Below are 111,500 nucleotides of genomic sequence, written 5' to 3'. Positions count from 1 at the left end.
CGGCCAGGGCGACCTCGGAGGTGCCCACGAGGTACTGGTCGTCGGCCTCCAGGTGGTACACCTCATCGGCATGGCTGTCGAGGAAGCCGGCGCCGGCCATCACGTCCGGGTTCACCAGCGACGGGGTGATCATCGGGGTGAAGCCGTTCTTCAGGGCGAGGTCCAGGGCCATGTTCATCATCGCCAGCTCGAGGCGGGCGCCGATGCCGGTGAGGAAGTAGAAGCGCGAGCCGGAGACCTTGGCGCCGCGCTCCATGTCGATGGCGCCCAGCAGCTCGCCGAGCTCCAGGTGGTCCCGGGGCTCGAATCCCTCGGCCGCGAAGTCGCGGGGGGTGCCGACCTCCTCCAGCACCTCGAAGTCGTCCTCGCCCCCAGCGGGCACCTGCGGCTTCACGACGTTGCCGATGGTGCGCAGCAGGCGGTCGGCCTCCGCGGCCAGCTCCCCGGCCTCGGCCTCCAGCGCCTTGACGCGGGCGGCCATCTCCTTGCCCTGCGCGGCCAGCTCGGCCTTCTGGTCGGCCGGCGCCTGGGCGATGGTCTTGCCGAAGGTCTTCTGCTCGGCGCGGAGGGACTCGAACTCCGCCTGCTTGGAGCGAGAGCGGGCCTCGACCTCGAGCACGCGGTCCACCACGGACTCGTCCTCACCTCGGGTGCGCTGGCTGGCGCGCACGGCGTCGGGGTTGGCACGGAGCTCTCGGATGTCGATCACGCTGCCCAGCCTACGAGACGGCGGCCGCGTACCGTAGGGGCATGCCCACCACTGCAGAGGCCACCGGACGCGATGGGGTCGGCCGCCAGCGGGCGGGCTTCGTCATCAACCCCATCAAGTTCGACGACGTGGACGACGTCCGCCGCCAGATGGAGCGGATCTGCGCCGAGAACGGGTGGGACGAGCCGCTCTGGCTCGAGACCACCGAGGAGGACCCCGGCGCCGGTCAGGCCCGCGAGGTGCTGGACGCCGGCTGCGACCTGGTGGTCCCCATCGGCGGGGACGGCACCGTGCGGACCGTGGCCAGCCAGTTGGTGGGGACCAAGGTGCCGCTCGGCCTGGTGCCCGGCGGCACGGGCAACCTGCTGGCCCGCAATCTCGACCTGCCCGTGACCTCCCGCGAGGACGCCCTGAACCTCGCCCTCACCGGCGCCGACCGGCGGGTGGACGTGGGCCAGGTGCGCTACTGGGACACCGACGGCGAGACCCACGAGGAGTACTTCCTGGTGATGGGCGGGGTGGGCATGGATGCCGACGTCATGGAGTCCACCGACGACGAGGTGAAGAAGCGCTTCGGCTGGATGGCCTACGCACGCTCCGCGGTGCTGCTGGGCTACGACACCCCGGTGCCCGCCAGCATCCGCACCGGCGAGGACGAGCCGGTGCACAAGAAGATCCGCAGCGTGCTGTTCGGCAACGTCGGCAAGCTGCAGGGAGGGGTGGCGGTGCTGCCCGAGGCCCGCATCGACGACGGACAGCTGGACACCCTCGTGGTGGCGCCGCGCGGCATCACCGGGTGGGCCGGGGTCGTGGCCGGCATGGTCACCCGCGGCTCGGTGGGCGGCGGCAACGTCTCCTACCACCAGGGCACCCAGGTGGACGTGCAGCTCGCCACGCCCACCCGCGCCCAGGTGGACGGCGACGGCGTCGGCTACGTGACGCGCATCGCCGGGCGGATCGTGCCCGAGGCGCTGACCGTGCGGGTGCGACCCGAGGGCCAACGCGGGGCCCGGCGGGCGGGCTCCGCGGCCTGAGGCGGGCCGGTGTGGGGCCGTCGGCGGCCGCGTCACCCGGGTGAGCACCCGGGTGACGCGGCCGCGGAGGCGAGCTCACCCCATCGGGGGCGAACCGGTCAGCGACGCTGACGCAGCGGGCGCACGGCCTGCTCGGGGGCGTTGGTGGTCTCCACGCCCCGCGCGGCGGCGACGGCCTGCTCCTCCTCGGCCGTGAGCCGCGTGGTGCCGCGCCCCTCGGTGACGGACTTCGCGTAGGTCTGCGAGTGCGACCGGCCGTTGAGGCTGGTGATGATGAGCCCGTCCCCGACGCCGTCCAGCATCGCGACGGAGAAGGACATGCGGCCCCCCATGTCCCCGAAGGCGTCGTAGCGCACCAGGGCGACCTCGGTGAGGGCGGACTCGCTGGTGTGCTCCAGCTTCTTGAGGCGGCGGTCGAGGTCGTCGCCGCTCTCGGAGAGGGCGCGCAGGGCACTGTCGAGCCCCGCGGTGCGCTCGCCGAGCTGCGTGGCGCCCGTCTCGAGCTGCTCGACGCGCTGGGCCTGGGTGTCGGTGGTGCCCACCAGGGTGGCCAGGCGCTCGTCCAGGGAGGTGGCGCGCTCCTGCATCGTGGAGGTGTCGCGGCGCAGCTCGTCGACGACGCCGGCGACGCCCCCCAGGCCCCGGTCGATGGTGTCGAGCAGCGTGCGGTCGGAGGCGGCCTGCTCCGCCAGGGTGGCGCGGTGCGAGGTGGCCTCGTCCAGCTCCTGGGAGACCGTCTGGCGCCACTCGTCCAGCTGCCGCTGGGCGGCGCCCAGCTCCTCCAGCCCCGCGCCCGTGCTCTGCAGGCGCTCCTCGGCGGCCGCGACCTGCTGCTGCAGGGCCACCAGGCGCTCGTCCAGGGAGGTGGCGCGCTCCTGCATCGTGGAGGTGTCGCGGCGCAGCTCGTCGACGACGCCGGCGACGCCCCCCAGGCCCCGGTCGATGGTGTCGAGCAGCGTGCGGTCGGAGGCGGCCTGCTCCGCCAGGGTGGCGCGGTGCGAGGTGGCCTCGTCCAGCTCCTGGGAGACCGTCTGGCGCCACTCGTCCAGCTGCCGCTGGGCGGCGCCCAGCTCCTCCAGCCCCGCGCTCTGCAGGCGCTCCTCGGCGGCCGCGACCTGCTGCTGCAGGGCCACCAGGCGCTCGTCCAGGGAGGCGACGTCGGTGGTCATGCGCTGGAGGTTCTGCGTGGCGTCCGTGGAGACCTGGCGGATGGCCTGGGTGTCGCTGCTGGCCTGCTGCTGGACGCGGTCGAAGCCCTGCGAGACCTCCTTGACCTGGCGGCTCGTGCGCTCGAGCTCCTCGCGGACCTGCGCGCGGGTGCGGTCGATCTCCTGGCGCATCTTGGCGAGGGACTTCTCCTGGCGGCTGGCGGCACGGTCCAGGGCGCGCTTCATGGTCACCGAGTCGACGCCCGTGCGGACGGCAGGGGCGGTGTAGCGGCGCTGTTCGCCCTGGCGGCTCGCCATCGAGCGGCGCTGCGGGCCCTGCCCGTCGCCCGCACCCGCCCCGGCCAGGACCCGGGCGGAGATGAACCGCTGGCGGCGCAGGGACGTAACGTGGAAGGCCAGCCACAGTCCGATCAGCAGGGCCAGCACCGCGCAGACGACGGCGGTGATCAGCAGGGCGTTCTGGACAGGCTCGGACACTCCCACAGGATACGCAGACGCCCGCTCGGTGCAGGGGTTCCGCGCCCGAGCAGGCACGATGGGGGCATGCCGACACCCCACTTCCCCGTCACGGAGTTCCTGAGCTCTGGCGAGCCGCTGGCCGTGGTGAGCCCGGACCAGGCCGAGGTCGCCGCCGCCGGTGCGCGCACCGCCGACTGGACCGTGCTGCTGGCCGAGAGCGCCGACGGCTCCGGGCTGCGTGCCCTGCAGGCCGGGCTGGCCGAGTCGCTGGACCTGCCCGGGGCTGCTGCCGTGAACCTGGATGCGCTCGCGGACACGCTGCGCGACCTGCCCGACCGGACGCCGGACGCGCCCGGCACCCTGCTGGTGTGGACGCCCGCGGAGGGGATCGGCCTGGAGGACGACGGGTTGGCGACGTTGTTGGAGCTGCTGGCCGAGACCGCGGCGGAGGGGGGCACGCCGCGGCTGGCGGTGCTGGTGTCGAGTGCCGCGGTGGTGCGTCAGCTCGAGGAGGGTGAGGCGTGAGCGCGCAGGGGTCCGGTGGTGGCGGCCGCGGCGGGCGTGGCGGGGGCGGGCGCCGACGCGGCGGTGTTGCGGGGCGCGGCGGGATGTGGACGGCGCGCGCCATCCTGCGGATCCTGTTCGCGTGCGCACTGGCCGCCATCGTCATCTGGGGCGGTGGGGGGATCTTCAGCAGCCTGGAGGACGAGGAGAACAACCAGCAGGAGCAGGACGGCGGCACCCCCGGAGGGTCGGGGGACGGCGCGACCGGTGCGAACGGGCGGGGCGGCTCGGGCGGTGCGGATACGGCGGCCGGCGGTGGCACGGCCGCCGGGGGCACCGGCATCGAGCCCTGCGACGAGGGTGACCTGTCCCGTGAGGCCGCGGACGTCATCGAGACCATTGCGGAGGGTGGGGAGTTCGCGTACCCCGGCAAGGACGGGAGCACGTTCGGCAACCGCGAGGGCCTGTTGCCGGCGGAGGACCGCGGGTACTACGCGGAGTACACGGTGCCGACGCCCGGGGAGTCCGACCGGGGCGCGCGCCGCATCGTGACCGGGGGCGACACGACGCCGCGGAACGGGTCGTCGGACCCCGAGCACTGGTACTGGACGGCGGACCACTACGAGAGCTTCTGCGAGTTCTCGGGCTGAGTGGCGGGGGGCCTGGGCGGGCGTCATGTCGGTTGCGGCGGGGTCGGCATCACCGTCACAGTCGATCGATCGCCGGCAGGTCCTTGATCGTCTCCCCGAGGCGTCCACCTGACGAGTCGGAGGTTGGTTCACCACCACGATGACCCCGTGCGTCGAGCGGTTCTCCCCGCCAGCGACGTGAGTGCCGACGATGCGCGCGACCTCCCCCTCCTGATGCTCTCCTGACTGTTCCTGCTCGCGGAAGGTCTGCTCGCGCATCGGGTGGGGTCGCGGGGGGCGGTCCTGGTCAGGTGGGGGGTTGGACGAGTTCGGTGGTGTATTCGGTGGGGGTGAGGGTGATGGGGTTGCCGGTGACTTCGACGTCGATTCCCAGGGGTCGCCAGGGGCCGCCGTCCAGGGAGTAGCGGCCGGTGTAGGTGGCAGTGATGCGGGGTTGGACGGGGTCGGTGGTTTCGTAGGTGTGGGTGATGGTGCCGTCGGGGTAGGGGGCGCCGGTGTTGGTGGTGGGGCCGTGGGTGGTGCCGTCGCCGTAGTCGTAGGTGATGTTCTTCAGCTCGGGCACGATCTTGAGGTCGCGGCCGAGCATCTGTCCTGGTGGGATGGTGCGGATCTCACCGGATTCGTAGCCGGCTTCGGCGAAGTCGGTCGTGAAGTACACCGGTTTGTTGACCAACGGGTCAGCGCGGGGCGGGTCGGTGGCCGGGACCGGTAGGGCGAACTTCGTGACGGTGAAGGCCTTGGCGATCCGCGCGTCCGCGACTTGGCCGGATCGGCCGGGAATGGCCTCGGGGAAGCAGGTGCTGCCGATCTCCTCCCACGTGGACTGGACACTGTCGTCCTCGGTCAGCAACTCCCGACGAGCGATCACCATCCACGGACCATCACCTGGAGCCGTGTCGCACTTGATCTCGGCCTCGGTGCACATGTTGCCCTCAGAGGAACCCGGGGTCCGCCCAGAACACATCGGCTGCGACGAGTACTCGTAGTACGACACCGGCGGATCCTTCGGACGCGCCGGTGTCGAGTCCGGCGGGAACTCATCCGCCAAAGCCTCCACCTGCTTCAGAGTTAGGCCGAGACGGATACCCCCGCGGTCCTTGTCGCAATCGTCAAAGTCCCCACAAGGCGGATCACCTGCGAGGGCAATTACTAGGTCAAGGAGCATCAATCCCTCCCCACCCAATCACCAGCCGTCGGGTCGGTGGGAATTTCATCGATCCGCCACCCCCCTGCGTAATGGAGGTTCAGACGGAGACCCAGTCCATCGACCCCGTCGGACTCACGAACGGTGACTCCATTCGCATCCACGGTGCGATTCGCGCCTTGCTCTATTGCAACAACGACCTCGATGGTGGAGGGCTTGTCAGCTACCCCAACATAAGTCCCCAAAATATTCATTGTAGAGCCAACCTGGTGTTGCTGCGCGGAAACAAGTTCAGCGAAGACCTCTTCGTAAGTGCCACACTGCTGGCACGAATCTTCAGAGTACGGCTCGATCACGCCCTTCTCGGGGAACCGGAACAGATGCGCCAGAGTCTGGACATACCAGCGGGCGAAGGCTTCGGCGCCTTCCTCGGAGTTCTCCTTGGCCACCGGGGGCATGGACGGCAGGGCGGCGGCGTCCTCGGAGGGTGAGCTGGCCCCATCGGAGGACGAAGGGCTTCCACCGTCGGAGGGTGACGGGGCCGCGCTGCTCGAGGAGGAGGGGGCGGGGCTGGACGGGCTGGGCGAGGCGCCCGCATCGGAGGGTGAGGCCGACGAGCTCGGGTCCTCGCTGGGCCCCGCATCGGTCGGCTCGCTGGAGGGCGAGCCAGAAGGACTGGCCTCGCCGGCGGGGCTGGACTCTCCGACGGGGCCGGAGGAGCTCGGGGAGGGTGGGTCCGGTGCCTCGTCGGAACAGGCGGCCAGCGCGAGGGAACCGGCCAGGGCGGCGGTCAGGAGCATGTGTCGTGTGGTGTTCATCAGGGCCTCGAAGGGGTCGACGTCTCTGCTTTCGCACCATGGCACAACCCCCGGGCCCGGGGAACGGTTTGTCCACAGGATCTGGGTAAAGACTTGACCAAGGTTCACCGGGGACCTCACCACTCGGGTGTCCGCCTGTCGTTGTCCACAGGTGGGCCGGGCATCCGACAGGCCGCGGGCACTCGTCCACATGTACTATCTAGGGCTTGACTGTTATCGGTGGTGTGTACTATTCTGGTGGGAGTTGGTTGGACAGGGGGTTCGACCACACAGCCTGGGAGGGGGTGCCATGGACGACCTGTTCACCACAGCAGAGCGCGACAGGGCCCCCGGCGCGCCCGGGACCTCGCAAGCGCCCGGTGGCCGTCAGGCGAACGGCGGAGACGGGACGGCATCCCGGAGTGGCCAGGTGCCCGCATCCGATTCGGGTGTGCTCGCCTCCGGAACCGAGGCGTCTGGCGACCACCCGACGGCGGTGGCGCGGGAGCTGTTCGCCCAGGCGCACGCGACCGTCGACGCGCTCCTGCAGAGCGTGGCCGACCTCGGGGCCCGGGCCGACTCCCTGAGCACCGACGACCTGGAGTGGCTCCTCCAGGAAGTCCACGTCCTGGTCAACCGGCACGACCGGATCAGGATCCGCGCCCTGGATGTGGTGCGTCGTACCCGGGAGGCTGGTGGGTCCCACCACGACAACGACGCCCAGTTCACCGCCGGACGCACCCACACCGACCCCCGAGGCGCCGCCCGCGACACCCACCTCGCCAAAGCCCTCGGCAACCAACCCCCCACACCCCCGCCGAACGGTCCCAAGGGCGCTCCCCCGGCGGGCCCTGAAGGTGCTGGCGAGCTCGGCGACGGCACGCACGGCGACCACGGCCCGGGCGGCGCACCCGGTGACGCGCCGGATACGGGTGCTGATGGTGTTTTGTCGCCGACGGCTGCGGCCTGGGACGCCGGGCTGATCACCCGCGAACACGCACTGATCATCACAAGCGCCCTGGACGACCTGCCCGACCACCTCACGCCCGGGCAGCGCCTGACCGTCGAAGAAGGCCTGGTCGCCAAGGCCCAACAGGTCAACCCCGCCACCCTGCGCAAAGCAGCCAAACGAGCCCTGGAAGCACTCGACCTGCCCGAAGCCGAGGTCGACGCCCACCACGACCAGCTCCTGCACAACCAGGAACGCGCAGCGTGGGATGCCGCGAGCTTCTGGATGCGCGACAACCACGACGGGACCTGGTTCGGACAGTTCACCCTGCCCGAACTCCAAGCCCACATGCTCAAGAAAGCCCTCGAAGCCCTCACCAACCCCCGCCGCCGCACAAACAACCCCAACAACCCCAACAACCCCAAGGCGGGCAACGGCGCGGCCGAAGGCGGCGTCGCGCCGACGGGAGCTGGCATGGCCGCACCGACGGGTGATGGTCGGTTCGACCGCGCAGTGCGCGACCAGCAGCGCGGACAAGCACTGGCCGAGCTCATCGACCACCTACCCACCGACCAGCTCGGCACCAAGATCAACGCCACCGTGCTGATCCGCACCGACCTGGCCACCCTCCGCGGCGAAACAGACCGGGCCGGGATCACCGACACCGGCACCGAGATCTCCACCAGCGAACTACGACGCCTGGCCAGCAACGCCGGACTCATCCCCATCGTCATGAACGGCACCACCATCCCCCTCGACCTGGGGCGGCAACGCCGGTTCTTCACAGACTCCCAACGAGCAGCCCTGGCACTGGTCTACGACACCTGCGCCGCCGCCGACTGCGACCGACCCTTCGCCTGGTGCGAAATCCACCACGCCCAACCCTGGAAACCCGTCCACGGACCCGACGGACAACTCCTCCACCCCGGCGGAGGCAAAACCGACCTGACCAACGCCATCCCCCTGTGCGGCAAACACCACCGCCAACTCACCGACCACCGCCTGACCCACACCATCCACCGCGACCACCACGGCAAAGCCACCATCACCCACACCTGGCGCAAACCCGGCGACCCCTGGAACACCAGCGACCCCCCAACACCGGACACGCACACATGACCGGAACAGTCACATCCACCGACACCCCTGCCCCCACAACGACGGGAGCCCGCCACAGGATCACCCTGCAACGGACTCCCGTACCCCACCGACCCGCCTCAGCCCTCCCAGGCCTTCGGGCCCGGCGGTCAGCGAATGGTGACCTGCCGGCTGGAGAAGCCTTCACGCGCACGGCGCTCGTCGTGCGTCAGGGGCGCATCGTCGCCGAGGCGCGCGTCCAGGCGCGCAGCCAGCTCGCCCAGCGGAGCGTTCCACTCCTGAGCGGCGATCTCGGGGTCCACCTCGAAGACGGGGACCAGCAGGCCAGCACCACGGAAGGCGCCCAGCAGCGTGGATTCTCCGCCGAGCGTGTGCTCCCCAGCGGCCTTCAGGCGAGCCAGCGCGGTGGTGGCCGCGTCCTCGTCGTGGGGCAGGAGCCAGCGCACGTAGGCACGGTCACCCATACGGCACCAGAACGCCGAGTCCACGGCATCGAGGCGCTCGGTCGGCACGATGGCCTCGTTGGCGCGCTCCATCGAGAGCTGGCCGGCCTCGTCCAGGGCGTCGCCGTCCCCGGAGATCCAGAAACCGAAGGTCTCGTGCAGCTCGGCGGTCATCTCGGTGCTGACCAGGATGTCCTGCAGGCGCGGGGTGTGCGCCATCGCCTGCGGCAGGCTGACCGTCGGCTGGCCCGGCTCGTTCGCCAGGGAGGTCAGGATCGCCTGCGCGATGTCACGGCTCGCGTCACCGGTGGACGAACCGGTCTGCAGCGCGGTGAGCACGTCACCCTCACCACGGTGGAGACCCGGCCACGCCAGCGGCAGGACGGTGGCGAGTGTGACGTCGTGCTCGCTCCCCGGCTCGAGCCCGGTCCACGCCGGGGCGGGAGCGCCCTCGGGCAGGTCGCCCGTGGGCACCTTCACCCGGATCGATGCGGTGGCTGCCGGGATGATCTCCCGCATCGCCACCCACTCCGGTTCGTTCGGCAAGCCCTTGAACGGGCGCGCCTCGAACGGTGCAGCGAGCAGCTTCGGTCCCTTGGCGTCGCGATTCTTGCGACGAGATGCCTTACCCATGGGGCCGGAGTCTACGGCGCAGCCCCGCGATGCGGGGGCTCACCGCAGCGATGCGGGTTCCGCCTGCGTCTCCGCACCGTGCAGGGCCTCCTCGCCCGGCGCCTTCTCGTGGCGCGCGAGACGCATCCACACGACGAAGCCCCAGGCCACGAACGCGCCGTACACCAGGTAGAGCACTGCAGAGGGGATGAATCCGGAGTGGAAGAGCAGCGGCACCCCGACGAGGTCCACCGCGATCCACAGCAGCCAGAACTCCACCCACTGCCGCGCCATCGCGTAGGTGGCCAAGATGGAGCCGACGAAGATCCACGCGTCCGCCCAGTAGTACCAGTCCGGCGCCGGCCAACCGGCCCCGATCTGGCGGAAGACCCACTGGCACAGAACGAGTCCCACGAGGCCGAACAGCCCGAGCTGTACCCGCTGGGCGGTGGTCGCCCAGCGTGGCGTGAACGGTTCGGTCTGGCCCGCCTCACGCTGGGCACGACGCTGCTGGCTCCACATCCACCAGCCGTAGACGCTGGTGATGATGAAGAAGACCTGACGGGCCGCCTGTCCGGCCAGGGTGGTGTCCTGCGGGTTGGCGAACCACACGCCGGCGAAGACGGTGAAGAGCAGGGCGTTGCCGATGATGCCCGCAGGCCAGGCCCAGACGCGTCGACGCATGCCCCCCAGAGCAGAGGCAAAACCGAAGACGTTGCCGACGACCTCTCGCCAGAGGATCGTCCAGGGCTCGATGTGGAGCTCGGCGGCGAAGAGCTGTTCGAGGAGGCTCACCGGGCGTCGGACCGCCAGGTCCCCTTGGCGCGCCGGAGTGTGGCGGCGGTGTCCACCGCCGCCAGTGCCGCCTCGGCGCCCTTGTCCTCGCGCGAACCCTCCAGGCCCGCGCGGTCGAGGGCCTGCTGCTCGTCGTCGCAGGTCAGCACGCCGAAGCCCACCGGGGTGCCGGTGCGCACCGAGACGTCCGTCAGCCCGCTCGTCGCGGCCTGGCAGACGTACTCGAAGTGGGGCGTCCCGCCGCGGATCACGACGCCCAGCGCCACCACGGCGTCCACGTGCCGCGCCACCCGGCCGGCGGCGACCGGCAGCTCGAAGGACCCGGGCACGCGGATCACCCGCGGGGTGATCCCCAGCTGCGAGAGGGCTCGCTCCGCCCCGGCCAGCAGTCCGTCCATCACCTCGTCGTGCCAAGAGGCAGCGACCACCGCAACGCGCAGGGGCAACGCCCCGTCGGCACGATCGGCAGCCAGCTCTCGCTGCAGGCGCTGGGCGATCAGGTCGGTGGGTGAGCCGCTGGCACTCATGGGATCTCCTTCGGGGTCGTGCGGTGGGGGGCGTCGGGTGGTCCTGTTTCCACCGTTGCGCGTGCGGGGCCGGGCTTCAAGCCCCGGCGGGTGTGATCTGTCACGTCACACCCAGGTCCCCGGGCAGGGTGTGCCCCATCCGGTCCCGCTTGGTGCGCAGGTAGCCGAGATTGTGGGGGGTGACTCCCACGATGCTGGGACGCGTCGCGGCCACCTCCACCCCGAGGGACTGCAGGGCCGAGACCTTGGCGGGGTTGTTCGTCGTCAGCTCGATGCGGTCGACCCCCAGGTGCGCCAACATGGCGGCGGCCACGGCGAAGTCGCGGGAGTCGACGGGCAGGCCGAGCTCGTGCTGGGCGTCGACGGTGTCTGCACCGGCGTCCTGCCGGGCGTAGGCCGCGATCTTCGCCGCCAGCCCGACGCCCCGCCCCTCGTGGCCGCGCAGGTAGAGGACGATGCCGGAGCGCGCCTGGGCATCGGCCAGCGCCGCGTCGAGCTGGGCACCACAGTCGCAACGCTGGGAGCCCAGGGCGTCACCGGTGAGGCACTCGCTGTGCAGTCGGACGGGGACCGGGGCCGGGGCGCCGGGAGCGGCTGGGTCACCCGGGGCACCGGGCACGGCGGGGCCACCCGAGGCGCCGGGTGCCACGAGCGCGAGGTGCTCCACGCCCGTGACGCGATCGGCCACGGCGTGCACGACGAACGGTCCGTGGGCGGTCGGCAGCTGGGCGACGGCCACCGCATCGAGCCGGTCGTGGACCGAGCGCCACCGGGCCAGGGCCTCGATGGTGAGGACGGGCAGGCCGTGCTCGGCGGCGAGCTCGCGCACGGCCGGCGCGCGCATCATCGAGCCGTCGCCATGCACCAGCTCGGCGATGGCGCCCACGGGCTCGAGCCCAGCCAGCCGACACAGGTCCACGGCGGCCTCGGTGTGCCCGGCGCGCTCGAGGACCCCACCGGCGCGGGCGCGCAGGGGCACGATGTGACCGGGGCGGATGAGGTCGGTGGCGACGCTGTCCGCATCGGCCAGGGTGCGCAACGTGTGGGCGCGGTCGGCGGCGCTGATGCCCGTGGTCACGCCGGCCGCGGCGTCGACGGTGACCGTGTACGCGGTCCGGAAGGGGTCTGCGTTGTCCCGCACCATGAGCGGCAGCGCGAGGGCATCCGCCCGCTCGGCGGTCAGGGGTGCGCACACATAGCCGGAGGTGTGGCGGATGGTCCAGGCCAGCCACTCCGGGGTCAGGGTCTGCGCGGCCAGGATCACGTCGCCCTCGTTCTCGCGGTCCTCGTCGTCGAGCACCAACACCGGGCGGCCGGCCTGCAGGGCCTCCAGGGCAGCGGCGAGCTCCGGGGTGAGGTGAGCCGGGTCGGCGACCGGGTGAGTCAGGTCGGCGGGCGAGGGGGGCTGGCCAGCCGGCCCGGGGTGGGCCGCCGAGCTCGTGGGCTGACCCGTCATCGGGTGCCTCCCACCAGCTTCTCGACGTACTTGGCCAGCACGTCCACCTCCACGTTGACCGGGCTGCCGACCGCGGCCGTGCCCAGCGTGGTCCGGGCAAGGGTCTCCGGGATGAGGCTCACCTCGAGCCAGTCGGTGCCCACGCCACTCACGGTGAGGGACACGCCATCGAGGGTGATCGACCCCTTGTCCACGACGTACCGGGCCAGTGCGACGGGGATGCTCACGCGGACGACCTCCCAGCGGTCGCCGGGGGTCCGGTCGGCGATCGTGCCGACACCGTCGACGTGCCCCTGGACGATGTGGCCACCCAGCCGGGCGTCGACCCGCACGGCGCGCTCCAGGTTGACCGGGCTGCCGGGGGTCAGGGCGCCGAGCGAGCTGTGGGTGAGCGTCTCGGGCATCACGTCGGCGGTGAACCTGGCAGGCGATGCGGAGTCACCCGCCTCGCCCAGGTCCGTGACCGTCAAGCACACGCCGTTCACGGCGATCGAGTCGCCGCGGGAGGCATCGCTCGTGACCAGCGGGCCGTGGACGGTCAGGCGAACGTCGTCCCCCGCCGGGTCGATGACCTCGATGCGGCCGAGCTCCTCGATAATTCCGGTGAACACGTCAGGCTCCTTCGGGGGTCGCGGGGGTCGCCGGGATCCCGGGGGTCGCCGGGGTCGCCGGGATCCCGGGGGTCAGTCCTGCAGCGGGCACGAGCGTCAGGCGCAGGTCGTCGCCCAGGTGGGTGACGTCCTCGAGGTGCCACCGGTCGATGCCGTCGATGGAGCCGATGCCGAGGTCACCGATCAGCGACGGCCCCGCACCCAGCAGCGCGGGGGCCAGGTAGTGGACGAGGCGGTCGACCAACCCGGCGCGCAGGAAGGCAGCCGCCAGGGTGGGACCGCCCTCGAGCCAGACGTGGTGGATGCCCCGGTCGGAGAGGACGCGCAGGACCTCAGCAGGGTCGTGGGTGCGCAGGGAGATCGTCTCGGCCGCGTCGTCGAACACCCGAGCCGATGCGGGGAGCTCACGCGTGCCGACAACCACCCGCAGCGGCTGCCGCGGGGTCGGCGCCGTGGTCGCGTCCGGGGCGGGGGCTGCGTCTGTCGACGGGGTCGCGCTTGGGGCAGGGCCCGCCTCCGGGGCTGGGTCCGACTCCACGGCGGGGGCGGCGAGCTCGGCGGCGGGCAGGCGCACGGTGAGCTTCGGGTCGTCGGCCAGGGCGGTGCCGGTGCCCACGACGATGGCGCCGGCGGTCGCTCGCTGGCGGTGCACGTCGAGTCGGGCGGGCCCACCAGTGATCCACTGGCTGGTGCCGTCGGCAGCGGCCACCCGACCATCGAGGGTGCTGGCCAGCTTGAGCGTGACCACGGGTCGCCCGAGCCGGGCCGATGCGGTGAACCACCGGTTCAGCGCGGTCGCCTCGCTCTCCAGCACGCCCGTGACCACCTCGACCCCCGCGGTGCGCAATCGCTCGGCGCCGCCGGAGGCGAGGGGCGTCGGGTCCGACTGGGCGATGACCACGCGGGCGATCTCCGCATCGAGCAGGGCCTCGGCGCACGGGCCGGTGCGCCCGGTGTGGTTGCAGGGCTCGAGGGTGACGACCGCGGTGGCGCCTGCCGGCAGGCGCGGCGTCCCGGCACGGGTGACGGGCCCGGAAGGGCGGGGGCCGGCATGGGTGACGGGCCCGGAAGGGCGGGGGCCGGCATGGGTGACGGGCCCGGAAGGGCGGGGGCCGGCATGGGTGACGGGCCCGGAAGGGCGGGGACCCGCGGCCGGGCCGCACCCCGCATCGAGCAGGGCAGCCACCTCGGCGTGGGGCGTACCGGCGCCCTGGTGGAAACCCTCGCCGAGCGTGCGGCCGTCGCGGTCGAGGAGCACGCAGCCGACGCGGGGGTTCGGGTCGACGGCCGGCCCACGGGCAGCCAGGTCCAGGGCGCGGCGCATGGCGGCCACCAGCTGCGGCGACTCGTGGGGGACCACGGGAGGACCGTCGAGCTCGGCACCCACAACGGGGGCACGTCTCGGGGTCGGGGGGTTCCCGGTGGAGCTCACTGGTCGTTCCTCACGGCGGTGGCGGCGCGAACCGTCCGGCGGACGGCCCGGGTGCACCGGGGGAACGGTCGGGCGCGAGGGGGCGACAGCACCCCGTCTCACACGAGATGCTTCGCGGCTCCTCACCACGACGACAGGTCACCGCTGGGCGATGACGCACGTGTGCCTTCCATCCGGACTTTCACCGTCGGTCTCGGATTTTCACCGAGTCAACCGCCCGCTGGATGCGGACGGGTCGCGGACTCTCACCGCCGGTTCGGACTTGCACCGACCCCGGAACACGTGAGCAGCAGTCTACGCCCGGGGTCGGGCGGGGGCCCATCCCGGCCACTGCGCGCGGGGCCCACAGCACCACCACGTCCCATCACGCCGGCCCGCCCATCACTCCGTGTGGCCCTCGAACGGGTCCTCCAGCGCAGCACCCAAGGCAGGGCACGCCACCTGGCGGGACTGCTCCTCCCCCTCGGTGACGATCCACGCGTCGTCCCCGATGACGTCGAGGTGCTGGTCGGGCTTCAACCCGCCGTCGTCCTCCAACCCCGGCCCGGTGAGCCGGAAGAACATCCCCTGCGCCGACGGGACGGCCCCGGTGGGCGCGCCGTCCGCGCCGTCGGCGCAGGATGCGACAACCCCCGACCGATGGGGAAACGCTGGCCAACGGGCAGGCAGGGCGGCCGCGGTCGCACGCCATGTGGAACGCTGGCGGCAGCACACCGCCCGGCGGCACACGACCGCGCCGGACCGGGGCCGGACAACCCGCACGGACCGACGCGCCCCGTCGACGCCACACCGCAGACAGCCAGCCGGCCGACACAGACCGACACCGACCCCAGGAGGAACCATGGCTACCGACCTCACCCCCACCCCCGAGACCGATGACGTGCTGGTCGGGGTGCGTGACGGCATCGCCCGCATCCACCTGAACCGCCCGAAGGCGCTCAACGCCCTGACGCACGACATGTGCGCTGCCATGCTGGGTCAGCTGCGCGAGTGGGACGCCGCCGAGGGTGAGCAGCGCCCGCGGGCCGTGGTGGTCTCCGGCGAGGGGGAGAAGGGCTTGTGCGCCGGCGGCGACATCAAGGTGCTGCGCGAGGCCGCGACCTCCGGCGAGGTGGGCCCCGCCCGCGACTTCTGGCGCACCGAGTACGAGCTCAATCAGCTGATCGCCGACTACCCGATCCCCTACGTGCCGCTCATGCACGGCGCGGTGATGGGGGGCGGCATCGGCATCAGCGCCCACGGATCGCACCGGTTGGTGGCCGCGGACGCGAAGGTGGCCATGCCCGAGACCGGGATCGGCCTGTTCCCCGACGTGGGTGCGCTGTACCTGTTGGCCCGCGCCCCCTTCGAGCTGGGCACGCACGTGGCCCTGACCGGCGACCGTTTCTCCGGGGCCGATGCGGTGGTGCTCGGCCTGGCCGATGCGGTGGCCCCCGCCGAGTTCCTGGACCCCGAGGCCGTGGTGGACCGGTTGGCCGGCGGTGAGTCCGCGGACGACCTGGTGGCTGCCGCGCGGGAGGCCGGCGGTGAGCCGGAGGCCCCGCTGCTGAGCCAGGCCGCATGGACCGCCGAGTGCTACGAGGGCGAGGCCGCCGGCGCCATCCTGGAGCGCCTGCGCGGCCACGACGCCGAGGGTGCCCAGAAGGCCGCCGAGCTGCTGGAGTCGCGCTCACCGCTCTCGGTGAACGTGACGCTCGCCGGGCTGCGCGCTGCCGCGGGGGACACCCTCGCGGGGGTGCTGGAGCAGGACCTGGAGCGGGCCACCGGCATGATCCTCAGCGGGGACTTCGCCGAGGGCGTGCGCGCCGTGCTCATCGACCGGACCAACGACGCCGCCTGGCGCCACCCCAGCATCGCCGAGGTGCCGGCAGACGACGTGAAGGCCGTGCTGGCCGGCGAGCGCCTCGACCAGGAGGACTGACAGACCCCTCACCCGGGCCTGGGGCCCCAGGTCTCGTCCGGCCCCGTGCCGGCATCGTCTCCGGGACCTGTGCCGCGACCAGCCTCAGCGCAGGGAGAGGCCCTCGCGGATGCTGGTGGGGTCGTGGTGGTCCACGTCGCCCTCGGGCAGGTGCTGGAACGGCTCGTCGCCCTTGCCGCAGGCGATCAGCAGGTCGTTCTCCCGCGCCATCGCCACCGCCTCGAGCAACGCCTCGCGCCGGTCGACCACGATGTGGGTGTCCGCCGGGTCCGCGCCGGCCATCACCTCGTCGGCGATGGTCACCGGGTCCTCCCCGTAGGGGTCGTCCGTGGTGATGATGCCGACGTCCGCGATGCGGGAGACGACCTCCCCCATCAACGGCCGCTTCGCGGCATCGCGCTCCCCGGCGGCGCCGTAGACGCAGATCAACCGCCCACCGGCCATGTCGGCGATCTTGCGCGCCACCGTGAGCACCATCTCCAGGCCGACCTCGGTGTGCGCGTAGTCGACCACGGCCATGAACCCGTGGTCCGCGGCCTCGGCAATCCGCTGGAAGCGACCCGGCACCTGACCGAGGCCCTTCACCGCATCGACGACGGCGAGCGGGTCGTGCCCCGACTCCAGCGCCACCGCCACCGCGCCGGCCACGTTCAACGCGTTGTAGTCGCCCACCAGCGGCGGCTCCAGCCGCAGCTCCCCGTGCCCCGGGGTGCGCAGCGTGAACTGCATGCCCTCCAACGTGAGGTCGGTGGGATCGACGATCTGGTAGTCGGCCTCCGGCGAGTAGCCGAAGGTCAGCGAGCCCGGGAACTCGCGGGCCAGCCGGCGGCCGTAGTCGTCGTCCACGTTGGCCAGCCGGGGGCCCTCGGTGCGCTCGAACAGCTGCCGCTTGACCTGGAAGTAGGTCTCCATGTCGCCGTGGATGTCCAGGTGGTCCCGGGTGAGGTTGGTGAAGATCGCCGAGGCGTACTCCACCCCGGTCACGCGGTGCAACTCCAGGCCGTGGCTGGAGGTCTCCAGCACCGCATCACTCGCCCCGGCCCCCACCATGCGGCGCAGGTTCTCCTGCACCAGCGGGGCCTCGGGCGTGGTCCGCATGGCGGGGCGCCCCACCCCGTCGATGATGACCTCCACCGTCGTGGACAGGCCCACCTTGTCCTTGCCCAGGATGCCGGCGAGGAGGTTGTACAGGACGTAGCTGGTGGTGGTCTTGCCGTTGGTGCCGGTGATGCCGTGCACCCGCATCGAGCGACTGGGGTTGCCGTTGACGGCGGCCGCGAGCAACCCCAGGGCCTCCCGCGCGTTCGGCACCACCACCACGGGCAGCGGCCCGGCGCCCTCGATCTCGCCGATCTGCGGGTCGGCCTCGCGGTCGGCGGCGGTGGGCCACTCCCGCTCGGCCACCACCAGGGACGCACCCCCGGCGAGCGCCGAGGCGGCGAAGCGCAGCCCGTCGCTCTTGAAGCCGGAGACGGCCACGAAGGCGGCGCCCGGCTCCACCGCGCGGGAGTCGTGCGTGACCGCGGCAATGCCGGGTGACCCGGCGAAGGCCTCGGGAACGGCGGCCTCGGGGAGGCGCAGGGCGGTCGCGACGTCGGCTCGGGTCAACACCCGGCCAGCGTAGGCCGCCCGGGGCACCGACGCACCACCCGCCGGCGATACGTGGGTCACCCCATCTCCCTCACGGCGCCCGGCCCGATGCGCTGACTCGTCCGCAGCACGAGACGGCACCCGACCCGATGCTGTGACGCGTCCCCAGCGCGCGGCCCTCGCGCGAGCCACGACGCACCGTGGGCCACCACCCGGGATCGGGTGATGGCCCACGAGAGGGCGAGGGAGCCTCAGGTGAAGGGGTTCGCCGGGTCGGCACCACCGGCGGAGCGGGTGCCCGCATCGGCCGGGGTGGTGGACTGCTGGGCCTGGGGGGCCTGCTGCTGCGCGGCGGCCTGCTCAGCCTCCACCTGCGCGCGGACCTCGTCCATGTCCAGGCCCTTGACGGCCTCGAGGACCTCGTCCAGGGCGGTGGCGGGCATGGCGCCCGGCTGGGCGAACACGCCGATCTGCTCGCGGAAAGCCATGGTGGTGGGCACCGACTGGATGCCCAGCGCACCGGCCAGCTGCGGCTGGGCGTCGATGTCGACCTTGCCGAAGACGATGTCCTGGTGCTTCTCGGAGGCGGCGTCGTAGACGGGGGCGAACTGCGTGCACGGACCGCACCACGTGGCCCAGAAGTCCACGACCACCATGGGGTTGTCCTTGATGGTCTGCTCGAAGTTCTCAGCGGTCAGTTCAACGGTGGCCACGGGTGCCTCCTCAGGGGTACGGGGCCGCCGTCCCCTTGCAGGACGGCGCGGTCTCGCAGGCGTCAACCGCTCACCCACGGGGCTTGTTCCCGCGCTGTGGCCAAGGTCACCCTCGGGGGATACGGTGCGCCCATGAGCCACGACGCACCCCAAACCCAGGACGGCCTCCGCCGGAGCACCACCCGCGAGCTGCACCGCATCGCCCTGGAGGGGCAGTCCACCGGGCGCGTGCCCGCCCTGTTCGCGGGCGTGCAGCGGGGCGGCGAGCTGGTGTGGAGCGAGGGCATCGGCACCACCGGTGGCGGTGAGGGACGCGACCGTGCCGCCACCGCCGACGACCAGTACCTGGTGGCCTCCAACACCAAGACCTTCACGGCCGTGATGATCATGCAGGCCCGCGACGAGGGGAGACTCTCCCTGGACGACCACCTGGGCGACCACCTGCCCGGCGGCACCCCCTCGCCCGCACACGCGGCCACCATCCGCTCGGCCCTCGCACACGTCTCGGGCATGCAGCGCGAACCCCACGGTGACGTGTGGGAGACCCTGGCCTTCCCCGATGCGGAGCGGCTGGTCCAGGAGTACGCGCAGGCCGAGCGCGTGGGGCCCTCGCACACCCGCTGGCACTACTCGAACCTCATGTACTGCCTGCTGGGTGAGGTGGTGGCCCACCTCGACGGCCGCAGCTGGGCGGAGTCCCTGCAGGCGCGGCTGCTGGACCCGCTGGAGCTGCGCCGCACCACGGTGGGCTTCTCCGGCGCGCAGGTGCAGGGCTACTTCGTGCCGCCCTTCAGCGACGTGCCGCTGGTCGAGCCGGTGCCCGAATTCCGGGGCACCGCCCCCTGCGGCGGCCTGGCGTCCACCCCATCGGACATGGCGCGCTGGTCGGGCTTCGTCGCCGACCCCGACGAGGCGGTGCTCGCCCCGGACACGCTCGAGGAGATGACGCAGCCGCAGACCGTCATCGACCCGCGCGGGTGGAGCGCCACGATGGGGCTCGGCTTCTTCCTCATGCGCCGCGACAAGCGCATCTGGGTGGGCCACACCGGCGGCATGCCGGGCCACATCACGGGGGTGTTCACCCACCGTGAGTCCGGCACCGGCGGGCTGGTGTTCATGAACAACTCGAACTCGCCGGACCCGGCAGCCCTGGCGATCGACCTGGGCGAGGCGCTGGAGTCCGCCGAACCGGCCGCCGGGGAGCCGTGGACCCCGGGCGAGTCGGTGCCCGAGGAGCTCACCGGGGTGCTGGGCCACTGGTACACCGAGGGCAGCCACGTGGTGTTCAGCGTGCGGCAGGGAGCGCTCGAGGCGCGGATGGCCGGGGCGCCCAAGGAGGCACCGCCCGCGGTGTTCGAGCGGGTGGAGGCCGACCTGTACCGCACCGTCTCCGGGCGGGAGCGCGGCGAGATGCTCCGCATCACCCGGCGCGAGGACGGCACGGTGCTGAAGATGAACTGGGCCACCTACCTGGTCACGCGCGAGCCGCTGGCGTTCGGTCAGAACCCGCAGTGAGCTCCTCGTCCCGGCCGTCGAGCTGCGCCGGGAGCAGCACCCGCGGGGCGCGGTCGTCCCACCAGCGGTGGGCGACGAGGACCAGGTGCAGCAGCATGCCGCCAACGAGCAGGCCGGCCACCAGGTCGGTGGTCCAGTGGAAACCCAGCCAGAAGGACACCCCGGTGGCGAGCAGCATCACGCCGACCCACCCGAGGTGCAGGACGATGCGGGTGGCCCGCCCCGGCTGCAGGTGCGTGCACAGCAGGTGGACCACTGCGCCGTAGAGGAGCACCGCCTCCGCGGCGTGCCCCGAGGGGTAGGCGATCCCCTCCCAGCTGGTGCCCTCGAGCTGCCCCACGAAGAAGCGGGGGTCGCCCATGCCGGTGGACCCCCGGGCCAGCAGCACCTTGAGCAGTCCGACGCCCCCGAAGAACGCGGCCTCGACGAGGACCACCAGGCGCACCGGCGACCACGTGCGGCCGCGGACGGCGAGCCAGAGCGCCGTGAGCGCCAGCACCGGCAGCGCGACGGCCTGGCCGGCGACGTTGTCGAGGACCATGAACAGGTCGGTGGCGTAGGGGGTGCGCTCGTCCGACCAGGAGCCCTGCAGGGCACGGTCCAGGGGCTGGAGCGGGCCGAGTGCGAGCGCCGTGAGGACCACGAAGGCAGCCGCCAGCACGGGGAGGCCGAGGGCACGGCGCAGGAAGGACATCCGGGGGAGGTTAGTGGCGTTCACGGCGAGCGCCCCATCGAGGGGGAGCTGCCACTGCCGGGAGCAGGCAGCCAACGGGCAGCTCCGGTGACGGTCTGGCCCGTCAGCCGATGCCGGTGACCGGCCCCTGGCCGATGTCGTAGCCGCGGTGCATGCCGGGTGAGTTGAAGGCCAGCACCACCTCGCCGCTCGGGGTCACGGCCACCAGGCCGCCGTCACCGCCCCGCTCCGCGAGGTACTCGTCCAGCACCTCCCGGACGGCCTGGTCGAGGGCCTGTCCACCCCATCGGAGACGGGCGTGGACGTCGTGGGCCACCACGCCGCGCAGGAACAGCTCGCCGGTGCCGGTGCAGGAGACGGCGACGGTCGCGTCATCGGCCCAGGTGCCCGCGCCCACCACCGGGGTATCGCCGACGCGGCCCGGCAGCTGGGCGGCGATGCCGCCGGTGGAGGTGGCGGCGGCCACGTGGCCGTGGGCGTCGCGGGCAACGGCGCCCACGGTGCCGTGCCGGTACTCGGTGAACGAGCCGGTCTCGGCCAGCATCTGCTGCCGCTCAGCCGTGAGGTAGTACTCCGGCCCCACCAGCTTCAACCCCCACTCGGTGAGTAGGTCGACCGAGGGGTCCGAGAGCAGCACGTGGTCGGTGTGCTCCATGACCGCCCGGGCGGCGAGCACCGGGTTGCGCGGCCCGGTGGCGCAGGTGACGCCCCCGGCGCGGGAGTCGCCGGTCATCACCGCGGCGTCGAGCTCGGCGACGCCCTCAGTGGTGAGGGCGGCACCGCGACCGGAGTTGAAGTACTCGCTGTCCTCCAGCACCTGCACCGAGGCGCAGACGGCATCCAGCGCCGGGCCGCCGGCATCGAGGACGGAGCGGCCGGCGCGCACCGCCTGCTCGAGCACCTCGTGGCAGGCGACCGTGCGCTCATCGGTGAGCGAGGCCGGGTCGACCCCGGCGCCGCCGTGCAGGGCCAGGGCCGGGCCGTCGCCGGCGGGCAGGTGGGTGAGCTGGACCTCCGGGTGCGTCATGGGGTCAGTCTGGCGCACGGGCTCGTGAGGTCCACGAGGCTGGGCGGATGGGCACCCTCAGGTCCGCGGGGCCTCACGCGGGGCGGCGCCACACCGAGACGTGCAACTCGCTCCAGCGTTCACCACGGCTCGACGGTCAGGGATGGCCAGCGCCGCTGGTAGTCGCGGGCCTTGGCCTCGTAGACATCCTGCAGGGGCCGGGCACGGTGCGGGCGCAGACGAAGCGCGAACACGTCCTCCAGCCCGTGCGGTGCGTACACGCGCAGCCCCTCGGCCTCCCGGGTGATGCCCACCTGGCAGGTCGTGGCGACGAACGCGTCGATGCCGTCGGTGGCCCGCCGGAAGGGCGGGGCGGGCACCCCGAACTTCTCCGCGTACCAGAGGTGCACCCGGGCCTGGTTGCGCACCTCGAGATCCCGTGCCCCCTGCGCGCTCACCGCACGCGGGCCAGCACGAACCCGTCCCACCCCTTGGAGCCGACGGTCTGCAGCGCGGTCGCGTCCAGCCGGTCGTCGCGGCCGATCGCCTCGATGAGGGAGCGCGAGCCCCGCACGCGGGGGTCCTCCGACGCCGGGTCGACCACCGCGCCGTTGCGGACCACGTTGTCCCCCACGATCACCGACCCGGGCCGTGTCAGCACGAGCGCCGCCTCCAGGTAGGCCAGGTTGTTGGCCTTGTCCGCGTCGATGAAGACCAGGTCGTAGGGCTCCACCCCGTCCCGGACGAGGCCGGCGGAGCTCTCGGTGGCCGGCCCCGGCAGGAGGTCGATGCGGTCGGCCACCCCCGCCCGCTCGAAGTTCTCCCGCGAGACCCGGGCGGCGGTCTCGTCGACCTCCAGGGTGGTCACGCGCCCCTCCGCACCGACAGCCCGGGCGAGCCAGATGGTGGAGTACCCGGCCAAGGTGCCGAACTCCAGCACCCGCCGGGCGTCGATCATCTGGCAGATCAGGGCCAGGAGCTGACCCTGGTTCGCGGCCACCTCGTGGTCGGGCAGTCCCGCATCGCGCGAGGACGTCCTCGCCGCGGTCAGCGCGTCGTCCTCGGGGCACAGCTCCCGGACGAAGTACTCATCGACGTCTCGCCAGAGCTTCTCGGACTCGTACACGCGGCCTCCTCCGATGGGGGGTGGGAAAGGCATTGTGCCAGCGTGCCCCGGCGCGTCCGGGGGCTCCCTCTACCGCCCGGACCCCCCGAGGCCGCGGATCACCCAGCCCACCATCGCGCCGACCAGCGCCGGCACGAGGGTGAGCAGGCCCCCCATCAGGGGCAGGCCCTTGAGGTCGTCGAGCAGGATGCCGCGGTCCAGCGGGTCGTCGAGGCCCTGCGCCTGCAGCGCCCCCAGGGCGCCGAGCACCAGGCCCACGACCGCCCACACCAGCAGCACCCAGAACACCGACCTGCCACTCCGGGCGTCGAGGAAGGACCACACCAGGGCCACCAGGGCGTCGGCGGCGCCAGGGGGTCGTCTGGCGCCGTGCGGCTCTACGAGCCGGAGGGGTTCCGCACCATCGGCGCCGCCCCCGGTGGGTTCATCCACCCCACCCATGGGCCGGTCGACCTCCTCATCCTCTGGCGCGACCTCCCGTGAGGCCTGCCCCGCCACACCCGCGGCTATCCTCCAGCCCATGACCGAGGACAGCGGCGCGACCGCGATCACGCACGGACGGCCCCGCGGGCGGAGGCTCTCGGGCTGCCTGTGGGCGGTCATCGGCGCGGTCGTCGCCCTGGCCCTGCTGCTGGCGGCCGTCGCGCTGTTCGGGGGGAGCCTGCTCTCCCGGTGGAGCCTCTTCGAGACCGAGACGGTGGACCGGACCGGGCCGTCGGTGCTCAAGCAGCTGGAGGACATCGAGGAGTTCCACGCGGCCACCGGATACTTCGAGACCGTGGTGGACCTGGAGAAGGACACCGAGCACCTGCCGGGGTGGATCAGCGGCGAGCGGATCCTCTACGTCGGCAAGGGCGAGGTGGACGCGGTGGTGGACTTCTCGGGCCTCGGGGAGCAGAGCGTGACCGTCTCCGAGGACGGGAGCACCGTCGAGGTCAGCCTGCCCGAGCCGGTGCTCGACGAGCCCTCACTCGACGTCGAGGAGTCCTACGTGGTGGAGCACGACCGGGGACTGGCCGATCGCTTCAAGGGCTCGGAGCTCGAGGCCGAGGCGCAGAAGAAGGCCGTGGAGCAGATGCGCGAGGCGGCCTCGGGCGGTGACACCGGCATGGTCCAGCGGGCCGAGCACAACACCACCGCGATGCTGGAGAGCCTGCTGGGGGCCGCCGGCTTCGAGACCGTCGAGGTCACCTACGACGCGAAGGGCTGACGGCCGGGGACCCTCCGCAGGGCAAGGGTTCGGAGGGGTGGTCCCCAGCTCGGGCTGGCTCCTTCGGACCAGGGCTCGGACGGCGGGCCTCCGGCACAGTGGGCCCATGAGCACCCCGCACCCGCCGGACGACACCCGGAGGAGGGCTGGCCACTGGCTCGACCGGCTGAACGCCCGCCACCCGTGGAACCACAACGAGGCATTCCACCCCTGGATCCTCACCCGCCTCCCCGCCCGACGTGGCCGGGCACTCGACCTGGGGTGCGGCCGGGGCGAGCTGGCCGCCCTGCTGGCCGAGCGGTTCGAGCACGTCCACGGGACCGACATCGACCCGGCGATGCGGGAAGCGGCCACCCGCCGCTGCGCCGGCCTGCCGAACGTCTCCATCGACGACGCGCGCCTCGGGCAGCTCGCCGAGGGGGAGGGCGTCGACCTGGTCACGATGGTCGCGGTGCTGCACCACCTCGACCTGGACGAGGCGCTGCGCCAGGTCGCCGCGATCCTGCGCCCGGGCGGGAGGTTCCTGTGCGTCGGGCTCGCCCGCCCCGCCGGTCCCGGCGACCTGGCCTGGGAGGCGGCCTCGGTGGTGACCAACCCCGTCATCGGGTACGTACGCCACCCGTGGGTCTCGCAGGGTCCGCCTCCCTGGGGAAAGGTGCCGATGGCCGACCCTGCCGAGAGCGTCGGGGCGATCCGCCGAGCTGCCCGCACCGCCCTGCCCGGCGCCCGCATCCGCCGCCGGCTGGGCTTCCGCTACACGCTGGAGTGGACCAATCCGGGGGTGCCGGGCCGCGCGGCCGTAGCGTGACGGCATGCGTTCTGTCGAAGGTGACCTGCCGACCCGGGACTTCTACCGGAACTTCGCCGCGCACGAGGCCGGGGACTCGCCGGTATTCACCGCCTGGGCTGCCGGGGTCGCCGAGGACGACGAGGTGCTGGCCCTGCTCACGGAGCTGCCCGAGCCCAAGCGCCAGCCGAATCTGGTGTTCGCGGCCGCCCGCGCGCACGGGGCGGAGGCCTCCCGGCCCGACTACGCCCCGCTGCGCAAGGTGCTGACGACCCGGTGGCCGGCCGTCCGGTCGACCATCGAGAGCCGGTCGACCCAGACCAACGAGGCCGCCCGCTGCGCCACGCTGCTCCCGGCCCTGTCCCGGGTGGAGGGCCCCGTCGCGCTCCTCGAGGTGGGTGCGGCCGCCGGTCTCTGCCTGCTGCCCGACCGGTACTCCTACCGCTTCACCGGTGACGCGGAGCTGACCCTGGATCCCGTGGACGGGCCTTCGTCCGTGGTGCTGGAGTGCGAGCTGCGCGGCCTGCCCGCGCCGGAGCGCCTGCCCGAGGTGGTGTGGCGGGGTGGGCTGGATCTCAACCCGCTGGACGTCCGGGACCGGGAGGCGACGGACTGGCTCGAGACGCTCGTCTGGCCGGAGCACGAGGAGCGCCGCGAGCGGCTCCGGGCCGCGGTGGGTGTGGCCCGGAGCGAGGAGATCCACCTGGTGCGGGGTGACCTCCTGGCCGGGCTGCCGGCACTGGTGGCGCAGGCCCGCCGGGCGGCCCCGGGAGCCACGGTGGTGGTGCAGCACTCGGCCGTCCTGGCCTACGTCCCGCCCCGGGTGCGGGCGGAGTTCGCCGACCTGGTGCGCGCCGAGGCGGACCTGTGGCTGGCCAACGAGGGGGCGAGCATCCTGCCGGGCATGCCGCGCTCGCCACGAGCGTCGTCCTTCGTGCTCGCGCAGGACGGCACCCCGGCGTACTTCACCCACCACCACGGGCGCTGGGCCCAGGCGCTCTGAGGCGGAGCCGGCTCAGGGCCGCACGTGGGCTCGGCGGTCAGCCGCCCTCGGCCCACAGCTCCTGCGCATAGGCCGAGAGTGGCCGACGGTAGTCCGCCACGTCATCGTCCACCTGCCGCTCCGTGACCAGCGTGATGAGTCGGCCTGTGGCCTCCCGACCCTCACCCAGCTCCGCCAGCGCCAGGGCCAGGAAGCAGACCGCGGCGCCACTGTCCGGGTAGTCCGCGACCGCCCCGCGCAGGACCTCCGCCGCCTCGGCCGGATGGCCCACGTTCCGCAGGCTGCTCCCCAGCTGGATGCGCGCCTGCCGATCACGGTCAGCGGCCAGCCCACTCCGGATCGCCTGCTCGTAGAGGGGAATCGCTTCCTGCTCCCGCCCGGCCCAGTCATAGGCGCTGGCCAGCTCGAAGGTGAGCACCCCGCTGCCGGGGTCGCGATCACGCCACGCCCGGAAGTACTCGATCGTCGCCGTCGGATCAGCTTGGTCAACCCCGGCCCACCCCGCTGAGATCTCGTCCTCCACATCCGTGCGCACGATCGTCCCTCGCGGGCCCCGCGCCGTCCAGCGAGATTCCCGCCCCAACACTCAAGGCCGCGCTCAGCCGGTTCGCACCCAGCGGGCCATCGCGCGCTCGACGACGACGCCCGGCAGGAGCCTGATCAGGGTGTCCCGCACGGCGACGAGGGCGGGGTGGGTGATGGTGAGCGCCCCCATCGCCTGCCGGGAGGCCCGCTGGACGGCGCGGGCCCGGTCACCTCGCTCCCGGTCGTAGGCGCCCAGCAACTCACGGGCGTCACCGGTCGTCTTCACGAGGCGGGCCAGCGCGGCAGCGTCCTCCAGCCCCTGCGCCGCCCCCTGCCCCAGGTGCGGCGTCATGGCGTGGGCTGCGTCGCCGACCAGCGCGACGGGCAGCTCCGGGTGGACGAAGCTCGGCATCGGCGGGAGGTCCCAGAGCTCGTGGCAGAGCATGCCGCCGGCCTCGCCCGCGGCCACGAGGGCGGGCACGGGGTCGTGCCACTCCCGGCCCAGCTCGGGTCCCGGCGTCGCCCCGTCGGGCCTCCGGACGCTGGAGAAGTAGCAGTACGCCCGGCCCCCGGGCAGCGGCACGACCCCCAGCTCCGTGCCGGCCCCGATCGTCACGCTCGGCACGAGGGGCGCCGGCAGCCCGGACGCCGCGGCGTCGACGACCCAGCGCCAAGCGGTGAGGCCCGTCGACCGCGGCGCGCCGGCGGCAGGGAACGCAGCTTCCCGCACCGCGCTGCGCAAGCCGTCCGCCCCGATGACGAGCTCTGCCGACACCCGGCGGCCGTCCTCCATCACGACGATGGCCCCACCCCCCGGATCGGGTTCCACCGCAGCAACCGCCTGCCCGCAGCGGATCTCGGCACCTGCCTCGACTGCCGCCTCATGGAGCAGGTCGATGAGGTCGCCACGGTGGATGGCGGCCACCTCGCCGTGCGCCGCGGAGAACCGCCGGCCATCGAGGCGGTTGAGCCACGTCCCGTCCGGCCGCCGGAAGCCACCGACGGCCTCGAGCTCCGCCACGCCGTGCACCTGCTCCCGCAGCCCCAGCTCGCCGAGGGCTCGCAGGGCGTTGGGCCACAGGATGACCCCCGCACCGAGCTCCTCGATCCGCTCCCGCCGCTCCAGGACCGTGACCGCACGACCGGCCCGGGCCAGCCCGACGGCCGTCGCCAGTCCGGCGATCCCACCCCCGATGACGATGACGTCCATGCCGGTTTCCTCTCTCACGACTCCGTGGGCCTCCCCGCAGTCAACGCCGCCGGCCCAAATCCACAGTGGCCCCGCGTCGACCGCCGCCGGCCCACCAGCTCGTCCAGGGCGGGGGGGGGCAGCGGGGAGGTCATGCCCCGATGGTCCACCGAGCGCAAGCCGGCGCACAGATCGGCGTCAGGCCACGGACGGTGACGCGGCGCCGTGCGAGCTGGTGATGCGGAGGTACTGGCCGGTCGGGTCGAACACCCGGAAGTCGGTCAGACCCCAGGGCCGCTCCTGCAGCGGGTCCTCGACGGGCCATCCGGCCGCCCGGACCCGATCGTGCTCACGATGCACGTCCTCCACGCGCAGGACGATCTCGCTGCCCACCGGCGGCTTGCGCGGGGTGGTGGGCGCCCCAACCATCCGACTGCACCCCACGGTCAGCCCGTCACGCGTCACCGTGCAGTAGTCCGTGCTCTCCGTGAGGCCCTCCGGGCCGTCGAGCGTGAAACCCAGGACCGACACGTAGAACCGAGCCGGGACCCGCACGTCGTCGTGGAAGACCTCGTAGCCGAACCTCATGACTCAACCCTCCCACCCCGGCCGCCGCCAGACCCTCCGCAGCATGCCGTCGGCCTCGTCCTCCCCGACGCACTCGAACCCACCCTTGGCCAGCACCCGCTCCGAACCAACGTTCCCCGGACGGGTGTGCGCGCAGGCCACCAGGCCCATCTCGTCGGCGAGCGACACCAGCAGGCGCACCACCCGCGTGGCCAGGCCACGCCCCCACAGGTCGGGGTGCAGGGCGTAGCCGATCCACAGCTCGTCGTCACCCGACTCCCGGCGCTTGACGGCCATCATCACGTCCCCCACCACGCGACCCTCCAGCTCGATCACCGCACCACGCACCACCTTCGTGGCACCGGGCTCAACCGGACCCGTGCGCTCCTCCACGCGGGCGGCCACCGCATCGCGCTCGAGCACGTCGTGCATGAGGTAGCGCACCACCTCCGGATGACTGCGGTAGGTGACCATGGCGTCGACATCCCCGAGCGTCACCGGGCGCAGGGTGAGTTCCGCATCACGGCGCGGCCAGGCGGCCCCGAGCGGGTCGGGCAGCATGGCGCCACGGTAGCCATTCCCCCTGAGCAGGGCGCGAGCCCATCACCACCAAGGCAATCAACCCCTCCTAGTGGATGTACACTTTTCTGTACATACACCAGGAGGGGCCGTGAAGACGCTCAGCTACACCGAGTCACGCCGGCGATACGCCGAGGTGCTCGACCACGTGGTGGACGACCGCGAGGAGGTCGTCATCACCCGCGCCGGGCACGAGCCCGTCGTCATCGTGTCCCTGGAGGAGTACGAGTCCCTCCGCGAGACCGCCTACCTCATGCGGTCCCCGGCCAACGCCCGCCGCCTGCTCGACGCCATGGACCGCCTCGAGGCCGGCGGCGGCACCGAGCACGAGCTGATCGAGACCGACTGACGTGCGCCTGGTCTGGGACGAGAACGCCTGGGAGGACTACCTCTGGTGGCAGGCCCAGGACCGCAAGGTGCTCAAGCGGATCAACACCCTGCTCAAGGACGTCGCCCGGAACGGCAACGAGGGCACCGGCAAGCCCGAGGCCCTGAAGCACAGCCTCGCCGGGTACTGGTCCCGCCGCATCACCGACGAGCACCGCCTCGTCCACAAGGTCACCGAGGACGAGATCCGCATCGCAGCCTGCCGGTACCACTACGGGTGAGGGGACGGAGCCCTCACTCCACCGCAGGCTGGAGGAACTCGATGCGGTTGCCGAAGGGGTCGTGCACGTAGAACCGGCGCATGCCGGGGAAGTTGGCGTCCCAGGTTGTCGCCACGCCCTGGCCGGTCAGGTGACCGTCCAGGGCGTCCAGGTCAGTGACCAAGATGCCCGGGTGAGCCTTCGCCGCGGCGCGGAAGTCCTGCTCGATGCCGAGATGGATCTCAAGGCGATCAGCACGCACCCACAGCCCACCTCGGGCAGCCAGCACCGGTGGCTTGGCGACCTCGAGGAGGCCGAGCAGATCGACGTAGAAGCTTCGCGCCTCGTCTTCGGCACCGGGCGGGATGGCCAGCTGAACGTGATGGATGCCGTACCCGAACGGTGAAGCGACGGGCTCGGAGGCGTAGGGCAAAGGGGTCGCAGTCATGGCCGTCACGCTGTCAGTCGCACCGGGCGACGGCTACTCTTTCGAGATGGATCGAAAGTCCATCGTGATCCGTCTGGACTCCTCGGACGTCGCCTCGGCCAGGTTCACCACCTCCCCGGCCCACGAGCTCGTCCGGATCGTCCGGGCACTGGTGGCCCCAGCACGGTTCCCCGCCCATCGGGCGCTCCTGCGCGACGTTCGTGCCGCCGCTCCCACCACATCACTCGCAACGCTCACCCAGGTCATCACCGCCCGGGGCTACGTCCCTGACTTCCTCACCCCGATGACGGAAGACCCCGCTGTGGTCGCAGAGCTGATCCGCGCCACCCCTGCCGAAGAGATCACTGCCCAGCTGGGCGAGCTCGTCCAGGACGGCCGGGCAGACCCCACCACGGTCAGCCGCCTGGCCGACGATCCGGACGGCACCGCGGCAGCTCTCGCCGAGGCCGTCGACGCCCTCTGGCAGGAGGCGATCGAGCCGCTCTGGCCGGCCATGCGCCAGGTTCTGCTGGCAGACATCCACGCCCGTGCAGCCAGCGTCGCGAGCGCAGGCTTCGGGGCCATGATCAACGGACTGCACCCCACCCTCATGTGGACCGGGCAGGCCATCGTGCGCACCTCATCCCGCTATGCCGACGACACCGGGCCCGGCCGCGCGCTCATCCTGGTCCCCACGATCTTCGGCTGGCCCAACGTCCAGACCAGCACCGACCCGGCGCGGCCACCCACGGTTCTCTACCCCGCTCGCAACGCCACCAGTGACTGGGCGTCCCCGCCGACTCAGGCCCTCGACCGCCTGGTCGGTCGCACACGAGCCCGCGCCCTGGCCCACCTGGACTTTCCCGCTGCCACCAGTGACGTCGCCCACGCCTTGGGCATTGCCCTGTCGACCGCCCATCACCATCTCGACGTCCTCGCGTCCGCCGGCCTGGTTGACCGGCATCGCGAAGGCACCACTGTCTGGCACCTGCGCACTCCGCTGGGTGACCGCCTCGTCCGCGCACCGCGTTGACCGCGAGGTGCGGGGGCGGCTTCGCCCACCGGCGGTGGTGTCCGCAGCGCTCAGGACCCAGCGGCTCGTCCCGTAACGCGATCAACGAACTCATCCGCCTGGGAAGAGTCGAGGGCACAGGTCGCGAGCGAGAGGGTGGCCGCGACCCTGGGGATCGGGCTGCATCAGTGGAACTGACTCTCTCGAGAGGAGTCTCTCGACGGCATCAGCACCTCACCGCTGTAGCCCTCAGGGAAGCAAGGTCCCCTGGTGATAGACCTGCTGCCAGCCGGCCGGCGCCGATCGCCACAGGGATGTGCGCCGTGCACGTCGTCCCCCTTGGTCAGAATCCCAGAAGACCTGGACCAGCCCCGGGGACAGAGTCCGCGCCTCGAGGTTGCTCATCTCGATGAGGGGGCGGTCAGAATCGGAGGGCTCCTGGGAGAGGAGGCCCAGAATCGCCGCCCGGTCCCATCGCCTTCCGGAGGCCCCGATCTCGACGAACTCGGGTGAGAGAAGCTCAGCCAGACGATGGGCATCACCTCTCGCGGAAGGGGACTGCAGTTCTCGCTCAAGTTCGAGCACATCGTTGAGGTCCTGAGCCGTCATGGTGGGATTTCCCCCAACCTGCCCAACCCCTCCACGGACCCGAGTGGCGTCCCCCGCCAACCGCGAGTACACCACCAGCGACTGCCACACGTCCCGCACTCGCCACGCATCACGCAGCACCCCCTCACACTGGAAACCGGCCTTCTCCGCCACCCGCTGGGAGGCCACGTTCTCGACCGCGCACCGCAGCTCGATGCGGTGCAACCCCAGGTCATCGAAACCGAGCCGACACAGCTCGCGCACCACGGCGGTCGCAACACCCCGCCCGGCCTCCGCCCGGCCCACCCAGTAGCTGACCTCCGCGCCCAGATGGAAGCACCCGATGCCGAACAGCTGGGCGAACCCGACCATGCACCCGTCCCTGACGACAGCGAAAGCCACCGTCCGTGCGCCTTCCTCCCAAGCACTCAACCGGGCGACCTCGGCGGCAGCAGCCTCCTCGCCGAACGGCGACCACACCCACGTCATCCACCGCCCCAGGTGCTCTCGGTTGGCCTCTACGAGCCGCGCGAAGTCCGCAGCGTGCTCAGGACCCAGCGGCTCGAGAACCAGTCCGTCCCCCAGGTCACGCGGCAGGGCAACCTGGCGCAGCAGGGCAGGCGGCTCATCAGGAGTCATGAGGGTCAGACTGCCAGCGTGCCCCCCCCGACACGGCACCGCACCTGTCCACCGACTAGTCGCACCCACAGCCACTGCCGGCTGGTGAGGGCTGACTCATCTCGAGATAGCGATGCACGGAACTGACCCCGCGCGCGGCCCGACGCTTCTGTACTCGCAGTTCGTTCTCGCGTTGGTTGAGGGCACGCATGAGGTCCTGGACGCCAGATCCCCTCTTCGCACCCGCCATCACCTCACGGACTCGCGGAATCCCCAAGCCCGCACCCCGCAGTGTCTGCACAACGATCGCTGCCTGAACGTCGGCATCGTGGTAGACGCGATAGCCGAACTTGTCGCGACCAGGGGCGATCAGCGACTCACGCTCCCACACCCGAGGTCCATACGGGGCGCGGTTCGGCCCGCTCGGTGGCGACTAGACGATCCCGCCAGCCATCTGCCACAGGCGCGAGAGGCTGCCCTCGCGCGCGAGAAGCTCCGCTGGAGGTCCGACCTCGGAGATACGGCCCTCCTCGATGACGGCGACCCGATCGGCTGTCAGGGCAGCGGCAAGCTGGTGCGTGATGGTGATGCGTGTCCGCCCCGCCAGTACCGACGCCACGCTCACCTCTTCATGCCCGGATCTGCGGGGGCCGGATCCGGCGGTGGCCTCGTCCAGGATGACCACGGCCGGGTCGGCCAGCAGCACGCGTGCGAGGGCAATCTGCTGGCTCTGCGAGGTCGACAGGACGTGGTTTCCCTCGCCCACGAGCGTGTCGAGACCGTCGGGCAGGTCTGCGACCCAGGCGCCACCCACCCGGTGCAGGGCATCCAGCAGCGTGGCGTCGTCAGCGCCGCGCCGTGCCAGTGTGAGGTTGTCCCTCACCGTGGCGGCGAAGACGTGCTGCTCCTGGCTCAGCAGCATCACGGTGCGCCGCATGACCTCTGCGTCGATCTCCGCGGTGGGCGCCCCTCCGACGAGCACGTGGCCGGACCGCGGACGCTCGATCCCGGCGACGAGCCAGGCCACCGTGGACTTCCCGGCTCCCGACGGACCGACGACGGCCAGGTGCTCTCCCGGAGCGACAGCAAGGCTCAGGCCGCGAAGGACCTGTTGGTGGTCGTCGTAGCTAAAGACCACGTCCTGCAGCTCGACTCCGCTGCCACGGGGTCGTCGGGTCCGGGGGTCCGGGCGGAGGAGGCCCAGGCCCTCGACTCTAGACAGGGCCGCCATAGACTCCTCGAGCTCGGTCAGGGAGTACATGATGCGGTCGAGGGGGCCGGAGAGGCGGTAGGCCAGCATCGTGCACGCCACGACCGAGCCTGTGCTGACGCCCCCGGCAAGGGCCATCAGGCCCCCACCGCACAGGATGGCGAACACTGGCAGGGTGTACGCGAGGTCGAGCGTGGGCAGGAACCAGCACCGCAGGTTCAGGACCTGGTGCTGCATCGCCCGTCGGCGTCCGGCCAGGTCACGGCCCTGGGCAGCACGGTTCGCCCCGAGGCCGTGCGCCTCGACCGTCCGCCGTCCGACTGCGGTGGCCGTCAGGGATGTGGACAGGTCGCCCAGAGCCGCCCGCTCGGACATCAGCACAGGGCGGGCTCGACGGGTGTAGGTGCGCCCGGCCACCACCAGCGGGGGCAGCACGACGGCCAGCAGGAGTGCCAGCAAGGGGTCGACCAGGAACGCCGCTCCCACCACGACACCCACCTCGAGCGCGGCCGCCGCCATCTCGGGACCCGTCGTACGGAACATCGTGGCGACGACGTCGACGTCCCCGGTGACGCGGGTGGCCAGATCGCCTGTCCCCGCCCGCTCGATGGTTCTCATCGGTAGCCGCAGCACCCTGGCCATCGCCTGCTCACGTATCGCGGCCGATGCACGGTCACCGAAGCGGTGGGCGGTCCACCGGCCGGCGCGTGTCAGCAGCAGCTGGAGCGCAACGCATCCCAGGAGGGCAGCGCAGGTGGTGTCCACCTGTTGTGTCGTCCAGCCCTCCCGGACGCCGTCCACCACCTTCCCCAACCCCACCGGGAGGGCGACCCCGGCGGCTGCCGCGGACAGGTACAGCACGCAGATGAGGAGGACCGTGCACCTTTCCCGCCCCAGAACGGCTGCGCCGGCTCGTCGGACGGTGCGAGGCGAGGCGACGGGCAGCAGGGAGTCACGGAGGACGTTCACCGGGCCTCCCCCCTCTTGGTCGCGGGCAGCGGTCCCCACTCGACCACGCGATCCGCGTGCCTGCGCCACACCGTCGACGGGCTGACCACGACGGTGGTCCTGCCCCGTCGGCACCGGGCCAGTCGTCGTGCCACCTCCGCCTCGGTGACGGCATCCAGCGCCACCGTCGGATCGACGGCCAGCAGCACGTCCGGATCTGCCGCCACCGCCCGGGCGAGGGCGAGACGCTGACGCTGCCCTCCCGACAGGTTGCGTCCCCCCTCGGCCACCCATCCGTCCAGACCCGCGCCCCCGCGTACGACCACGTCCTCAGCACAAGCCACGCTGAGGGCGCGCTGTGCGGCAGTGTCGTCGGGTGTGTTCACGACGTCCCGCAGCGACCCGGCGAACAGGTGGTCCCCGTCGTCCACCACGAGCACCCTCAGGGGTGCGACATCACCGTGACCGGCGAGGAGACGACTCGCCTCATACGGGCTCCGGGCGATGTGGTGGAAGATGCCGGAGACCCCGGCCGGGTGATCCGTGACGACGACCGTCAGCATGCCCTGTGACACCGGCAGATCTGCGAGCACGACATCCACGGCCGACGACCTGTCGTGTCCGGCGGGGGCCTCCGGCCCGTCCGGGGTTCGAGGTGCCAGCGCGTGGGCAAGGCGCGAAGCCCCCACCCGTGCTGCCACCAGCTGTTGGGCGTTGCCCAACAGGGACCCCGAGTACATGAGCAGGCCGGTGGCGTAGCCGAAGGCCGCACTCAGGTCTCCGACCGAGATCGAACCGGCCACCGCCAAGCGGGCTCCCACCCAGGTGATGACCGCCAGATACGCCAGGGGGACCGCCTGCTGCAGGGCCTGGACCCACGTGCCGGAGACCGTCATCCGATGGGCCGCCCCACGCAGGCTCTTGGACTGTGCGGTGTAGCGGGCCAGGAACTGTCCCTCACCCCCGATGCCGCGCAGGACTCGCAGCCCGCTGACCAAGTCGTTCGCCTGCCGTCCCAGCTCGGCCAGCTCGCTGCGGTACCCCTGCTGATGCCCCGTCAGCCGCCCCAGGAGCGGGCCCGCGATCCCCGTGGCAGCCACGACCCCGACGAGGAGGACTCCCCCCAGCACCGGGTCGATCCGCCACACCATGACGGTGCCCAGCGTGAACGCCACGACATTCATCACCCCATGGCCGACGGTGGAACACAGGGCAGCCACGTCCCGGCCGTCGGTGGACAGCAGGGTGACGACGTCCCCCGGGGCACGGCTCACCCTCCCCGGCCGCCGGCTGACAGTCAGAGCAGACGCCAGCTCCTCGGCCAGGCGGCGCTCGACCTCGGCTTCCGCCAAACCCATCTGCCGATACCCCATGACATAGAACAAGGGGTTCAGCAGAGAGACCCCGAACAGGCCCACGGACCACCCGATCAGCGCGCCACGGTCGCCGGCCAGCAGACCCTCGTCGACGATCCGCCCGAGGAACCACGGCAGGACCATGTGCACGACGCTGGCCACCGCCAGGGCACAGACCGCCGCAACCAGCCGCCAGCGCACAGGGCCCGAGAAGACCTTGCAGACACGACCGGTGGACCTGTCACCACCGCTCACCGCCACCCTCCTCTCGCTGGCGCAGGACGTCGCCTCGGCCCTGTCGTGCGATCGCAGGCACGGTCATGCGCCAACCACCAAAGGAAGCCGGCCACGTTGTTAACGGTCTTGCCCGCGGCCCACCAGCAGAACCTGGGGTCACCCCCGCGGGAGGTCTCTGTGCTCATGGCCGAAGACACTGCATGCTCAAGTCCACTTGAAGTCAAGACACAGAGGGGGCACGCTCAGCGATGTGCACGAGAGCCACGACATCACGATTGGCCAGTTGGCCCGTCGTGCTGGCGTGTCGCCCCCCACGCTCCGCTACTACGAGAGCCTCGGCCTGATCGCCTCGAGACGCACCGCAGGCAACCAGCGCCGATACCCTCGCCGGACCTTGCGACGTGTGGCCTTCATCCGCGCAGGGCAACGTATGGGGCTACCGCTCGCGCGCATCGCTGAGGCGCTGGCCGAGCTGCCTGACGATCACCCTCCGACGACGAGGGACTGGCAGCGGGTCTCCGCGGCGTGGCACCAGGACCTGCAAGCTCGCATCGACCAACTCGTCGCACTGCGCGACGCCGCGACAGACTGCATCGGCTGCGGGTGCTTGTCCGTCGACCGTTGCACCCTGGTCAACCCCGAGGACACGCTTGGCACCCAAGGTCCCGGGGCGAGGAACCTGCTGCACCACAGGACGGAAAGCGCCGGTGAAGATGCCGGCTGCGAGGACGACACGAGGCAACGGTGACGCTCCGAGGCCATCGGGCACCACGTCGAGCATGAACCGCGTGTCCAACCGACCGGGGCAACGCAACCGCTTCACGCGCCGTGCTGGGTCACCACAGGGTCATCAGGACGGCCACGATCGTGAGGTCGGCGAGCACGTGGGCCACCCACGGCAGCAGGAGCCCACGTGAGACCTGCCGCAGGACGCTGAGCACCAGGCCGTAGACCCCGGCGAGGCACACGCCCCACCACCCGTTGGGGAACCCGTACCAGTGGGACGCACCGAACATCGCGGCGGAGAGCACGACGGCCACGGGCCCCCGCAGGTCCAGTCCGAGCGCCCGCTGCGCGACCCCGTTGTAGGCGGACTCCTCGGCGGCGGCATTCACGGCCGAGAACGCCAGCGCCCCGAGGACGAGCACGGGCACGCCCTGGTTCTCCGCGAGCTGGCGGTAGGCGTTCTGCCCGGCACCGTCCTCGGCGGCAGCCCACGACCAGATCACCAGCGCCAGGGCGGACACGGGCACGATCGCGACCGTCAACCACGCCCCGGTCCGGTTCACGGTCCCGGCACGGAACCAGTCCGTCACCAGATGGAGGGCTCGCCACCGGCTCAGCACGACGTACAGGCCGACGGCCAGGACCAGGGGAACCGGCCACAGGGCGATCCCAGCGGCACCGGGGACACCCATCCCCTCGAGCGCTGCGCCCGCGCCCCGCAGCGTCCAGACCGCGGCCACGAGACAGAGCGCCAGTGCCGCCACGCTCCCCGCACCCGTCACCGTACCGCCCTGCCGGCGCGCCCCGTGGGCCACCACAACGAGCGCGACCACAGCCACCATCGGGCCCACGACCGGGTGCCCACCCACCACGACGGCGGCCACCAGGCACCCGGCAGCAACGAACGCCGCCACCCCGCGTCCGGTCCGCGATCCGGTGGGTGTCTGGCTCACACTGCCGCGCCCCCGTTCATACTGACCGTCACGACTCCTGCTTGATCCCGATGGGCGTCAGCCCCGACCCCGGGCTGGACGCGACCGCCACCGTCGCATCCAGCAGACCGGGGCAGCGCTCCTCGAGGTCGTCTCGCCGCAGGCGGACGAAGCACCGCGTGCCCTCCATGCGCGTCTGGGTGATCCCTGCCGACCGCAGCACCTTGAGGTGATGACTCAGCGTGCTGGGCGCCACCGGCGCGTCGAGCTGCCCCCAGGCCCGTTCCTCATCGTCACTGAGCAACTGCACCAGGCCCAGCCGGATGGGGTCGGCCAGTGCGTGCAGAACGTCCGTCAGCTGCACCGACTCGATGTCGGGATGGGTTGCACGCGCCATGGCAGCACTGTACCCGTGCTAACTTCTTCGATGTTCGTCAAACATCGAAGACGGGTCATGTCGCGCGCGTCAGCACCCACCCGCCTGGCTCCTCCTGCTATTCACCGCGACGCTGGCCCTGGGAACAGACGAGTTCGTCATTGCCGGGATCCTTCCCGACGTGGCCTCCGACCTCGGGGTGACCGCCGGGACGGCCGGGCTACTGGTCACCGCGTTCGGTCTGGCCTTCTGCATCGGGTCGCCACTGATCGCCGCCCTCACCGACCGCCTGGACAAGAAGCACGTACTGGTCGGGGGCCTGCTGCTGTTCGCGGTGGCCAACGCCCTGATGGCCAGGGTCGACGCATTCGCCCTCGCCGTCCTGCTGCGGATCGTGGCCGGCCTCGCCGCAGCCGCCGTCTCCCCCACCGCCATGGCCATCGCGGGGACCCGCGCGCCAGCCGGCAGCGAGGGCCGCTACCTGGCTGTGGCCACAGCTGGACTCACGGTCGCCCTCTTCACCGGTGTGCCACTCGGCTCCTGGGCCGGCCACACGTGGGGCTGGCGCTCCACCTTCCTGCTCATCGCCCTCGTGAGCGTGGTGGTGACGGCCCTCTCCGCACTCATGACGCCCCGCGTGCCGGGCAACGACCCGACACCACTGAGGGCTCGGCTGCGCCCCGTCCGCAATTGGCAGGTCCTGTCGCTCGTGCTGGCGATGTTCCTCTGCGGCGCCGGCGGACTCACCTTCTACAACTTCCTCGGCGCCACCGTCGAGGGGCACCTCGGATCGAGCACGAGCGCCGTCACCTGGACCCTCCTGATGGTCGGAATCGTCGGCATCGCCGCCGTCTTCGGCGGCGGAGCACTGGTCGACGCCCGCGGACCCAGGGCGGGCCGTCTCCTCATCGTCGGCGGTCACGCCATCGCACTGCTGGCCATCGGTCTCTACCTCGTGGTCGGTGGAGGTTTCGGCGTCCCCTTCCTGCTCCTCGTGGCAGCGTGGTCGCTCTTCGCCTGGGCTCTGGGGCCCGCCATGCAGGCCAGCATCATCGGCGTGGACCCGAGCAGCGCGGTGCTGTCAGCCGCTCTGGGCATCAGCGGTCTCTACGGAGGGGCGGGCGTTGGGGCAGCCCTAGGTGGGGTTCTCATCTACCACCTCGGAGCCGTAGCACTCCCCTTGGCCGGAAGCACCCTGGTGGCCGGCGCATGGTTGCTGTCCGCACGGCGAGAGACTGCGTGAGGACCGCGCCGGATGGCGGCATGACCGACTGGCGCACCACCCTAACCGAACGACTCCGGCTGCGCGAACCACCATCCACAACAACGGCGCCTGGTGGAGCCTGTCTCCTGTTCAGCGAACGGCCACTACCGGCGGAGACGGTGGCCCTCATTGCCGACCGCTGACGCCCGGCATGGTTGGACGCCACGGCCAGGAGCGGCAGAAGTGCGTGTTCGCATGTGCTGGGATCGAGGCATGACAGCCTCCGAAGAACCTGTTCATGCCGGGATGCTCGATGTAGGCCGTGGTCAGCTCATCTACTGGGAGGAGTGGGGAACAGCTCAGGGGGTCCCGGCTGTGTACGTGCACGGCGGCCCCGGTGGGACTCTCGGCACCAGCGCCTACCGAAGGCGGTTCGATCTCTCACGGACTCGGGTCATCGGGTTCGAGCAGCGCGGGTGCGGCCGCTCGACACCACACGCCAGTGACCCCTCGACCTCGCTGCAGGACAACGACACAGCTCATCTGGTCGCGGACATGGAGGTCCTGCGCGAGCATCTGGGGATCGAGCGGTGGATCGTCAACGGCGTCTCGTGGGGATCGACCCTCGCCCTTGCCTATGCCGTCACGCATCCGGACAGGGTGCTGGGCGTCGTCCTGTTCGCCGTCACGACGACCAGCCGCTCCGAAGTCGACTGGATCACCGAGGGTGTCGGCACCGTCTTCCCCGCGGCATGGGACCGTTTCGCTGCCCACGCCGAACAGGCAGGGATCGGCTACCAACGTGGACAGGGCCGCATCATCGACGCCTACGCCCACCTCATGGAGTCAGACGACCCCCGCGTGCGCAACGCAGCTTCCCGGGAGTGGGCGCTGTGGGAGGACACCCACATCTCCATCGGTGCCGGTGGTTTCCGCCGCGACCCCCGGTGGGACGACGAGGCGTTCCGCATCGCGTTCTTCCGGCTGACCGCCCACTACTGGTCCCACGACGGCTTCGTCCAGCCCCCGATCCTCGACCAGGGCGAGCGGCTGGCGGGGATCCCGGCAACGCTCATCCACGGCCGCCGCGACATCTCCAGCCCCGCCATCACGCCGTGGCGCCTCCATCGAGCGTGGCCCGGATCGCAGTTGATCCTCGACGAAGGGGACGGCCACGGAGGCGCCACGATGGTCGAGCACTGGCGGGCAGCGAACGAGGCACTCGTCGCCCAGCACTCACGGCCGCTCTAGCATGCGCTGGATGACGCCTACTTCAGCCGCCACACTGCGCACCGTCACCCATCACGAGCTCACCGCCGAACACTTGGCTGGCCTGCGAGAACTCTTCAACGCCGAGTACCTCGACAGCCACGGCGAATGGGACCCGGCCCAGCCGTATGGCTACGCCGGGCACGACGTCCACGTCATCACCCTCCGAGGACAGCAGATCCTGGGCCACGTGGGGTGGGAACAACGCACGATCGAGGTGGGCGGGGCACCCGTGACCGTGGCCGGCACCGGCGGCGTCCTGGTCAACCCCAGCGTCCGCGGAACCGGCCTCGGCCGCCGACTCATGGCCCACGCGGCGGACGCGATGCGCCGGGAAGCGGACATCAGCTTCGGATACCTCGGCTGCCGAGAAGATGTCGTCCTCTTCTACCGAGCCTGCGGATGGGAGCGCATTCGCGCCACGGAGCGGTACACCGGACGGGACGGGCGGGAAACCTTCCAGGAACCCGGTCCGCCACTGCTGGTTCTGCCCCTGCGGGCAGGGACGACGTGGCCCAGCGGGCCCGTCGACCTCCGTGGTCGCTGCTGGTGAAGGGAGATCGTCACGCGCCGGATAGCTCATCCAACGAACGGGACGCTGCAACCAGCGCCAGACCTTCCGCAGCCGGCCGTCGCCCTCGTCCTCCCCGACGCGCTCGAACCCACCCATGGCGAGCACTCGCTCCGAGGCGGCGCTCCCCGGGCGGGTGTGAGCACCGACCACCGGCTCCCCGACCTGCTCAATGGGTGAGGCGAACGAACGCCCGCAGACCACCGTTCGGGAACTCCCGGGTCTCCCGGAAACCCAACGAGGCATAGAACGCCCGCTGCCCCTCCTCGGCATCGGTGAGCAACACCTGCTGCCGCACGTGCGCGAACGGCTCGAACACCCGCCGCACCAGCTCCGAGGCCACCCCCTGCCGCCGCACCCCCGGACGCACCAGCACGTCCTGCAGGTACGCGATCGTGTGCCCATCCGAGATCACCCGCGCCAGACCCACCAGCTCCTCACCCCGCCACGCGGTGACCACTGCCGCTGATCCCTCGACACCGCGCACCAACCCCTCCAGATCGTCGGTGTACGCACTCCACCCCACCGCGCCATACAGACCCCGCAGAGCCTCCCGCTCAGGGACCTGGCCCCGGGTGTAGCGGACCTCATCGACCATCATCGGGCCAGCGTGGCACAGTGCCGGACCCGCCCCGGGACATGCGCTGCGCAGCCTCACGCACCAGCTCACCATTTCCCTTGGCCAGCGACCCGTTCGGCATCCGCAGGGCGTCCTCCAACCCCACGCGGGTGTCGAGGCGCTCACTCAGCGCGAAGTCGATCGCAGGCCAGGCGCTGGCCTCCTGGCCGTGGACGAGCACGGGCAGGAAGCCCGCACCACCCTCCACAGCCACACCGTGAGCACGTTGTGTTTCTGGTGTTTTCGCTACCCTTGACCCATGGAGACCACGCTGCTCAAGACCGGACGCGTCGCCGAGATCCTCGGCGTCTCGCGGCAGCACGTCGTGGACCTGTGCGACCGGGGAGACCTGCCCAGCATCCGCATCGGCGCACACCGGCGCGTCCGCCAGTCGGACCTCGAGGAGCTGCTCGCAGCCCGCGCCCTCACCCGCGAGGAGCACAAGCTCCTGTGGCTGCACCAAGCGATGCTCGGCCACCTCCTCACCCGACCCGACGAGGTGCTCCAGACGGCCCGCGACAACATCCACCGCTGGCTCCCCCAACACCGCGAGGACGGCATGACGGCCGCCTACCTGCGCGACTGGGAACGCCTCCTCGACAGCGGCGTCGACGCCGTGCGAACGATCCTCTGCAGCACCACCCCCCGCGCCTGCGAGCTGCGCCAGAACTCACCCTTCGCCGGGGTGCTGAGCCCTGCCGAGCGCATCGCCGCGCTGCAGGCCTTCCGCGCGAGCCACCCGGAAGCAGCGTGAACCGTCAGCAGCTCGCGCAGCCTCTGCTTCTCGAGCCCCTCGACCTGCGCGTGGCGGAGCTGATGGCCGGCCGCGCCCAGGACGCGGCATGCGTGGGGCGCTCCTGCCGGCCGGGCTGGCCCAACCACGAGCCTCGCGACGCGAATGGACGAGCTTCCGGCCATCGCTCACCCCGTTGCCGTGAAACGCGCTCAAGGCGGTGGAGCCAAGGAGCGTACTCTTCGGGCCCCCACACCATGAGGGCGACTTACTCATCGTCAGCAGGGCGCTCGGGCACCCCGAGAACTCGTGCCGCCAGAGCCGGGTGGGCAGCAAGCAGGCTGGGAGGGCCCGGGGACCGGGCCACGAGGGACAAACGGATGGTTCCGGCCACCGGGGACGGCAGTACCTGATCCGTGGCGGCACCCCACCAGCGGGCCGCGAACTCGGGGACCACGGCGGGAATCCCACGATGCCGGGCGACCCGCAGTGTCGCCTCGAGAGTGAGACCCGGGCATGGTCGCGCACCGGCCTCGGAGAGCGCCGCGTGGAGCCGCTCGGCGCCCAGGTCGATGGACGAGTAGACCACCTCCCGCGCCTTCAGCCCCCTCCTCCCCCGCGGTAGGGGCCCAGCCCCCGCCGGCAGCACAAGGACGAGCGGGGAGACACCGAGCTCCGTGACCCGGACACCCCGGGGGAGCACGGACTGATCGGCGATGGTGACGATCGCCGCGTCCAGGACCCCCTGCGCGACCTCGCTGATCAGGACCGGTCCGTGGTCAACCTCCGCCTGGACCCTGATGCCCTCCAGCTCGATCTGAGCGGCAGTGAACACCATGGGTGCCAGCGCCTGGATCGTGCCGAGGCTCACGCTGGGGGCCTCCACTGCCGCGGCGATTCGGGCGGGGACGGCCTCCAGCTCCGAGAGCAGGCGAGCCGCCTGTCGAGCCAACTCCCGCCCCGCCGGCGTCGCACGAGCCCCGGTGGTGTCCCGCTCGAACAACGTGACCCCCAGGCGCCGCTCCAGCGCGGCCAGTCGTCGAGAGGCCGAGGGCTGGGTCGTCAGCAGCTCGCGCGCAGCAGCGCCCACCGAGCCGTGCCGGGACACGGACTCGACGAGCATCAGGTCATCCACTGTGAGCCGGGGCCTCATGCTCAAAGCGTATGACTTGGCGGCCCCATTCAGGACCTACCCGAGCCGACGATCGACCAGGACGATCGTCTCGTGCGCACCGGACTCCTCCTCATGACCGCCATCACCTTCATCACGTGGATCGGCACACGCATGACGGCCATCGCCTTGCCGCTCGTCGCCCTCGAGGAGACTGGAGAGGCTTGGGCCACGGGACTGGTGGGTGGCATGGCGGGGCTCCCGCTGCTGACGGTCGGCTGGTGGGGTCGCGGCATCCTCCAGCGCCTGACCAGCGGGGGACCCCTGGCGGCAGTGATGGGCGTGAACGCCGTGGGGCTCGCCGTCGTCCCGGTGGTTGCCCTGCACGGACAGGTGACCTCTGCAACTTTGTGCACATCAGGCCTCATTTCCGGTGCCGCCGGCGCACTCCTCGGGCCAGCACAGCGCTCCCTCGCCTCAGACCTGGCCGATGCCCACCTAGCACAGGGAGGCCGCTCGGGACCCGCCCAATGGCTCGCGTGGCAGGACCTGGCCCACCGGGTGTCGATGGTCTTCGCGCCTCCCTTGGGCGCGTGGGGCGTGAGTGCGCTCGGGGCCTCTTCCCTGCTGTGGTGCGAGACCGTCGTGATCGCGGCGGCAGCTCTGGCCTTCACGCTCGTCCCCGGCGCGCCGGCAACTCCCGGGGAGGACTCCGCCAACGCCTCGCCGAGCGGACCGCCGCAGCGCGCCACCTCGGCGCGCACGGTACTGAGAGCCCACCCCCAGATCGCCGCGGGAGTGCTCATGGCAGGGATCGGCGGTCTGTGCTGGTTCGGCTTCAGCCTCGGACTGGCCGTCCTGGGGGTGGATCACGGCCGCCCCGGGGCCCTCATCGCCGCCGGCATGAGCGGGTATGGAGCGGCCTCGGTGATCGCCTCGATGCTGGTTCCTCTGGTCATCGACCGGATCCCCCGGATGCCGACGATGCTCACCGCCTGGGCCATCCTCGGGTCGGTGTTCATCGCCCTTCCACTCGTGGCACCCAGCCTCACCAGCATCGTGGCCTTGGCCGCTGTGGGCGGAGCCGCGATGCCCTGGGGGATTGCGGCCCTCAACGGCGTGATCACCGACCAGACTCGTGGCAACGAGCGCCGCGCGGCCTTCACCGCCCAGACAGTCTTCCATTCGGGGGGCACCTCGGCGGGACTCCTGGCTGGCGGCGCCCTCATCGGATGGCTTGGCGCCGGCACCACCCTGGTGCTCACCGGTGCGCTGCAGGTCCTCGTCGCTGTCGGCGGCGCTCTCTGGGCGCTCCGGACTCACCCACGCCGGCCCTCCACCCCCTCGGCATCCAGCGGGGCACGGGTCTGACCTCTCCGCGTTCTTCTCCACGGAGCACTTGCCTGGCCTCCACGGTCACTGAACACGCGATCCGCATGGCCGTCTGCCGGGACCACCAGGGGTGGGGGGAGACCCACAGCATGATGTTGCGGCCCGCTTCACGACATGGCGAAAGACGGGACTGCTCCAGACCTCGTAGCGGGGTCTTGACGGGCTTCGGGGGTCATCCTCGTAGCAGGTTCACGGAGCTCGTCGGGGTACTTCCTTGGTGCTGGCATGCTCTGCATCCTTCCGTTGGATCAGAGCCTCCACCAGACCCGGGCGATTCAAACACCACCCGTAAGGATCAGAATCGGCCGCCAGCCGGATCAATTTCGCCCAAACCGAGTCCTCCGTGGATCACTTTGATCAAACTCTTTGCCTGGACGCGTCTCAGGATCAAAATCACCCGTACGCGGACACCTCACGCACTGTTGCGCAGGTACCGCCCGAAGTGGGGCACGGTGAACGCGATCTTCCCGCGCTCCGGTGCGTAGACCAGGCCCTTCTTCATGAGCGCGTCGCGCGCCGGGGAGAGCGACTGCGGCTTGCGGCCCAGCACCTCGGCCACCACGGAGGTCGGCACCGCCTCGACCTCCTCGGCCCGCGTCAGCGGGTCCTTCGACTCCGCCGGGGCCACGGCCTCCTCGCCCGAGCCGGCGCCGCCCGCCTCCGCGGCGACCTCCTCCTCGGCCACGGTGATCGCCGCCTCAGCCATCGCACGCAGGTACTCCCGCTCCCCCGGCGTGGCGCGCTCGTAGCGGGACCCGAAGAACCCGACCGCCAGCTCGGCCTCGGCGCTCGGCGCCGCCACGCGCACGTCCTCGGCCGTGATCGGCGACTGGGGCGCCAAGTCCCACACCTCCTTGCCGTAGGCCTGGATGAAGTACGGGTACCCACCCGTGGCGGCGTACATGGCCGCCAGTGCGTCGTCCTGCCACTCGGCGCCCTCGTCGGCGGCCGGCGCCTGCAGGGCGCGGTAGGCCTCCGCGCGCTCCAGCCGGTCGATGCGGTGGTAGCGGAAGAGCCGCTCGGAGTACGACTTGCTGGCGCTCAGCACCGCCGGCAGGTGCGGCAGTCCCGCGCCGACCACAAGCACCGGGAGAGCCTGCTGCCCGATCTCGTGGAACGCCGCACAGACGGCCGAGACGTCATCGGGCCCCAGGTCCTGCATCTCGTCGATGAAGATGCCTACCCCCTTGCCCACGTCGGCCGCCAGCCCGCCGACGTCCGTGAGCAGCTCGACCAGGTCGATCTCGATGTCGCCGGAGTCGGCCCGGCCGGAGACCGCCGGCACGTCGATGCCGGGGCTCCAGCGGTCACGGAGCTTGGCGTTGGCGGGGGCGTCGCGCTGGGCGAAGGCCTTGACCACGCCCAGGACGTGGTCGACGTCCTCCTGCTGCGGGTGGCCCAGCTCGCGCACGGCGGTGTGCAGGGCGCTGGCCAGCGGGCGGCGCAGCGACTGGTCGGGGCGCGCCTCGAGCTTGCCGGTGCCCCAGTTGGCCCGTACCGCCTGGCCGCGCAGGGCGTTGAGGAGGACCGTCTTGCCGACGCCGCGCAGGCCGGTGAGCAGGACGCTGCGGTCCGGGCGGCCCCGCCGGATGCGCTCGAGCACCACGTCGAACTGGCGGAGGTACTCGTCGCGGCCGGCGAGCTCGGGCGGGCGTTGGCCGGCGCCGGGGGCGTACGGGTTGGTGATCGGGTCCACGGGGGCAGCCTATGGCTCCGTCGAGGCGAATCTACGGATTTCGGCAGAGCCGGCTATGCCCCGGCAGAAGGGCTGCGATCAGATGACCTGGGGCTCCCCCGCATCGGACACCACCTGCTTGCCGGCAGCGGACCAGGCCTTCATGCCGCCGTCGACGTTCACGACCTCGTAGCCCTGGGCCTGCAGCCACTGCACGGCGCGGCTCGAGCGGCCACCGGAGCGGCAGGTCACCGGCAGCGGGCCGTCGGTGGAGGGGTCCGGGAGCTCGTCGACGCGGGCCGGGACGTCGGCCAGCGGGATGTGCACGGCGTTCGGCGCGTGGCCGGCGGCCCACTCCTCGGGCTCGCGAACGTCGAGCACGACGGCGTCGTCGGGAAGGTCCTGGGGCGTGATGTTGTCCATGCCCCCAGCATCGCAGAGGTGCGGCGTCACTTCACGAACTTCGAGGTGCTGCGGTCGGCCAGCACCTGCCCACCGGTCTGGCAGGTGGCGCAGTACTGCAGGGACGAGTCCGCGTAGGTCACCTCGCGCACCACATCGCCGCAGACCGGGCACTCCTCGCCGGTCCGCCCGTGCACCCGCATGCCGCCTCGCTTGCCGTCCTTCAGGTCCGCCGGCGCCCGGCCCACCGCGCGCTCGGCCGCCCCCACCAGCACCTCGTGCACCGCCTCGGCCAGCCGCCCCACCTCCTCGGCCTCCAGGGTCGCCGCCAGCACGAAGGGCGAGAGCCGCGCCGTGTGCAGGATCTCATCGGACCACCCGTTCCCGATCCCGCTGACCACCGACTGGTCCCGCAGCACCCGCTTGATCTGCGTGCGCCGCCCCTCGAGCGCCTCGACCCAGAAGGCCACCCGCTCCTCGGGCGTGGTCGATGCGGTGACGCCCACCTCCCCCGTGGTCGTGTCCACACCCACCAGGGGCGGCGACTCCAGCGGCGGGCGCAGGCTCACCGCATCCGGCCCCAGGGTGGTGAGCGCCTCCAGGGTGCCCGGATCGTCGGCCAGATACACCGCCATGCCCTTGCGGGTGCCGGCCTCGTACAGGTCCATCCCCGAGCCGTCGTCGAGCGTGATGCGCACCGCCACAGGGGACTTGCCGCCCGGCCGCAGCCGGGTGCGCGGGACCTCGTCGTGCCAGGTGACCCAGCCGGCCCGCATCAGGTGCACCACCACGTGCGTCCCGTCCACCACCAGGTCCAGCAGCTTGCCGTACCGGCGCACGTCGTCCACCGGCCGGCCGTGGAGCGATTGCGGCAGCACGTCCACCGTCTTCAGGGCACTGAAGCTGGCCAGGGCCACCTCGGCCACGACGCGACCCTCCAGCCGCTCACGCAGCGCGGCAGCCAGTCCTTCGACCTCCGGCAGCTCGGGCACGTCGCCTCCTCAGCCCCGGCGTCCCAGCGCCCGCAGCAGCGCGGGCATGAGCGCGAACCCGTCGCCGCCGGTCACCACGGGCACGGTGCCCGAGTGCTTGCGAACCAACTCCGCGAGCGCCACCGGCAGACCACGGCTCAGCGCCTGCTCGATGACGGTGAGCTGGCGGATGGCGATCGCCGCCACGTGCTGCCGGTGGGACTCCGCGAACTCGTCATAGATGCCCGGGTCGTGCTGGCCGTCGTCACCGACCAGCACCCAGCGCACACCCGGGAACTCCTCGGCCAGCCGCACCAGGTGCCGGCTCTTGTGGTCCCGCCCGGAGCGGAACCACCCGGTGTTCGTGGGGCCCCAGTCCGTCAGCAGCAGGGCACCGGCGGGAAACTGGTGCCGCTGCAGGAAGCGGTGCAGGAAGGGCTGGGTGTTCCACGCACCGGTGGACAGGTAGAAGACCGGCGCGCCGGGGTGCTCGGCCAGGACGGCGCGGTACGCGTCGGCCATGCCCGGCACCACGTCGCGCGCCTGCTCGGTGAGCACGAAGGTGTTCCACGCCGCGATGAGGGGCCGCGGCAGGTGGGTGCTGATCACCGTGTCGTCGATGTCGCTCACCAGCCCGATGCGGGCGCCCGGCTCGGCGATGTGCACGTCGGCCTGGGCCTCGGCGCCCCCCGGGCACTCGAAGGTGACCCGGTGGGTGCCCGGCGGCAGTCCATGGCCGGTGATGACCTGCTCGACATACCCGCCGCGGTCCGCGCGGGCCATGATCGAGGCATCGCCCAGCGTGACCTTCACCGGTACCCCCGCATCGGGGGCGCTGAGGAAGGCGCGCCACCCACGGCGGGTGAGGAACTGCTGCACGTCCTGCACCGTCGTGGGCAGGGCCACGTCCCCACCCGGCCGGCGCAGCTGGATGCGGGCGTACACCCGCGCGAACTCGGTGGTGCCGTAGCCGGTGAAGCCCGCCGGTCGCGGGAGCCACCCGCGGGAGCGGAGCACGTCGGCCACGCGGCCACGGAGGCGGTTCTCCCACCGGGCCGCGTAGTGCGGCTTCGCGGTGGCCAGCGGGACCTCAGTCACGGAGCTGGGAGTCGCGGGTCCCGTACATGGCGTTGATCTCGTCCTTGAAGTGCTCGGTGACGATGTGGCGGCGCACCTTTAACGAGTTGGTGATCTCCTCGTCCTCCAACGTGAAGTCACGCGACAGGATGGTGAACTTCTTGATGGCCTCGGCCTTGCTCACCGACGCGTTGGCCTTGTCGACCACCTTCTGGATGGCAGCCCGCACCTGCTCGTCCTCGGTGAGCTCGGAGGCCGGGACCACCTCGCGGTGGTGGTGCTTGAGCCACTCGGGGAGCTGCTCCTCGTCGAGAGTGATCAGCGCCATCACGGTGGGGCGGCCGTCGCCGACGACCATCGCCTCGCTCACCAGGCGGTGCGAACGCAGGATGTCCTCCAGCGGGCCGGGGGCCACATTCTTGCCCGCCGCGGTCACGAGGATGTCCTTCGCCCGCCCGATGATGCGCAGGAACCCGTCGTCGTCGATCTCGCCGAGGTCGCCGGTCGAGAACCACCCGTCCTCCGCCAGGACCTTCGCCGTCTCCTCCGGGTTGTTCTCGTAGCCGGCGAACACGTGGCCGCCGCGCACCTGGATCTCGCCCTCGTCGGAGAGCCGCGCCTCGAAGCCGGGCAGCGGCACGCCGACCGTGCCGATCTTCTGCATCGACGGCCGGTTCACCGTGGCCGCCGCCGAGGTCTCGGTGAGGCCCCAGCCCTCCATGATGTTCACGCCCATGCCGCGGAAGTAGTGGCCCAGGCGCTCCCCCAGGGCGGCACCCCCGGAGATGGCCCAGGTGAGCTCCCCACCGAAGGCCGCCTGCACCTTGCCGTAGACCAGCTTGGTGAAGAGTTTGTGCTTGGCGCGCAGCACCAGCGGCACGCGCCCCGCATCGAGCGCCTTGGAGTAGTCGATGGCCGTCTGGGTGGCGGCGGCGAAGATCTTCTCCTTGCCTCCCTTGGTGGCCTTCAGGTGGGCCGACTCGTAGATCTTCTCGAAGACGCGGGGCACCGCGAGCACGAAGGTGGGCTTGAAGACCGGCAGGTCCTTGGCCACGCGCGCGATGTCGGTGTGGCCCGTCCGCGCGCCGGCGCCGATGACGGCAAAGTGCACCATCCGGCCGAAGACGTGGGCCAGTGGCAGGAAGAGCAGCGTGGAGGAGTCGTCCTCGAAGAGCTCCGGCAGTCCCTGGTAGGCAGCGGTCACCTCGTCGATGAAGGCGCGGTGCGGCAGCATGCAGGCCTTCGGGCGACCCGTGGTGCCGGAGGTGTAGATGAGGGTGGCCAGGGTCTCGCGCCCGAGCCCCTCGCAGCGGCGGTCGATCTCCGCCTGGTCCACCTCGGCCCCACCGGCGATCAGCTGGTCGATGCCCTCGGTGGTCTTGGCGTCCATGGCCCAGACGCCCTTGAGCTGCGCACCCGCCTGGTCGGCGGCGGCGCGGGCGGTGGCGGCCAGGGCGTCGGACTCGGTGAGGGCCCAGGTGACGCGGGAGTTCTCCATGATCCACGCGAGCTGGTTGGCCGAGCTGGTCTCGTACACCGGCACCACGATGGCTCCGGTGGAGAGGATCGCCAGGTCGAGCAACGCCCACTCGTAGCGGGTCTTGGCCATGAGGACCACGCGGTCCTCCGGCTCGACGCCGGCGGCCACCAGGCCTCGGGCGACGCTGTTGACGTGGTCCAGGAACTGCTGCGAGGTCAGGTCCACCCAGGACTGTCCCTGGCGCCGGCTGATCAGCACGCGGTCCGGGAACTCGGCGGCCGTCCCGTGCAGGAGGCCGGGGAGGTGCTGCGGTGGGTTGTCCTTCCACCAGCTGGTCATCATCGACGGGGACATGGTGGCAGCGTACTGGTGGCCGGCCCTGCGCGGTGGGTTCGGGACTGCGAAAATGTGTACATGTCATCAACTCGTGACCTCTCCCTGCGTCACGCCCTCTCGTCGACGTCCCGGAAGGGGGATGAGGTCACGGGCCCGGCGAGGCTGATCACGGGCCGCTGGACCGCCCCGGTCATCGCCTTGGTGATGGTTCTCCTGGCGGGTGCCGCCATGGCCCTGCTGCCCGGCTCGTCCGATGCGGGCGGGCCCACCTCCCTGCCCGAGGGCGCCGACTCGGCCGAGGTCAGCCGCATCACCTCCGAGTTCCCCGGTGGGGACGTGGTGCCGGCCGTGGTCGTCGTGGAGTCGCAGGACGGTGAGCTGGGCCGAGAAGCCCTGGGGACGCTCGGCCAGAAGGGCGAGGAGCTGCTGGCCGCGCTGCCCGACGACGCGGTGGGTCAGGACGCGACGGTGGAGGGGCCGATCCCCAGCGAGGACGGCCAGGCCGCCCTGTTGGTGGTCCCGCTGGACGCTGCCGCCATGGAGGCCAACGGACCGGACATTGTGGAGGACCTGCGCGGCGCGACCGACGGCCTGGTGCCGGGGACCCAGTCCTACGTCACGGGCGCCGCGGGCTTCTCCGCCGACGTGGCCGGCTCCTTCGAGGGCGCGGACTTCCGCCTGCTGGCCGCCACGGCGATCGTGGTGGCGGTGCTGCTGCTGATCACCTACCGCTCGCCGGTGCTGTGGCTGGTGCCGCTGCTCGTCATCGCCCTGGCCGACCGGGTGGCGGCCAGCGTGTCCGGCACGGTGAACGAGGCCGCCGACCTGGCCTTCGACGGCTCGACCTCGGGCATCACGAGCGTGCTGGTCTTCGGCGCCGGAACGAACTACGCCCTGCTGCTGGTCAGTCGCTACCGCGACGAGCTGCGGGACACCCCCGACCACCGGGTGGCGCTGGCCCGGGCCTGGAGGGCAGCCCTCCCGGCCATCCTCGCGAGCAACATCACGGTGGTGCTGACCGTGGCGCTGCTGCTGCTGGCGGTCCAGCCCTCCAACCGCGCCCTGGGCCTGTCCACCGGCGTGGGCCTGCTGGTGGCCCTGGTGTTCGCCCTGACGCTGCTCCCGGCCCTGCTGGCGCTGTTCGGGCGCGGCCTCTTCTGGCCGTTCGTCCCCCGCCCCGGGGACCGCGACAAGACCGAGACCGGCATCTGGCACCGCATCGCCACCGCCGTGGTGCGCCGCCCCGCCGTGGTCCTGGCCGCATCGGTGGCCCTGCTCGGCGCGATGGCGCTGGGCCTGGTGGGCGTGAAGGTGGGTCTGAGCCAGACCGACCAGTTCCGGGTGGAGGCCGAGTCCGTGACCGGCCTGGAGGCGCTCGAGGAGCACTTCCCCTCCGGCGCGGCGACCCCGCTGTCGGTGCTCGTCCCGGTGCCCGAGGGCTCCGGCGTACAGGCCGGCGAGGGGGGCCGGTCCGGCCCGCCCGGTGGCGGCGAGGGCCCGGCCGCGGACCTGGCCGAGCCCGCGGCCCAGGTGGTCACGGCGCTCGAGGGCGTCGACGGCGTGACCGGCGTGCAGCCGCAGTCGAGCGCCACCGTCGACGGCACCACCTGGCAGCAGCTGCAGGTGACCAGCGACGCGGCCCCTGCGAGTGCGGCCGCCCGCCAGGTGGTCGAGGACGTCCGGTCCGCCGCATCCGGCGCCACGGAGGGCGCCCTGGTGGGTGGCAGCGAGGCCCAGACGGTGGACCAGCGCTCCGGCGTGCTGCGCGACATGACCGTCGTCATCCCGCTCATGCTCGTGATGATCCTCGTGGTCCTGGTCATCGTCCTGCGTTCCCTGGTCGCCCCGGTCCTGCTGGTGCTCATCAGCGTCGTGGGTTCCGTGGCCGCCCTGGGCGCCGGCGCGCTGCTGAGCGAGCACGTCTTCGGCTTCCCCGCCCTGGACATCTCGGTGCCCCTGTACTCGTTCCTGTTCCTGGTGGCCCTGGGCATCGACTACACGATCTTCCTGGTGGTCCGTGCCCGCGAGGAGCTCCTCTCCGGCCGCGAGCGCAGCACCGCCCGCGCGATGGTGCGTGCCGTCGCCGCGACCGGTGGCGTCATCACCAGCGCCGGCATCGTGCTGGCCGCGGTGTTCGTGGTGCTCGGCGTGTTGCCCCTCATCACCCTCACGCAGGTGGGCATCGTGGTGGGTCTAGGCATTTTGGTGGACACCTTCCTGGTGCGCACCGTCGTGGTGCCGGCCGTGTTCGACCTGGTGGGCGACACGGTCTGGTGGCCCGCCCGGCCGCAGGACCGTGCCGTGCAGGCACCCGCCCCGCAGGACGCTCGCCGGGACTGAGCACCGAGGAACACACCGCCCATCGAGCACCACCCCCATCGAGCGGGCCATCCGGACCACCCGGGCGGCCCGTTCCGTCTGGTCACGATTCGGTGACGACGGCCGCGCGGGCGTCCCCGGCGGTGTTCACTGGCACCCATGAACGAGACGAGGCGCGAGATCGCGCTCGCGGCAACCATCGTGGGGGGCTTGGTCGTCGGCACCGTCGCGGCCGGTCAGGCCGCAGGCGGGCCCACCCCCATCACCTTCCTCACCGACCATCAGGGCAGCCTGAGCTACGCCGGCCTCGCGGACGGCGAGGTCGCGGCCCCCGGCCTGGCCTGGGTCGCCCTCCCCGCCTGTGTGAACGACGAGCCGGGCCACTCGGTGGAGATCCGCGACGTCCGCCTCGTCAACGCCCAGGGGGTGCAGGTGGAGTCGGTGTTCGTGGACGCCACGCTCCGCGAGGACGACGACGCGGCGGGGCGGCTGGGCAGTGGTGCCGGCGCCGGGTGGCCGGCCCCCGACGCCGAGTACTCCAGCTGGGGCCCTGGCGTCACCGCGTCCTGCGCTGAGCACCGCGGCGGCTCCCTCGACCGGGCGAACCGCGTGCACGTGGTGCTCTCGACCACGGACCTGGGGGCCTCCCGCATCCCCGCCTTCGACGGCGTGGAGGTCGACTGGTCGGCTGGCCGGCAGGAGGGCACCTCCCGCCTCTCGGCGGCCCTGGTCTTCTGCCCCACGCAGGAGCAGGAGGCCGCCTGCCAGGAGTCCCTTGATGCGGGGGAGGCTCGCCGCGAGGCACTCCACGAGGCCTGGGCCAGCGGGGAGCCGGCCGAGCCCACCGACCACCTCCAGTGGGACGGCGAGCCGGTGGACGTCCGCAACCTGCCCGACGTCCGACAGGCTGCCGAGGGGCACTGAGGCGCACCCGAGCGCGCCCAGTGCGCCGCAGGACAGCCCTAGAACAGGTCGAAGTCTCGCACGGCCATGCGGAAGCCTCGGCCGTCGGAGAGCCGCATGCACCGCACGCCGTTGCGGCGGCTCTCGCACCGGAAGTCGAACGCCTGGAGCTCCTCGCCGTAGGGCAGCACCGTGTGGTCGATGGTGTTGATCTCCACCACCTCACCCCGCGGCACCAGCTCTACCCAGGCACCGTCGTTGGCGGTCTGGGCGTCCACGAAGCGTGAGGAGCGCGAGCAGGTCCACTCGGGGCGGTCCCGGTAGAGCTCCACGGTCGGCTCCACGCAATCCGCCGCCGGCACCACTGTGTGCTGGTAGCGCGTGTTGCGGATGTCGCAGGAGACGCCCTGCTCCTCGATGAGACAGGCCACGTTCTGCGAGGGCATCAGGAAGGCCACCCGCTGGTGCTGCTCCAGGGGGGTGAGATCGCGATCCGGCCCCGAGCCGGACGGCTCCGGGGTCCCCTCCGGCGAGCTGCCGGAGGGCTCGTCCGACGCATCCGGGCCCGAGGAGGGCGAGCCCTCGGGGGACGGCTCGCGGGAGACGACCACCGGGTCCTCCCCCGCCTCCTCGGACCCGGTGGTGCAGGCCCCGAGGACCAGCAGCGCCGCAACAGCCACGGGGACCGCACGCAGGCGCAGCGCACTGGAGCTCATGGGCCCTCCGGAAGGGTCAGGGACGACGGATGGAGTCCATCACCGAGGGGTCGGCCAGCGTCGAGACGTCACCGACCTCCTTGCCCTCGGCGAGGTCCCGCAGCAGTCGACGCATGATCTTGCCAGACCGCGTCTTCGGCAGCTCCGGTACCACGGTGATGTCGCGCGGGCGCGCGATCGGGCCGATCTCCTTGCCCACGTGGGCCCGCAGCTCGGCCACCAGCTCGGCGTCGTCATCGCCCTCACCGCGCGCCTCGGCGGCGTCCCCGCGCAGGATCACGTAGGCCACCACCGCCTGGCCGGTGGAGGCGTCGGTCGCGCCGACCACCGCGGCCTCGGCGACCGCATCGTGGCTGACCAGGGCGGACTCGATCTCCGAGGTGCTCAGGCGGTGCCCGGAGACGTTCATGACGTCGTCCACGCGGCCCAGCACCCAGACGTTGCCGTCCTCGTCCCGCTTGGCCCCGTCCCCGGCGAAGTACATGCCCTCGAAGCGCGACCAGTACGTGTCGCGGAAGCGCTGCGGATCGCCCCAGACGCCGCGCAGCATGGCCGGCCACGGGTCCCGGATCACCAGGTAGCCGCTCTCCCCGTTGCCCACCGACTGGCCGGACTCGCCCACCACGTCCACCGTGATGCCGGGCACCGGCGTCTGCGCGGACCCGGGCACCAGCTCGGTCACGCCCGGCAGGGGGGCGATCATCATCGCGCCCGTCTCGGTCTGCCACCACGTGTCCACGATGGGGGTGCGCCCGCCACCGATGTGCTCCCGGTACCAGGCCCAGGCCTCGGGGTTGATGGGCTCACCCACGCTACCCAGCAGGCGCAGCGAGGAGAGGTCGTACTGCGCGGGGATGTCGTCGCCCCACTTCATCGCCGCGCGGATGGCGGTGGGAGCCGTGTAGAGGACGGTGACGCCGTACTCCTGGACGATCTCCCACCACCGGCCCTTGTGGGGGGTGTCAGGCGTGCCCTCGTACATCACCTGGGTGACGCCCAGCGCCATCGGGCCGTAGACGAGGTAGGAGTGCCCGGTGACCCAGCCGACGTCGGCGGTGCACCAGTACACGTCCCGGCCGGGCTCCAGGTCAAGCACCATCTTGGCCGTGTACGCCGTCTGCGTCAGGTACCCGCCGGTGGTGTGGAAGATGCCCTTGGGTGTCCCCGTGGTGCCGGAGGTGTAGAGGATGAACAACGGGTGCTCGGCCGGCATCGGCTGGGCCTCGTGGTCCGACGAGGCCGTCTCCATGGCCTCGTGCCACCACTGGTCGCGGCCGTCCTGCCAGCCCACGTCCTGGCCGGTGCGGCGCACCACCAGCACCGTGGACACGGTGGTGTCCTCGTGGCTGAGGGCCTCGTCCACGTTGGCTTTCAGGGCGCTCGCCTTGCCCTTGCGGTAGCCGCCGTCGGCGGTGATGACCACCTTGGCCTCGGCGTCCTGCACGCGGGCCCGGATGGCGTTGGGCGCGAACCCGCCGAAGATGACCGAGTGGGTGGCGCCGATGCGGGCGCACGCAAGCATCGCCACGACCGTCTCGGGGATCATCGGCAGGTAGATCGCCACCCGGTCCCCGGCCTGGACGCCCAAGTCCTCCAGTACGTTGGCCGCGCGGCAGGTCTCCTCGAGCAGGTCGCTCCAGGTCAGGTCGCGGCGGTCGCCCTCCGGCTCACCCACCCAGTGGATGGCGACCTCGTCGCCACGGCCGGCCTCGACGTGCTGGTCGAGGCAGGCGTAGGAGGCGTTGATCTCCCCGTCGGCGAACCAGCGGGCGAAGGGGGCCTCGGACCAGTCCAGCACCTCGGAGAAGTCCGTGGCCCACGGCAGGAGCTCGCGGGACTGCTCCGCCCAGAACGCCTCGCGGTCCGCGCCGGCGCGCTCGGCCAGCTCGGCCGTCGCGTTGGCCTGTGCGGCGAACTCGGCCGCCGGCGGGTAGGTGCGGACGGCAGCAGCGTCGTTCTCGGGGGTCATCGTTCCTCCTCGTGGCGGACGGTTCCGCCGATGGTGGGTGACTCTGGCCCCAGCGTAGGCAGGGGCGCACCCTCGGTGCACCCCTGCCGGGGGCTCAGCCCAGCTCGCGCTTCAGGATCTTGCCGGTGGGGCCCTTCGGCAGCTCGGCCAGGAAGTGGATGTGTCGCGGGTACTTGTAGGCGGCCAGCTGGTCCTTCGCGTGGGCGCGCAGCTCGTCGGCGAGCGCCCGCGCGGCGGGCGACTCCGCATCGGACAGGGCGGCCTCGTCGAGCTCCCCGGGCTGGGCGACGACGTAGGCGGTCACCTCCTCGCCGAGCTCCGGGTGCGCCGAGCCCACCACCGCGGCCTCCAGCACCTTCGGGTGCTCGTACAGGACCTCCTCCACCTCCCGCGGGTACACGTTGGTGCCCCCGCGGATGATGAGGTCCTTCACGCGATCGACGATGAAGAAGAAGCCGTCGGGGTCCACCCGGCCCAGGTCGCCGGAGTGGAACCAGCCGTCGCGGATCGCCCGCTCGGTGGCCTCGGGGTTGTCCCAGTAGCCCTTCATGATGTTCTCGCCGCGGATCACGACCTCGCCCACCTCGCCGGGCTCCACCGGCTGGCCGGTCACCGGGTCGAGGATCGCCATCTCCACCCCGCGGATGGGGTGGCCGATGCTGCCGGCGCGGGTGCGGCCCGGGTGGTTGAAGCAGGCCACCGGGGAGGTCTCCGAGAGGCCGTAGCCCTCCAGGATGTCGGCACCGAAGGTCTGCTCGAAGGCGCGGAGGGTCTCCATCGGCAGGGACGACCCGCCCGAGACGCAGCGGCGCAGGGTGGAGGTGTCCACCGGCGGCTTGCCCTCGGCCTCGCGGGCCTTCGCGGCGGCGATGAGGCCGCCGTACATGGTGGGCACGCCCTCGAAGACGTTCACCGCATCGCGCTCGATCATCTCCAGCGCCTTGCCGGCCTCGAAGCGCGGCAGCAGCGTGAGCGTGGCCCCGGCGACCACGCTGGTGTTGAGCGCACAGGTCATGCCGAACACGTGGAACAGCGGCAGGCAGCCCATCACCACCTCGCCCGGCTCCAGGTGGACCAGCGTCTCCTGCGTGGCGAGCACGTTGGTGCGCAGGTTCTCGTGCGCCAGCTCCGCACCCTTGGGGCTGCCGGTGGTGCCGGAGGTGTAGAGGATCACCGCGGTGTCCCCGGGTGCCTTGTCGGCCACCTCGGTGACCGGCTGACCCAGGAAGGGGGTCAGGCCCTGGGCGGGGTCGATGAGGTGCGCGGTCACCCGGTGGCGCTCGGCCACCCCGCCCACGTCACCGCCCAGCGCGGCGCCGGCCTCACCCCCCAGGGCCACGATGTGGGTGGCCCCCGAGTCCTTGAGGTAGTGGGTGATCTCGCGGTCGCGGAGCAACGGGTTCATGGGGACCACGACGGCCCCCAGCGACAGGGCGGCGTAGTAGAAGGGCACGAACGGGATGACGTTGGGCAGCATCAAGCAGATCCGGTCGCCCTCCCCCAGGCCCTTGTCCCGCAGGTACCCGGCGACGGCAGCCGTGGCGTCCCGCAGCTCGGCGTAGGTGAGGCGGGTGTCGTCCTGGATGAGGGCCACCCCCTGCGCGTGCTTCTCGGCGGTGTCGGTGAGAAAGGTGGCGATGTTCATGGGCCCATCCCACCACCGGGGCACCCCGCGACGCGAGGGGTCGATGGTCACGATTCGGCAGCAATCCGGCCCGCCACCCCCCTGTCCGGGGCGGCGGGCCGGTGCCGTCGGTGGGTGGCTCAGACCGCCTGCAGGCCGCGGCGGCCGTCCTCCAGCGCGAACCGGGCGTCGGTGCGGACGGCGCCACCGCGGGAGCTGACGGTGTCGACGGCGCGGAAGGTCCCCGCCATCGAGTCGGCGGTGAGGTCCAGCCGCAGGTAGCCGCGGGTGGTCTCGTGGTAGCGGATGTGGGGGTTGTCGGCGTCCCCGGTGAACTGTGAGTCCTTGCCGTCCCCGCCGGAGGTGACCGAGGTGGTGACGAACTCCGAGCCCAGCGTCACCCGCCCCGAGTCCGTGGTGCGCCACAGGTCGTTCGCGAAGGACTCGTGCACGTCACCGGTGAGCACCACCGGGTTGCGGGCATCAGAGCGCTCCAGGCTCGTGAGCAGCCGGTCCTTGGCGGCCACGTACCCGTCCCAGGCGTCCTGGTTGGTGAGGAACCCGGGGCCGGCCATCATGTCGTACTGCGCCACCATCACCTGCTGGCCCAGCAGGTCCCAGCGGGCTCCCGAGGTGCGCAGCCCCTCATCGAGCCAGGCCTCCTGGGTGGACCCCAGCATGGTGCGGCGGGAGTCGTAGGTGCTGCGCACCGGGCCGATGAGGCCGGTCTGGTTCGACCGGTACTGGCGCGTGTCCAGCACGTGCAGCGTGGCCATGCGCCCCCAGGTGAGGCGACGGTAGAGCTGGATGCCGTCGGCGCCCGGGACCGAGCTGCGGCGCAGCGGCATATTCTCCCAATAGGCGCGGAAACCGGCGGCACGGCGCTCGGCGAAGGCCGGCACCTTGCCCCAGACCTCGTGGTAGAGCTCGGCCCAGTCGTTGTCGACCTCGTGGTCGTCGAAGACCACCACCCAGGGGGCGGCGGCGTGCGCGGCCTGCAGGTCCGCATCGGACTTGTAGAGGGCGTGGCGGCGGCGGTAGTCGGCCAGCGAGTGGATCTCCCCGCCCACCATGGTGCGGGCGCGGCCGGAGGACACCGGGTAGCCGCCGGGGCCGTGCTCGTAGATGTAGTCGCCCAGGTGGACGACCAGGTCCGGCTGCTCGGCCGCGATGTGGCGGTAGGCGGTGAAGAACCCGTGCTCCCACTGCGCGCAGGAGGCGACGGCGAAGGTGGCGCGCTCGTCGCTGCCCGGGGCCGGAGCGGTCCGCGTATGCCCCACCGGGGAGAGGTGGCCGTTGGCCCGGAAGCGGTAGGTGAACCGGGCAGAGGACGGCAGGCCGGCGAGCTCGATGTGGATGCTGTGGCCGACCGAGGCGTCGGTGGTGACGGTGCCCCGGCGCACGATGCGACGGAAGGACTCGTCGGTGGCCAGCTCCCACTCGACGGTGGAGGTGGTCTGGCCGAGCCCGCCGAGGCCGTCGGGGGCCACGGGGTCGGTGGCCAGGCGCGTCCAGAGCACCACGCCGTCGGGAGTCGGGTCACCCGAGGCGACGCCCAGGGTGAACGGGTAGGCATCGCCGGCGGTGGCATGGCCGGTGGCCAGGGCTAGGGCGCCGAGCGTGGCGGCGCCGGTGGCCAGGACCAGGCGGCGGGAGGGCGAGGCGCCGGGTGCGGTGCGCGACGCGGTCGGCTGCTCGGGCCACGAGGAGTCGACGGGCAGGGCGCCGGATGTGGTGTGGGGCAGGGATTTCGTGGGGGTCATGGACGATGAGGGTGGCGCACCCGGGTGGTGCGCCGGTGCTCTTCGGGTGAACGGCGGCTGAACTTTGGCTCAGGATTCACCCACGTGGGGGACTCACCCCATCTGTCCAACGCGGGAGCAGACGCCCCGGCCGGGGCCGGGGCCGGCTCCTCACAGGCCGCCGACGAGTCAACCACGCTCGCACAACAGTTTTGGCGCACTCGAGCCCCACGGCGCCTACGCTCTGGTGATGCGCACCCCCTTCGCCCCGTTGCTGCAGGAGCTCTCCCGGTTCGGCTCCGCGCAGTTCGTGCGCCAGGTCCCGCGGGACCACCGGGCCGACCCCCGCCAGCTGAGGCGACGGCAGGTCGTGGTGGCCCTGACCCTGCTGGTGGGCACCGTCTTCCTCGCGTGGTCGCTGCGCTCCGAGCCGGGATCGGCCTCGTTCTACGGAGCGGCCACCGCGCTGGCCATCACGTGGACGGCGGGCTCGTTCGCCTCCGGCCCGCTGCACCTGGGCTGGGCCCACACCCGGTCCGGCGACCGCTACGTCCGGCCCGTCCTGCAGCCCGTCCTCGTGGCCCTGGGCGTGATCGCCCTGTTCATGGTCGGTGCCCTGGTGGCCGCCCGCATCCCGGTCCTGTCGGCCAGCGTCGATGCGGTGCTCGACCACGCGCGCCTGGGCATCCTGCCGCTGGTGGTCGCCCTCGCCCTGGTCAACGGGGTCGCCGAGGAGCTGTTCTTCCGCGGCGCCATGTACTCGGCCACCCCGTGGCGGCCGGTGCTGGTCACCACGGTGGTCTACACGCTGACGACCATCGCCACCGGCTCCCTCGGGCTGGTCCTGGCCGCCGCCGTGCTGGGGTGGGTGGTGGGCCTGCAGCGTCGCGTGACCGGCGGCATCCTGGCGCCGGTGCTCATCCACTGCACCTGGTCGCTGGGCATGCTGTTGGTCCTCCCCGCTGTGATGGACCGGGCAGCCTGAGGGGGCGCGGGTGGGCCAGCGCGCGCCTACGCTGGGGGCATGACCACCTCCGGGACCCCCACGGGGACCACCCCAGGACAGGCCCTTGTCACGGGCGCCACCGGCTACATCGGCTCGCGCTTGGTCCCGGCGCTGCTGGAGGCAGGGTGGACGGTGCGGGTCCTGGCGCGCTCACCGGAGAAGCTCGAGGGCCGTTCCTGGGCCGTTGACGTAGACGTCCACGCCGGGGACGCGAACTCCCTCGACGACCTCGCCAGCGCCCTGGAGGGGGTGGAGGTCGCCTACTACCTGCTGCACTCGATGGACGGCGAGGGCGACTTCGTGGAGCGCGAGCGCGCCATGGCCCAGACCTTCGCCGCCGCCTGCGACGCCGCCGGGGTCGGCCGCATCGTCTACCTGGGCGGCATGCATCCGCACAACGAGCCGCTGTCCACCCACCTGTACAGCCGCAAGGCCGTCGGTGACGTGTTCCTCGCGGCCGACACCCCTGCCGCCGTCCTGCAGGCCGCGGTGATCGTCGGCGCCGGGTCAGCCAGCTTCGAGATGCTGCGCCACCTCACCGACCGGCTCCCGGTGATGCTCGCCCCGCGCTGGTTGGACAACCGCATCCAGCCCATCGCCGTGGCCGACGTGCTGCACTACCTGGTCGGGGCCGCCTCCTTGCCCGCCGGGGTGAACCGCGCCTTCGACGTGGGCAGCGACGAGGTGCTCCGCTTCCGCGACATGCTGGTGCGCTACGGCCAGGTGGCCGGCCTGCGACGCCGCCGCATCGCCCTGGCGCCGGTGATGACCCCCTGGCTCGCCAGCCACTGGGTGGGCTTGGTGACGCCGGTGCCCGCCGGCGTGGCCAAGCCGCTGGTCGGCTCGCTGGTGCACGAGGTGGTGGTCAAGGACGGCCGCGCGCTGGAGGAGTTCACCGGCGCCCCGGCCGGCGGCCACACCCCATTCGACGACGCCGTGGCACGCGCCCTGGTCCGGGCCGATGCGGTGGACCCCGCAGCCGAGGGCGAGGAGCCCGCCGACGCGCTGCCGGGCGACCCCGAGTGGGTGGGCCGCCAGCAGCGAACCGAGACCTGGCGCAGCATCGTCGACGCGCCGGCGGACGACCTGTGGGCTGAGGTGGAGTCCATCGGCTCGAGCGGCTCGCTGGGCCCCCGGGGCGCGCTGGGCCCGTGGGCCCTCGAGTCGACGGATCGGGAGGGCACGACCCGCTCGGTACGGCTCCGTTCCACCCGCGCCCTGCCCGGGACGGCGCGGCTGACCCTCGCGGTCACCCCCGCCCCCCACGATGCGGGGCAGTCCCTCCTGACCCAGGAGGTCACCTTCGTGCCCCACGGGCTGGCTGGAGAGACCTCCTGGTGGGGCTCCTACCCCGCCCACCGCGCCCTGTTCACGAGGGTGCACCAGGGCATCGTGGAGCGCGCACGGGTCCGCTGAGGCGCCGGCCCGGGGTGGCTGCCCCCTTGGGCCCGCCCACCCCAGGCACCGTCCCGGCCACCTGCCGCGTGCGCGCTGCGGTCCGTGATGCGAGGCTGGGCGCATGCGCAGCATCGTCTTCGAGAAGCACGGCGGGACCGAGGTCCTGCAGGTCCGCGAGTCCGACGACCCCACCCCGGGTGCCGGGGAGGTCGTGGTGGAGGTCGCCCGAGCGGGCGTCAACTTCATCGACACCTACTACCGCGAAGGTCTCTACCCGGCGGAGCTCCCGCTGACCGCGGGCAACGAGGGAGTGGGCGCCGTCAGCGCCGTTGGCGAGGGCGTCACGGACGTGGCCGTGGGCGACCGGGTGGCCTGGTGCCTGGTCAATGGGCAGGGCTACACCACGCACGCGGTGGTGCCGGCCGAGAAGACCGTGCCGGTGCCGCAGGGCGTCACCGACGAGCAGGCCGTCGCGGGGATGGTGCAGGGCATGACCGCGCACTTCCTCGCCCGCGAGGTGTGGCCGCTGCAGGCCGGTGACAGGGTGCTGGTGCACGCGGTGGCCGGCGGCGTCGGGCTGCTCCTGACGCAGGTGCTCGCGGCGGACGGGGTCGAGGTGATCGGCACCTGCTCCACCGAGGCCAAGGCCGAGGCGGGCCGGGCGGCCGGGGCGAGCCACATCATCCGCTACGACCACGAGGACGTCACCGAGCGCATCCGCGAGATCACCGGCGGCGCCGGCGTCCGGGTGGTGTTCGACGGCGTGGGTGCCAGCACCTTCGACGCGTCGCTGGACTCGTTGTCCCCGCGCGGCCTGCTCTGCCTCTTCGGCGCGGCGAGCGGGCCGGTGCCCCCGGTGGACCCGCAGCGCCTCAACGCCGGTGGGGGCCTGTACCTGACCCGCCCGGGCATGGCCACCTACGTCTCCACCCGCGAGGAGTTGCTGCACCACTCCTCGGCCGTCTTCGCGATGGTGGCCGACGGCTCCCTGGAGCTCACGATCGGCGAGACCTACCCGATGACCGAGGCGGCCCGCGCCCAGGCGGACCTCACGGGGCGCCGCACCAGCGGCAAACTGCTGCTGGACCCCTCGGCCTGACCGACGCCCGCCGGCACCACGCCCCGCCCGCACCACGCCCCCGCCGGGTCGTGACCCCGGGCCGTGACTCCGGTCACGGTGGGGGCGTGATGCCGGTCGTGGGCGCCCACCTCGCCGTCCCGGCACCGTGGGTGGCATGGAACGAACCAGCGACTCCCTGCCCCCCGCCGCCGACGCGGCGCCCGTGCTCGACCTGCGCGGGGTCCACAAGTCCTTCGGCCGCGGCACCCGACGGGTTGATGCGGTGCGCGGCGTCGACCTGACCGTGCACCGCGGCGACGTGGTGGCCCTGCTGGGCCACAACGGCGCCGGCAAGTCCGTCACCCTCGACATGGCGCTGGGCCTGCAGGCCCCCTCCTCGGGCGAGGTGCGGGTCTGCGGCGACCCCCCGTCCCGCGCGGTGTCTGCCGGGCGGGTGGGCGCGATGCTGCAGTCCGGCGCGCTGCTCGACGACCTGCGCGTGGCCGAGACCGTCCGCGCGGTCGCCAGCCTGCACCCCGGCGGCCGCCGCCGCGTGGGCTCGGTGATGGACCGCGCCGGCCTGACCCCGTTGGCCACCCGGCGCGTCAGCCGCTGCAGCGGGGGCGAGAAGCAGCGGCTGCGCTTCGCCCTGGCGCTGCTGCCCGACCCCGACCTGATGGTGCTCGACGAGCCCACCGCCGGCATGGACGTCTCCGCCCGGCAGGAGTTCTGGGAGGTGGTCAGCGCCGAGGCGCAGGCGGGACGCACCATCGTCTTCGCCACCCACTACCTCGCGGAGGCCGAGGAGTACGCGCCCCGGACCGTGTTGATGGCCGGCGGCCGCGTGATCGCCGACGACACCACCGAGGCCGTCCGCTCGCGGGTCCCCGGCCGGGTGCTCACCTGCACCACCCCCGATGCGGGACGCCTCGCCCAGCAGCTGGCGGGCGAGCCCGACGTGGTCGACGTCCGCACCCCCACCCCCGACCGGCTGGAGATGCGGGTGACGGACTCCGACCGCTTCGCCCGGCTGGCCCTCACCGAGTGGCGGGCCACGGGCCTGCAGATCGTGCCGCTGGGCCTGGACGAGGCCTTCGCCGAGCTCACCCGGGAGGCGACCGACCCGCACGGCGGCACCGACCCGGACCAGCCCACCTCGCCCGCCCGCCCCGAGCCCGCGGCCACCGCCGCCTGAACCCCAGGAGCCACCATGTCGACCCCCACCGGAATGCTCTTCTCCCCCACCTACCTCCGCATCGACACCGTCCGGATCCTGCGGAACGTCTCCAACGTCATCTTCACCATCGGCCTGCCGGTGTTCATGTACCTGATCTTCTCGGCCGGCAACGCCATCGACGCCGAGATGCCCGGCGGCGACGGCAACTCGATGCTGGCCGTGCGCATGGCCGTCTACGGCGCCTGCACGGCGTGTGCCTCCATCGGCGCCCTGACGGCCTGGGAGCGTCAGCAGGGCTGGACCCGCCAGCTGCTGCTCACCCCGTTGAGCCCGCTCGGGTTCGCCCTGCAGAAGCTCGTCACGGCCCTGGTGGTGGCACTGGTGCCCGTGGTCCTGGTGCTGGCCATCGCGGCCGCGACCGGCGCCGAGGCACCGCTGGGCAACTGGCTGCTGTGCGGCCTCATCGGCTGGCTGGGCGCGTCGCTCTTCGCGCTGTACGGCCTGCTGCTGGCGCTGGTGATCCGCTCCGATGCCTCCATCGGCATCGCGTCGGGCGGCATCGTGATCCTGGCCTTCCTGGGCAACGTGTTCATGCCGCTGGACGGCTGGCTGCTCACGCTGGCGCGGTTCACCCCGATGTTCGGCGTGGTCAACGCGGCCGAGCGCCCCATCACCGAGGGGTGGATCAGCAGCGGGGTGAACATCCCCGTCTGGCAGGCATGGGCGAACATGGGGGCATGGTTCCTGGTCCTGGCGGTGGCGTGCACCCTGGTGATGCGGCGCACGGGGCGGCGCGAGTGAGCGCCCCGGCGCCGGAGCGGTCCCCGGCCGCGTCGTCCGGCCCCGCCACACACCCCGCAGCCCCGGGCCCGCGACGGGACGACCCCTACTACCGGTGGTCGCTCGTCATCGCCATCGTCTTCATGGTCTTCCTGGCCTTCCCCCTGCTGGGCGCCGCGCAGGCCGACGCGGCACCGCTGGCCCGAGGGGTCACGGTCGCCGCCATCATCGCGTTCGCCGCGCTCTACCTGTGGGGCTACAGCGAGCGCCGCCCGTGGTGGGTGCTCGCGGGGATGCTCGCGCTCATGGTGGCCACGGTCCCCGTGCTGGGCGTCGGGGCCTGCGGCCTCCTGCCGTACGTGGCCACGCACGCCGCGCTCGAGCTGCCCCGCCCGGCGCACTACGCGGCCACCGCCGCGGCGGCGCTGACCCCGCTGGTGGTGGCGCTGGTCGAACCGCCGGCTGCACTGTTCGCCCTCATCGCGGCCCCCGTCGGCGGCGGCATGCTGGCGGTCCGGCAGATGATCCACCGCGGTGTCGAGCTGGGTGAGGTGGAGACGGCCCTGGCCATCACCGCCGAGCGCGAGCGGGTGGCCCGGGACGTGCACGACGTGCTGGGGCACTCGCTCACCGCCATCGTGCTGAAGGCCGACCTCGCCGAGCGCCTGGTGGGACGCGACGACGACCGGGCCCGCGACGAGATCTCGCAGGTGGCCGCACTGGCCCGCCAGGCGCTCAGCGAGGCCCGGTCGACCGTGGTCGGCCTGCGGTCCGCCGACCTGGCCGATGAGGTGGAGCGCGCCCGGGACCTGGCCTCGAGCAGCGAGGTCACCCTGACCGTGCACGGTGACCCCCAGGACGTGCCCCCGCGCCACCGTCCCGTCGCCGCCTGGATCCTGCGTGAGGCGGTCACGAACGTGAGCCGGCACGCCCGGGCCTCGAGGGTGGACGTCACCCTGGCGCCCGACCGCCTGGTGGTGTGTGACGACGGGCAGGGTCTGACCGGTGAGCCGTCCGGATCGGGGAGCGACGGCATCCGTGAGCGCGCCGCCGCTGCCGGGGGCACCGTGGTGTGGGAGGACAACGCCCCGGGCACCCGTCTGATGGTCACCCTGCCGACGGGAGCAGCAGCATGACCCGGATCCTCGTGGTGGACGACCAGGCGCTCGTGCGCGGGGCGCTGGCTGCCCTGCTCGACCTGGAGGACGACCTGCAGGTGGTCGGGCAGGTGGACAGCGGGCCCGCGGCGGTGGACTTCGTGCGCGACACCTCGGTGGACGTGGTGCTGCTCGACATCGAGATGCCCGGTGGGGGCGGCATCGACGCCCTGCCGGACCTGCTCACCGCCCCCACGCCGCCGCGCGTGCTGGTGGTCACCACCTTCGGGCGGCCGGGCTACCTGCGCCGCGCGCTGGACGCCGGCGCGAGCGGGTTCGTGGTGAAGGACTGCCCGCCGACCGAGCTCCTCGAGGCGGTCCGCCGCACCGCAGCCGGGCTGCGCACGGTCGATGCCGACCTGGCCGCCGAGTCCGCGCTGGCGGGCCCGAACCCGCTGAGCCCCCGCGAGACGGACGTCCTGCGCCTGGCGGCCGACGGCCAGGGGGTGGCGGAGATCGCCGGGGCACTGTTCCTCTCCCCGGGCACCGTGCGCAACCACCTCTCCTCGGCCATCGGCAAGACCGGGGCACGCACCAGCGCCGGGGCCGCCACCACGGCCCGCGACAACGGCTGGTTGTAGCTCAGGGCAGGAAGGGCCGCAGCAGCTCTGGGACGGGGTGGTCCCCCGCGACGATGCCGTAGGGGCGGGCGCCGCTTGCCAGGTCCATCTCCAGACGCACCTGGGCGCGCTCCCACATCCGTCCCAGACGCTGCGGGCGGGGGATGCGAGGCCTCATGGCGCATGAGACTGGGTGTGATGTCCAGCCAGGTTGTTGAGCCTCGTGACGGGTGGGGCTCCGATCGCGGAGTGGACCCGGTGGTGAGTGTAGAAGTGGATCCACCCTGGGAGGGCGTCGCGTCGTTCGGTCTCACTGGTGTAGAGCCGGGCGTAGGCCCATCCGTCGGCCAGGGTGCGGTGGAAGCGTTCGATCTTCCCGTTGGTCTGCGGCCGGTACGGTCGGGTGAATCGCCCCGGGTTTCTTAGAGGCTCTCAAGGACCGTGTCGGCGGGTGCCGTCACGGGGTGGTGCTGATGGTAGTTGTTCTCCTTTTCGGCTGGTGGGACCATGCCGATCTCGCCGTGGAGTCGCTGGTGGCTGAACCAGTAGTTCCGCTCGGATACCGCAGCCGAGACCCAGGCACACAGATCGGTTGCGGAGGAGGGTCGTAGAGACGGAAGCGCGAACTTGACAGCGAGAGTCACCGTACTAACATAGGTGCATGTACACACACTTTAGAGGATCGGAGGACGCCATGACCGGCAACGCCAGCGGTGCATGGTCGCGGGTCGCGGCTTTCGCCTCGGCCGTGGATGCCAGCCTGGACAAGTGGCTGGGCGACAACTACCGCCTCGGGCTGACCGAGTACCGCGCCCTGACACTCCTCAGCCAGGAATCGAGCAAGGAGTTGCGGATCACGGTGCTCGCGCAGCGGGTCGGGCTCACCTCAACCTCGACCACGCGCCTGGTGAGCCGACTCGAGTCCAAGGGGCACGCCCGCCGCGACGTATGCCAGGACGACGGGCGCGGCGTCTACGCCGTGATCGATGAGCCGGGCGAGGCGCTGCTGCGTGAGGTGCGCGAGCCGTTCGAGGCCCGCGTGCACGATCTGCTGAGCAACCCGGCGAAGCACTTCCCCCACCTGGACGCCGGCCTCGTAGCAGCGGCGCTCGGAAAGGTGAGCGCGCTCGTCACACCCTGACGCCCGCAGCGTCTCGCTGTGGGCGCATTCTTCTGCGCCAGAATATGCATGTACATACACCTTTAGAGAGAGGATGATCCCTATGACTACCAAGATCGACGTGTTCGTGGACTATGTCTGCCCGTTCTGCTTCCTCGTGGAGCCCGCCATCGAGGAGCTGAAGCGCGACCGTGACGTGGAGGTGACGATCCGCCCGTTCGAGCTACGCCCGGACCCGGTTCCGACGCTGCGCCCGGAGGACGAGTACCTACCGCGCGTGTGGAAGCAGTCGGTGTACCCGATGTCCGATCGCGTCGGCCTGCCGATCACGCTGCCCTCGATCTCGCCGCAGCCGCGCACGGACAAGGCGTTCATGGTGCTGCAGCTCGCGCAGGAACGTGGCTTGGCGGAGGCGTACACGGAGGCGATGTTCTCCGCGTTCTTCCAGCAGGATCGCAACATCGGTCTCGATGAGGTCATCATCGACGTCGCCGCCTCGGTCGGTCTCGACAAGGCCGAGGTCGAGGAAGCGCTGCGGAGCGAGGAGCGCCGTGATCGGCAGCTTGCCGACCAGGATTACGCGGTGAACACGGTCGGGATCGACTCGGTGCCCGGCATCGTGATCGAGGGCCAAGTGCTGCGAGGCGTGCCGTCCGCGAGCCGGCTAAAGAAAGTCGTCGGCGACCTCGCCGACCGCAAGGCCGCGTCGGGGCAGGGGCAGGCGTGAGCGCCGACGCCACCGCCCTGACCGCGGTGATGGCGCAGGCGGTCGATGCCTGCACCGAGCACGTCGATGCGGGCGGCCTCCCGTTCGTCGGAGTCGTCGTGAACGCCGACGGCGAGATGCTCTCGGAGTTCGGGGTGAACCAGGTCGCTGAGACCGGCGATCCGATGGCGCACGCCGAGGTCGTCGCCATGCGCGACGCCATGACCCGCCACGGCCTCGACTCCCTCACCGGGTACACGTTGCTGGCGACCGGGGAACCGTGTGGCCTGTGTTACCGGTACGCGGTCGACCACGGCATCGACACGATTTATGTCGCCGTCGACCGTGAGGAGGTCGCGAACCTCGGATTCGACTACCGCTCCAGCTATCCCGCGTTCGGCATCACCGACACCCAGCGCACCGAGCACTTGCGCCCGCTACCGGTCGAGCACGGCATCGACCCGTTCGCCCACTATCTGCATCTGCATCTTCCCGGCCACGCGACCGCGCGGCCGGGCACTGTATCGAAAGGAACATCATTATGAGCTGGCTCTACCTGGCCATCGCTGTCGTCTTCGAGGTCGCCGTGGGCATCGCCGCGGGCAAGGCCAACGGTTTCAAGCACCTCTGGTGGACGATCGCGACCCTCGCCTCCGGGGCGATCGCGACGTTCTTCCTCAGTCTCGCGCTCCTGACGTTCGACGTCGGCGTCGGCTACGCCCTCTGGACGTCACTCGCCGGGGTCGGGATCGTCATCGTCGGCGCCCTGTTCCTGTCGCAGAAGCTCACTTGGAAGAAGTTCCTCGGCATCCTCGTCGTCATCGGCGGCGTCGTCGGCCTCAACCGGCTCTTCATAGATGAGGGTGTAGGGCATGTCGCGCGGTCGGGTGGCGCGTCGGTGTGGGGGTAGGGGTCGAGGTCTTCCGAGGATGGAGGTTCCTACACGCCCATCTCGAAAGACCTCGACATGTACGACGCTACCGTCGGTGGCCGCGCTGATTTGTTCGACCACCCTGACCTGACTGCCGTCTGGACGTGCTCGGCCTGGAAGCAGTGGGCCAACGGCTCGAACCCGACCGTGCCGTGCTGGCCTGCCGGGTCGTGGAGCCGGACCAGTGGTGCCGGCGGTGCGGTTGTCAGGGTGTCCCGCGTGACACCGTGACCCGGGAACTGGCCCATGAACCGCTGGGCTGGCGCCCCACGACTCTGTTGGTCACGATCCGCCGGTACCGGTGCGCCGGGTGCGGTCATGTGTGGCGGCAGGACACCACCGCCGCGGCTGAACCACGAGCGAAGATCTCCCGGGCCGGGCTGCGGTGGGCACTCGAAGGGATCGTGGTCGGGCACTTGACGATGTCTCGCGTCGCCGAAGGCCTCGGTGTTGCCTGGAACACCGCGAACGACGCGGTCCTGGCCGAAGGCAAGCGGGTCTTGATCGATGACCCAGCCCGGTTCGACTCGGTGCGTGTCCTCGGCGTAGACGAGCACGTGTGGCGCCACACCCGCAAGGGCGACAAGTACGCCGGCCGTGATCATCGACCTCACCCCGGTTCGCGACGGCACTGGCCCGGCCCGGCTACTGGACATGGTCGAAGGCCGCTCCAAGGCCGTGTTCAAGACCTGGCTGGCCGACCGCGACCAGCCCTGGCGCGACAGGGTCGAGGTGGTCGCGATGGACGGGTTCACCGGCTTCAAGACCGCCGCCGCCGAGGAGGTCCCCGACGCGGTCGCGGTGATGGACCCCTTCCACGTCGTTCGACTGGCCGGCGACGCCCTGGATGCGTGCCGACGCCGGGTCCAGCTCATGATCCACGGCCACCGAGGATTCAAGGACGACCCGCTCTACAAGGCCCGCCGAACCCTGCACACCGGCGCGGACCTGCTCACCGACAAGCAGAACGACCGCCTGCACGCGCTCTTCGCGGCAGAGGAACACCTCGAGGTCGAGGCGACCTGGGGGATCTACCAGCGCATGATCGCCGCCTACCGGCACCAGGACCGGCGCCAGGGCCGGGAGTTGATGGACAAACTGATCACAGACCTGGGCGCCGGCATCCCGCAGCCACTGGTCGAGCTCACCACGCTGGGCCGGACCCTGGCCAAGCGCGCCGCCGACGTGCTCGCCTACTTCGACCGGCCCGGCACATCCAACGGGCCCACCGAGGCCCTCAACGGACGCCTGGAACACCTCCGCGGCTCCGCCCTCGGCTTCCGCAACCTCACCAACTACATCGCCCGCAGCCTGCTCGAGACCGGCGGCTTCAGACCCCACCTACACCCTCATCTGTGAAGAGCCCCTCAACCTCGCAGGCACCGCCTGACTCCGGCCCGCACATTCCCGAAAGGAAACCCACATGACTACGACAATCACTCCCGCGTCTCCTGTCCAGACTGAGAAGAAAGGAGGGGCGTGGATCGCACTGCTCATCGCCGGCGGCTTCGAGGTCGGCTACGCCCTCTCCGTGAACGGCAGCGCCGGATTCACCAACCCTCTCTGGTCGGCCATCGCGGTCGTGTTCTTCCTCTTCACCCTGTTCTTCCTCAGCGTCGCGCTCAAGAAGATCGATGTCGGCATCGGCTACGCGGTCTGGGCCGGAATCGGCGCAATCGGTGCCGCGGTGCTCGGGCCGGTGTTCTTCGATGAGACCCTGACGCTGATCAAGGGGTTCTGGCTCGCGGTCATCATCGCCGGAGTCGTCTGGCTCAAGCTCGCCGACAGCCCGAAGCTCGAAGCCAAGACGCAGGCAGCCTGAAAAGAATGATGATCGCACCGCCCTTGGGTTCCGCCCGCCGTATCGCGTTCACGGCGGGCGGAGCCTTTGCCGCGTTCTACATCTTCTACACCACCGCCCCGATCGCCTTTGCTGGGGCGAGCCTCGGGGCCGGGGTGCGGGTGGGCATCGTGATGGCCGTCGTCGTCGCCGTACAACCGTTCGTGGGTCTGCTCGGCCGATGGATGGCGACCAGGCGGCTACAGGTTACCTCGGCGGCTATCTCGATGGGGCTCGGCAGCGCGATCATGCCGTTTGCCGGGCACTGGCCTGGCATGCTCCTTCTCGCGGTCGGCTTCGGGGTCTTCGTCGTCGCCAGCACCGCCTGGATCAAGGAGACCGCACCCTCGGGTCTGCTCGGCAGAGCGCTCGGCCTCTACGGCTTCGGCTCGGCAATCGGAGGCGCACTCGGTGCCCCTCTCGGCCTCATCCTCATCGAACAGGCCGGTACCCCCGGCACCGCCGTAGTGGGCAGTCTCGTCGCCCTCGCCTCCATCCTGCCGGTTCTGCGCCTGAGAACCGCCGTGAGTTCGGATGTTTCTCCCGGGGAGAGCACCGCATCGGAGACCGCGCCGAGGGCCTCCCGCCTCTGGAGTAATAGCCGTCTGATCGGACTCGGCGCGCATCTGCTCGCGGTGACCATCTACGCCGCCGCACTCTCCGGCCTCGCAAGCGACCAGAACGGACGAGGAACTTGGCTACCGGTGCTGGCAGCATTCGCGATCCAGGCCTCCCTCGCGATCGGCCGCATGACCGGCGGCTGGGTCGTCACTCGGTGGTCACCACTCGTGGTCGGAACATCTGCCCTCGTCTTACTGCTGGGAGCCACCGGGATCGCACTACTCGACCCGCTCCCGGTACTGACGCTTGCCGCGACCATCGGGGTGGGTCTCGCATCGGGCGCGTGCCAGACCGTAGCGCTCACCTGGCTCATGCAACGGACTGACACCACAACCGGGATCAACCGGGCCAGCGCCGCATGGAACATCTGCTTCGACATCGGTCTGGGACTCGGAGCCCTCGCCGTCGGCGCGACGCTCAACCAGTAGCTACGGCTGACACAGCTCGGGCTCGACAACAAGGAACTTCGCTACGACCGTACGGAGTTCCGCCCTTGAGGTCGTGTCTGCCGCGTTCCAAAAAGTGCTCTGGCGGGGCATCAGTCATACGGTGTCGTACTCATCAATGACTTCATCGAGGATGCGGACGGTCTCGCGCTGTTTCCTGATCTCCTGCGCGAGTCGTTCGCGGTAGTCGCGCAGCACGTCCACGAGCAGGGAGGTGCGGGCGCTCTCGTCTACCATGCATGGCAGCACCGGCTCGATCTCGCGACTGCTGAGCCCCGCTGAGAACAGGCGCTGGATCAGCACCACCCGCTCCACGGTCTCCGGGTCGAAGCGGCGATGCCCAGAGTGGGTGCGTTGCGACTCAAGCAGCCCCTGTTCCTCGTAGTACCGGATCGAGCGTGTGCTGACCCCGCTGGCCTCGGCGAGGCGGCCGACCGACAGCATCTCACCGGCCGGAATCTTCACATCTACGTCTACTGCCGACATGCCCTCATCGTAGCCGATGCTCCCGCGATTGCCCCAGTATCTGGCCTTCTTTGGCGGCAGCGTGCACGTATTCTCCTTCTGGACTTGCACTTCACACTGATGTCAAGTTTTACCCTGATCGTCGTGACGACAACATCACCGACCTCGACACCTTCTGTTGCGATGAGCCGGGTGCAGCGGCTCGCGCTCGCGACGATCGGCCTGGCCCAGTTCGCCGTCGCGATGGACTTCTCCATCGTCTACGTCGCGATGCCCACGATCGGTGCCGACCTGGGCATGGACCCCGCGACGTTGCAGTGGCTCATCACCGCCTACTCGCTCCCGTTCGCGGGCTTCCTGCTGTTCGGTGGCAAGGTCGTCGATCGAGTCGGTGCTCTCCGTGTCTTCGTCGCCGGGATCGCGGTCTTCGGCGCGGCCAGCGTCCTCGCGGGTGTTGCGAACGCCGATTGGCTGGTCATCCTCGGCCGGGCGCTCCAAGGGCTCGCAGGAGCGTTCCTCTCGCCAGCGATCCTCGCGCTGCTCTCGGTCAACTTCCCGACAGGGCCGGTACGTGCCCGCGCCTACTCCATCTGGGGTGCCGTGGGCGCTTCGGGGCTTGCGGCCGGGGTTGTGTTCGGCGGCCTGTTCACCGAGGTGAGCTGGCGACTCATCTTCCTGGTCAACATCCCCATCGTGCTCATCTGCATCTGGGGCACCCGGAAGATGACCGACACCATCAAGGTCGACGCGGCCCGCTCCCGCATACCCACCGTCTCCACGATCCTCGGCACCGCCGCGATCCTGCTCGTTGTCCTCACTCTCACCCTCTTCGGAGAGACCGGCGCCGACCCGCTCCAACTCGGCATCGTCGGCGCGGTCGCACTCCTCACCCTGATCGTGTTCCTCACCAATGAGCACCATTCTCAGACGCCACTGATCGACCGGCCGCTGCGCAAGATCAAGAACCTACGTCGCGGGGCGCTCGCCGCCGCCCTGTACATGTCGAGCGTGGGTACGGAGTTCTTCATCGTCACACTGTTCCTGCAAGACCAGCGCGGCTTCTCACCGCTGACGGCCGGGATCGCGTTCCTGCCCCTGGCTGCGCTCGTCACGGTCGGCAACATCTGGGCCGGACGACTCTTGAAGACGTGGACGGCCCCGCGAGTGCTGCTGCTCGGCTTCAGCATCTCGGCCGCTGGCCTACTGATGCTCGCGGCCATGCTGGGCGTCGAATCGTTCTGGGTCGGCCTGCTGCCCGGCTTCCTCGTCAGCGGACTCGGGCACGGCATGGTCTTCACCTCCGTGTTCGTCCTCGGCAACACCGGCGTGCCCGGCGAGCTCAGTGGTGCCGCTGGTGCAGTACTCACCTCGGCTCAGTACGTGTCCAACGGGGTCGGGATCGCGATCCTCACGATCTTCGTCACCCACATCGCCGGTACCTCCGGGTTCGCATGGGCGTTCGGCTTCAATACCGCCGTCGCCATCGCCGGCATCCTCCTCGCCATCTCAACACTCCGTAAGGCGCGTCATGACGCGCAGGTCACCGACTCATCTCACCTGACGCAGTAGGAAATACCCGAAGTAAACCGATCAAGACTGGACTACTTTCACCACCACACGGGGTGCCCTCCTCCATGTAGTACCTCGTCTATGGGATCGAGAGCGAGCGGTCGTCGTCACCCGCGGTCGGTTCAGGTCAGCGTGGTGGAATGGAGCGATGATCGGTCAGAACGGGAGCGTGATCACCGACAACGGGCCCAACTACACCGCCAAGGCCTTCACCCGCACCACGCGGGCCTTCATCGGCCGGCACCAGCGGATCCGCCCCTACACGCCCCGCCACGATGGCAAAGTCGAGCGCTACCAGCGGTTGCTGGCCGAGGAATGCCTCTACGCCCGCCCGTACACCAGCGAGCACGACCGTGCTCGGGCGATCAGCGTCTGGGTGAATCACTACAACTACCATCGGCCCCACACCGCCTGCGCAGACCAGCCCCCGGCCTCACGCACCCCGGCCCGCGTCAACAACGTCATGACCAACTACACCTAGGCGGTGGGGCGGCCATCCGCCGTCGGCCGGCCGTCCGTGTCGTCTACCTCCTCCTCCACGTACTCGTTGGTGGCGTAGTCGAACTCCACCGGCTCACCCTCCTCGTCGGTGCGCTGGTACCAGGCGGTGTACTCCTCGGCGGTGGACTCGAAGTCCTTGCCCACCGACCACCGCTCGGCCTCGCCGTGGGCCGGCTCCACCGCGAGCTTGAAGTCGTCGCCGTACTCGGTCACGCCCTCGCGCACCGCGTTGTCCACCGCACGCTGCTGGAAGGCGCGACGGATCATCATCGGATCGGTCGAGAAGTCCCGCAGCAGGGCCACGCACATACCGATCATGACCACCGCGAAGGGGAGGGCCGACACCGTGACGAGGTTCTGCAGGCCGTTCAGCGCGCTCTGGCCACCGATGAGCAGCATCACCGCCGCGATGCCGGCCATGCACAGCGCCCAGAAGACCGTGACGAGGCGCTTGGGCTCGGGGTTTCCCCCCTGCGAGAGCTGGGAGTTCACCAGCGACGCCGAGTCCGAGCTGGTGATGAAGAAGATCGCCAGCATCAGGATGACCACCGGGGCCACGATCGCCGCGCCGGGCAGCTGGTCGAGCACGGTGAAGAAGATGTCCTGCGGGGCCGGCAGCGTCTCCAGGGTGCCGTCGGGGGCGATGGCCTGGCTGTCGCGCTGGTGCCAGATGGCGGTGCCGCCCAGCATCGTGAAGGCCAGGATGATGATCGTGCCCGGGATGAACAGCACGCCGAGGATGAACTGGCGCACCGTGCGGCCGCGGGAGATCTTCGCCGTGAAGATGCCCACGAAGGGCGCCCACGAGACCCACCACGCCCAGTAGAAGGTGGTCCAGCTGCTCAGGAAGGACTGCATCTCCGGCCCGTCGGCCATGCTCGCCGAGAGCATCGAGGGCATCTGGTCGAAGTAGGTGACGAACACCGAGGGCACGATGTTCAGCAGGAACACCGTCGGGCCCACCACGAAGAAGAACGTGGCCAGCAGCAGCGCGAGCACCAGGTTCACGTTGCTCAGCCACCGGATCCCCTTGGCGAGCCCGGAGACGGCCGAGGCGATGGTGCCCACGGTGAGGACCACGATGATGGTGATCGCCGCCGCGTTGCCGCCCGTGCCCCACCCGGTGACGATCTCCACCCCGCTGGCGATCTGCAGGGCACCGATTCCCAACGAGGCCGCGGTGCCGAACAGGGTGGCGATGATGGCGAGGATGTCGATGGTGCGGCCGGCCGCCGTGTGGTGCGGGTCCTTGCGGAACAGGGGCGCGAAGATCGAGCTCATGAGCGGCACCCGGCCACGGCGGTACGACGCGTAGGCGACCGCCAGGCCCACCAGCGCGTAGAAGGCCCAGGCGTTGACCCCCCAGTGGAGGGCGGCCTGTGCCATCGCCTTGGGGACCGCGTCGGCGCTGCCCGCCTCCGCCGACCCCGGCCGGGGCGACAGGAAGTAGCTCATCGGCTCGTAGGGGCCGAAGAAGATGATGCCGATGCCGATGCCGGCGCCGAACAACATCGCGGTCCAGCTGGCCGTGGAGAACTCGGCCTCCTCGCCGTCCAGGCCGAGCGGGATCCGGCCGTAGGGGCTGACGGCGATCCCGAGCAGGAAGAGCAACAGCACGATGGCCAGACCGTTGAACAGCCAGCCCAGGTTGGTCATGACCCAGGTCAGCATGGCCGTGGTCACCCGGGTGACCTGAGCGGCATCGGCCAGACCCCAGGCGATGAAGGCGACGATGGCGGCGCCGGCCACGCCGAAGACGATCTTGTCGAGCCCGAAGCGCACCTTCTGGTCCTCCACGGACACACCCGGCACCAGGGCCGGGTGGATGCTGTGGGGGTAGTTCACCTCGTCGAGGAAGCGTCGCGTGGACGTCCGGTGACTGAGGCTGTCGCGGTGCGCACCGACCACGGCGTCACGGGGACGCGGGTGCTGCGGGCGGGCGTCCTCGGGGCGGGAACTGGGCATGGCAACCTTCCGGCAAAGCGGGCGGGGAGAACTCGCCACCACGGTACGTGAGGTGCCACCCATCGCGCGGAGAACGTGGTGCTCCCCACCGGTCCCGCTCCGGGGAAACAAGATCGCCGGATTGGCTGGCGCAGTGCCATCGTGCTAGGCAGAGAGCATGAACAGTTCCCCCCTGACCGGCCCCTCCGCCCGACTCACGCGGCTGCTGCAGCTCTCCTTGGTGCCCGTGGCCGCGCTGGCCCTCAGCGCCTGCGGTGGCGAGGAGGAGACCCCGGCGGAGTCCGAGAGCTCCGTCTCCAGCACCACCCAGGAGTCCAGCGCCCCGGCCGACGAGAGCAGCGCGCCCGCCAACGAGAGCAGCGCGCCCGCCAACGAGTCCAGCGCGCCGGGCGAGGAGTCCAGCGCATCGGAGGACGCCGCATCGGAGGACCCCGGCGAGGAGCCGACCAGTGACCCCAGCCTCACCGGCGGTGGCGAGGGCGGCGCCCTGAACATCACGTCCTTCCACGACATGATCGGCATCGACAAGAAGGTCGACTCTCTCAGCGCCCCGGAGGCCTGCGGGTACCTGCAGGGCGCCATGGCCAACCCGGCCTCGTTCGACGACCCGGCCGCCGGCGCCCAGGGCGTGAGGGACCTCGCGAAGGTGGCCCCCACCGAGGTGCGCGGCGCCATGCAGTCGCTCGCGGCCACCATGAGCAGCGTCTCCGGCCCGGAGGACCCGGCCCTCGGCGCGCAGCTGGGTCAGGTGGAGGAGGCCTGCATGTCGGCCGCCGGCTGACCCCGCACCCGCCTCGGCACGCAGCAGGGGCCGCACCCGTCGGGTGCGGCCCCTGCTGCGTGCGCCGTGGATCGGTGCCGCCTCAGCGGCCGCGCATGATCTCCGGCGCGTAGGGCTCCAGGATCTCCGGGATGGGGTGCTCGCCCGGCAGGATCGCGTACGGACGGCCGTTGCGCGCGAGGTCGATCTGCAGCCGCATCTCGGCCTCCTCCCACATCTTGCCCAAACGGGCGTCCTGCACCGGGATGTAGTGCTGGTTGCCACCGGGCAGCAGGGTGATCTCCCCCATCACGATGCCCTTGGTGGTGCCGTACAGGTCCACCCGCACGAAGGGCAGCGGCACGGCCTTGGAGAGCACTCGGGCGTGCTCCAGCATCTCCGGCAGGTGGGGCGTCAACGGGATGTCGCGGCGCGAGGGGGCCCCGCGCATCTCGATGTCCTTGCGCTCGCCGTCGAAGTACCGGAACTCCAGCTTCTGCTGCCACCCCTGCGAGCCCCGGTGCAGGGGGGCGCGGCGGGCGAAGCCGTAGCCGATCCGGCCGTAGAAGGCGTAGATCTTGATGTCGCTGGGCAGTGCGGACTCGCCCACGTCCGGCACCAGCAGCTCCTCGGCGAACCAAGGACCGGTGAGCTTGGCATCCGTGGTGAGGTTCCGGATCACCTCGGCGCCGGTGATGCGGCGGCGCGTCTCATCGGTGATCTCGAAGGTGTCGGTCTCCCCGGCCACCCGGCGCAACGGGTAGACGCCACGGCTGCCTGCGCCACCGTTGGACTTGATGACGAAGGTCTCCGGCAGCTGGGAGAGGTCGATCTCCTCGGCGGTGCGCCAGATGGCGTGGATGGTGGGCGGCTGCACCCCGTGCGTCGCGGCCAGTGCGAAGTTCTGCAGCTTCTTGGGGATCTCGCGGCGGGGGTGGTCCTTCAGGCCCTGGTCGCTCAGACGCTGCCGGATGCGACGCGCGGCGAAGAGCTCGGTGACGAAGCTGGGGTAGGCCCGCGGGTCGCTCTCGGCGGCACCGACGGTGGGCACGTGGCCGGCGTCCTTGAGGACCTTCACCTGCGTCGGCGTGAGGTCGGCGCGCGGCATCACCCCGTGGTCGTCCTGCACCACGCGGGCGCCGTCACCAGACTTCGGGGCGGGCTTCGCGGGCTCCGGGGCGGGCGTGGGCTCGGCCACCGGTGCAGCAGGGGCCGCAGCGGAACTCGCCCGAGCCGTCTTCTCCTGCAGCTCCTTCAGTGCCCGCTCGGCCTCGCGGGCCCGCTCCTTGTTCTCACGAGCCTGCTCCCGCCAGGAGTCGATCTTCTGGTCCCGCCACTTGATCGGGGGAAGCCCCCGCACGACTCGTCGCATCATGGTCCGCATCCTACGGTCGCGGCGCCCGTCCGGCAGGGACCCGCGGACACTGCGTGCTGTCGAACGACTGTCGCGCCGCACCCACCGCCACCCGAGGGGGCCAGCCCTCAGAAGCCCTGCGTCGTCAGGAAGCGCGTCAGGTTGCCGAGGTGCTCCGGGGCAGTCCAGAAGACCGGCTGGGAGTGGTCCGCGCCGGGCACGATGATCGTGCTGGCCTCCACCCCCTTGGCCTGCAGGGCCGCAGCCATGGCCACCGACTGCTCCGAGGGCGCCACGCAGTCCTTCGTGCCGTGCAGGAACATCATGGGCGGGGCGGCGGCGGTCGCCAGGGCCACCGGCGAGGCCGTCTTCTCGATGCGGTCGCGCACCGCGGGGTCCGTCGCGTCGTGCATGAGGATGTGGTCCTCCGCGGCCGTCTTGGGCGGGCAGTTCTTCGCAGCCCGGGCGGCCTTGGCGGTCAGCGGGTCGTAGATGCCGTAGTACCCCACCACCGCGTCGACGGTGCCCGGGTGGGTGACGGCCTCCAGGGCTGCCAGCTGGCCGCCGGCCGAGTCACCGAACAACGCGGTGCGCTGACCGGCACCCTGGCCGCGGGCGTCCGCGACGGCCCGGGTCACGCCGGCGTGCACGTCCTGCGCCGTGGCCGGCCAGGGGCTCTCGTCGGCCTTGCGGTACTCGACCGTGGCCACCCACCACCCCTGCTCGTGCAGGTGGCGCACCAGCGTGTTCTTGCGGGAGCTCTCGTCTCGGAAGGCGTCGGCCTTGCCACCGACCCAGCCACCACCGTGCACCATCACCACCAGGCCCTTGCCGGGCTGCCCGGGCAGCAGGCTGTACACCTGCTCCCCGGCCGGGCCGTAGGACACCCAGTCGCTCCAGGCGTCGGGGGCCGGCGAGCTAGGCGGCTCGCTCGGCTCACTCGGGGAGCTGGGCGGCGCGGTCGGCTCACTCGGGGAGCTGGGCGGCACGGTCGGCTCACCCGGGGAGCTGGGCGGCACGGTCGGCTCCGATGAGGGGTCGCCCGGAGGCGTCGACGTCGCGGACGGCGACGGGTCACCCGGGGTCGTGGGTGCAGGCTGCGTGGGCGCGGTCTGGGTGGGGTCGGGCACAGGCGCCGGGGCCGTCGGGCCCGTCGGCTCGGTCGGGCCGGGCCCGGACGGCTCCCCGTCCCCGGAGAGCGTTCCGCCCGGGGCGGTCGTGCCAGCGTCGTTGGAGTCCTCACCGGAGCCGGGCCCCTCGGACTCCCCCGGCTCATCCGCGTCGTCGCCGCTCTCGCCGGTGGTGGGTGCGGCAGAGGGGTCCTCGGGCAGCGCGCTGCCCTGATCCGTCGACGGCTCCCGGCCCACCGACGTGGTCGTCTCCGTGCCCTGGGCCTCCCCGGAACCGTCCTCCCCACCGCCGCAGGCGGCGAGGACGAGGCTGGCGCAGACGGCGAGGGCGGTGGTGACGGTGCGGTGAGGCGAACGGGGCATGGATTCCTCGGCGGCAGTGGGGGTCACGAGCGCTCGGGCGCTCGCAGGGCGTCAACGGTAGCCGCCACGAGCGCCAGGTCCAGCTGGCCGGGGGCACTCGCGGCCCCGCGGCGGGCGAATGTGAGGAAGCTCCCACAGGCCGGGCCGACCAACCGGGTGAGGCGCCCCGCATCGCCCATGCCCAGCATCGCCACCGGGGCCCCGACGCCAGCCACGCGGTCCAGCACCGCCAGCAGCTCCACGGCCTCCCCCTCGTCGGCCGGCGTGGTGGCGAGCTTCACCGCATCGGCCCCGGTGGCCTGCATCCGCTGCACGAGCACCGCCATCCCCTCGGCGGTGGGCTGGCCGTCCCAGTGGTGGTGGCTCAGGAGGCTCGGGACCCCGGCGGAGCGCAGGGCTTGCAGGGCCGCGTCACGCTCCGGGTGGTCGAACTCGACGTCCACCAGGTCGACCCCCGGCAGCCCGGCCACGGCCCCGACGAGGGCCAGGTACTGCTCCGGGGCGGCCTCGCCGCACCCTCCCTGGCCGACGGTCCGGTAGGTCACCAGCAGCGGGACCTCACCCAGCGTGTCCGTCAGGCGGGCGAGCACCGGACCGATGCGGGCGGCATCGGGCTGTGCGCCGCGCGCCAGCGGGGCCAGGTGGTCCAGGCGCCACTCGACGAGGTCCACCGGCTGGCCCCGGAGCTGGACCGCCTCCTGCAGGAGCTCCTCCGGGGTGGCCCCGACGAGGGGCACGGCCACAGCGGGCCGACCGGCGCCGAACGCCCGCGAGCGCAGGGGGAGCAGGGCCTGGCCGGGGGCCGGGGTCGACGCCGTCTCGGAGGTCATGGGCGCCATTCTCCCGCGGTGGGCGAGGTGGGCTCCGCGGGCGCGGACGATGGGGGCGATGTCGGGGTGGGGGTCCGGTCCTGGGTCGGGGGCGCGACCACCGGGTCGGAGTGCTCGGCCAGGAAGTCCAGCACCCGCGGCAGGGTGGTCTCGGGGTCCACGAACGCGGGGCTGCCGTGGCCCTCGCCCGGCAGCGTGATGACCTCGGCCGGCACCCCGTGCAGCGTCAGGGCGCCCACGAGCTCGCCGGCCTGCTCGTAGGGCACCACGCAGTCCTCGGTGCCGTGGAGCACCATCATCGGCGGGCTCTCCGGGCCCACCCGGTGGGCCGGGGACCAGTGCCGGGCCACGGCGAGCTGCTCGTCGCTCGTGGGCTGGACGCCGAACACGTTGGGTGCCCCCACGTTCATGGTCGGACAGTTCCGGGCCTCCCGCTGCGCCTGCGAGGTGGTGAAGTCGTGCAGGCCGTAGTACGAGACCACGGCGTCCACCTGGGTGGGGTGGGTGGCGCCCTCCAGCGAGGCGAGGTGCCCACCGGCCGAGTCACCCAGCATCGCGAGGGTCTCCCCAGCACCCCGCTCGGTGGCCCAGCGCACCCCCGCACGGGTGGCGCTGTGCACGTCGCGCGCCGTGGTGGGCCACGGGGAACGGTCGGCGAAGCGGTACTCGACCGCCACCACCCACCAGCCGTCGTCGTGCAGTCCCCGGGTCAGTGCGTGCATGGTCGAGCCGGGGTCCACGTAGGTGCCCGCGCTGCCGGCACGCCAGCTGCCACCGTGCACCAGCACGGCCACGCCCCCGCCCGGCTCCCCCGGGAGCACCCTCATGCGCTGGCGTTCCTCGGCGCCGTAGGGCAGCCACTCGGTCCACTCCGCGACCGCCCCATCGGCCGCCGTGACCGGTGAGGGCGGTGGCGTGACGCCCGGGACGCTGGCAGCCGGCGGGCTCTCCCCGGCGCACCCGGCCAGGGCCACCCCCGCGAGCGCGAGGAGGGCGGGCAGGGCACGGGCGCGGATCACCGCGTGAGTGTGCACGGCGCGGGCCCCCCGGCGCCAGCAGGTGAGAACTTCCTCATGGAGAACTCATGGTTCTTCGCGGCGGGATCCACTAGACAGGAGTCATGACCAAGAAGACCGCAACCCGTTCCCCCCTGACCCGCCTGATGAGCCTGGCCACCGTGCCGCTGGCCGTCGTGGCCCTCTCTGCGTGCGGCAGCGACGACGACTCCACCGGTGGCGACGACACCACCACCTCGGTCACCACGTCGGCCGACGACCAGTCCACGGACGACGCGGACGACCAGAGCGACGACGACGCGGACGACCGCTCCGATGACGCGGACGACCAGAGCGACGACGCGGACGATGACAGCGACGACGCCGACGACCAGTCCGACGACGACCAGTCCGACGACGCCGATGACCAGTCCGACGACGCGGACGATGACGACGACGACGCCAGCACCAGCTGACGCACGCACCACCCACTGAGCGGCCCCGGGGCACCTGCCCCGGGGCCGCTCAGCGCGTCCCGTCAGGACCCCCGCCCCGCGGCATTCTTCCGGCCCGGCCCCCGGTCGCGGGGACACCTTCCCGCATTCCCCGTGACCTCTGAAATCCGCTCCACTTCAACGTTTTTGACCCCTATGGCCGACCTAGGCTCGGGGCATGGACAGCACCCCCCGCCCCGACCGGCCACCGCTGGCCGTCGGCCTGGTCGGGTACGGCCGGATGGGCCGCACCTTGCACCGCCTCGCCGCCGCGGCCGGTGCGGAGGTCACCTGCATCGTCTCCCCCCACGCCCCCGAGGCCACCCACCGCCGCCTCGATGCGGTGACGCCCCCCGAGGCGCCCTCCGTCTGGATCGACTTCTCCCACCCTGACGCCGCCTGGCCCCACCTGGAGGCCTACGCGCGCGGCACGGTGCCGGCCGTCATCGGCACCACGGGGTGGGCCGACCGCCTCCCCGAGGCCACCGCCCTGTTCGAGCGCGCGACCGTGCCGGCGGTCTGGGCCGGGAACTTCTCGCTGGGCGTCACCCTCTTCCTGCGCATCGTCCAGCAGGCCGCCGCCCTGGTGGGACAGGCCGGCGGGTACGACGCCGGCATCCACGAGGTGCACCACCGCGCCAAGGCCGACAGCCCCAGCGGCACCGCCCTGCACGTGGCCGAGGCACTGCGCAGCGGCTGGCCCGACGCCCCGGCGGACCGCGCCATCTCCAGCACCCGCGTCGGCCACGTCCCCGGCACCCACACCGTGTGGTTCGACGGCCCCGAGGACACCCTCGAGCTCACCCACACCGCCCGCTCCCGCGACGGCTTCGCCACCGGCGCCCTGCGTGCCGCCACCTGGCTGGGCGAGCAACCCCCCGCGCCGGGGCTCTGGCGCTTCGACGAGCTCGTCGCCCACCGCCTGGGCGAGGCCCCCATACCGGTGAGTCACCGCATCGACCACCACCCCACCGAGGAGGACGCATGACCCGCCCCACCCCCACGCTCGACCTGCGGGGCGTGCACACCGCCCTGGTCACCCCCTTCGCCGAGGACGGGTCGGTGGACACCACCGCGCTCGGCGCCCTCGTCGACGCCCAGGTGGAGGCCGGCATCAGCGGGCTGGTGCCCTGCGGGACCACCGGAGAGAGCCCCACCCTCAGCCACCACGAGCACGATGGGGTGATCGCCTTCACCGTGCGCCGCGTGGCCGGACGCGTCCCGGTGATCGCCGGCACCGGGTCGAACTCCACCGAGGAGGCCGTGCAGCTCTCGCGCCACGCGGAGATGGCCGGTGCCGACGCGATCCTCACGGTGAACCCGTACTACAACAAGCCCACCCAGAAGGGCCTGTACCTGCACTTCAAGGCCGTGGCCGACGCGGTGTCGCTGCCGGTGGTGCTCTACAACATCGCCGGCCGCTCGGCCGTGAACCTCGAGACCGCCACGCTGGTGCGCCTGGCGCAGGACTGCCCCAACATCGTGGCCGTCAAGGAGGCCAGCGGCTCGCTGGACCAGATGAAGGACGTGCTGGCCCGGGCACCGGAGGGCTTCACCGTGCTCGCCGGCGACGACAACCTGGCGGTCGACCTCATCGGGCTCGGGGGGCACGGGGTCATCTCGGTGGCCTCCAACCTGCTGCCGGGCGCGATGGGGCGCATGGTGCGCACCGCGCTGGAGGGGGACCTGGGCACGGCGCGCACGCTGGAGGCGCAGCTCTCGGCCTTCTTCGCCGCCTGCTTCAGCGAGACCAACCCCATCCCCATCAAGACCGCCCTGGCCGAGTACGGGTGGTGCCGCGAGAGCTTCCGACTGCCGCTGTGCACGCTCGAGGACGAGGGGCACCGCGAGCAGCTGCTCCGCGCCCTGGAGGCCGTCGACTGCCCCCGCGGCGCCCTGCTCCCGGCCTGAGTGCCGCGCCCTGCGCCGCACCCGGCCGGACGCGCCACCCCATCCGACCTGACCCACCCCGAGAGGACCCCATGGCCCGCATCAACCCCACCTACCGCACCCTGTCCGCCGGCTACCTGTTCCCGGAGATCGCCCGCCGCGTGCGGGAGTTCGAGCAGTCCCACCCCGTGGCCAGCGTGCACCGGCTGGGCATCGGCAACACCACCCAGCCGCTGACCCCCACCGTCGTGGCGGGGCTCCACCAGCGGGTGGTGGCGCTCTCCACGGCCGCGGGCTACAGCGGCTACGGGGACGAGCAGGGGGAGAGCGCGCTGCGCGAGGCGATCGTGGCCCAGTACGCGCGGCGCGGGGTGGAGCTGGACCCGTCCGAGGTGTTCGTCTCCGACGGCGCCAAGGCCGATGCGGCAAACCTCCAGGGCCTGTTCGCGCCGGACTCCGTGGTGGCCGTGCAGAACCCGGCCTACCCGGTGTACGTGGACTCCACGGTCGTCCACGGCCGCACCGGCGAGCCCGACCAGGCCACCGGGGCGTACGCCGGCATCGTGCTGCTGGAGGGCTCGCCGGAGAACGACTGGCTGGCCGAGCCGCCGGCCGACGGCACCACCGCCGACGTGGTCTACCTGTGCTCGCCGAACAACCCCACCGGCGCCGTGGCCACCCACGAGCAGCTGGCCGCCTGGGTGGCGTGGGCGCGCGAGCACGACGCGGTGATCCTGTTCGACGCCGCCTACGCGGACTACATCACCGACGACTCCCTGCCGCGCAGCATCTACGAGGTGCCCGGTGCCACCGAGTGCGCCATCGAGCTCACCTCGCTGAGCAAGACGGCCGGGTTCACCGGGGTGCGGCTGGGCTGGTCGATCGTGCCGCGCGCGCTGCGGGTGGCCGACTCGGAGCCCGGCGAGCTGAACCGCATGTGGAACCGCCGCCAGTCCACCTTCTTCAACGGGGCCAGCAACATCGCGCAGTCCGGGGCCGTCGCGGCGCTGTCCGATGCGGGGCGCGCCGAGTCCGCCGAGCTGGTGGCCGGCTACATGGCCAACGCGGCCACCATCAGGGACGCGCTGGTCTCGATGGGGCTGGAGGTGACCGGCGGTGACAACGCTCCCTACCTGTGGGTGCGCTGCCCGCAGGGTCTGGGATCGTGGGAGTTCTTCGACCGGTTGCTGGAGCAGGCGCAGGTGGTGGTGACCCCCGGCGTCGGCTTCGGCTCGGCCGGCGAGGGGTACGTGCGGTTCAGCGCGTTCGGGCAGGCGGAGGACATCGAGGCCGCCGTCGCCTCGCTGCGCAACCACGCCGACGCCCTGCTCGCCCCAGCCCCCTCCGCTGCCCCCGTGGCCGGGTGACCCGGCACGTCGCTGCCGCCGCCCTCTTCCGCCGTGACCCAGGAGACCTGATGACCGAGACCACCCCCACCAGCCCCGATGCGGGAAGCCTCGCCGCCCGCATCCACCCGGCCAAGCCGCTGCCCACCTCCGCCGAGCGCATGGTGGAGCTCGCCGCCGAGCTGCCCACGCCCTTCCACCTCTACGACGAGGCTGCCATCCGCGCCCACGCCCGGGAGTTCAACGCCGCCTTCGCCTGGGCGCCGGGCTTCCTCAACCACTTCGCCGTGAAGGCCACGCCCACCCCGGCCATCGTCCGCGTGCTGTCCGAGGAGGGATTCGGCGCCGACTGCTCCTCCCTGCCGGAGCTCGAGCTGTGCGACCGCTTGGGCATCCGCGGCGAGCGCATCATGTTCACCTCCAACGACACCCCGGCGGAGGAGTTCGCCCGCGCCGTGGAGCTGGGCGCCGTGGCGAACCTCGACGACATCACCCACCTCGACACCCTCGAGGCCGCCGCCGGACGCCTGCCGGAATTGCTGAGCTTCCGCTACAACCCGGGCGCGGAGCGCACCGGCAACGCCATCATCGGCGACCCGGTGCAGGCCAAGTACGGGGTCACCTCCGAGCAGCTCCTGGATGCCTACCGCGAGGCGCGTGACCGGGGCGTCCAGCGTTTCGCCCTGCACACGATGGTGGCCAGCAACGAGCTCGACGGCGCCTACATCGTCGAGACCGCCCGCATGGTCTTCGAGCTGGCGGTGCGCCTGAAGGACGAGCTCGGCATCACGCTGGAGTTCGTGAACCTCGGCGGCGGCATCGGCATCCCCTACGGCGTCGACGACGCACCGATGAACCTGCAGGCCGTGAGCGACGGCATCCGTGCACTGCACGAGCAGGTGCTCACCCCATCGGGCCTGGAGGGACTGGGCCTGCGCTTCGAGTGCGGCCGGGTGATGACCGGCCCGTACGGCTACCTCGTCTCGCGCGTGCGGCAGGTGACCCAGAAGTACAAGACCTACGTGGGTCTGGATGCCTCCATGCACAACCTCATGCGCCCGGCCATGTACGGCTCGTACCACCACATCACGGTCCTACCCGGGCCCGATGCAGCCAGCCTGCCCGATGCGGGCGACCTCGCCCCGGGCGCCACCAGCACCTACGACGTGACCGGCTCCCTGTGCGAGAACAACGACAAGTTCGCCATCGACCGCGAACTGCCCGTGGTGCACCCCGGTGACGTGGTGGTGCTGCACGACGCCGGCGCCCACGGCCACTCGATGGGCTTCAACTACAACGGCAAGCTCCGCTCGGCGGAGTACCTACTCGACCAGAACGGGCAGGCCCACCAGATCCGCCGCGCCGAGACGATGGACGACCTGTTCGCCACGGTGGACTGGCACGCCTGAGACGGTGAGCACCACCGGAAACACTCACCACCGGCCAGTGACGACGACGCGCCATGACCAGCGATCCGGTAGTCACAGATCGATAACGGAATGCGCCGCCTCTTGCCACCCCCCCGGCGGGCCTGATGCTCTTCCCAATGGCGGGGATCACCAGGATGCCCGCAAGAGTCGCGAGGAGCGGCGATGCGTGCAACCAAGCGGTTGATGTTCGCAGTACCAGCAGTCATTGCCATGGCCGGAGCACCCTTCCTGAGCGGGGTGGGGAACTTCGGCATCGACGGACCGGCCGCCGACCCCCGCACCTGGGTCATCCGTGGCTAAGCGCATTCTCACCGCAGCGGCCGTCGTGGGGGCACTGCTCCTCGCGGCGGCCGCCGTGTGGTGGATCTGGCTCCGCCCCTCCACCGCTCTCGCGGCACCCGAAGGGGGATCCAGAACGTGCGGACCCGTAGGTCCCGGCCCGGAGGGACGCGAGATGATCTCGACCCAGATCATTACCAACAACGGTAATACTCCCGTCACGGTCCAGGATGTCAGCCTGCCCAGCTCCTCGGGTATGGCAGTGCATGAATGGTTCTTGGTCGGCTGGAACGACAGTTATCCCGCGGCTTGGAGTTCGCCTGACATCCCTCCCAAGCCTGAGCGCACTACCCCGGGCGTCGAACCTGGAGAAACCAAGCGCGTCGCAGTCGTCCTCAAGGTCACCAGCGACCAGACGGAGGAGGCCCACCTCACCATCGACTACCGCGAGGAGAGTGGCCGCAAGGGCTCACTGACCCCCGCACGCCGACTGCACGCCGTCCCCCACGGCCAGGAATGCCCCTAGCCACCGATCGGCCTCCGGCACCCGCTCACCACCCGCACCTGACGAGACCCGCATCGGGAGACCCTCAGCCCAGGCGACGCACCGGCAGCGGCGCCTCCACGGCACCGCCGGCCCCGTCGGCCGCCACCCGGAACGCCCGGCCACCGTCGGTCTCGCTGACGGCCTCGACCAGTTCGCCGTCCCGCCAGACGAGGGCCACGTGGTCGTCGACCGCGTGGCCCTCGGGCAGCTCGCCGGACCCGATGGCGCTGCGGAACTGCTCCGGGCGGCCGGGCTCCCCGTCGTAGTGGGGGCACGCACTCCCGCGCAACAGCCCCAGCCCGTCGGGCAGGGCCGCCAACGGCCCGTAGGAGTCGGTGGACGACCCCTCGAACCAGCAGTTCATCCCCGCACTGATGCCGGCCAGCACCGTCCCGCGTCGCCCCGCCTCGGTCAGCACCTCCGGCAGCCCGTGCAGCCGCCACAGCGCCAGCAGGTTGGCCGGTGACCCTCCGCCGACGAACACCAGGTCCTGCTCCAGCAGCATCGCCGGGTCGCGGTAGCCCCAGGGACTCTGGTTGAACAGCGTCAGCACCGAGGTCTCTGCCACTCCCCCGTACGCCCGCTCGAACTTCTCGCAGTAGCCGGCCGCGTCCCCGCTGGCGGTCGGGACGAAGCACACGGCCGGCCGCTCCCCACGGCCGCGCGCCCCCGCATCGAGCCGCCGCCCGGCCAGCCCCAGCAGGACGTGGTCCAGCGGCGTCAGCTTGCCCCCGGTCTCCGAGAAGCCACCGCCACCCAGGGTCACGATCGTCGTCATGCCGCGAGTGTGGCAGGTGGCCGCGCCCGCCGCGCCACCTACGATGCGGACCGTGCAGCCCGACGACCCGACCCCCTCCCCGGACCCAGCCGAGCACCCCGGCGGCAGCCAGGTGCCGCTCGATGGCGACGTGCCCCTCGAGACCGGCGACCACCCCGGCCTCGACCCCGCCGACCTCGAGGCCACCCTGCGCGTCCTCGGTCAGCTGCACGAGCTCCCCAGGGGCCATCCGGACATCGAGACGGTCAAGCGCGCCACGGGGCGCATGTACAAGGCCGTCCGCAAGGCGCGCCGCGCCGAGGCCCGCCGGGCGGAACGTCAACCCCTGCTCGATGCGGACCAGCGCCTCATGGAGCGCACCGCCACCGGCAGCCCGCAGCGCATCGACGACGAGACGGCTGGCATCCTGCTGGAGACACCCACCGGCCTGGCGGGCGCCGGGCACGTCATCGGGCAGCTGAACATCCCCCGGGGCTGCTACATCTGCCACGAGAAGTTCACGGCCGTCGACAGCTTCTACCACTGGCTCTGCCCGCGCTGCGCCGGTGACAGCCACGCCCGGCGCGACCAGCACACCGACCTGCGCGGCAAGCGGGCGCTGCTCACCGGCGGTCGGGCGAAGATCGGCATGTACATCGCCCTGATGCTGCTGCGCGACGGTGCCGAGCTCACCATCACCACCCGCTTCCCCGGCGATGCCGCGCGCCGCTTCGCCGCCCAGCCGGACCACGCGGACTGGATCGACCGGCTCTCCATCGTCGGCATCGACCTCCGCGATCCCACCCAGGTGATCGCCCTGGCCGACGAGGTGGCCGCCGGCGGACCGCTGGACATCCTCATCAACAACGCCTGCCAGACCGTGCGACGCACGCCGGGCTCGTACTCCCACCTCACCGAGGGCGAGAAGGCGCCGCTGGTCGGGGACGAGCTGCGCCCCGCCATGCTGGCGTTCGACCGCATCAGCGAGGCGCACCCCGCAGCGTTGGTCGGGTCGCTGTCCGAGCATGCGGTGGCGCACGCCGAGGGAGGGGGTGGGCTCACCGCATCGGACATGACGCGGCTGGCGCTGCGGGCGGGCTCGGCGTCGCTCGAGGCGCACCAGAGAGGCACCGCGCTCGATGCCGGCGGGCTGCTTCCCGATGTGCTGCAGGTGAACTCGTGGACGCAGAAGGTGCAGGAGGTGGACCCGATGGAGCTGCTGGAGGTGCAGCTGTGCAACTCGGTGGCCCCGTTCCTGCTGGTCTCGCGCCTGCGCCCCAGCCTGGCCGAGGCGGTGCGGCGCGGTGCGCGGCGCAGCTACGTGGTGAACGTGTCCGCGATGGAGGGGCAGTTCTCGCGGCGGTACAAGGGGTCCGGCCACCCGCACACGAACATGGCCAAGGCCGCGCTGAACATGCTGACGCGCACCAGCTCCGAGGAGATGCTGCAGACCGACGGCATCCTCATGACCGCCGTGGACACCGGGTGGATCACCGACGAGCGGCCTCACCACGAGAAGCTGCGGATCGCCGCCGAGGGGTGGCACGCCCCGCTGGACCTGGTGGACGGCGCGGCCCGGGTGTACGACCCCATCGTGCGCGGCGAGGCCGGCGAGGACCTCTACGGCGTGTTCCTCAAGAACTTCGAGCCCCACCCCTGGTGATGGGGCGGCCGGCGGGAGCGGGCCGCCCCCACCCCCACCGGGAGCGTGCTCGGGAAAGTGACCCGGTGCGCGCGCTAATACCCGAGCATCGGGTCACTTTCCCGAGCAAGCCTTGCGCTTCCCGAGCAGACCTCTGCAGCGTCGGCAGGTTTCCCGGGCAGGCCCCTTCAACGGGGTGGCGCCTAGCCTGACCGCCATGGAGACGACGGAGAACGACCGGCCGCAGTCCACGCCCCCGGCGCAGACCTGGCAGGAGCTCGAGGCACAGCGGCGGGCCGTGGCGCAGGAGGCCCGTGCTCTGCCGCCGGAACCGGACACGCTGTGGGTGCGCCTCGTCTTCTGGGGCGTCGTGGCGCTGTGGCTGGCCTCGCTGGCGTGGGCGTGGTTCGCGCTGCCGGAGCGGGTGCCGACGCACTGGTCGGGTGACAATCAGGCAGACACGTGGTCCTCCCGGGCCGGGGCGATCGTGCCGGCCGCACTCATCCCGGCCGTCGCGCTCCTGCCGATGCCGCTGCTCTCGCGTCTCGCCACCATCTGGCCCGACGGCCTCAACGTGCCCCACAAGGAGTGGTGGCTGCAGACCGCACCGCGCGTGCGCCGGTTCGAGCGGCTGCTGCGCGAGGACCTCATGCTCATCACGGCCTCGGTGCTCGCGATCTTCCCGCCGCTGATGTTCCTCATGCACCAGGCCGCACAGCGCGATGGCGTGATACCCGGCTGGGGGATGCCGCTGGTGCTCGCGATCATCATCGTGCCGATGGTGATCGTGCTGGCCCGCATGGCCGTCGGCCGTCGCTACAAGGGCGCCGCCGACCTCTGACCGGGCAGGCGCCGCAGCCACAGGCCTCCCCTGAAGGCTGGAGCCTGTCCGCCGCGGGTGCTAGCGGGTCACGATCTGGTCACCTTCTCGGCACAGCCCTTCCCACGGGGCATCTAGCCCCCCCCCCACAGTGGGGCAGAACGAGTCATGAGACTCGTCCCACCGAGGAGTCTCAATGTTGTTTGACAAGAATTTGCTGATGAGCATCCCGGCTGCCCTCGGCGTTCTCTGTTCACTGGCGGCACCTGCCCAGTCAGACACTCGGCAGACTCTCGCACCCTTGCCTCAGCATGAGCCAGTCACCGTGGCCGTACCCGCAGAAATGCCGGCCAGCATGGTCGCGGAGATTGTGGGGGAAGCGCAGTCGGATTTAGCACCTTCGTCCATCCAACCCCCGCCTGAGCGGGGAGGCCCCTCACCTGCGGTCTTGTATACATGGAAGGACCACAACGCCCGCGAAATCCTCGTCCGAGGTGACGTGATGACCAAACTCATCATAAAGCACGGGATCACCGTCCCAGACCCCGTGCGAGTCTCAACCCAGTGGCCCGACGGCCGTCGCTCAGTAGTGGAGGGAACCTCTCGGGTCTATTGGGCCACGCTGCAGCATAAGGTCTGCTCCAGCCGGATCAGTTGCAGGACGGTCGACGAGACTCTCATGAAGACAGTCGTTGACTTCCGGCCTTATTCCTACGACGGGCGCACAAAGGGACTCGTGACGTCGTACTGCCCTGATGAGACCAGCGATCGCTGTCCCTCATGGGTCAAGTGTGTTAAGTGATGGCTCCGCGCTCCGGGTTCGCCACCACGCTCATGGCCCTGGCCGAGGCCAGCGCGGACCGCCCTCCGGCGAGCCCTCCCGTCATCGCCATCCACCACGATGGGGAGCATCTCGAGCTCGTGCGCCCAGGGGAGCCCGCCGTGCGCCTGCGCTGCACCCCTGACCGCGAGGCCGCGCAGGAGGAGATCCGGGCGCAGCTGGGCTGGACCTGGGCGGGGACGGACCTCGCGGCGCTGGGCGACGTCGCCCCCTGGTCCCACGGCCTCGGCTGGGAGGTCTACCTCCACGACATCGGCCGGTACTGGTTCCTCGTGGAGGACCTCCGCGAGGAGAGGGGCGAGGCCGTGCGGGCGGAGGCGCTCTGGCAGGACGGCGACCGGTTCTGCGTGCGGCTCCGGTCGAGCCACGGCACCACCACGGAGTCGCGCCCGCTAAACGGCCTCGACTTCACCGGAGCCCTCGGCCTCGAGATGGCCTTCGACCACCTGCGGCAGGTTCGCCGTCCCGGGGCCGAGCACGCCTGACCGTCCGCCTCAACCCAGGAGGCGCACCTCGAGCGGCATCTGGGTGGTGCCACCGGAGCCGTCCGGTTCCACGTGGAACGCCCGAGCGCCCTCGCGCTCGGCCTCGCCGTCGTAGTGCGGGCAGGCGCTCCCCCGCAGCATCCCGAGGCCGTCGGGCAGCGCGGCCAGCGGACCGTAGGAGTCGGTGGAGCAGCCCTCGAACCAGCAGTTCATCCCGGCGCTGATGCCGGCCAGCACCACGCCCTGGCGGCCGGCCTCCGCGAGCACCTCGGGCAGGCCGTGGAGGCGCCACAGGGCGAGGAGGAAGTGGTCCAGCCACCGCCGACGAAGACGAGGTCCTGCTCCAGCAGGAGCGCCGGGTCGCGGTAGCCGTACGGGTCCATGCAGAACAGGCTCAGCACCGTGGTCTCGGCGAGCCACTCGTAGGCCTTCTCGAACTTCTCGACGTACCGCGGACCGTCACCGCTCGCGGTCGGGACGAAGCACACGCGGACCCGATCACGACCAGCCGCCTCGGCCCGCGGACGGGCCAGGTACAGGAGGAAGTGGTCCAGCCCGGTGGCCTCGCCCTCGGTGGTCGAGGAGAACCCGCCGCCGCCCTGCGTCACGATCGTCGTCATGCGCCGAGGCTGCGGGCTGCCCGGCTCGTGGGCGACGGGTTTTCGTCCTTGGCTGCTCGGAGCGTGATCGGTCCAATCGGTCCGATCGGAGCGTGCTCGGCAACCCAACCCAGTGCTCGGGGTCGACCAGCCAGCGTCAGGCGCCCTGCTGGGCCTCCTCGATGCGGGCGACGACCTCCTTCTCGGCGCCGGACTCCGGGTCCTGCGCCCACAGGTCGGGGCCGAAGACCTCGTAGGAGATGTTGCAGGCCGGCACGCCCTTGTCCATGAGCTCGCGGCGCACGGCGCGCATGAACGGCAGCGGGCCGCACATGAAGACGCGGGCGTCGGTCGGCAGCTCGATGCCGGAGAGGTCCATGCGGCCCTCGGAGGCGCCACGCGCGGTGCCCTGCTCGTCCATCTGCTCGTACCAGACGCGGCTGGAGCCGTTCGCGAGCTTCTCGGCGGCAGCGGCCATCTCCTCGGCCAGCGCGTGCGAGCCGCCGGCGCGGTCGGCGTGCAGCAGCACGACCTCGCGCTGCGGGGCGTCCGCGGCCACGTCGGCGAGGATCGCCGCCATCGGGGTGATGCCGATGCCCGCGGAGACGAGCACGAGCGGGGCATCGGACTCGTCGAGCACCACGTCACCGGACGGGGTCGAGACGTCCAGAACCATGCCCGGCTTGGCGTTCTCGTAGAGGAAGGTCGAGACCTGGCCGTTCGGGGTGCCGCCCACGCCGTCGACGCGGCGGATCGTCAGGCGGATGTGGTCCGCGACCCTCGGGCTGGAGATCGTGTACTGGCGTGGCTGGCGCTCGCCGTCGGGCAGGTCCACCGCGAGGGCCACGTACTGGCCGGTGTGGTGCTCCGGCACCTCGCCCTCGACCGGCTTGAGGGTGATGGAGAAGACCTCGTCGGTCTCCTCGGTGCGCTCGGTGATCTCGTACTTGCGGTAGGGCTCCTCCGGGTCCACGCCGGCCAGCGCGTAGAGGCGGGCCTCCTCGGCGATGAGCTGGGTCGCGAAGAGCCAGTAGACCTCGTCCCAGGCGGACGCGACCTCGGGGGTCACCGCATCGCCGAGGACGGTGCCGACGGCCTCGAGGAGGTAGTGGCCGACGGTGATGTAGTCGGTGCCCTGGATACCGAGGGAGACGTGCTTGTGGGCGATGCGCTCCATGACCGGGCTGAAATCCGGGGCCTCGGGGTCGATGAGCTGCACCGCGTACGCGACGACAGAGGAGGCCAGGGCCACCGGCTGCTCCCCGACGGCCTGGTTGGCCTTGTTGAACACGCGCATGAGCTCGGGGTGGGCGGCGAACATGTTCGGGTAGAACTCGCTCGTGATCTGCACGGCGTGCTCGGCCACGACGCCGGCGGTGGCGGCGACGATCTCGGCGGACTGGGGGGACAGGGTGGGGGTCTTCATGCCCTCAACGCTAGGGCGTGTCTCCCATATGGTCGGTGAGGCTCGCGGGATGCTGGTTGGGTGAGGTCGACGGGTTCGCGGTATCGGGTGTTCACGGACGAGCAGTGGGAGCGGATCGAGCCGTTGCTGCCCTCGAATTCGGGGCGGCGTGGTCATCCGTTCGGCGACAACAGGCGCGTTGTGGAGGGCATCGCGTACCGGTTCCGCACCGGGATTCCGTGGCGTGATCTGCCCCGCGAGCAGTTCGGGCCGTGGCAGACGGTGTGGAAGCGGCACCGCCGCTATGCCGGTGACGGTACGTGGGATCGCGTGCGAGCAATCGTCAAGACCTGTGGATGACCGATTTCAGTCGTGTGCTATGAGTTCGACCTCGTAGCCGTCATAGTTTGCGAGGTAGGCGGCGTAGCTGTCGGCTCCTCCGGCGTGGGGGTGCTTGTCGGCGAAGAGCAGGGTCCAACCGTTCGCATGGGCGGTGTCGGCGAATTCGTCGACCTTGGCGCGGTCCCCGGCATGGAAGGCGAGGTGGTTCAGCCCGGGACGCTGCCGGTCGTGTTCGCGACCGGTCAGGTCCGGTGATTCCTCGATGACGATGTAGGTGTCAGCGAGCCTCCAGCTTCGGCCGCCGGGCCAGTCCTGGAACGGTTGGTAGCCAAGCTCGCCGAGGAGCCAGCCCCAGTGGGTCGTGGCCCGGACGATGTCGGGGACCCACAGCTCCACGTGGTGCAAGGATCCGATCGGCGGGGTGGTCATGCTGCCCCCTGGGTGCGCTCGATCAGTTTGCCCTTCTCGAACACCGCACCGGCGCGGACGAGGGCGACCAAGTGCGGTGCGTTCACGGCGCGCCATCGGGTCTGGGCGGATTCGATGAGCTTGAACGCCATGGCGACCCCGGCGGCGCGGGAGCCGGGTCCCTTGGTCACGCGCTGCCGAAGTCGCACCGTGGCGAACGTAGATTCGATGGGGTTCGTGGTGCGCAGGTGGATCCAGTGCTCGGCGGGGTAGTCGTAGAACTCCAGCAGCACGTCAAGGTCGTCGGTGATCTTCGCGGCCGCCTTGGGCCACTTCTTCCCGTACTCGCTGGCGAACGCCCTCGCCCCTGACCGGGCGTGCTCCTTGTCTTCGGCCTGCCAGATCTCGGCGAGGGCCTTCTTCGCGCCCGGCTGCGCCGACTTCGGCAGCGCATTGAGCACGTTCGAGATTTTGTGAAACAAGCAACGCTGTTCGCGAGTGTCGGGGAACACCTGCCGCACGGCGGCCCAGAAGCCCAGCGCGCCGTCGCCGACGGCCAGGACTGGGTCTCTCATGCCGCGGCGTTTGCAATCCCGCAGCAGGTCAGCCCACGACTCGGTCGACTCCCGGTGCCCATCCTGTAGGGCGATCAGCTCCTTGTGGCCGTCCGCGCGCACACCGATCATCACCAGCAGGCACACCCTGTCCTGCTCCAGGCGCACCTTCAGGTGGATCCCGTCGACCCACACGTACACATAGTCGGCATCCGTCAGGGAGCGTTCGTTGAACGAGCGGGCCTCGTGCTGCCAGTCTTTGGTCAGTCGGGTGATCGTGGCCGCCGACAGCCCCGCCGACGAGCCGAGGAACTGCTCCAACGCCGGCGCGAAGTCGTTGGAAGACAGCCCGTGGAGGTAGAGCAGCGGCAGCACCTCCGTCACCTGCGGGGACTTGCGCGCCCAGGCGGGCAGGATCGCCGAGGCAAACCGCGCCCGCTCGCCCGTCGCTTCGTCGACGCGCTTGTCGTTGATGCGCGGCGCGGTCACCGGCACCGCACCCGAGGACGTCGTCACCTCCCTCGGCTGGTGGTACCCGTTGCGCACCACCAACCGGTGCCCGTCCTCGTCGACCTCGTGGGCGTGCGCCTCGATGTAGGCACCGACCTCGGCCTGCAACGCCGCCGCGAGCATCTGCCGTGCGCCGTCGCGCACGATCTCATCCAGCAGCGACCCACCGGCCGTGCCGGTGCCGTCGGTGCTGTCGTCGTTGGAGGTCTCGGCGTCGTGGACTACCTTGAGCATTGGGCGTACCTTCCCGTACCAACGCGTCAACGCCGGTCCTGATCCAGAACTTCGATTCCGTGTAGATCATCCTCGGGAAGGTGCGCCCGCTTCACGTCACCCCGCCGAGGGCCATCCACAGGTTCTGATCATTCCTCATCGCGTGCTGGTGGAGATCCTCGCCGAGGCCGATGCCGCCGGGAAGATCGACTGGGCGGTGTCTGTCGACGCGACGATCGCTCGTGCGCATCAGCACGCGACGAACACCACCCGCCCCGAGCAGGACACAGGGGGCGGGATCAAATCACAAGAATCTGCCCTGGCACGACGTTGAGCCGCCCGGTCATGGCATTGGGCGCTCTCGCGGCGGCCTGACCACGAAGATCCACCAGGCCGTCGACGGCCACGGCCGACCACTCGCGATGATCGTCACCGGCGGGCAGCGCAACGACGGCGCGATGCTGACCGAGGTGCTCGCCCAGATCCACGTCCCCCGGCTGGGCCGGGGCCGGCCACGCACTCGTCCGGATGCCGTGCTCGCCGACCGCGCCTACGCGACCGGTGTGATTCGCAGCGAACTGCGTCGTCGCGGGATCAAGGCCGTGATCCCTGACAAGCGCGACCAGGCCGCCGCCCGCAAACGTCGCGGCAGTCGAGGCGGACGCCCGCCCGGACTGGACGCCGACGCCTACAAGGGCCGCAACGTCGTCGAGCGGTTCTTCGCCCTCGCCAAGCAGTGGCGCGGCATCGCTACCCGGTTCGACAAACTCGCGATCACCTACCGCGCCGGCGTCACCCTCTGCGCCATCCTCACCTGGCTACGCGTGCGATGATCGGTCACGCAACAGTAAGGACGCGGTGCGGGATCCATCCCTCACGACCACCAGAGTTCCGACACCAGGACCAGCCGCTCTCGGCATCGTCCTCAATGACATCGACGCGTTCGCCCGCGACAGCCGGCAGCTCGGTCGTGTCATATGCGACGCGACAAGTGCCGACGCACCCGTCAATATCGAGGTGACGTCCGGGCACCCATCCCGTCCCCTGCGATGCTGTCACGAATACGAAAGCGGGCCACTCTGTATCCCAATCTCCGACCTGAACAACATCCCCGGGCTTGATCGCCAATGGCGCGCGGTCAGGGATTTCATGATCAGCAGTCAACACGTATCGCACAGCGTCAATTCTCCCATCAGCACAGGCCCTCACTGTCTATGGGAGACACGCCCTAGACCCCACGAGCCGCCGACACCACCGGCCGCCCACGGGCTAGGTTGGGTGAGGGTGCAGTGCCGCACCGAGGACGACCGACCGGGAGACTACCATGCCGCGCCAGTTCCAGTTCCGCAACGAAGACGGCCACGAGACCGTCCAGATCGCCGTCCGCGGCCGGCAGGTCCTCGCCCGCCCGATGCTCAACCGCGGGTCCGCGTTCACCACCGAGCAGCGCGACGCCCTCGGCCTGCGCGGACTGATCCCCCCGGCGGTCAACAGCATCGACGACCAGGTGCGCCGCTGCTACGGCCAGTTCCAGATGCAGCCGACCAACTTGGCCAAGTACGTGTACCTGAACACGCTGCAAGACCTCAACGAGATCCTCTTCCACCGCCTCGTGGCCGAGCACCTCGAGGAGATGATGCCGATCATCTACACCCCCACCGTGGGTGAGGCGATCCAGCAGTTCTCCTCCACCTTCGACCGGCAGCGAGGCATCTACCTGTCCATCGAGGACGGTGCGGACGCCGAGAGCATCGCCACCGCCCTGGCCGCCTACGGCAACGGCCCGGACGACGTCGACATCGTGGTGGTCACGGACTCCGAGGGCATCCTCGGCATCGGCGACCAGGGCGTCGGCGGCATCCGCATCGCCATCGGCAAGTCGGCCGTCTACACGACCGCCGCCGGCATACACCCCCTGCGGGTGCTCCCGGTGGTGCTCGACGTCGGCACCGACAACCTGGCCCTGCTGCACGACCCGAACTACCTGGGTCTGCGCCGCGAGCGCGTGCGCGGCGAGGAGTACGACGAGTTCATTGCCTCCTTCGTGGAGGCCGTGCAGGAGCGCTTCCCCACGGCCCTGCTGCACTGGGAGGACTTCGGCGCCACCAACGCCCACCAGATCCTCGAGCGCTACCGCGACCAGGTCTGCACCTTCAACGACGACATCCAGGGCACCGCCGCGATCGTGGTGGCCTCCGCCCTGGCGGCGTGCAAGACCAAGCACGAGCAGCTCTCCGAGCAGCGCGTGGTCATCCACGGCGCGGGCACCGCCGGCATCGGCATCGCCGACCTCATGCGGGACATCATGATCAGCGAGGGCCTTGACCCCGACGAGGCCACGCAGCGCTTCTGGGGCCTGGGCAGCCGCGGCCTGATCCACACCGGCGGGAAGATGCGCCCCTTCCAGGAGCGCTACGCCCGCGACGCCGCCGAGCTGGCCGAGTGGGAGGCCGACGAGGCCGGCAACTACTCCCTCGATGAGGTCGTCCGCCGGGTGCAGCCCACCATCCTCATCGGCACCTCCGCGCAGGCCGGCGCCTTCCACGAGCAGCTCGTGCGCACCATGGCCGAGGGCTGCGAGCGGCCGATCATCCTGCCGCTGAGCAACCCGACCTCCAAGGCCGAGGCCGTGCCGGAGGACCTGATGGAGTGGACCGACGGCAAGGCCCTCATCGCCACCGGCTCGCCCTTCAAGCCCGTGGTGCGCGACGAGGTGACCCACACCATCGCCCAGGCGAACAACGCCCTGGTCTTCCCGGGCATGGGGCTGGGCACCATCGCGGTGCGCGCCACCCGCCTGACCGACGGCATGATCACCGCCGCCGCCCAGGCGGTGGCCGAGATGACCGCCGTCGGTGTGGAGGGCGCGGCCATCCTCCCCTCGATGCGGGAGCTCCGGTCGGTCTCCGCGGCCGTCGCCGAGCGCGTGGCTGCCGCCGCCGTGGAGGAGGGCGTGGCCACCCTGGAGCTGGAGAACCCGCGCGCGGAGATCGAGAAGCTCATGTGGGCGCCGGAGTACCCGGACGTGGAGGTGGTGGACGCCATCGAGACGCTCAGCCCCCGCGCCACGGACCCGGCGAGGAAGAGCGTGCGCCACACCGGTGACGACTCCCCGCTGAGCCGCTGGCGCCCGCGCCTGCCCGGGCGTCGCTGAGCGCAGCCACCCCCTGACGGCCCCGTCGAGCGAGCTCGGCGGGGCTGTCGGTGCTCGCCCCTAGGGTGGGCGCATGTTCCTCCTCGATGACGGGTCGCTCGCCACGAGCGCGCAGGACCTGCGGGTCGCCAGCGAGTGCGAGTTCGCCCTGTTGCACCGGCTGGACGTGACCCTGGGCCGGTCTCCCCGTGAGGTCCTCGAGGACCCGATGGCCGAACGCCTCGCCGAGCTGGGGAACGTCCACGAGGAGCGGGAGCTCGCCCGGCTGCAGCAGCTGCACCCCGGCGGCGTGGTGGTGGGTGAGCGTCCGCGGGGCTTCTCCCGGCAGGCGCTCGAGGAGGGGATGGCGTGGACGGTGCAGCGGTGCGCCGAGCCGGCGGTGCAGGTGGTGCACCAGGCGCCGGTGCTGCTGACCGGGGCCGGCGCCGACGGCCAGCCGTTGGCCCCGCTGTCGGGGTTGGCCGACTTCGTGGTCCGCACGCCGCAGGGCTGGCGGGTGGGCGACACGAAGCTGGCGGCCCACTCGACCGTGGCCTCGATGCTGCAGGTGGCCGCCTACGCCCACGCCCTGGCCGAGCAGGGGGTGGCAGTGGCCCCCGAGGTGGACCTGGTGCTGGGGACCGGCGCGGTGGAGTCGCACCCGCTGGGCCCGACGGTGGCCGTGATGCGGGACCGCTGGGCGCGGCTCTCGCGCCTGCTGCGGGAGCACGGGGTCGGAGGTCGTGACGGGGAGGCCGTGGAGTGGGGCGCGCCGGGGATCGGTGCCTGCGGCCGCTGCGAGGTCTGCACACCGCGGGCCGCTGCGGCCGACGACCTGCTGGGCGTGGCCCGCATGTCCCTGGCGCGGCGCAAGCTGCTGCACGGACGCGGCATCACCACCATGGCGGAGCTGGCGGCAGCGACCACGGGCCCGCGGGGCATGCGGGAGTCCGACTTCGCCACGCTGCGTGACCAGGCAGCCCTGCAGGTCCGAGCCCGCGAGCTCACCGCGGAGGCCAGGACGCAGGATCCCCACGCGCCGGAGGTGGTGCTCAGCGAGGTGGTCTCCGCGGAGGCCCTGGACGCCCTGCCCGAGCCCAGCCCCGGGGACGTCTTCTTCGACTTCGAGGGCGACCCGCTGTGGCGCCCCCACGCCGGGGCGCCGGCTGGCCTGGAGTACCTGTTCGGGGTGGAGGTGCTGGACACCGCGGGTGACGACCCCGGCGCCTACGGCCCGCCGGACGCGGCCGGGGCCCGCTACCGCGCCTGGTGGGCGCACGACCGCGCCGGCGAGAAGCAGGCCCTGGCTGACTTCCTCGGCTGGCTCGCGGCCCGGCGCCGCGCGTACCCGGGGCTGCACGTCTACCACTACGCGGCCTACGAGGTGACGGCCCTGAAGCGGCTGACGGCAGCCCACGGAACCGGCACCGAGGAGCTCGACGACCTGCTGCGCCAGCACGTGTTCGTGGACCTCTACGCCACCGTGCGCGCCGGCATCCGCGTGAGCCAGCCGACGTACTCCATCAAGAAGCTCGAACCGCTCTACATGCCGGCCCGGGGTGCCGATGGGGTGACCGGCGGGGCGGACTCGATCGTGGAGTACCAGCGCTACTGCAGCGCCCGTGACGCCGGGGACACCGCCAGGGCGTCCGAGCTGCTCGAGCGCATCCGGGCGTACAACGAGCTGGACTGCGAGTCCACCTGGCGGCTGCGCGACTGGCTGCTGGAGAGGTACCGCCAGCACCGGCAGGAGCAGGGCCAGCCCGACACCCCGCAGCCCGACACCGGGACCGACGCGCCCTCGGGGGTCGACGGGACCGCCGCTCCCACCGGGACCGACGACACCGCCGCCCGCGGTGACGGCACCCTGCCCGGGACCGACGCCCCGGCCCTCACGCCCGACCGGTGGGTGGCAGCGCAGCGGGTGGAGGACGCGTTCGGGGCCCTGGACCTGCCGCCGCGCGGCGAGCGGACCGCGGCCGAGCAGGCGCTGACCATGCTCGGCTCGGCACCGCAGTACTACCGCCGGGAGCACAAGCCGCACTGGTGGGCCCACTTCGAGCGACTCGCGCTGCCGGTGGCCGAGTGGCCGCTGACCGGGGACGTCCTGGCGGTCGATCGCGCCGAGTGGACCTCGGACTGGTACCAACCGACCCCCCGCAGCAACCCGCGGCGCACCCTGACCGCCCGCGTGGACACCGGGGGGCGTCCGCTGGCCGCCGGCACCAGCCTGGTTCCCGTCTTCGGGTCGCCCCTGCCCGACGGCCTGGAGTGCGAGCCCGGGTACCCGCACGCCCAGTGGCCCTCGGCGGCCGAGGTGCTGGACTCGCACTCCGACACCGCGACCGGGCTGGAGGTCTGCACCCTCGAGCTCGCGCGCCCCAAGGGGTCGGCGAACCGGCCGGGCATCCCCGAGACCGACTGCCTCCCGGTGGGTTTCGGGCCCACCGCACCCCCGGGGACCAAGAACCTCGACGCCGCCCTGCTCGACCTCGCAGCGGCAGCGCTGTCTGCCAGCGCGACCAGCGCGGCCACCCCCGGCGAGCCGGCCGCCCAGCCCGTGCTCCCCGCATCGGCCGGGCTGGACCTGCTGGCCCGGCGCCCGCCGCGGCTCGATGGGGAGGCCCCCGCCAGCATCGACGATGCTCCCCCGGCACCCACGCTGCTGCCGCAGGTGGGCGAGCCCGGCATCGACACCCCGCTCGATGCGGTGACGGCGGCGGTCGGCCTGCTGCAGAACAGCTACCTCGCCGTCCAGGGGCCCCCGGGCACGGGCAAGACCTACCTCGGCTCCCGCGTGGTCCGCTCACTGGTGCAGGCCGGGTGGCGGATCGGCGTCGTGGCGCAGTCCCACGCGGCGGTGGAGAACTTCCTGGCCGGCTGCGTGAGAGCCGGCGTGCCGGACGTGCGCGTGGGCAAGGCCCCGGCCGCCGGCCGACCCGCCGACGGCGCCACCTGCTGGACCTCCCTGCGCAGCGGCTCCACCCCGGCGTGGATCACCGAACAACTCGATGCGGGGCACGGCTTCGTGGTCGGCGGCACCGCCTGGACCTTCAGCCACCCCGACCTGCTGCCCGAGTGCCTCGACCTGCTGGTGGTCGACGAGGCCGGGCAGTTCTCCCTGGCCCCGCTGCTGGCCTGCTCGCGAGTGGCTCGGAACCTGCTGCTCCTGGGCGACCCGCAGCAGCTTCCCCAGGTCTCCCAGGGCATCCACCCCGAGCCCCTGGACGCCTCGGCGCTGGGGTGGCTGATCGGGTCCGAGCGCGTGCTGCCGCAGCGGTACGGCTACTTCCTGGACACCACCTGGCGCATGCACCCGGCCCTCACCGAGCGGGTCTCGACCCTGGCCTACGACGGCCGGCTGGGCTCGCACGACGAGGTCACCACCGGGCGCTCGGTAGAAGGCGTGGAACCGGGGCTCCACGTGCGGGTGGTGGAGCACGAGGACAACTCCGTGGCGAGCCCGGAGGAGGCCGACGCGGTGGTGGCCCTCGTCGCCGACCTCGTCGGGCGCCGGTTCACCGACACCGGTGCCGAGCCGGGGCGCCGCGAGCGCCCGCTGTCCGCCGCGGACGTGCTGGTGGTGGCGCCGTACAACGCCCAGGTGAACCTGCTGCGGAACCGCCTGTCCCAGGCCGGTTTCCCGGACACGCCCGTGGGAACGGTCGACGCCTTCCAGGGCCAGGAGGCCCCGGTGGTGGTGCTCTCCATGACCGCCTCCGCGCGCGACCGGGTCTCCCGCGGCATGGCCTTTCTGTTCGATGTCCACCGTCTCAACGTGGCCATCTCCCGCGGTCAGGTCGCCGCGTACGTGGTGCGCTCGCGGGCGCTGACCGACATCGCCCCGGCCTCCCCGCGGGACCTGCTGGCCCTGGGCGCCTTCCTGGAGCTGACTGCAAACCCCTGAGCCAGCAGAGTCTCCCCTGCCCGGCCACGTCGGCCTGCGGCACCGCCCCGGCAGGGGGAGGATGTGCCGCATGAGCACTGCAGCCCACGCCGCGGACGGCGCACGTGACGGGAACCCCACGGGGAACGAGCCCGCGGAGAAGGACGCCCTGACCGGCAAGGTCGTGATGCTGTCGATGGTCGCCGCCCTGGGTGGCTTCCTCTTCGGCTTCGACTCCTCGGTCATCAACGGCGGCGTCAACGCCATCCAGGAGGAGTTCGGTCTGTCCGATGTCCTCATCGGCTTCGTCGTCTCCTGCGCCCTGCTCGGCGCGATGGTGGGTGCCTGGTTCGCCGGCACCTTCGCCGACAAGGTGGGACGCACCCGGGCGATGGTGGTGGCGTCCGTGCTGTTCACCGCATCGGCCATCGGGTCCGCCCTGTGCTTCGGCCCGTGGGACCTCATCTTCTGGCGCTTCGTCGGGGGCGCCGGCGTGGGCATGGCCTCGGTGCTGGCCCCGGCCTACATCGCCGAGATCTCGCCGGCGGCCGTGCGTGGCCGCCTGGGCTCCCTGCAGCAGCTCGCCATCGTGATCGGCATCTTCATCGCCCTGCTCGTGGACGCCTACCTGGCCGACGCCGCGGGCGGCGCCGCCGAGGTGCTGTGGATGGACCGTGAGGCGTGGCGCTGGATGTTCGCCTCCGAGCTCGTCCCGGCCGTGCTCTACGGCGCCCTGGCGCTGAGCATCCCTGAGTCGCCGCGCTACCTGGTGAACACCGGTGACCTGAAGAAGGCCGGCGAGGTGCTGCGCGACGTCGTGGGCATTCGCGGCAAGGGTGCGGCGCAGCGCAAGATCGAGGAGATCCGCCGCTCGTTGTACCGGGAGCGCAAGCAGTCGCTCGCGGACCTGAAGGGTGCCGCCGCCGGCCTCAAGCCCATCGTCTGGGCGGGCATCCTGCTGAGCGTCTTCCAGCAGTTCGTCGGCATCAACGTCATCTTCTACTACGGCTCCACCCTGTGGCAGGCCGTCGGCTTCGAGGAGTCCCAGTCCCTCATGATCAACGTCATCACCTCGATCACGAACATCGTGGTGACCATCGTGGCCATCCTGCTCGTGGACAAGATCGGCCGTCGCCGGCTCCTGCTGTGGGGTTCGGCGGGCATGGCCCTGTCGCTGGGCACCATGGCCGTGGCCTTCTCCCAGGCCGTCACCGAGGGGTCCGGCCCGGACCAGTCGGTCAGTCTTCCCGAGCCCTGGGGCGTCATCGCCCTGGTGGCCGCCAACGCCTTCGTGGTCTCCTTCGGCGCCACCTGGGGCCCGATGGTGTGGGTGCTGCTGGGCGAGATGTTCCCCAACAGCATCCGCGGCATGGCCCTGGGCGTGGCCGCGGCCGCGCAGTGGTTGGCGAACTTCGTCATCACCACCACCTTCCCCTGGCTCGCGAGCACCTCGCTGGTGCTCGCCTACGGCCTGTACGCGGCCTTCGCGGCCCTGTCCTTCCTGTTCGTGTTCAAGGTGATCGAGGAGACCAAGGGCAAGGAGCTCGAGGAGATGGGCGAGGAGACCCCCGTCACCCAGCCCGCCACGTAAAGAATCGGCAACAGATTCGCCCGCGACCCTCCGGTTGCGCAGGAGCAGGGTTTGTGCCGTGTCAGGGTGGGGCATGGCGACCGCAACCCATCCTCCCGTCCAGGAGCAGTCCTCCTGGAAGTCCCGTCTGTCCGCCCTCGGCCCCGGCCTGCTCATGGCGTCCGCCGCCATCGGTGGCTCCCACCTGGTCAGCTCCACCCAGGCCGGCGCCCTCTACCAGTGGCAGCTCGTCGGCCTGGTGCTCTTCGCCCTGCTGATGAAGTACCCCTTCTTCCGGTTCGGTGCCCAGTACACCGCCGAGACCGGTGAGAGCCTCGTCCAGGGCTACGCCCGCAAGGGTCGCGTCACCCTGTGGGTCTTCTTCGTCTTCTGTGCCGTGTCGTCGGTCATCTCCGCCGCCGGTGTCGGCATCCTCTGTGCGGTCATCCTGAAGTTCGCGCTCCCCACCTCCTGGGGCCTGAGCGTCCCGTGGGTCGCGGCGCTGATGATGGCCTCGGTCTGGTTGATCCTGCTGGCCGGCCGGTTCCCGGTGCTGGACAAGCTCACCAAGCTGATCATCACCATCCTCACCGTCGTCACGGTCGTCACGGTGATCGTCGCCGCCTCGAAGGGCGCCCAGGGTGCTGCCGATGCGGTGGCCCCGAGCCCGTGGACGCTGGTCGCCCTGCCCTTCCTGGTGGCCCTGATCGGCTGGATGCCCGCCCCCATCGAGATCTCGGCCCTGCAGTCCCTGTGGATCGCAGAGAAGCAGCGCTTCCGCCCCGCCAACGCGCGCGACGTCATCTTCGACTTCAACGTCGGCTACGTCATCAGCGCCATCCTGGCCGTGTTCTTCATCGCCCTCGGTGCGTTGGTGCAGTTCGGCACCGGCACCCAGATCCAGAGCGCCGGTGGCGCATACATCCCGCAGCTGATCACCATGTACACCAACACGATGGGCGAGTGGGCCCGTCCGCTGATGGCGCTGCTCGCCTTCGTGGTGATGTACGGAACCACCATCGCGGTGGTCGACGGCTACGGCCGCGCCTGTGCCGAGTCCATGCACCTCATCCGCCGGGGTGAGGGCGGCGCCGGCCGCCAGGCCGTGATGGTGTGGAGCACCGGCATCGCCCTAGTGGCCCTGGGCATCATCGTGTGGTTCAGCGCCCAGATGGGCGAGCTGCTGCGCTTCGCGATGGTCGCCGCCTTCATCATGGCGCCGATCTTCGCGTGGCTGAACTTCCAGCTGGTGCGCCGTCAGGACCACCTGTCGAACACCCTGCGGATCCTGGCCTGGGTCGGTCTGGCCTTCCTCGGTGGCTTCACGCTGCTCTTCCTGGCAGCGGAGCTCGGCCTCATCGGCTGATCGGATCCCCGGCGGCCAGCCCGCCACCACCCCCACGGGGCGCCCACCGACCACGGTGGGCGCCCCGTCCCACGTCAGGCCGCGCCGATCCCCGTCGCCACCAACAGCGGCACCGTGAGGCCGAGGACCATCATCCCGACGAAGAAGACCGCGAACAGGATGGTCAACACCGCCGCGACGATGCCGAGGATGCGGCCGGCGACGATCAGGTTCTCGTTCTCGTAGACGCCGGGGCGGTCGCGGACGTCCCGCATCGCCTTGTTGCCCATGATCCAGGCGAGGAAACCCAGCGGCCAGAGCATGAGCACCGAGACCAGGCCCAGCACGAAGACCGCGACCGCCTCGGGGTGCTGCTCACGGAGCCGTCGGTAGCCGTCGCCCGGGTAGCCCCCCGGCGCCGGCGGCACGGGTCCGGAGCCCGCTCCCCACGAGGTGGCCCCCGGGCCGGGCTGACTGGACGGGTTGAACTGCGGACCCTGGCTCATGGCCCCAATCTAGCCCCTGGGCCCCCCGTGCTGGCCTACGCTGTATCCGTGCTCACCGAGCACGGCTCCACCCCTTCTTTCCAACGGATCGTCCGGCACGTACCTGCCGGGAGAGAGAGTCACCATGGCAACCGTCACCTACGACGCCGTCAGTTGCGTCTACCCCGGCCAGACCCGCCCGGCCGTCGACAAGCTCGACCTCGAGATCGCCGACGGCGAGTTCCTGGTGCTGGTCGGCCCCTCCGGCTGCGGCAAGTCCACCACCCTGCGCATGCTCGCGGGGCTGGAGCAGGTCAGCGAAGGCAGCATCCGCATCGGCGAGACCGACGTCACCGGCGTGGCCCCCCGCGACCGCGACATCGCGATGGTCTTCCAGAACTACGCCCTGTACCCGCACATGTCGGTGCGCGACAACATGGGCTTCGCGCTGAAGATCGCCGGCGTCCCCACCGCCGAGCGCAACCAGCGGGTGGAGGAGGCCGCCGAGCTGCTGGATCTCACCCCCTACCTGGACCGCAAGCCGAAGGCCCTCTCCGGTGGGCAGCGCCAGCGCGTGGCGATGGGGCGCGCGATCGTGCGCTCCCCCAAGGTCTTCCTCATGGACGAGCCGCTGTCCAACCTGGACGCCAAGCTGCGCGTGCAGACCCGCACCCAGATCGCCTCGCTCACCCGCGAGCTCGGGGTCACCACCGTCTACGTGACGCACGACCAGGTGGAGGCCATGACCATGGGTGACCGCGTGGCGGTGCTCAAGGACGGGCTGCTGATGCAGGTGGACACCCCCCGCGCCCTGTACGACCGTCCCCGCAACGTGTTCGTGGCGGGCTTCATCGGCTCCCCGAGCATGAACCTGGTGCACGCCCCGGTCGAGGGTGGCGCGGTGCGCTTCGGTGCGTCGACCTTCCAGCTCACCTCCGAGCAGCAGGCCGCCCTGACCGGCTCCGGCGTCGTCGTCGGCATCCGCCCCGAGGACATGACGCTCGGCCAGCAGGGCGAGGGCGCGCAGGTGCGCATCAACCTCGTCGAGGAGCTGGGTGCCGACGCCTACGTCTACGGCCGGCTGGCCGACGAGAGCGGCACCCTGGAGACCGTCGTGACCGAGAAGGCGGACGACGACGAGGACGCCTCGAGCGACACCATCGTCATGCGCGCCGACGGCCGCACCCCGCCGCGTGCCGGCGAGACGGTGTGGATGGTGCCGAAGGTGGAGCACGTCCACCTCTTCGACGCGGCGACCGGCGACCGTCTGCCCGACGCCGGCTGACGCCCGCAGCACCACGACGGCGCCGCCCCCACATCCGATGCGGGGGCGGCGCCGTCGTGTGACCAGCCGGTGTGGCCGGTGCGGCGGCCGGCCTCAGGCGGCCTTGCGCACGGTGATGCTCCAGCTGGCGTCGCCGGTGCGGTCGAAGTGCGTGACCTCGTGGCCGTCCTCGGCGGCCCACTGCGGCAGGCTCTCGGTGGCCTGGGTGCAGTCGAAGTCGATGCGGAGCTCGTCGCCGGGGGCGAGCTGCTCCATCGCGGCCCGGGCGTCGACCAGCGGGAAGGGGCAGACGTCGCCGGCGGTGTCGAGGGTGTAGGTGCTCACGGGTACCTCCTGGGGGGTCGGGATGTGGGTCGTGGATGTGGGGACGGCGCCCGGTCCTCAGTCGCCGACCTTGGTCAGCACCGGGGCGGGACGCGTGCGCTGCGGAGCGGGCTCCGCATCGGCGCCGGCGCCCTCGGCGGTGTCCACCGGCGTGAGGGTCGGCCGGGGCGAGCTGCCGGCCACGGCCTCGCGACCGTCGCGGGTGCGGATGAACCAGCGGACGCCCAGGCCGGCGCCGAGCAGCATGGCGCCCGTGGCGATCCAGCCCTCCCAGCTCAGCTGGGCGGTGGCGACCATGCCGTGGCCCACGGTGCAGCCGCCGGCCAGCGAGGCGCCCACACCCATCAGGACGCCGCCGCCGATGGCGCGCAGCGTGGTGGTGGAGTCGGGCACGCGCACCCGGAACTCGCCGCTGGCCAGGGCGGCAACGAGCGACCCGGCCAGGATGCCGAGCACCAGCATCACGCTCCAGTCGACCATCGTCAGGTCGCCCGTGGTCAGGTAGTTGCCCAGCTTGGCCGAGGGGGTGGTGATGCCCAGACTGCCCACCCGCCCGGCGGCGGTGCTCAGGGGCCAGGCGGCCAGCGCGATGCCGGCTACCACGGCGGCCGTGGCGAAGGGGTGCCACCGCTTCTCGGTGAGCAGGTGGGCCACGCCGGAGCGACGGGCGGGCAGGCCGGCGGTGCGGGGGCGCGCCGCATCGGCCCGCAGGTGGTGGCGCACGGCGAGGCCGACACCCACCGAGAGGACGCCGACAACCACCCAGGCCGGCAGGCCCAGACTGGCGTCGATGGTGGTGGCGCCCACCGTCTGGTCACGGGACCAGGTGGTGAACCCGGCCAGCGGGCCGTACTTCATGGCACCGGCGGACAGGGCGTAGAAGATGAGTGCGAACCAGCTGCCCACCAGGCCCTCGCCGGCCCGGTAGTAGGTGCCGGTGGCGCACCCGCCCGCGGCGATGATGCCGACGCCGAAGATCAGGCCACCGACCACGGCGGCGCCCAGCGGCAGGGGGTCGACAGGGGCGTTGACGACCCCGAGGGCCGAGAGGGCCGTGTAGCCGATGGCGTGCAGGGCGATGACGACGCCGAACGCCGTGAGCCAGCGGGTGGAGCCGCTGAGCCAGACGTCGCGGAAAGCGCCGGTGATGCAGAAGCGGCCCCGCTGCAGGACGAATCCGAGCAGGGCGCCGGTAACCAGACCGGTGAGGATCATGAGAGGACTCCGTGGGAGGGGACGACAGGACGCCGCAGTACATCACACGCCGTTTGGATGGTGCGAACTCGGCGTGATGCCGGCCCTCCTCAGACGTGGCCCCGGACCGTGGTGGGACGAGGGCGCAGCTCGCGGGCCGGGTGGCGCTCACTGGTACCGCGGACGCCCACCGCGTTGACGTACGCCAGGTGCCCACCGAGGTACCCGCCGACGCCCACGGCGCCGAGCCCCGCGGCCGAGAGGGCGAGTCCCAACGGGCGATTGCCGGCGCGGCGAGCCGCCAGCGAGCCGAGGTGCAGCGCGAGGCCGACCGCGTTCAACCCGGCGTGCGCCAGCCCCACCCGGGTGGCCGGGCCGTCGGTGCGCGACCAGTCGTGCGCGCCGGTCGCGGCCGCCGGGAAGTACCCGGCGATGCCGGTGAGCACCAGCAGGTCGGCGGCGTCCTCGGCCTCCGGGCAACGAGATCGCGGACGGGGACGGCGACGGCATCGAGCGCACGTTGCTGCTCGAGGGCGTGGACGGCGGCGGACAGGGGGTTCATCGTTCCTCCCGGGGGAAGGGCTGGGCACCGCGCGGACAGTCGTGCCGCCATGCGGAGGCGCGCACCGGACAGCCGTGCAAGGCTGGCGGCATGGACCACACCGTGCTGACTGACGCTGAGCAGGACCTCTGGACCACCTACCTCAACGACCACGCCACCGGGGCGACGGGCGCCCTGGAGCGCCTGGAGATGATGGCCGAGGAGTACACCGACCTCCCCCACCACGACGACCTGCAGACCCTCACCGGCCAGATCACGCAGGAGCGCGAGCGCCTGCTGGAGCTGATCAGCCAGCTGGGCGCCGAGCGCAGCGGCCTCAAGACGGCGCTGGCCGCGGCCGGCGAGAAGGTGGGGCGCCTCAAGCCCAACCAGCACCTCGGGAGCCGGTCCCCGCTGAGCCCGCTGCTGGAGGTGGAGCTGCTGCGTTCGGGCGTGGTGGGCAAGCTGTCCCTCTGGGAGACCCTGACCCTGCACGCC

110 protein-coding genes, 5 pseudogenes and 1 riboswitch (2 of these 116 only partly in view) are annotated in these 111,500 nt (G+C 71.5%); of the genes and pseudogenes, 55 read left to right on the top strand and 60 right to left on the bottom strand.

Annotated elements, in window-relative coordinates; all coding sequences use genetic code 11:
* Positions 1–709 carry the 5' portion of a serine--tRNA ligase gene (gene serS / locus KSED_RS00815; protein WP_012801676.1) on the bottom strand. Its footprint begins 572 nt before the window's first position, so only the first 709 of its 1,281 coding nucleotides appear in the window; it begins with the start codon at positions 707–709; its stop codon lies beyond the left edge, outside the window.
* Between the two features lie 41 nt (positions 710–750).
* On the opposite strand from serS, the gene KSED_RS00810 reads away from it, so the two are divergent.
* A complete protein-coding gene (locus KSED_RS00810) occupies positions 751–1,743 on the top strand; it encodes a diacylglycerol/lipid kinase family protein (protein WP_012801675.1) in 993 nt (330 codons plus the stop codon).
* A gap of 98 nt (positions 1,744–1,841) precedes the next feature.
* On the opposite strand, the gene KSED_RS15175 is transcribed toward KSED_RS00810, so the two are convergent.
* Positions 1,842–3,389 (bottom strand): DUF4446 family protein, encoded by a 1,548-nt coding sequence (locus KSED_RS15175; protein ID WP_012801674.1) that lies wholly within the window; start codon positions 3,387–3,389, stop codon positions 1,842–1,844.
* Positions 3,390–3,455: 66 nt separating this feature from the next.
* On the opposite strand from KSED_RS15175, the gene KSED_RS00800 reads away from it, so the two are divergent.
* Together KSED_RS00800 and KSED_RS00795 are read left to right on the top strand one after the other, a co-directional pair.
* Complete coding sequence (locus tag KSED_RS00800) at positions 3,456–3,896, top strand: barstar family protein (RefSeq protein WP_012801673.1); 441 nt, start codon at positions 3,456–3,458, stop codon at positions 3,894–3,896.
* Complete coding sequence (locus tag KSED_RS00795) at positions 3,893–4,525, top strand: guanyl-specific ribonuclease (RefSeq protein WP_237699546.1); 633 nt, start codon at positions 3,893–3,895, stop codon at positions 4,523–4,525. Before KSED_RS00800 ends, KSED_RS00795 begins: the two co-directional genes overlap by 4 nt.
* A 286-nt stretch (positions 4,526–4,811) precedes the next feature.
* Here the strand turns inward: KSED_RS00795 and KSED_RS00790 are convergent, their stop codons facing one another.
* Positions 4,812–5,396, bottom strand: a complete 585-nt coding sequence (locus KSED_RS00790) for a hypothetical protein (protein WP_143827316.1) — start codon at positions 5,394–5,396, stop codon at positions 4,812–4,814.
* A 293-nt stretch (positions 5,397–5,689) separates the two neighbouring features.
* A complete protein-coding gene (locus tag KSED_RS15575) occupies positions 5,690–6,469 on the bottom strand; it encodes a DUF6318 family protein (RefSeq protein ID WP_269149162.1) in 780 nt (259 codons plus the stop codon).
* A gap of 448 nt (positions 6,470–6,917) precedes the next feature.
* Here KSED_RS15575 and KSED_RS00775 point away from each other — a divergent pair, with 448 nt between their 5' ends.
* Positions 6,918–8,534, top strand: coding sequence for an HNH endonuclease signature motif containing protein (locus KSED_RS00775; RefSeq protein WP_012801668.1), 1,617 nt, complete (start codon positions 6,918–6,920; stop codon positions 8,532–8,534).
* A 128-nt stretch (positions 8,535–8,662) separates the two neighbouring features.
* Here the strand turns inward: KSED_RS00775 and KSED_RS00770 are convergent, their stop codons facing one another.
* The 7 genes from KSED_RS00770 to KSED_RS00740 form a co-directional block, all read right to left on the bottom strand.
* A complete protein-coding gene (locus KSED_RS00770) occupies positions 8,663–9,589 on the bottom strand; it encodes a DUF5926 family protein (RefSeq protein ID WP_012801667.1) in 927 nt (308 codons plus the stop codon).
* Between the two features lie 39 nt (positions 9,590–9,628).
* Positions 9,629–10,363, bottom strand: coding sequence for a nicotinamide mononucleotide transporter family protein (locus tag KSED_RS00765; protein WP_012801666.1), 735 nt, complete (start codon positions 10,361–10,363; stop codon positions 9,629–9,631).
* Positions 10,360–10,890, bottom strand: coding sequence for a 6,7-dimethyl-8-ribityllumazine synthase (ribH, locus tag KSED_RS00760; RefSeq protein WP_012801665.1), 531 nt, complete (start codon positions 10,888–10,890; stop codon positions 10,360–10,362). The genes KSED_RS00765 and ribH overlap by 4 nt, the downstream gene beginning before the upstream one ends.
* Before the next feature lie 100 nt (positions 10,891–10,990).
* Positions 10,991–12,346, bottom strand: a complete 1,356-nt coding sequence (gene ribB / locus KSED_RS00755) for a 3,4-dihydroxy-2-butanone-4-phosphate synthase (protein ID WP_012801664.1) — start codon at positions 12,344–12,346, stop codon at positions 10,991–10,993.
* A complete protein-coding gene (locus KSED_RS00750; protein ID WP_012801663.1) occupies positions 12,343–12,957 on the bottom strand; it encodes a riboflavin synthase in 615 nt (204 codons plus the stop codon). The genes ribB and KSED_RS00750 overlap by 4 nt, the downstream gene beginning before the upstream one ends.
* Before the next feature lies 1 nt (position 12,958).
* Positions 12,959–14,281: a bifunctional diaminohydroxyphosphoribosylaminopyrimidine deaminase/5-amino-6-(5-phosphoribosylamino)uracil reductase RibD gene (gene ribD, locus KSED_RS13260; RefSeq protein ID WP_081439893.1), complete on the bottom strand. Its 1,323-nt coding sequence runs from the start codon at positions 14,279–14,281 to the stop codon at positions 12,959–12,961.
* 265 nt (positions 14,282–14,546) lie between these two features.
* A riboswitch (FMN riboswitch) is annotated at positions 14,547–14,674 on the bottom strand.
* 96 nt (positions 14,675–14,770) lie between these two features.
* A complete protein-coding gene (locus KSED_RS00740; protein ID WP_012801661.1) occupies positions 14,771–14,953 on the bottom strand; it encodes a hypothetical protein in 183 nt (60 codons plus the stop codon).
* A gap of 277 nt (positions 14,954–15,230) precedes the next feature.
* Between KSED_RS00740 and KSED_RS00735 the strand changes: the two genes are divergently transcribed.
* The gene (locus KSED_RS00735) at positions 15,231–16,310 is read left to right on the top strand and encodes a 3-hydroxyisobutyryl-CoA hydrolase (RefSeq protein WP_012801660.1); all 1,080 of its coding nucleotides are present in this window, start codon (positions 15,231–15,233) and stop codon (positions 16,308–16,310) included.
* Positions 16,311–16,394: 84 nt separating this feature from the next.
* Here KSED_RS00735 and KSED_RS00730 read toward each other — a convergent pair whose 3' ends face one another.
* Together KSED_RS00730 and KSED_RS00725 are read right to left on the bottom strand one after the other, a co-directional pair.
* On the bottom strand, positions 16,395–17,921 hold the full coding sequence (locus KSED_RS00730) for a UDP-N-acetylmuramoyl-L-alanyl-D-glutamate--2,6-diaminopimelate ligase (protein WP_115306809.1): 1,527 nt from the start codon (positions 17,919–17,921) through the stop codon (positions 16,395–16,397).
* Between the two features lie 230 nt (positions 17,922–18,151).
* The gene (locus KSED_RS00725; protein ID WP_012801658.1) at positions 18,152–18,613 is read right to left on the bottom strand and encodes a thioredoxin family protein; all 462 of its coding nucleotides are present in this window, start codon (positions 18,611–18,613) and stop codon (positions 18,152–18,154) included.
* A 132-nt stretch (positions 18,614–18,745) separates the two neighbouring features.
* Between KSED_RS00725 and KSED_RS00720 the strand changes: the two genes are divergently transcribed.
* A complete protein-coding gene (locus KSED_RS00720; RefSeq protein WP_012801657.1) occupies positions 18,746–20,128 on the top strand; it encodes a serine hydrolase domain-containing protein in 1,383 nt (460 codons plus the stop codon).
* Here KSED_RS00720 and KSED_RS00715 read toward each other — a convergent pair.
* The 5 genes from KSED_RS00715 to KSED_RS00695 all read right to left on the bottom strand — a co-directional run bounded on the left by KSED_RS00715 (position 20,088) and on the right by KSED_RS00695 (position 23,395).
* Positions 20,088–20,822: a phosphatase PAP2 family protein gene (locus tag KSED_RS00715; RefSeq protein WP_012801656.1), complete on the bottom strand. Its 735-nt coding sequence runs from the start codon at positions 20,820–20,822 to the stop codon at positions 20,088–20,090. The two genes, KSED_RS00720 and KSED_RS00715, sit on opposite strands and share 41 nt — an antisense overlap.
* Positions 20,823–20,925: 103 nt before the next feature.
* Entirely contained in the window at positions 20,926–21,849 is a 924-nt protein-coding gene (locus KSED_RS00710; protein WP_012801655.1) for an isoaspartyl peptidase/L-asparaginase family protein, read from the bottom strand.
* Between the two features lie 119 nt (positions 21,850–21,968).
* Positions 21,969–22,256 carry a nucleotidyltransferase family protein gene (locus KSED_RS00705; RefSeq protein ID WP_237699545.1) on the bottom strand — a complete coding sequence of 96 codons (288 nt, stop codon included), beginning with the start codon at positions 22,254–22,256 and terminating at the stop codon, positions 21,969–21,971.
* Between the two features lie 26 nt (positions 22,257–22,282).
* Positions 22,283–22,954, bottom strand: a complete 672-nt coding sequence (locus KSED_RS00700; RefSeq protein WP_012801654.1) for an O-methyltransferase — start codon at positions 22,952–22,954, stop codon at positions 22,283–22,285.
* Positions 22,955–23,023: 69 nt separating this feature from the next.
* Positions 23,024–23,395 (bottom strand): hypothetical protein, encoded by a 372-nt coding sequence (locus KSED_RS00695; protein ID WP_041290816.1) that lies wholly within the window; start codon positions 23,393–23,395, stop codon positions 23,024–23,026.
* A gap of 79 nt (positions 23,396–23,474) precedes the next feature.
* Here KSED_RS00695 and KSED_RS00690 point away from each other — a divergent pair, with 79 nt between their 5' ends.
* From KSED_RS00690 to KSED_RS00680, 3 genes are all read left to right on the top strand, one after another.
* Entirely contained in the window at positions 23,475–24,164 is a 690-nt protein-coding gene (locus KSED_RS00690) for a DUF4230 domain-containing protein (protein ID WP_012801652.1), read from the top strand.
* 106 nt (positions 24,165–24,270) lie between these two features.
* A complete protein-coding gene (locus KSED_RS00685; RefSeq protein ID WP_012801651.1) occupies positions 24,271–24,972 on the top strand; it encodes a class I SAM-dependent methyltransferase in 702 nt (233 codons plus the stop codon).
* Between the two features lie 4 nt (positions 24,973–24,976).
* The gene (locus tag KSED_RS00680) at positions 24,977–25,954 is read left to right on the top strand and encodes a DUF2332 domain-containing protein (RefSeq protein WP_012801650.1); all 978 of its coding nucleotides are present in this window, start codon (positions 24,977–24,979) and stop codon (positions 25,952–25,954) included.
* Between the two features lie 37 nt (positions 25,955–25,991).
* Here KSED_RS00680 and KSED_RS00675 read toward each other — a convergent pair whose 3' ends face one another.
* The 4 genes from KSED_RS00675 to KSED_RS13250 form a co-directional block, all read right to left on the bottom strand.
* Entirely contained in the window at positions 25,992–26,489 is a 498-nt protein-coding gene (locus KSED_RS00675) for a tetratricopeptide repeat protein (protein ID WP_041290814.1), read from the bottom strand.
* Between the two features lie 63 nt (positions 26,490–26,552).
* Complete coding sequence (locus KSED_RS00670) at positions 26,553–27,689, bottom strand: FAD-dependent oxidoreductase (RefSeq protein ID WP_012801648.1); 1,137 nt, start codon at positions 27,687–27,689, stop codon at positions 26,553–26,555.
* Positions 27,690–27,866: 177 nt separating this feature from the next.
* Positions 27,867–28,256 (bottom strand): VOC family protein, encoded by a 390-nt coding sequence (locus KSED_RS13255; protein ID WP_012801647.1) that lies wholly within the window; start codon positions 28,254–28,256, stop codon positions 27,867–27,869.
* 3 nt (positions 28,257–28,259) lie between these two features.
* A complete protein-coding gene (locus KSED_RS13250; RefSeq protein ID WP_012801646.1) occupies positions 28,260–28,796 on the bottom strand; it encodes a GNAT family N-acetyltransferase in 537 nt (178 codons plus the stop codon).
* 109 nt (positions 28,797–28,905) lie between these two features.
* Between KSED_RS13250 and KSED_RS00655 the strand changes: the two genes are divergently transcribed.
* Both KSED_RS00655 and KSED_RS00650 read left to right on the top strand, forming a co-directional pair.
* Positions 28,906–29,163: a type II toxin-antitoxin system Phd/YefM family antitoxin gene (locus KSED_RS00655; protein WP_012801645.1), complete on the top strand. Its 258-nt coding sequence runs from the start codon at positions 28,906–28,908 to the stop codon at positions 29,161–29,163.
* 1 nt (position 29,164) lies between these two features.
* Positions 29,165–29,422 carry a Txe/YoeB family addiction module toxin gene (locus KSED_RS00650; protein WP_012801644.1) on the top strand — a complete coding sequence of 86 codons (258 nt, stop codon included), beginning with the start codon at positions 29,165–29,167 and terminating at the stop codon, positions 29,420–29,422.
* Between the two features lie 13 nt (positions 29,423–29,435).
* Here the strand turns inward: KSED_RS00650 and KSED_RS00645 are convergent, their stop codons facing one another.
* Positions 29,436–29,849: a VOC family protein gene (locus tag KSED_RS00645; protein ID WP_041291019.1), complete on the bottom strand. Its 414-nt coding sequence runs from the start codon at positions 29,847–29,849 to the stop codon at positions 29,436–29,438.
* A gap of 46 nt (positions 29,850–29,895) precedes the next feature.
* Between KSED_RS00645 and KSED_RS00640 the strand changes: the two genes are divergently transcribed.
* Positions 29,896–30,861 carry a winged helix-turn-helix domain-containing protein gene (locus tag KSED_RS00640; RefSeq protein ID WP_012801642.1) on the top strand — a complete coding sequence of 322 codons (966 nt, stop codon included), beginning with the start codon at positions 29,896–29,898 and terminating at the stop codon, positions 30,859–30,861.
* Between the two features lie 228 nt (positions 30,862–31,089).
* Here KSED_RS00640 and KSED_RS13965 read toward each other — a convergent pair whose 3' ends face one another.
* Genes KSED_RS13965 through KSED_RS00620 form a run of 4 tightly spaced genes read right to left on the bottom strand, consistent with a single transcriptional unit; the run spans position 31,090 to position 35,814 of the window.
* Positions 31,090–32,067, bottom strand: coding sequence for a GNAT family N-acetyltransferase (locus KSED_RS13965; protein WP_143827315.1), 978 nt, complete (start codon positions 32,065–32,067; stop codon positions 31,090–31,092).
* A 55-nt stretch (positions 32,068–32,122) separates the two neighbouring features.
* A complete protein-coding gene (locus tag KSED_RS15710) occupies positions 32,123–32,437 on the bottom strand; it encodes a MerR family transcriptional regulator (RefSeq protein ID WP_012801640.1) in 315 nt (104 codons plus the stop codon).
* Between the two features lie 42 nt (positions 32,438–32,479).
* Positions 32,480–34,225, bottom strand: a complete 1,746-nt coding sequence (locus KSED_RS00625; protein ID WP_012801639.1) for an ABC transporter ATP-binding protein — start codon at positions 34,223–34,225, stop codon at positions 32,480–32,482.
* Positions 34,222–35,814, bottom strand: coding sequence for an ABC transporter transmembrane domain-containing protein (locus KSED_RS00620; protein WP_012801638.1), 1,593 nt, complete (start codon positions 35,812–35,814; stop codon positions 34,222–34,224). The genes KSED_RS00625 and KSED_RS00620 overlap by 4 nt, the downstream gene beginning before the upstream one ends.
* Positions 35,815–36,046: 232 nt before the next feature.
* Here KSED_RS00620 and soxR point away from each other — a divergent pair, with 232 nt between their 5' ends.
* Positions 36,047–36,544, top strand: coding sequence for a redox-sensitive transcriptional activator SoxR (soxR, locus tag KSED_RS00615; RefSeq protein WP_012801637.1), 498 nt, complete (start codon positions 36,047–36,049; stop codon positions 36,542–36,544).
* An 88-nt stretch (positions 36,545–36,632) separates the two neighbouring features.
* Here the strand turns inward: soxR and KSED_RS15075 are convergent, their stop codons facing one another.
* Together KSED_RS15075 and KSED_RS00605 are read right to left on the bottom strand one after the other, a co-directional pair.
* Positions 36,633–37,475: a CPBP family intramembrane glutamic endopeptidase gene (locus KSED_RS15075; RefSeq protein WP_198479769.1), complete on the bottom strand. Its 843-nt coding sequence runs from the start codon at positions 37,473–37,475 to the stop codon at positions 36,633–36,635.
* Positions 37,476–37,503: 28 nt separating this feature from the next.
* Complete coding sequence (locus KSED_RS00605; protein WP_012801635.1) at positions 37,504–37,851, bottom strand: ArsR/SmtB family transcription factor; 348 nt, start codon at positions 37,849–37,851, stop codon at positions 37,504–37,506.
* Positions 37,852–37,894: 43 nt separating this feature from the next.
* Between KSED_RS00605 and KSED_RS00600 the strand changes: the two genes are divergently transcribed.
* From KSED_RS00600 to KSED_RS00590, 3 genes are all read left to right on the top strand, one after another.
* Entirely contained in the window at positions 37,895–39,073 is a 1,179-nt protein-coding gene (locus tag KSED_RS00600) for an MFS transporter (protein WP_115306687.1), read from the top strand.
* A gap of 216 nt (positions 39,074–39,289) precedes the next feature.
* The gene (locus KSED_RS00595) at positions 39,290–40,285 is read left to right on the top strand and encodes an alpha/beta fold hydrolase (protein ID WP_308699669.1); all 996 of its coding nucleotides are present in this window, start codon (positions 39,290–39,292) and stop codon (positions 40,283–40,285) included.
* A gap of 10 nt (positions 40,286–40,295) precedes the next feature.
* On the top strand, positions 40,296–40,856 hold the full coding sequence (locus KSED_RS00590) for a GNAT family N-acetyltransferase (RefSeq protein ID WP_012801632.1): 561 nt from the start codon (positions 40,296–40,298) through the stop codon (positions 40,854–40,856).
* A 187-nt stretch (positions 40,857–41,043) separates the two neighbouring features.
* On the opposite strand, the gene KSED_RS00585 is transcribed toward KSED_RS00590, so the two are convergent.
* Positions 41,044–41,475: a GNAT family N-acetyltransferase gene (locus KSED_RS00585; RefSeq protein WP_012801631.1), complete on the bottom strand. Its 432-nt coding sequence runs from the start codon at positions 41,473–41,475 to the stop codon at positions 41,044–41,046.
* Complete coding sequence (locus KSED_RS14795; protein ID WP_049758253.1) at positions 41,462–41,701, bottom strand: 3-keto-5-aminohexanoate cleavage protein; 240 nt, start codon at positions 41,699–41,701, stop codon at positions 41,462–41,464. The genes KSED_RS00585 and KSED_RS14795 overlap by 14 nt, the downstream gene beginning before the upstream one ends.
* Positions 41,702–41,752: 51 nt before the next feature.
* Between KSED_RS14795 and KSED_RS00575 the strand changes: the two genes are divergently transcribed.
* Positions 41,753–42,247, top strand: a complete 495-nt coding sequence (locus KSED_RS00575; RefSeq protein ID WP_012801630.1) for a helix-turn-helix domain-containing protein — start codon at positions 41,753–41,755, stop codon at positions 42,245–42,247.
* Positions 42,248–42,494: 247 nt separating this feature from the next.
* Here the strand turns inward: KSED_RS00575 and KSED_RS00570 are convergent, their stop codons facing one another.
* A complete protein-coding gene (locus KSED_RS00570; protein WP_041290811.1) occupies positions 42,495–43,379 on the bottom strand; it encodes a LysR family transcriptional regulator in 885 nt (294 codons plus the stop codon).
* Positions 43,380–43,451: 72 nt separating this feature from the next.
* Between KSED_RS00570 and KSED_RS00565 the strand changes: the two genes are divergently transcribed.
* Entirely contained in the window at positions 43,452–44,708 is a 1,257-nt protein-coding gene (locus KSED_RS00565; RefSeq protein WP_012801628.1) for an MFS transporter, read from the top strand.
* A 433-nt stretch (positions 44,709–45,141) separates the two neighbouring features.
* Here KSED_RS00565 and KSED_RS00560 read toward each other — a convergent pair whose 3' ends face one another.
* The 5 genes from KSED_RS00560 to KSED_RS00540 all read right to left on the bottom strand — a co-directional run bounded on the left by KSED_RS00560 (position 45,142) and on the right by KSED_RS00540 (position 50,688).
* The gene (locus tag KSED_RS00560) at positions 45,142–46,425 is read right to left on the bottom strand and encodes an ATP-binding protein (protein ID WP_012801627.1); all 1,284 of its coding nucleotides are present in this window, start codon (positions 46,423–46,425) and stop codon (positions 45,142–45,144) included.
* A gap of 78 nt (positions 46,426–46,503) precedes the next feature.
* Entirely contained in the window at positions 46,504–46,827 is a 324-nt protein-coding gene (locus KSED_RS00555; protein ID WP_012801626.1) for a rhodanese-like domain-containing protein, read from the bottom strand.
* Positions 46,828–46,853: 26 nt separating this feature from the next.
* Positions 46,854–47,798 carry a DNA-formamidopyrimidine glycosylase family protein gene (locus KSED_RS00550; protein ID WP_012801625.1) on the bottom strand — a complete coding sequence of 315 codons (945 nt, stop codon included), beginning with the start codon at positions 47,796–47,798 and terminating at the stop codon, positions 46,854–46,856.
* Positions 47,799–47,807: 9 nt separating this feature from the next.
* Positions 47,808–48,875 carry an App1 family protein phosphatidate phosphatase gene (locus KSED_RS00545; RefSeq protein WP_012801624.1) on the bottom strand — a complete coding sequence of 356 codons (1,068 nt, stop codon included), beginning with the start codon at positions 48,873–48,875 and terminating at the stop codon, positions 47,808–47,810.
* Positions 48,868–50,688, bottom strand: a complete 1,821-nt coding sequence (locus tag KSED_RS00540; protein ID WP_012801623.1) for an AMP-dependent synthetase/ligase — start codon at positions 50,686–50,688, stop codon at positions 48,868–48,870. The genes KSED_RS00545 and KSED_RS00540 overlap by 8 nt, the downstream gene beginning before the upstream one ends.
* Before the next feature lie 60 nt (positions 50,689–50,748).
* On the opposite strand from KSED_RS00540, the gene KSED_RS00535 reads away from it, so the two are divergent.
* Positions 50,749–53,010, top strand: a complete 2,262-nt coding sequence (locus KSED_RS00535) for an MMPL family transporter (RefSeq protein ID WP_115306689.1) — start codon at positions 50,749–50,751, stop codon at positions 53,008–53,010.
* 138 nt (positions 53,011–53,148) lie between these two features.
* Positions 53,149–53,913: a hypothetical protein gene (locus KSED_RS00530; RefSeq protein WP_012801621.1), complete on the top strand. Its 765-nt coding sequence runs from the start codon at positions 53,149–53,151 to the stop codon at positions 53,911–53,913.
* Positions 53,914–53,951: 38 nt separating this feature from the next.
* On the opposite strand, the gene KSED_RS00525 is transcribed toward KSED_RS00530, so the two are convergent.
* The 4 genes from KSED_RS00525 to KSED_RS00510 form a co-directional block, all read right to left on the bottom strand.
* On the bottom strand, positions 53,952–54,608 hold the full coding sequence (locus tag KSED_RS00525; protein ID WP_012801620.1) for a hypothetical protein: 657 nt from the start codon (positions 54,606–54,608) through the stop codon (positions 53,952–53,954).
* Between the two features lie 16 nt (positions 54,609–54,624).
* Complete coding sequence (acs, locus tag KSED_RS00520; protein ID WP_012801619.1) at positions 54,625–56,577, bottom strand: acetate--CoA ligase; 1,953 nt, start codon at positions 56,575–56,577, stop codon at positions 54,625–54,627.
* Positions 56,578–56,671: 94 nt separating this feature from the next.
* On the bottom strand, positions 56,672–58,222 hold the full coding sequence (locus KSED_RS00515) for a long-chain-fatty-acid--CoA ligase (RefSeq protein WP_012801618.1): 1,551 nt from the start codon (positions 58,220–58,222) through the stop codon (positions 56,672–56,674).
* 119 nt (positions 58,223–58,341) lie between these two features.
* A complete protein-coding gene (locus tag KSED_RS00510; protein WP_012801617.1) occupies positions 58,342–59,964 on the bottom strand; it encodes an alkaline phosphatase D family protein in 1,623 nt (540 codons plus the stop codon).
* Positions 59,965–60,193: 229 nt separating this feature from the next.
* On the opposite strand from KSED_RS00510, the gene KSED_RS00505 reads away from it, so the two are divergent.
* The 7 genes from KSED_RS00505 to KSED_RS00475 all read left to right on the top strand — a co-directional run bounded on the left by KSED_RS00505 (position 60,194) and on the right by KSED_RS00475 (position 67,102).
* A complete protein-coding gene (locus tag KSED_RS00505; RefSeq protein ID WP_012801616.1) occupies positions 60,194–60,928 on the top strand; it encodes a CPBP family intramembrane glutamic endopeptidase in 735 nt (244 codons plus the stop codon).
* A 39-nt stretch (positions 60,929–60,967) separates the two neighbouring features.
* Positions 60,968–62,365 carry an NAD(P)H-binding protein gene (locus KSED_RS00500; RefSeq protein WP_012801615.1) on the top strand — a complete coding sequence of 466 codons (1,398 nt, stop codon included), beginning with the start codon at positions 60,968–60,970 and terminating at the stop codon, positions 62,363–62,365.
* Positions 62,366–62,468: 103 nt separating this feature from the next.
* Entirely contained in the window at positions 62,469–63,446 is a 978-nt protein-coding gene (locus KSED_RS00495; protein ID WP_012801614.1) for a quinone oxidoreductase family protein, read from the top strand.
* A gap of 136 nt (positions 63,447–63,582) precedes the next feature.
* On the top strand, positions 63,583–64,602 hold the full coding sequence (locus tag KSED_RS00490) for an ABC transporter ATP-binding protein (RefSeq protein ID WP_012801613.1): 1,020 nt from the start codon (positions 63,583–63,585) through the stop codon (positions 64,600–64,602).
* A gap of 15 nt (positions 64,603–64,617) precedes the next feature.
* On the top strand, positions 64,618–65,385 hold the full coding sequence (locus KSED_RS00485) for an ABC transporter permease (RefSeq protein WP_012801612.1): 768 nt from the start codon (positions 64,618–64,620) through the stop codon (positions 65,383–65,385).
* Positions 65,382–66,500 carry a sensor histidine kinase gene (locus KSED_RS00480; RefSeq protein WP_012801611.1) on the top strand — a complete coding sequence of 373 codons (1,119 nt, stop codon included), beginning with the start codon at positions 65,382–65,384 and terminating at the stop codon, positions 66,498–66,500. Before KSED_RS00485 ends, KSED_RS00480 begins: the two co-directional genes overlap by 4 nt.
* A complete protein-coding gene (locus KSED_RS00475; protein WP_012801610.1) occupies positions 66,497–67,102 on the top strand; it encodes a response regulator transcription factor in 606 nt (201 codons plus the stop codon). Before KSED_RS00480 ends, KSED_RS00475 begins: the two co-directional genes overlap by 4 nt.
* Position 67,103: 1 nt before the next feature.
* On the opposite strand, the gene KSED_RS14790 is transcribed toward KSED_RS00475, so the two are convergent.
* Positions 67,104–67,259 carry a hypothetical protein gene (locus KSED_RS14790; RefSeq protein ID WP_169307761.1) on the bottom strand — a complete coding sequence of 52 codons (156 nt, stop codon included), beginning with the start codon at positions 67,257–67,259 and terminating at the stop codon, positions 67,104–67,106.
* Positions 67,256–67,492: pseudogene (locus tag KSED_RS13950) on the bottom strand (integrase core domain-containing protein); the annotation flags it as partial. The gene KSED_RS14790 and the pseudogene KSED_RS13950, both read right to left, overlap by 4 nt.
* Before the next feature lie 283 nt (positions 67,493–67,775).
* Between KSED_RS13950 and KSED_RS00470 the strand changes: the two are divergent.
* The 7 genes and pseudogenes from KSED_RS00470 to KSED_RS00440 all read left to right on the top strand — a co-directional run bounded on the left by KSED_RS00470 (position 67,776) and on the right by KSED_RS00440 (position 72,727).
* A complete protein-coding gene (locus KSED_RS00470; protein WP_012801608.1) occupies positions 67,776–68,222 on the top strand; it encodes a MarR family winged helix-turn-helix transcriptional regulator in 447 nt (148 codons plus the stop codon).
* A gap of 82 nt (positions 68,223–68,304) precedes the next feature.
* Positions 68,305–68,928 (top strand): DsbA family oxidoreductase, encoded by a 624-nt coding sequence (locus KSED_RS00465; protein WP_012801607.1) that lies wholly within the window; start codon positions 68,305–68,307, stop codon positions 68,926–68,928.
* Entirely contained in the window at positions 68,925–69,452 is a 528-nt protein-coding gene (locus tag KSED_RS00460; protein WP_012801606.1) for a nucleoside deaminase, read from the top strand. Before KSED_RS00465 ends, KSED_RS00460 begins: the two co-directional genes overlap by 4 nt.
* Positions 69,449–69,817: a DMT family transporter gene (locus KSED_RS00455; RefSeq protein WP_012801605.1), complete on the top strand. Its 369-nt coding sequence runs from the start codon at positions 69,449–69,451 to the stop codon at positions 69,815–69,817. The genes KSED_RS00460 and KSED_RS00455 overlap by 4 nt, the downstream gene beginning before the upstream one ends.
* Positions 69,818–69,874: 57 nt before the next feature.
* A pseudogene (locus KSED_RS00450) lies at positions 69,875–71,197 on the top strand (ISL3 family transposase).
* A gap of 64 nt (positions 71,198–71,261) precedes the next feature.
* Positions 71,262–71,660 (top strand): DMT family transporter, encoded by a 399-nt coding sequence (locus KSED_RS00445; RefSeq protein WP_012801604.1) that lies wholly within the window; start codon positions 71,262–71,264, stop codon positions 71,658–71,660.
* Between the two features lie 5 nt (positions 71,661–71,665).
* On the top strand, positions 71,666–72,727 hold the full coding sequence (locus tag KSED_RS00440; protein WP_012801603.1) for an MFS transporter: 1,062 nt from the start codon (positions 71,666–71,668) through the stop codon (positions 72,725–72,727).
* Between the two features lie 114 nt (positions 72,728–72,841).
* Here the strand turns inward: KSED_RS00440 and KSED_RS00435 are convergent, their stop codons facing one another.
* Positions 72,842–73,231 carry a MerR family transcriptional regulator gene (locus KSED_RS00435; protein WP_012801602.1) on the bottom strand — a complete coding sequence of 130 codons (390 nt, stop codon included), beginning with the start codon at positions 73,229–73,231 and terminating at the stop codon, positions 72,842–72,844.
* Positions 73,232–73,315: 84 nt separating this feature from the next.
* Between KSED_RS00435 and KSED_RS00430 the strand changes: the two genes are divergently transcribed.
* Both KSED_RS00430 and KSED_RS00425 read left to right on the top strand, forming a co-directional pair.
* Positions 73,316–74,779, top strand: a complete 1,464-nt coding sequence (locus KSED_RS00430; RefSeq protein ID WP_143827312.1) for an MFS transporter — start codon at positions 73,316–73,318, stop codon at positions 74,777–74,779.
* Between the two features lie 169 nt (positions 74,780–74,948).
* Positions 74,949–75,260: pseudogene (locus KSED_RS00425) on the top strand (integrase core domain-containing protein); the annotation flags it as partial.
* Here the strand turns inward: KSED_RS00425 and KSED_RS00420 are convergent.
* Positions 75,257–77,245, bottom strand: a complete 1,989-nt coding sequence (locus KSED_RS00420; protein ID WP_012801600.1) for a BCCT family transporter — start codon at positions 77,243–77,245, stop codon at positions 75,257–75,259. The pseudogene KSED_RS00425 and the gene KSED_RS00420 overlap by 4 nt on opposite strands.
* A gap of 157 nt (positions 77,246–77,402) precedes the next feature.
* Here KSED_RS00420 and KSED_RS15000 point away from each other — a divergent pair, with 157 nt between their 5' ends.
* Positions 77,403–78,026, top strand: coding sequence for a hypothetical protein (locus tag KSED_RS15000; protein ID WP_012801599.1), 624 nt, complete (start codon positions 77,403–77,405; stop codon positions 78,024–78,026).
* An 82-nt stretch (positions 78,027–78,108) separates the two neighbouring features.
* On the opposite strand, the gene KSED_RS00410 is transcribed toward KSED_RS15000, so the two are convergent.
* The 4 genes from KSED_RS00410 to KSED_RS00395 form a co-directional block, all read right to left on the bottom strand.
* Positions 78,109–79,380: an ATP-grasp fold amidoligase family protein gene (locus KSED_RS00410; RefSeq protein ID WP_012801598.1), complete on the bottom strand. Its 1,272-nt coding sequence runs from the start codon at positions 79,378–79,380 to the stop codon at positions 78,109–78,111.
* Positions 79,381–79,487: 107 nt separating this feature from the next.
* On the bottom strand, positions 79,488–80,852 hold the full coding sequence (locus KSED_RS00405; RefSeq protein ID WP_012801597.1) for an alpha/beta hydrolase: 1,365 nt from the start codon (positions 80,850–80,852) through the stop codon (positions 79,488–79,490).
* A gap of 23 nt (positions 80,853–80,875) precedes the next feature.
* Positions 80,876–81,682 (bottom strand): type I 3-dehydroquinate dehydratase, encoded by an 807-nt coding sequence (locus KSED_RS13240; protein ID WP_012801596.1) that lies wholly within the window; start codon positions 81,680–81,682, stop codon positions 80,876–80,878.
* The gene (locus KSED_RS00395; RefSeq protein WP_143827311.1) at positions 81,679–82,701 is read right to left on the bottom strand and encodes an alpha/beta hydrolase family protein; all 1,023 of its coding nucleotides are present in this window, start codon (positions 82,699–82,701) and stop codon (positions 81,679–81,681) included. Before KSED_RS00395 ends, KSED_RS13240 begins: the two co-directional genes overlap by 4 nt.
* A gap of 101 nt (positions 82,702–82,802) precedes the next feature.
* Here KSED_RS00395 and KSED_RS00390 point away from each other — a divergent pair, with 101 nt between their 5' ends.
* The 7 genes from KSED_RS00390 (at position 82,803) to KSED_RS00365 (ending at position 88,642) form a co-directional block, all read left to right on the top strand.
* Positions 82,803–83,153 carry a hypothetical protein gene (locus KSED_RS00390; RefSeq protein WP_012801594.1) on the top strand — a complete coding sequence of 117 codons (351 nt, stop codon included), beginning with the start codon at positions 82,803–82,805 and terminating at the stop codon, positions 83,151–83,153.
* Positions 83,154–83,349: 196 nt separating this feature from the next.
* Positions 83,350–84,159 (top strand): 4-hydroxy-tetrahydrodipicolinate reductase, encoded by an 810-nt coding sequence (locus KSED_RS00385; protein WP_012801593.1) that lies wholly within the window; start codon positions 83,350–83,352, stop codon positions 84,157–84,159.
* Positions 84,156–85,082 (top strand): 4-hydroxy-tetrahydrodipicolinate synthase, encoded by a 927-nt coding sequence (dapA, locus tag KSED_RS00380; protein WP_012801592.1) that lies wholly within the window; start codon positions 84,156–84,158, stop codon positions 85,080–85,082. Before KSED_RS00385 ends, dapA begins: the two co-directional genes overlap by 4 nt.
* Positions 85,083–85,153: 71 nt before the next feature.
* Positions 85,154–86,428 carry an LL-diaminopimelate aminotransferase gene (locus KSED_RS00375; RefSeq protein WP_012801591.1) on the top strand — a complete coding sequence of 425 codons (1,275 nt, stop codon included), beginning with the start codon at positions 85,154–85,156 and terminating at the stop codon, positions 86,426–86,428.
* Positions 86,429–86,478: 50 nt separating this feature from the next.
* On the top strand, positions 86,479–87,816 hold the full coding sequence (locus KSED_RS00370) for a diaminopimelate decarboxylase family protein (protein WP_012801590.1): 1,338 nt from the start codon (positions 86,479–86,481) through the stop codon (positions 87,814–87,816).
* Between the two features lie 183 nt (positions 87,817–87,999).
* A complete protein-coding gene (locus KSED_RS14785) occupies positions 88,000–88,137 on the top strand; it encodes a hypothetical protein (RefSeq protein ID WP_169307760.1) in 138 nt (45 codons plus the stop codon).
* 154 nt (positions 88,138–88,291) lie between these two features.
* Positions 88,292–88,642 carry a hypothetical protein gene (locus tag KSED_RS00365; RefSeq protein WP_012801589.1) on the top strand — a complete coding sequence of 117 codons (351 nt, stop codon included), beginning with the start codon at positions 88,292–88,294 and terminating at the stop codon, positions 88,640–88,642.
* A 64-nt stretch (positions 88,643–88,706) separates the two neighbouring features.
* Here KSED_RS00365 and KSED_RS00360 read toward each other — a convergent pair whose 3' ends face one another.
* Positions 88,707–89,441, bottom strand: coding sequence for a Type 1 glutamine amidotransferase-like domain-containing protein (locus KSED_RS00360; RefSeq protein ID WP_041290807.1), 735 nt, complete (start codon positions 89,439–89,441; stop codon positions 88,707–88,709).
* A gap of 112 nt (positions 89,442–89,553) precedes the next feature.
* On the opposite strand from KSED_RS00360, the gene KSED_RS00355 reads away from it, so the two are divergent.
* From KSED_RS00355 to KSED_RS00345, 3 genes are all read left to right on the top strand, one after another.
* Positions 89,554–91,083, top strand: coding sequence for an SDR family NAD(P)-dependent oxidoreductase (locus tag KSED_RS00355; RefSeq protein ID WP_422572858.1), 1,530 nt, complete (start codon positions 89,554–89,556; stop codon positions 91,081–91,083).
* Between the two features lie 196 nt (positions 91,084–91,279).
* Positions 91,280–91,903, top strand: a complete 624-nt coding sequence (locus KSED_RS00350) for a DUF1648 domain-containing protein (RefSeq protein ID WP_012801586.1) — start codon at positions 91,280–91,282, stop codon at positions 91,901–91,903.
* A gap of 780 nt (positions 91,904–92,683) precedes the next feature.
* Positions 92,684–93,208, top strand: a complete 525-nt coding sequence (locus tag KSED_RS00345) for a hypothetical protein (RefSeq protein WP_012801585.1) — start codon at positions 92,684–92,686, stop codon at positions 93,206–93,208.
* A 9-nt stretch (positions 93,209–93,217) separates the two neighbouring features.
* On the opposite strand, the gene KSED_RS15510 is transcribed toward KSED_RS00345, so the two are convergent.
* The 3 genes from KSED_RS15510 to KSED_RS00335 form a co-directional block, all read right to left on the bottom strand.
* Positions 93,218–93,475 carry a Type 1 glutamine amidotransferase-like domain-containing protein gene (locus tag KSED_RS15510; protein WP_258172029.1) on the bottom strand — a complete coding sequence of 86 codons (258 nt, stop codon included), beginning with the start codon at positions 93,473–93,475 and terminating at the stop codon, positions 93,218–93,220.
* Positions 93,418–93,828: a Type 1 glutamine amidotransferase-like domain-containing protein gene (locus KSED_RS00340; protein ID WP_258172028.1), complete on the bottom strand. Its 411-nt coding sequence runs from the start codon at positions 93,826–93,828 to the stop codon at positions 93,418–93,420. Before KSED_RS00340 ends, KSED_RS15510 begins: the two co-directional genes overlap by 58 nt.
* Before the next feature lie 136 nt (positions 93,829–93,964).
* The gene (locus KSED_RS00335; protein WP_012801584.1) at positions 93,965–95,233 is read right to left on the bottom strand and encodes a globin domain-containing protein; all 1,269 of its coding nucleotides are present in this window, start codon (positions 95,231–95,233) and stop codon (positions 93,965–93,967) included.
* 60 nt (positions 95,234–95,293) lie between these two features.
* Between KSED_RS00335 and KSED_RS13945 the strand changes: the two are divergent.
* Positions 95,294–95,557, top strand: a pseudogene (locus KSED_RS13945) (transposase); the annotation flags it as partial.
* A 21-nt stretch (positions 95,558–95,578) separates the two neighbouring features.
* On the opposite strand, the gene KSED_RS00330 reads toward KSED_RS13945, so the two are convergent.
* Positions 95,579–95,983 (bottom strand): VOC family protein, encoded by a 405-nt coding sequence (locus KSED_RS00330; protein WP_012801583.1) that lies wholly within the window; start codon positions 95,981–95,983, stop codon positions 95,579–95,581.
* Positions 95,980–97,260: an IS256 family transposase gene (locus KSED_RS00325; RefSeq protein WP_012801582.1), complete on the bottom strand. Its 1,281-nt coding sequence runs from the start codon at positions 97,258–97,260 to the stop codon at positions 95,980–95,982. Before KSED_RS00325 ends, KSED_RS00330 begins: the two co-directional genes overlap by 4 nt.
* A gap of 160 nt (positions 97,261–97,420) precedes the next feature.
* Here KSED_RS00325 and KSED_RS13940 point away from each other — a divergent pair.
* A pseudogene (locus KSED_RS13940) lies at positions 97,421–98,072 on the top strand (IS5 family transposase); the annotation flags it as partial.
* A 4-nt stretch (positions 98,073–98,076) separates the two neighbouring features.
* On the opposite strand, the gene KSED_RS15705 reads toward KSED_RS13940, so the two are convergent.
* Positions 98,077–98,271 carry an SH3 domain-containing protein gene (locus KSED_RS15705; protein ID WP_373419167.1) on the bottom strand — a complete coding sequence of 65 codons (195 nt, stop codon included), beginning with the start codon at positions 98,269–98,271 and terminating at the stop codon, positions 98,077–98,079.
* Positions 98,272–98,563: 292 nt separating this feature from the next.
* Here KSED_RS15705 and KSED_RS00315 point away from each other — a divergent pair, with 292 nt between their 5' ends.
* The 4 genes from KSED_RS00315 to KSED_RS00300 all read left to right on the top strand — a co-directional run bounded on the left by KSED_RS00315 (position 98,564) and on the right by KSED_RS00300 (position 107,194).
* Positions 98,564–100,393: an NAD-dependent malic enzyme gene (locus KSED_RS00315; protein ID WP_012801578.1), complete on the top strand. Its 1,830-nt coding sequence runs from the start codon at positions 98,564–98,566 to the stop codon at positions 100,391–100,393.
* A gap of 73 nt (positions 100,394–100,466) precedes the next feature.
* Complete coding sequence (locus tag KSED_RS00310; RefSeq protein WP_012801577.1) at positions 100,467–104,279, top strand: TM0106 family RecB-like putative nuclease; 3,813 nt, start codon at positions 100,467–100,469, stop codon at positions 104,277–104,279.
* 70 nt (positions 104,280–104,349) lie between these two features.
* Complete coding sequence (locus KSED_RS00305; protein ID WP_012801576.1) at positions 104,350–105,849, top strand: sugar porter family MFS transporter; 1,500 nt, start codon at positions 104,350–104,352, stop codon at positions 105,847–105,849.
* A 73-nt stretch (positions 105,850–105,922) separates the two neighbouring features.
* Complete coding sequence (locus tag KSED_RS00300; RefSeq protein WP_012801575.1) at positions 105,923–107,194, top strand: NRAMP family divalent metal transporter; 1,272 nt, start codon at positions 105,923–105,925, stop codon at positions 107,192–107,194.
* Between the two features lie 74 nt (positions 107,195–107,268).
* Here KSED_RS00300 and KSED_RS00295 read toward each other — a convergent pair whose 3' ends face one another.
* A complete protein-coding gene (locus KSED_RS00295) occupies positions 107,269–107,679 on the bottom strand; it encodes a DUF4190 domain-containing protein (RefSeq protein WP_012801574.1) in 411 nt (136 codons plus the stop codon).
* Positions 107,680–107,803: 124 nt separating this feature from the next.
* Between KSED_RS00295 and KSED_RS00290 the strand changes: the two genes are divergently transcribed.
* Positions 107,804–108,943, top strand: a complete 1,140-nt coding sequence (locus KSED_RS00290; protein ID WP_012801573.1) for an ABC transporter ATP-binding protein — start codon at positions 107,804–107,806, stop codon at positions 108,941–108,943.
* A gap of 93 nt (positions 108,944–109,036) precedes the next feature.
* On the opposite strand, the gene KSED_RS00285 is transcribed toward KSED_RS00290, so the two are convergent.
* The 3 genes from KSED_RS00285 to KSED_RS00275 form a co-directional block, all read right to left on the bottom strand.
* On the bottom strand, positions 109,037–109,267 hold the full coding sequence (locus KSED_RS00285; protein ID WP_012801572.1) for a sulfurtransferase TusA family protein: 231 nt from the start codon (positions 109,265–109,267) through the stop codon (positions 109,037–109,039).
* Between the two features lie 57 nt (positions 109,268–109,324).
* Positions 109,325–110,482 carry a YeeE/YedE family protein gene (locus KSED_RS00280; protein WP_012801571.1) on the bottom strand — a complete coding sequence of 386 codons (1,158 nt, stop codon included), beginning with the start codon at positions 110,480–110,482 and terminating at the stop codon, positions 109,325–109,327.
* An 89-nt stretch (positions 110,483–110,571) separates the two neighbouring features.
* Positions 110,572–111,051, bottom strand: coding sequence for a DUF2231 domain-containing protein (locus KSED_RS00275; protein ID WP_308699668.1), 480 nt, complete (start codon positions 111,049–111,051; stop codon positions 110,572–110,574).
* Between the two features lie 62 nt (positions 111,052–111,113).
* Between KSED_RS00275 and KSED_RS00270 the strand changes: the two genes are divergently transcribed.
* On the top strand, positions 111,114–111,500 hold the 5' portion of the coding sequence (locus tag KSED_RS00270; protein WP_012801569.1) for a hypothetical protein. The gene runs 138 nt beyond the window's last position; only the first 387 of its 525 coding nucleotides appear in the window; it begins with the start codon at positions 111,114–111,116; its stop codon lies off the right edge, out of view.

Source organism: Kytococcus sedentarius DSM 20547, assembly GCF_000023925.1.
GTDB classification, from domain to species: Bacteria; Actinomycetota; Actinomycetes; order Actinomycetales; family Dermatophilaceae; genus Kytococcus; species Kytococcus sedentarius.
This window is presented reverse-complemented; position numbering and strand designations above follow the sequence as displayed.

Bases quoted from the DNA above. Each gene is read 5' to 3' on its own strand.
- KSED_RS14790 (WP_169307761.1), bottom strand. From the start codon at position 67,259: ATGAGGCCTCGCATCCCCCGCCCGCAGCGTCTGGGACGGATGTGGGAG.
- KSED_RS00570 (WP_041290811.1), bottom strand. From the start codon at position 43,379: ATGAGGCCCCGGCTCACAGTGGATGACCTGATGCTCGTCGAGTCCGTG.
- KSED_RS00305 (WP_012801576.1), top strand. From the start codon at position 104,350: ATGAGCACTGCAGCCCACGCCGCGGACGGCGCACGTGACGGGAACCCC.
- KSED_RS00345 (WP_012801585.1), top strand. From the start codon at position 92,684: ATGGCTCCGCGCTCCGGGTTCGCCACCACGCTCATGGCCCTGGCCGAG.
- acs (WP_012801619.1), bottom strand. From the start codon at position 56,577: ATGACCCCCGAGAACGACGCTGCTGCCGTCCGCACCTACCCGCCGGCG.
- KSED_RS00525 (WP_012801620.1), bottom strand. From the start codon at position 54,608: ATGAGCTCCAGTGCGCTGCGCCTGCGTGCGGTCCCCGTGGCTGTTGCG.
- KSED_RS00735 (WP_012801660.1), top strand. From the start codon at position 15,231: ATGGCTACCGACCTCACCCCCACCCCCGAGACCGATGACGTGCTGGTC.
- KSED_RS00575 (WP_012801630.1), top strand. From the start codon at position 41,753: ATGGAGACCACGCTGCTCAAGACCGGACGCGTCGCCGAGATCCTCGGC.
- KSED_RS00390 (WP_012801594.1), top strand. From the start codon at position 82,803: ATGACCAAGAAGACCGCAACCCGTTCCCCCCTGACCCGCCTGATGAGC.
- KSED_RS00440 (WP_012801603.1), top strand. From the start codon at position 71,666: ATGATGATCGCACCGCCCTTGGGTTCCGCCCGCCGTATCGCGTTCACG.
- ribD (WP_081439893.1), bottom strand. From the start codon at position 14,281: ATGCGCCGCGCCCTGGACCTGGCTGCCCGTGGGCCGGCCGTCGACCCG.
- KSED_RS00540 (WP_012801623.1), bottom strand. From the start codon at position 50,688: ATGTCCCCGTCGATGATGACCAGCTGGTGGAAGGACAACCCACCGCAG.
- dapA (WP_012801592.1), top strand. From the start codon at position 84,156: ATGACCCGCCCCACCCCCACGCTCGACCTGCGGGGCGTGCACACCGCC.
- KSED_RS00330 (WP_012801583.1), bottom strand. From the start codon at position 95,983: ATGACCACCCCGCCGATCGGATCCTTGCACCACGTGGAGCTGTGGGTC.
- KSED_RS00645 (WP_041291019.1), bottom strand. From the start codon at position 29,849: ATGACTGCGACCCCTTTGCCCTACGCCTCCGAGCCCGTCGCTTCACCG.
- KSED_RS00505 (WP_012801616.1), top strand. From the start codon at position 60,194: ATGCGCACCCCCTTCGCCCCGTTGCTGCAGGAGCTCTCCCGGTTCGGC.
- KSED_RS00590 (WP_012801632.1), top strand. From the start codon at position 40,296: ATGACGCCTACTTCAGCCGCCACACTGCGCACCGTCACCCATCACGAG.
- KSED_RS00670 (WP_012801648.1), bottom strand. From the start codon at position 27,689: ATGGACGTCATCGTCATCGGGGGTGGGATCGCCGGACTGGCGACGGCC.
- KSED_RS00710 (WP_012801655.1), bottom strand. From the start codon at position 21,849: ATGACGCACCCGGAGGTCCAGCTCACCCACCTGCCCGCCGGCGACGGC.
- KSED_RS00465 (WP_012801607.1), top strand. From the start codon at position 68,305: ATGACTACCAAGATCGACGTGTTCGTGGACTATGTCTGCCCGTTCTGC.
- KSED_RS00595 (WP_308699669.1), top strand. From the start codon at position 39,290: ATGTGCTGGGATCGAGGCATGACAGCCTCCGAAGAACCTGTTCATGCC.
- KSED_RS00495 (WP_012801614.1), top strand. From the start codon at position 62,469: ATGCGCAGCATCGTCTTCGAGAAGCACGGCGGGACCGAGGTCCTGCAG.
- KSED_RS00410 (WP_012801598.1), bottom strand. From the start codon at position 79,380: ATGATGCGACGAGTCGTGCGGGGGCTTCCCCCGATCAAGTGGCGGGAC.
- KSED_RS00515 (WP_012801618.1), bottom strand. From the start codon at position 58,222: ATGAACATCGCCACCTTTCTCACCGACACCGCCGAGAAGCACGCGCAG.
- KSED_RS00340 (WP_258172028.1), bottom strand. From the start codon at position 93,828: ATGACGACGATCGTGACGCAGGGCGGCGGCGGGTTCTCCTCGACCACC.
- ribB (WP_012801664.1), bottom strand. From the start codon at position 12,346: ATGACGGGTCAGCCCACGAGCTCGGCGGCCCACCCCGGGCCGGCTGGC.
- KSED_RS00370 (WP_012801590.1), top strand. From the start codon at position 86,479: ATGACCGAGACCACCCCCACCAGCCCCGATGCGGGAAGCCTCGCCGCC.
- KSED_RS00315 (WP_012801578.1), top strand. From the start codon at position 98,564: ATGCCGCGCCAGTTCCAGTTCCGCAACGAAGACGGCCACGAGACCGTC.
- KSED_RS15575 (WP_269149162.1), bottom strand. From the start codon at position 6,469: ATGCTCCTGACCGCCGCCCTGGCCGGTTCCCTCGCGCTGGCCGCCTGT.
- KSED_RS00470 (WP_012801608.1), top strand. From the start codon at position 67,776: ATGACCGGCAACGCCAGCGGTGCATGGTCGCGGGTCGCGGCTTTCGCC.
- KSED_RS00435 (WP_012801602.1), bottom strand. From the start codon at position 73,231: ATGTCGGCAGTAGACGTAGATGTGAAGATTCCGGCCGGTGAGATGCTG.
- KSED_RS13255 (WP_012801647.1), bottom strand. From the start codon at position 28,256: ATGAGGTTCGGCTACGAGGTCTTCCACGACGACGTGCGGGTCCCGGCT.
- KSED_RS00360 (WP_041290807.1), bottom strand. From the start codon at position 89,441: ATGACGACGATCGTGACCCTGGGTGGCGGTGGCTTCTCGGAGACCGGG.
- KSED_RS00300 (WP_012801575.1), top strand. From the start codon at position 105,923: ATGGCGACCGCAACCCATCCTCCCGTCCAGGAGCAGTCCTCCTGGAAG.
- KSED_RS13250 (WP_012801646.1), bottom strand. From the start codon at position 28,796: ATGCTGCCCGACCCGCTCGGGGCCGCCTGGCCGCGCCGTGATGCGGAA.
- KSED_RS00385 (WP_012801593.1), top strand. From the start codon at position 83,350: ATGGACAGCACCCCCCGCCCCGACCGGCCACCGCTGGCCGTCGGCCTG.
- KSED_RS00485 (WP_012801612.1), top strand. From the start codon at position 64,618: ATGTCGACCCCCACCGGAATGCTCTTCTCCCCCACCTACCTCCGCATC.
- KSED_RS00585 (WP_012801631.1), bottom strand. From the start codon at position 41,475: ATGATGGTCGATGAGGTCCGCTACACCCGGGGCCAGGTCCCTGAGCGG.
- KSED_RS00350 (WP_012801586.1), top strand. From the start codon at position 91,280: ATGGAGACGACGGAGAACGACCGGCCGCAGTCCACGCCCCCGGCGCAG.
- KSED_RS00310 (WP_012801577.1), top strand. From the start codon at position 100,467: ATGTTCCTCCTCGATGACGGGTCGCTCGCCACGAGCGCGCAGGACCTG.
- KSED_RS13965 (WP_143827315.1), bottom strand. From the start codon at position 32,067: ATGACTCCTGATGAGCCGCCTGCCCTGCTGCGCCAGGTTGCCCTGCCG.
- KSED_RS00500 (WP_012801615.1), top strand. From the start codon at position 60,968: ATGACCACCTCCGGGACCCCCACGGGGACCACCCCAGGACAGGCCCTT.
- KSED_RS00740 (WP_012801661.1), bottom strand. From the start codon at position 14,953: ATGTTCTTCCGGCTCACCGGGCCGGGGTTGGAGGACGACGGCGGGTTG.
- KSED_RS00405 (WP_012801597.1), bottom strand. From the start codon at position 80,852: ATGCCCCGTTCGCCTCACCGCACCGTCACCACCGCCCTCGCCGTCTGC.
- KSED_RS00770 (WP_012801667.1), bottom strand. From the start codon at position 9,589: ATGGGTAAGGCATCTCGTCGCAAGAATCGCGACGCCAAGGGACCGAAG.
- KSED_RS00455 (WP_012801605.1), top strand. From the start codon at position 69,449: ATGAGCTGGCTCTACCTGGCCATCGCTGTCGTCTTCGAGGTCGCCGTG.
- KSED_RS00810 (WP_012801675.1), top strand. From the start codon at position 751: ATGCCCACCACTGCAGAGGCCACCGGACGCGATGGGGTCGGCCGCCAG.
- KSED_RS00790 (WP_143827316.1), bottom strand. From the start codon at position 5,396: ATGGTGATCGCTCGTCGGGAGTTGCTGACCGAGGACGACAGTGTCCAG.
- ribH (WP_012801665.1), bottom strand. From the start codon at position 10,890: ATGAGTGCCAGCGGCTCACCCACCGACCTGATCGCCCAGCGCCTGCAG.
- KSED_RS00510 (WP_012801617.1), bottom strand. From the start codon at position 59,964: ATGACCCCCACGAAATCCCTGCCCCACACCACATCCGGCGCCCTGCCC.
- KSED_RS00295 (WP_012801574.1), bottom strand. From the start codon at position 107,679: ATGAGCCAGGGTCCGCAGTTCAACCCGTCCAGTCAGCCCGGCCCGGGG.
- KSED_RS00690 (WP_012801652.1), top strand. From the start codon at position 23,475: ATGACCGAGGACAGCGGCGCGACCGCGATCACGCACGGACGGCCCCGC.
- KSED_RS00325 (WP_012801582.1), bottom strand. From the start codon at position 97,260: ATGCTCAAGGTAGTCCACGACGCCGAGACCTCCAACGACGACAGCACC.
- KSED_RS00445 (WP_012801604.1), top strand. From the start codon at position 71,262: ATGACTACGACAATCACTCCCGCGTCTCCTGTCCAGACTGAGAAGAAA.
- KSED_RS00715 (WP_012801656.1), bottom strand. From the start codon at position 20,822: ATGTCCTTCCTGCGCCGTGCCCTCGGCCTCCCCGTGCTGGCGGCTGCC.
- KSED_RS00475 (WP_012801610.1), top strand. From the start codon at position 66,497: ATGACCCGGATCCTCGTGGTGGACGACCAGGCGCTCGTGCGCGGGGCG.
- KSED_RS00490 (WP_012801613.1), top strand. From the start codon at position 63,583: ATGGAACGAACCAGCGACTCCCTGCCCCCCGCCGCCGACGCGGCGCCC.
- KSED_RS13240 (WP_012801596.1), bottom strand. From the start codon at position 81,682: ATGACCTCCGAGACGGCGTCGACCCCGGCCCCCGGCCAGGCCCTGCTC.
- KSED_RS00365 (WP_012801589.1), top strand. From the start codon at position 88,292: ATGATCTCGACCCAGATCATTACCAACAACGGTAATACTCCCGTCACG.
- KSED_RS00280 (WP_012801571.1), bottom strand. From the start codon at position 110,482: ATGATCCTCACCGGTCTGGTTACCGGCGCCCTGCTCGGATTCGTCCTG.
- KSED_RS00720 (WP_012801657.1), top strand. From the start codon at position 18,746: ATGAGCCACGACGCACCCCAAACCCAGGACGGCCTCCGCCGGAGCACC.
- KSED_RS00535 (WP_115306689.1), top strand. From the start codon at position 50,749: ATGTCATCAACTCGTGACCTCTCCCTGCGTCACGCCCTCTCGTCGACG.
- KSED_RS00530 (WP_012801621.1), top strand. From the start codon at position 53,149: ATGAACGAGACGAGGCGCGAGATCGCGCTCGCGGCAACCATCGTGGGG.
- KSED_RS00290 (WP_012801573.1), top strand. From the start codon at position 107,804: ATGGCAACCGTCACCTACGACGCCGTCAGTTGCGTCTACCCCGGCCAG.
- KSED_RS00420 (WP_012801600.1), bottom strand. From the start codon at position 77,245: ATGCCCAGTTCCCGCCCCGAGGACGCCCGCCCGCAGCACCCGCGTCCC.
- KSED_RS00335 (WP_012801584.1), bottom strand. From the start codon at position 95,233: ATGAAGACCCCCACCCTGTCCCCCCAGTCCGCCGAGATCGTCGCCGCC.
- KSED_RS00695 (WP_041290816.1), bottom strand. From the start codon at position 23,395: ATGGGTGGGGTGGATGAACCCACCGGGGGCGGCGCCGATGGTGCGGAA.
- KSED_RS00605 (WP_012801635.1), bottom strand. From the start codon at position 37,851: ATGGCGCGTGCAACCCATCCCGACATCGAGTCGGTGCAGCTGACGGAC.
- KSED_RS00685 (WP_012801651.1), top strand. From the start codon at position 24,271: ATGAGCACCCCGCACCCGCCGGACGACACCCGGAGGAGGGCTGGCCAC.
- KSED_RS00640 (WP_012801642.1), top strand. From the start codon at position 29,896: ATGGATCGAAAGTCCATCGTGATCCGTCTGGACTCCTCGGACGTCGCC.
- KSED_RS00680 (WP_012801650.1), top strand. From the start codon at position 24,977: ATGCGTTCTGTCGAAGGTGACCTGCCGACCCGGGACTTCTACCGGAAC.
- KSED_RS00555 (WP_012801626.1), bottom strand. From the start codon at position 46,827: ATGGACAACATCACGCCCCAGGACCTTCCCGACGACGCCGTCGTGCTC.
- KSED_RS15000 (WP_012801599.1), top strand. From the start codon at position 77,403: ATGAACAGTTCCCCCCTGACCGGCCCCTCCGCCCGACTCACGCGGCTG.
- KSED_RS14785 (WP_169307760.1), top strand. From the start codon at position 88,000: ATGCGTGCAACCAAGCGGTTGATGTTCGCAGTACCAGCAGTCATTGCC.
- KSED_RS00800 (WP_012801673.1), top strand. From the start codon at position 3,456: ATGCCGACACCCCACTTCCCCGTCACGGAGTTCCTGAGCTCTGGCGAG.
- KSED_RS00375 (WP_012801591.1), top strand. From the start codon at position 85,154: ATGGCCCGCATCAACCCCACCTACCGCACCCTGTCCGCCGGCTACCTG.